Annotated in this window: 103 protein-coding genes, 2 tRNA genes and 1 pseudogene (2 of these 106 cut by a window edge); 64 read left to right on the top strand and 42 right to left on the bottom strand. The window is 61.1% G+C overall.

Annotated elements, in window-relative coordinates:
- The 20 genes from cysE to LUU92_RS23710 form a co-directional block, all read left to right on the top strand.
- Positions 1-91: the final stretch of a serine O-acetyltransferase gene (cysE, locus tag LUU92_RS23805; protein ID WP_058423379.1), read on the top strand. The gene continues 692 nt to the left of window position 1, outside the view; only the last 91 of its 783 coding nucleotides appear in the window; its start codon lies beyond the left edge, outside the window; its stop codon occupies positions 89-91.
- 285 nt (positions 92-376) lie between these two features.
- Positions 377-868: a Fe-S cluster assembly transcriptional regulator IscR gene (gene iscR / locus LUU92_RS23800; RefSeq protein WP_003194020.1), complete on the top strand. Its 492-nt coding sequence runs from the start codon at positions 377-379 to the stop codon at positions 866-868.
- A 50-nt stretch (positions 869-918) separates the two neighbouring features.
- Positions 919-2,133 (top strand): IscS subfamily cysteine desulfurase, encoded by a 1,215-nt coding sequence (locus LUU92_RS23795; protein WP_058423378.1) that lies wholly within the window; start codon positions 919-921, stop codon positions 2,131-2,133.
- A 99-nt stretch (positions 2,134-2,232) separates the two neighbouring features.
- The gene (gene iscU, locus LUU92_RS23790) at positions 2,233-2,619 is read left to right on the top strand and encodes a Fe-S cluster assembly scaffold IscU (RefSeq protein WP_028617851.1); all 387 of its coding nucleotides are present in this window, start codon (positions 2,233-2,235) and stop codon (positions 2,617-2,619) included.
- A 28-nt stretch (positions 2,620-2,647) separates the two neighbouring features.
- Complete coding sequence (gene iscA, locus LUU92_RS23785) at positions 2,648-2,971, top strand: iron-sulfur cluster assembly protein IscA (RefSeq protein WP_003175963.1); 324 nt, start codon at positions 2,648-2,650, stop codon at positions 2,969-2,971.
- A gap of 8 nt (positions 2,972-2,979) precedes the next feature.
- Complete coding sequence (gene hscB / locus LUU92_RS23780; protein ID WP_028617850.1) at positions 2,980-3,501, top strand: co-chaperone HscB; 522 nt, start codon at positions 2,980-2,982, stop codon at positions 3,499-3,501.
- Positions 3,502-3,554: 53 nt separating this feature from the next.
- Positions 3,555-5,417, top strand: a complete 1,863-nt coding sequence (hscA, locus tag LUU92_RS23775; RefSeq protein ID WP_257102726.1) for a Fe-S protein assembly chaperone HscA — start codon at positions 3,555-3,557, stop codon at positions 5,415-5,417.
- Between the two features lie 3 nt (positions 5,418-5,420).
- Positions 5,421-5,762: an ISC system 2Fe-2S type ferredoxin gene (fdx, locus tag LUU92_RS23770; protein ID WP_003175958.1), complete on the top strand. Its 342-nt coding sequence runs from the start codon at positions 5,421-5,423 to the stop codon at positions 5,760-5,762.
- 14 nt (positions 5,763-5,776) lie between these two features.
- On the top strand, positions 5,777-5,977 hold the full coding sequence (gene iscX / locus LUU92_RS23765) for a Fe-S cluster assembly protein IscX (protein WP_016977667.1): 201 nt from the start codon (positions 5,777-5,779) through the stop codon (positions 5,975-5,977).
- A gap of 91 nt (positions 5,978-6,068) precedes the next feature.
- Positions 6,069-6,494 carry a nucleoside-diphosphate kinase gene (gene ndk, locus LUU92_RS23760; protein ID WP_003175956.1) on the top strand — a complete coding sequence of 142 codons (426 nt, stop codon included), beginning with the start codon at positions 6,069-6,071 and terminating at the stop codon, positions 6,492-6,494.
- A gap of 29 nt (positions 6,495-6,523) precedes the next feature.
- Positions 6,524-7,672, top strand: a complete 1,149-nt coding sequence (gene rlmN / locus LUU92_RS23755) for a dual-specificity RNA methyltransferase RlmN (protein WP_071489247.1) — start codon at positions 6,524-6,526, stop codon at positions 7,670-7,672.
- Positions 7,673-7,684: 12 nt separating this feature from the next.
- On the top strand, positions 7,685-8,443 hold the full coding sequence (gene pilW / locus LUU92_RS23750) for a type IV pilus biogenesis/stability protein PilW (protein WP_257102725.1): 759 nt from the start codon (positions 7,685-7,687) through the stop codon (positions 8,441-8,443).
- The gene (locus LUU92_RS23745; protein ID WP_257102724.1) at positions 8,443-9,426 is read left to right on the top strand and encodes a RodZ domain-containing protein; all 984 of its coding nucleotides are present in this window, start codon (positions 8,443-8,445) and stop codon (positions 9,424-9,426) included. The genes pilW and LUU92_RS23745 overlap by 1 nt, the downstream gene beginning before the upstream one ends.
- A gap of 2 nt (positions 9,427-9,428) precedes the next feature.
- On the top strand, positions 9,429-10,538 hold the full coding sequence (ispG, locus tag LUU92_RS23740) for a flavodoxin-dependent (E)-4-hydroxy-3-methylbut-2-enyl-diphosphate synthase (protein ID WP_071489250.1): 1,110 nt from the start codon (positions 9,429-9,431) through the stop codon (positions 10,536-10,538).
- A gap of 21 nt (positions 10,539-10,559) precedes the next feature.
- Positions 10,560-11,849, top strand: coding sequence for a histidine--tRNA ligase (gene hisS / locus LUU92_RS23735; RefSeq protein ID WP_257102723.1), 1,290 nt, complete (start codon positions 10,560-10,562; stop codon positions 11,847-11,849).
- Between the two features lie 41 nt (positions 11,850-11,890).
- On the top strand, positions 11,891-12,532 hold the full coding sequence (locus LUU92_RS23730; RefSeq protein WP_032890712.1) for a YfgM family protein: 642 nt from the start codon (positions 11,891-11,893) through the stop codon (positions 12,530-12,532).
- Positions 12,525-13,676: an outer membrane protein assembly factor BamB gene (gene bamB, locus LUU92_RS23725; RefSeq protein ID WP_071489252.1), complete on the top strand. Its 1,152-nt coding sequence runs from the start codon at positions 12,525-12,527 to the stop codon at positions 13,674-13,676. The genes LUU92_RS23730 and bamB overlap by 8 nt, the downstream gene beginning before the upstream one ends.
- A 134-nt stretch (positions 13,677-13,810) precedes the next feature.
- A complete protein-coding gene (gene der / locus LUU92_RS23720; RefSeq protein ID WP_058423368.1) occupies positions 13,811-15,280 on the top strand; it encodes a ribosome biogenesis GTPase Der in 1,470 nt (489 codons plus the stop codon).
- Positions 15,281-15,408: 128 nt separating this feature from the next.
- The gene (locus tag LUU92_RS23715) at positions 15,409-16,557 is read left to right on the top strand and encodes a pyridoxal phosphate-dependent aminotransferase (protein WP_257102722.1); all 1,149 of its coding nucleotides are present in this window, start codon (positions 15,409-15,411) and stop codon (positions 16,555-16,557) included.
- Positions 16,545-17,336 (top strand): amidohydrolase, encoded by a 792-nt coding sequence (locus LUU92_RS23710; protein ID WP_257102721.1) that lies wholly within the window; start codon positions 16,545-16,547, stop codon positions 17,334-17,336. The genes LUU92_RS23715 and LUU92_RS23710 overlap by 13 nt, the downstream gene beginning before the upstream one ends.
- A 164-nt stretch (positions 17,337-17,500) precedes the next feature.
- Here the strand turns inward: LUU92_RS23710 and leuA are convergent, their stop codons facing one another.
- The 4 genes from leuA to LUU92_RS23690 all read right to left on the bottom strand — a co-directional run bounded on the left by leuA (position 17,501) and on the right by LUU92_RS23690 (position 22,610).
- Complete coding sequence (gene leuA, locus LUU92_RS23705; protein WP_071489254.1) at positions 17,501-19,180, bottom strand: 2-isopropylmalate synthase; 1,680 nt, start codon at positions 19,178-19,180, stop codon at positions 17,501-17,503.
- A 324-nt stretch (positions 19,181-19,504) separates the two neighbouring features.
- Positions 19,505-20,326, bottom strand: a complete 822-nt coding sequence (locus LUU92_RS23700; RefSeq protein WP_071489255.1) for a M23 family metallopeptidase — start codon at positions 20,324-20,326, stop codon at positions 19,505-19,507.
- 3 nt (positions 20,327-20,329) lie between these two features.
- Complete coding sequence (gene xseA / locus LUU92_RS23695; protein WP_102591898.1) at positions 20,330-21,709, bottom strand: exodeoxyribonuclease VII large subunit; 1,380 nt, start codon at positions 21,707-21,709, stop codon at positions 20,330-20,332.
- A 10-nt stretch (positions 21,710-21,719) separates the two neighbouring features.
- Positions 21,720-22,610, bottom strand: a complete 891-nt coding sequence (locus tag LUU92_RS23690; RefSeq protein WP_257102720.1) for a LysR family transcriptional regulator — start codon at positions 22,608-22,610, stop codon at positions 21,720-21,722.
- 99 nt (positions 22,611-22,709) lie between these two features.
- On the opposite strand from LUU92_RS23690, the gene LUU92_RS23685 reads away from it, so the two are divergent.
- The 4 genes from LUU92_RS23685 to guaA all read left to right on the top strand — a co-directional run bounded on the left by LUU92_RS23685 (position 22,710) and on the right by guaA (position 27,383).
- Positions 22,710-23,477, top strand: coding sequence for a sulfite exporter TauE/SafE family protein (locus LUU92_RS23685; protein ID WP_092249192.1), 768 nt, complete (start codon positions 22,710-22,712; stop codon positions 23,475-23,477).
- Positions 23,478-23,602: 125 nt separating this feature from the next.
- Positions 23,603-24,151, top strand: a complete 549-nt coding sequence (locus LUU92_RS23680; RefSeq protein WP_092249189.1) for a sugar ABC transporter ATPase — start codon at positions 23,603-23,605, stop codon at positions 24,149-24,151.
- A 104-nt stretch (positions 24,152-24,255) separates the two neighbouring features.
- Positions 24,256-25,725, top strand: coding sequence for an IMP dehydrogenase (gene guaB / locus LUU92_RS23675; RefSeq protein WP_010207937.1), 1,470 nt, complete (start codon positions 24,256-24,258; stop codon positions 25,723-25,725).
- A gap of 80 nt (positions 25,726-25,805) precedes the next feature.
- Positions 25,806-27,383 (top strand): glutamine-hydrolyzing GMP synthase, encoded by a 1,578-nt coding sequence (gene guaA, locus LUU92_RS23670; RefSeq protein ID WP_071489260.1) that lies wholly within the window; start codon positions 25,806-25,808, stop codon positions 27,381-27,383.
- Between the two features lie 63 nt (positions 27,384-27,446).
- On the opposite strand, the gene LUU92_RS23665 is transcribed toward guaA, so the two are convergent.
- Together LUU92_RS23665 and LUU92_RS23660 are read right to left on the bottom strand one after the other, a co-directional pair.
- Positions 27,447-29,735, bottom strand: coding sequence for an autotransporter family protein (locus LUU92_RS23665; RefSeq protein WP_257102719.1), 2,289 nt, complete (start codon positions 29,733-29,735; stop codon positions 27,447-27,449).
- Between the two features lie 215 nt (positions 29,736-29,950).
- Entirely contained in the window at positions 29,951-30,823 is an 873-nt protein-coding gene (locus LUU92_RS23660) for an alpha/beta hydrolase (protein WP_257102718.1), read from the bottom strand.
- A 216-nt stretch (positions 30,824-31,039) separates the two neighbouring features.
- Between LUU92_RS23660 and LUU92_RS23655 the strand changes: the two genes are divergently transcribed.
- Both LUU92_RS23655 and LUU92_RS23650 read left to right on the top strand, forming a co-directional pair.
- Complete coding sequence (locus LUU92_RS23655; protein ID WP_071489263.1) at positions 31,040-31,294, top strand: type II toxin-antitoxin system RelB family anti-toxin; 255 nt, start codon at positions 31,040-31,042, stop codon at positions 31,292-31,294.
- Positions 31,295-31,319: 25 nt separating this feature from the next.
- Positions 31,320-31,934 (top strand): annotated as a pseudogene (locus tag LUU92_RS23650) (type II toxin-antitoxin system HipA family toxin); the annotation flags it as partial.
- Positions 31,935-31,950: 16 nt separating this feature from the next.
- On the opposite strand, the gene treR reads toward LUU92_RS23650, so the two are convergent.
- Positions 31,951-32,655, bottom strand: a complete 705-nt coding sequence (gene treR / locus LUU92_RS23645) for a trehalose operon repressor (protein ID WP_093513880.1) — start codon at positions 32,653-32,655, stop codon at positions 31,951-31,953.
- Positions 32,656-32,892: 237 nt separating this feature from the next.
- On the opposite strand from treR, the gene treP reads away from it, so the two are divergent.
- The 5 genes from treP to LUU92_RS23620 all read left to right on the top strand — a co-directional run bounded on the left by treP (position 32,893) and on the right by LUU92_RS23620 (position 40,237).
- Positions 32,893-34,335, top strand: coding sequence for a PTS system trehalose-specific EIIBC component (treP, locus tag LUU92_RS23640; protein WP_071489265.1), 1,443 nt, complete (start codon positions 32,893-32,895; stop codon positions 34,333-34,335).
- 118 nt (positions 34,336-34,453) lie between these two features.
- Positions 34,454-36,100 (top strand): alpha,alpha-phosphotrehalase, encoded by a 1,647-nt coding sequence (treC, locus tag LUU92_RS23635; RefSeq protein ID WP_071489266.1) that lies wholly within the window; start codon positions 34,454-34,456, stop codon positions 36,098-36,100.
- Between the two features lie 69 nt (positions 36,101-36,169).
- The gene (locus LUU92_RS23630) at positions 36,170-37,390 is read left to right on the top strand and encodes a maltoporin (RefSeq protein WP_257102717.1); all 1,221 of its coding nucleotides are present in this window, start codon (positions 36,170-36,172) and stop codon (positions 37,388-37,390) included.
- A gap of 49 nt (positions 37,391-37,439) precedes the next feature.
- Positions 37,440-39,956 carry a phosphoenolpyruvate--protein phosphotransferase gene (gene ptsP, locus LUU92_RS23625; RefSeq protein WP_257102716.1) on the top strand — a complete coding sequence of 839 codons (2,517 nt, stop codon included), beginning with the start codon at positions 37,440-37,442 and terminating at the stop codon, positions 39,954-39,956.
- 2 nt (positions 39,957-39,958) lie between these two features.
- Positions 39,959-40,237, top strand: a complete 279-nt coding sequence (locus tag LUU92_RS23620) for a PTS sugar transporter subunit IIB (protein WP_071489269.1) — start codon at positions 39,959-39,961, stop codon at positions 40,235-40,237.
- Between the two features lie 123 nt (positions 40,238-40,360).
- On the opposite strand, the gene mltF is transcribed toward LUU92_RS23620, so the two are convergent.
- Entirely contained in the window at positions 40,361-41,821 is a 1,461-nt protein-coding gene (gene mltF, locus LUU92_RS23615) for a membrane-bound lytic murein transglycosylase MltF (protein WP_071489270.1), read from the bottom strand.
- Positions 41,822-42,108: 287 nt separating this feature from the next.
- Between mltF and purL the strand changes: the two genes are divergently transcribed.
- From purL to LUU92_RS23600, 3 genes are all read left to right on the top strand, one after another.
- Positions 42,109-46,005 carry a phosphoribosylformylglycinamidine synthase gene (purL, locus tag LUU92_RS23610; RefSeq protein WP_257102715.1) on the top strand — a complete coding sequence of 1,299 codons (3,897 nt, stop codon included), beginning with the start codon at positions 42,109-42,111 and terminating at the stop codon, positions 46,003-46,005.
- 4 nt (positions 46,006-46,009) lie between these two features.
- Complete coding sequence (locus tag LUU92_RS23605) at positions 46,010-46,321, top strand: YqfO family protein (protein WP_015885716.1); 312 nt, start codon at positions 46,010-46,012, stop codon at positions 46,319-46,321.
- A gap of 472 nt (positions 46,322-46,793) precedes the next feature.
- On the top strand, positions 46,794-47,072 hold the full coding sequence (locus LUU92_RS23600; RefSeq protein WP_071489272.1) for a DUF6124 family protein: 279 nt from the start codon (positions 46,794-46,796) through the stop codon (positions 47,070-47,072).
- Positions 47,073-47,252: 180 nt separating this feature from the next.
- On the opposite strand, the gene LUU92_RS23595 is transcribed toward LUU92_RS23600, so the two are convergent.
- Positions 47,253-47,384: a hypothetical protein gene (locus tag LUU92_RS23595; protein ID WP_257102714.1), complete on the bottom strand. Its 132-nt coding sequence runs from the start codon at positions 47,382-47,384 to the stop codon at positions 47,253-47,255.
- 180 nt (positions 47,385-47,564) lie between these two features.
- Between LUU92_RS23595 and LUU92_RS23590 the strand changes: the two genes are divergently transcribed.
- Positions 47,565-47,843 carry a hypothetical protein gene (locus tag LUU92_RS23590; protein WP_071489273.1) on the top strand — a complete coding sequence of 93 codons (279 nt, stop codon included), beginning with the start codon at positions 47,565-47,567 and terminating at the stop codon, positions 47,841-47,843.
- Between the two features lie 59 nt (positions 47,844-47,902).
- Here the strand turns inward: LUU92_RS23590 and nagE are convergent, their stop codons facing one another.
- The 7 genes from nagE to LUU92_RS23555 form a co-directional block, all read right to left on the bottom strand.
- A complete protein-coding gene (nagE, locus tag LUU92_RS23585) occupies positions 47,903-49,600 on the bottom strand; it encodes an N-acetylglucosamine-specific PTS transporter subunit IIBC (protein WP_071489274.1) in 1,698 nt (565 codons plus the stop codon).
- Between the two features lie 27 nt (positions 49,601-49,627).
- Entirely contained in the window at positions 49,628-52,138 is a 2,511-nt protein-coding gene (gene ptsP, locus LUU92_RS23580) for a phosphoenolpyruvate--protein phosphotransferase (RefSeq protein WP_071489275.1), read from the bottom strand.
- Between the two features lie 29 nt (positions 52,139-52,167).
- The gene (locus tag LUU92_RS23575) at positions 52,168-53,190 is read right to left on the bottom strand and encodes an SIS domain-containing protein (RefSeq protein ID WP_092246726.1); all 1,023 of its coding nucleotides are present in this window, start codon (positions 53,188-53,190) and stop codon (positions 52,168-52,170) included.
- The gene (gene nagA / locus LUU92_RS23570; RefSeq protein ID WP_222540372.1) at positions 53,171-54,277 is read right to left on the bottom strand and encodes an N-acetylglucosamine-6-phosphate deacetylase; all 1,107 of its coding nucleotides are present in this window, start codon (positions 54,275-54,277) and stop codon (positions 53,171-53,173) included. The genes LUU92_RS23575 and nagA overlap by 20 nt, the downstream gene beginning before the upstream one ends.
- A 10-nt stretch (positions 54,278-54,287) precedes the next feature.
- Positions 54,288-55,046 carry a GntR family transcriptional regulator gene (locus LUU92_RS23565; protein WP_071489278.1) on the bottom strand — a complete coding sequence of 253 codons (759 nt, stop codon included), beginning with the start codon at positions 55,044-55,046 and terminating at the stop codon, positions 54,288-54,290.
- 263 nt (positions 55,047-55,309) lie between these two features.
- Positions 55,310-55,813, bottom strand: a complete 504-nt coding sequence (locus tag LUU92_RS23560; RefSeq protein ID WP_071489279.1) for a L,D-transpeptidase family protein — start codon at positions 55,811-55,813, stop codon at positions 55,310-55,312.
- A gap of 17 nt (positions 55,814-55,830) precedes the next feature.
- A complete protein-coding gene (locus tag LUU92_RS23555; protein WP_071489280.1) occupies positions 55,831-56,379 on the bottom strand; it encodes an NUDIX hydrolase in 549 nt (182 codons plus the stop codon).
- Positions 56,380-56,528: 149 nt separating this feature from the next.
- Between LUU92_RS23555 and LUU92_RS23550 the strand changes: the two genes are divergently transcribed.
- The 5 genes from LUU92_RS23550 to purT all read left to right on the top strand — a co-directional run bounded on the left by LUU92_RS23550 (position 56,529) and on the right by purT (position 59,785).
- The gene (locus tag LUU92_RS23550) at positions 56,529-57,131 is read left to right on the top strand and encodes a CoA pyrophosphatase (protein WP_071489281.1); all 603 of its coding nucleotides are present in this window, start codon (positions 56,529-56,531) and stop codon (positions 57,129-57,131) included.
- 36 nt (positions 57,132-57,167) lie between these two features.
- The gene (locus LUU92_RS23545) at positions 57,168-57,692 is read left to right on the top strand and encodes a gamma carbonic anhydrase family protein (RefSeq protein WP_071489282.1); all 525 of its coding nucleotides are present in this window, start codon (positions 57,168-57,170) and stop codon (positions 57,690-57,692) included.
- Positions 57,689-57,904 carry a DUF1289 domain-containing protein gene (locus tag LUU92_RS23540; protein WP_071489283.1) on the top strand — a complete coding sequence of 72 codons (216 nt, stop codon included), beginning with the start codon at positions 57,689-57,691 and terminating at the stop codon, positions 57,902-57,904. Before LUU92_RS23545 ends, LUU92_RS23540 begins: the two co-directional genes overlap by 4 nt.
- 162 nt (positions 57,905-58,066) lie before the next feature.
- Positions 58,067-58,534 carry a VUT family protein gene (locus LUU92_RS23535; protein ID WP_032890779.1) on the top strand — a complete coding sequence of 156 codons (468 nt, stop codon included), beginning with the start codon at positions 58,067-58,069 and terminating at the stop codon, positions 58,532-58,534.
- A gap of 69 nt (positions 58,535-58,603) precedes the next feature.
- A complete protein-coding gene (gene purT / locus LUU92_RS23530; RefSeq protein ID WP_257102713.1) occupies positions 58,604-59,785 on the top strand; it encodes a formate-dependent phosphoribosylglycinamide formyltransferase in 1,182 nt (393 codons plus the stop codon).
- Positions 59,786-59,888: 103 nt separating this feature from the next.
- On the opposite strand, the gene LUU92_RS23525 is transcribed toward purT, so the two are convergent.
- From LUU92_RS23525 to LUU92_RS23515, 3 genes are all read right to left on the bottom strand, one after another.
- A complete protein-coding gene (locus LUU92_RS23525; RefSeq protein WP_257102712.1) occupies positions 59,889-61,202 on the bottom strand; it encodes an MFS transporter in 1,314 nt (437 codons plus the stop codon).
- Positions 61,203-61,478: 276 nt separating this feature from the next.
- On the bottom strand, positions 61,479-62,717 hold the full coding sequence (locus LUU92_RS23520) for a transporter associated domain-containing protein (RefSeq protein ID WP_071489285.1): 1,239 nt from the start codon (positions 62,715-62,717) through the stop codon (positions 61,479-61,481).
- A gap of 12 nt (positions 62,718-62,729) precedes the next feature.
- Entirely contained in the window at positions 62,730-63,542 is an 813-nt protein-coding gene (locus LUU92_RS23515; RefSeq protein WP_071489286.1) for a cytochrome C assembly family protein, read from the bottom strand.
- A 220-nt stretch (positions 63,543-63,762) separates the two neighbouring features.
- Here LUU92_RS23515 and ffh point away from each other — a divergent pair, with 220 nt between their 5' ends.
- The 9 genes from ffh to thrC all read left to right on the top strand — a co-directional run bounded on the left by ffh (position 63,763) and on the right by thrC (position 72,127).
- Entirely contained in the window at positions 63,763-65,139 is a 1,377-nt protein-coding gene (ffh, locus tag LUU92_RS23510; RefSeq protein WP_003193965.1) for a signal recognition particle protein, read from the top strand.
- Positions 65,140-65,390: 251 nt separating this feature from the next.
- Positions 65,391-65,642 (top strand): 30S ribosomal protein S16, encoded by a 252-nt coding sequence (rpsP, locus tag LUU92_RS23505; protein WP_003175899.1) that lies wholly within the window; start codon positions 65,391-65,393, stop codon positions 65,640-65,642.
- A gap of 5 nt (positions 65,643-65,647) precedes the next feature.
- Positions 65,648-66,184 (top strand): ribosome maturation factor RimM, encoded by a 537-nt coding sequence (gene rimM / locus LUU92_RS23500; protein WP_053135622.1) that lies wholly within the window; start codon positions 65,648-65,650, stop codon positions 66,182-66,184.
- Positions 66,166-66,939 (top strand): tRNA (guanosine(37)-N1)-methyltransferase TrmD, encoded by a 774-nt coding sequence (gene trmD / locus LUU92_RS23495; protein ID WP_016971933.1) that lies wholly within the window; start codon positions 66,166-66,168, stop codon positions 66,937-66,939. The genes rimM and trmD overlap by 19 nt, the downstream gene beginning before the upstream one ends.
- 45 nt (positions 66,940-66,984) lie before the next feature.
- Entirely contained in the window at positions 66,985-67,335 is a 351-nt protein-coding gene (gene rplS / locus LUU92_RS23490; protein ID WP_003175895.1) for a 50S ribosomal protein L19, read from the top strand.
- A gap of 113 nt (positions 67,336-67,448) precedes the next feature.
- Entirely contained in the window at positions 67,449-68,345 is an 897-nt protein-coding gene (gene xerD, locus LUU92_RS23485; RefSeq protein ID WP_058423323.1) for a site-specific tyrosine recombinase XerD, read from the top strand.
- Positions 68,346-68,484: 139 nt separating this feature from the next.
- A complete protein-coding gene (locus LUU92_RS23480; RefSeq protein ID WP_010207987.1) occupies positions 68,485-69,216 on the top strand; it encodes a thioredoxin fold domain-containing protein in 732 nt (243 codons plus the stop codon).
- 129 nt (positions 69,217-69,345) lie between these two features.
- Complete coding sequence (locus tag LUU92_RS23475) at positions 69,346-70,650, top strand: homoserine dehydrogenase (RefSeq protein WP_071489287.1); 1,305 nt, start codon at positions 69,346-69,348, stop codon at positions 70,648-70,650.
- Between the two features lie 67 nt (positions 70,651-70,717).
- Entirely contained in the window at positions 70,718-72,127 is a 1,410-nt protein-coding gene (thrC, locus tag LUU92_RS23470) for a threonine synthase (protein ID WP_071489288.1), read from the top strand.
- Positions 72,128-72,215: 88 nt separating this feature from the next.
- Here the strand turns inward: thrC and LUU92_RS23465 are convergent, their stop codons facing one another.
- Complete coding sequence (locus LUU92_RS23465) at positions 72,216-72,416, bottom strand: hypothetical protein (RefSeq protein WP_043205840.1); 201 nt, start codon at positions 72,414-72,416, stop codon at positions 72,216-72,218.
- Positions 72,417-72,730: 314 nt separating this feature from the next.
- On the opposite strand from LUU92_RS23465, the gene LUU92_RS23460 reads away from it, so the two are divergent.
- Positions 72,731-73,015, top strand: a complete 285-nt coding sequence (locus tag LUU92_RS23460; RefSeq protein WP_071489289.1) for a DUF3509 domain-containing protein — start codon at positions 72,731-72,733, stop codon at positions 73,013-73,015.
- A gap of 226 nt (positions 73,016-73,241) precedes the next feature.
- On the opposite strand, the gene LUU92_RS23455 is transcribed toward LUU92_RS23460, so the two are convergent.
- The gene (locus LUU92_RS23455; RefSeq protein WP_257102711.1) at positions 73,242-74,441 is read right to left on the bottom strand and encodes a CaiB/BaiF CoA transferase family protein; all 1,200 of its coding nucleotides are present in this window, start codon (positions 74,439-74,441) and stop codon (positions 73,242-73,244) included.
- Positions 74,442-74,577: 136 nt separating this feature from the next.
- Between LUU92_RS23455 and LUU92_RS23450 the strand changes: the two genes are divergently transcribed.
- Both LUU92_RS23450 and recJ read left to right on the top strand, forming a co-directional pair.
- Positions 74,578-75,120: a YaeQ family protein gene (locus LUU92_RS23450; protein ID WP_032858231.1), complete on the top strand. Its 543-nt coding sequence runs from the start codon at positions 74,578-74,580 to the stop codon at positions 75,118-75,120.
- Between the two features lie 60 nt (positions 75,121-75,180).
- Complete coding sequence (recJ, locus tag LUU92_RS23445) at positions 75,181-76,890, top strand: single-stranded-DNA-specific exonuclease RecJ (RefSeq protein ID WP_071489291.1); 1,710 nt, start codon at positions 75,181-75,183, stop codon at positions 76,888-76,890.
- 76 nt (positions 76,891-76,966) lie between these two features.
- Here recJ and LUU92_RS23440 read toward each other — a convergent pair whose 3' ends face one another.
- The 4 genes from LUU92_RS23440 to LUU92_RS23425 all read right to left on the bottom strand — a co-directional run bounded on the left by LUU92_RS23440 (position 76,967) and on the right by LUU92_RS23425 (position 81,527).
- Entirely contained in the window at positions 76,967-78,247 is a 1,281-nt protein-coding gene (locus LUU92_RS23440) for a virulence factor family protein (RefSeq protein WP_071489292.1), read from the bottom strand.
- Entirely contained in the window at positions 78,247-80,889 is a 2,643-nt protein-coding gene (gene mprF, locus LUU92_RS23435) for a bifunctional lysylphosphatidylglycerol flippase/synthetase MprF (protein ID WP_071489293.1), read from the bottom strand. The genes LUU92_RS23440 and mprF overlap by 1 nt, the downstream gene beginning before the upstream one ends.
- A gap of 279 nt (positions 80,890-81,168) precedes the next feature.
- Positions 81,169-81,245 (bottom strand) — tRNA-Met (locus tag LUU92_RS23430).
- Positions 81,246-81,450: 205 nt separating this feature from the next.
- A tRNA-Met gene (locus tag LUU92_RS23425) sits at positions 81,451-81,527 on the bottom strand.
- A gap of 279 nt (positions 81,528-81,806) precedes the next feature.
- Between LUU92_RS23425 and dinB the strand changes: the two genes are divergently transcribed.
- Positions 81,807-82,865 (top strand): DNA polymerase IV, encoded by a 1,059-nt coding sequence (dinB, locus tag LUU92_RS23420; protein ID WP_064054577.1) that lies wholly within the window; start codon positions 81,807-81,809, stop codon positions 82,863-82,865.
- A 130-nt stretch (positions 82,866-82,995) separates the two neighbouring features.
- On the opposite strand, the gene LUU92_RS23415 is transcribed toward dinB, so the two are convergent.
- The 4 genes from LUU92_RS23415 to LUU92_RS23400 all read right to left on the bottom strand — a co-directional run bounded on the left by LUU92_RS23415 (position 82,996) and on the right by LUU92_RS23400 (position 87,797).
- Complete coding sequence (locus tag LUU92_RS23415) at positions 82,996-83,949, bottom strand: hypothetical protein (protein WP_222540366.1); 954 nt, start codon at positions 83,947-83,949, stop codon at positions 82,996-82,998.
- A 20-nt stretch (positions 83,950-83,969) separates the two neighbouring features.
- Positions 83,970-85,685 carry a proline--tRNA ligase gene (locus tag LUU92_RS23410; protein WP_257102710.1) on the bottom strand — a complete coding sequence of 572 codons (1,716 nt, stop codon included), beginning with the start codon at positions 85,683-85,685 and terminating at the stop codon, positions 83,970-83,972.
- 182 nt (positions 85,686-85,867) lie between these two features.
- Positions 85,868-87,400, bottom strand: a complete 1,533-nt coding sequence (locus tag LUU92_RS23405) for an AmpG family muropeptide MFS transporter (RefSeq protein ID WP_071489296.1) — start codon at positions 87,398-87,400, stop codon at positions 85,868-85,870.
- A gap of 43 nt (positions 87,401-87,443) precedes the next feature.
- A complete protein-coding gene (locus LUU92_RS23400; protein ID WP_071489297.1) occupies positions 87,444-87,797 on the bottom strand; it encodes an MGMT family protein in 354 nt (117 codons plus the stop codon).
- A gap of 154 nt (positions 87,798-87,951) precedes the next feature.
- On the opposite strand from LUU92_RS23400, the gene LUU92_RS23395 reads away from it, so the two are divergent.
- The 5 genes from LUU92_RS23395 (at position 87,952) to groL (ending at position 92,581) form a co-directional block, all read left to right on the top strand.
- On the top strand, positions 87,952-88,959 hold the full coding sequence (locus LUU92_RS23395) for a DUF481 domain-containing protein (protein WP_071489298.1): 1,008 nt from the start codon (positions 87,952-87,954) through the stop codon (positions 88,957-88,959).
- A gap of 106 nt (positions 88,960-89,065) precedes the next feature.
- On the top strand, positions 89,066-89,797 hold the full coding sequence (locus LUU92_RS23390; RefSeq protein WP_071489299.1) for a HugZ family pyridoxamine 5'-phosphate oxidase: 732 nt from the start codon (positions 89,066-89,068) through the stop codon (positions 89,795-89,797).
- A 66-nt stretch (positions 89,798-89,863) separates the two neighbouring features.
- Entirely contained in the window at positions 89,864-90,340 is a 477-nt protein-coding gene (locus LUU92_RS23385) for an FxsA family protein (RefSeq protein WP_016975517.1), read from the top strand.
- A gap of 247 nt (positions 90,341-90,587) precedes the next feature.
- The gene (locus LUU92_RS23380; RefSeq protein WP_003193940.1) at positions 90,588-90,881 is read left to right on the top strand and encodes a co-chaperone GroES; all 294 of its coding nucleotides are present in this window, start codon (positions 90,588-90,590) and stop codon (positions 90,879-90,881) included.
- A gap of 50 nt (positions 90,882-90,931) precedes the next feature.
- Positions 90,932-92,581, top strand: a complete 1,650-nt coding sequence (groL, locus tag LUU92_RS23375) for a chaperonin GroEL (protein WP_257102709.1) — start codon at positions 90,932-90,934, stop codon at positions 92,579-92,581.
- Between the two features lie 75 nt (positions 92,582-92,656).
- On the opposite strand, the gene LUU92_RS23370 is transcribed toward groL, so the two are convergent.
- The 4 genes from LUU92_RS23370 to LUU92_RS23355 form a co-directional block, all read right to left on the bottom strand.
- Complete coding sequence (locus LUU92_RS23370) at positions 92,657-93,004, bottom strand: hypothetical protein (RefSeq protein ID WP_222540365.1); 348 nt, start codon at positions 93,002-93,004, stop codon at positions 92,657-92,659.
- A gap of 120 nt (positions 93,005-93,124) precedes the next feature.
- Positions 93,125-94,423 (bottom strand): ATP-binding protein, encoded by a 1,299-nt coding sequence (locus LUU92_RS23365; protein ID WP_257102708.1) that lies wholly within the window; start codon positions 94,421-94,423, stop codon positions 93,125-93,127.
- The gene (locus LUU92_RS23360) at positions 94,413-95,111 is read right to left on the bottom strand and encodes a response regulator (RefSeq protein ID WP_071489303.1); all 699 of its coding nucleotides are present in this window, start codon (positions 95,109-95,111) and stop codon (positions 94,413-94,415) included. Before LUU92_RS23360 ends, LUU92_RS23365 begins: the two co-directional genes overlap by 11 nt.
- 77 nt (positions 95,112-95,188) lie before the next feature.
- Positions 95,189-97,138, bottom strand: a complete 1,950-nt coding sequence (locus LUU92_RS23355) for an LTA synthase family protein (RefSeq protein WP_257102707.1) — start codon at positions 97,136-97,138, stop codon at positions 95,189-95,191.
- Positions 97,139-97,338: 200 nt separating this feature from the next.
- Here LUU92_RS23355 and colR point away from each other — a divergent pair, with 200 nt between their 5' ends.
- The 5 genes from colR (at position 97,339) to LUU92_RS23330 (ending at position 101,109) form a co-directional block, all read left to right on the top strand.
- Positions 97,339-98,022, top strand: a complete 684-nt coding sequence (gene colR / locus LUU92_RS23350) for a two-component system response regulator ColR (RefSeq protein WP_003175870.1) — start codon at positions 97,339-97,341, stop codon at positions 98,020-98,022.
- Positions 98,012-99,292, top strand: coding sequence for a sensor histidine kinase (locus tag LUU92_RS23345; protein ID WP_071489305.1), 1,281 nt, complete (start codon positions 98,012-98,014; stop codon positions 99,290-99,292). Before colR ends, LUU92_RS23345 begins: the two co-directional genes overlap by 11 nt.
- A gap of 188 nt (positions 99,293-99,480) precedes the next feature.
- Positions 99,481-100,161 (top strand): class I SAM-dependent methyltransferase, encoded by a 681-nt coding sequence (locus tag LUU92_RS23340; RefSeq protein WP_071489306.1) that lies wholly within the window; start codon positions 99,481-99,483, stop codon positions 100,159-100,161.
- Between the two features lie 4 nt (positions 100,162-100,165).
- Positions 100,166-100,885, top strand: a complete 720-nt coding sequence (locus LUU92_RS23335; protein ID WP_071489307.1) for a lipopolysaccharide kinase InaA family protein — start codon at positions 100,166-100,168, stop codon at positions 100,883-100,885.
- Positions 100,882-101,109 carry a hypothetical protein gene (locus LUU92_RS23330; RefSeq protein WP_028617789.1) on the top strand — a complete coding sequence of 76 codons (228 nt, stop codon included), beginning with the start codon at positions 100,882-100,884 and terminating at the stop codon, positions 101,107-101,109. The genes LUU92_RS23335 and LUU92_RS23330 overlap by 4 nt, the downstream gene beginning before the upstream one ends.
- 82 nt (positions 101,110-101,191) lie before the next feature.
- Here LUU92_RS23330 and LUU92_RS23325 read toward each other — a convergent pair whose 3' ends face one another.
- Genes LUU92_RS23325 through LUU92_RS23315 form a run of 3 tightly spaced genes read right to left on the bottom strand, consistent with a single transcriptional unit; the run spans position 101,192 to position 104,815 of the window.
- Positions 101,192-102,289, bottom strand: a complete 1,098-nt coding sequence (locus tag LUU92_RS23325; RefSeq protein ID WP_257103877.1) for a DUF1513 domain-containing protein — start codon at positions 102,287-102,289, stop codon at positions 101,192-101,194.
- Between the two features lie 2 nt (positions 102,290-102,291).
- Complete coding sequence (locus LUU92_RS23320; RefSeq protein WP_071489310.1) at positions 102,292-103,356, bottom strand: imelysin family protein; 1,065 nt, start codon at positions 103,354-103,356, stop codon at positions 102,292-102,294.
- Between the two features lie 31 nt (positions 103,357-103,387).
- Complete coding sequence (locus LUU92_RS23315; protein WP_257102706.1) at positions 103,388-104,815, bottom strand: di-heme oxidoreductase family protein; 1,428 nt, start codon at positions 104,813-104,815, stop codon at positions 103,388-103,390.
- A gap of 140 nt (positions 104,816-104,955) precedes the next feature.
- Here LUU92_RS23315 and LUU92_RS23310 point away from each other — a divergent pair, with 140 nt between their 5' ends.
- Positions 104,956-105,519 carry an NAD(P)H nitroreductase gene (locus tag LUU92_RS23310; protein WP_257102705.1) on the top strand — a complete coding sequence of 188 codons (564 nt, stop codon included), beginning with the start codon at positions 104,956-104,958 and terminating at the stop codon, positions 105,517-105,519.
- Between the two features lie 61 nt (positions 105,520-105,580).
- Here the strand turns inward: LUU92_RS23310 and LUU92_RS29365 are convergent, their stop codons facing one another.
- The 6 genes from LUU92_RS29365 to LUU92_RS23280 form a co-directional block, all read right to left on the bottom strand.
- Positions 105,581-107,719 carry a methyl-accepting chemotaxis protein gene (locus LUU92_RS29365; RefSeq protein WP_257102704.1) on the bottom strand — a complete coding sequence of 713 codons (2,139 nt, stop codon included), beginning with the start codon at positions 107,717-107,719 and terminating at the stop codon, positions 105,581-105,583.
- A 138-nt stretch (positions 107,720-107,857) separates the two neighbouring features.
- On the bottom strand, positions 107,858-108,259 hold the full coding sequence (locus LUU92_RS23300) for a YbaN family protein (protein ID WP_257102703.1): 402 nt from the start codon (positions 108,257-108,259) through the stop codon (positions 107,858-107,860).
- 145 nt (positions 108,260-108,404) lie between these two features.
- A complete protein-coding gene (locus tag LUU92_RS23295; RefSeq protein WP_071489315.1) occupies positions 108,405-109,013 on the bottom strand; it encodes a biliverdin-producing heme oxygenase in 609 nt (202 codons plus the stop codon).
- 133 nt (positions 109,014-109,146) lie between these two features.
- Complete coding sequence (locus tag LUU92_RS23290; protein WP_222540361.1) at positions 109,147-111,711, bottom strand: TonB-dependent receptor; 2,565 nt, start codon at positions 111,709-111,711, stop codon at positions 109,147-109,149.
- 115 nt (positions 111,712-111,826) lie between these two features.
- Entirely contained in the window at positions 111,827-112,795 is a 969-nt protein-coding gene (locus LUU92_RS23285) for a FecR family protein (protein ID WP_071489317.1), read from the bottom strand.
- Positions 112,796-112,869: 74 nt separating this feature from the next.
- Positions 112,870-113,009: the 3' portion of an RNA polymerase sigma factor gene (locus tag LUU92_RS23280; protein ID WP_016975497.1), read on the bottom strand. 379 nt of this gene lie beyond the right edge of the window; the window shows 140 of its 519 coding nt (coding positions 380-519); its start codon lies off the right edge, out of view; its stop codon occupies positions 112,870-112,872.

Raw genomic sequence — 113,009 nt, 5'->3', positions numbered from 1 at the left:
GGGTAGCCCCTATTGCGCCAAGGATCTGCCTGAGTTGCGCGAAGAAGACTTCGCCGAGATCAAGGACGAGGCTGCGTCCAAGGCCGGCTGAGGCCGTTCTGTGGGAGGGGGGCTTGGCCCCGTAGCAATGTGTCAGTCACCACTTTCGTGGCTGGTACACCGCTATCGGGAGCAAGCTCCCTCCCACATTTTGGTCTCCGTTGATCCAGCGATCTCCATCCGCCCCTGTTCTCGCTGTTCGTCGTCGCCCCATCCTGCTATGATTCGCGCGCCCTTTTTACGGGTAATCCTGACTAAAGTACTAGGTCTTATAGTTGACTTAAATACTCGGGAATCGCATACTTGCTCCCATTCTGAAACACCTTGGTACTTGTCCATGAGACTGACTACAAAAGGCCGATACGCGGTGACCGCCATGCTCGACTTGGCTTTGCACGCGCAAACTGGGCCGGTGTCCCTGGCCGATATCTCTGAGCGCCAAGGCATTTCCCTGTCCTACCTAGAGCAACTGTTCGCCAAATTGCGTCGCAGCAACCTGGTTTCCAGTGTGCGTGGGCCGGGTGGTGGCTATCAGTTGTCCCGCGACATGCAGGGCATTCAGGTGGCCCAGGTGATCGACGCGGTCAACGAATCCGTCGACGCCACCAAATGCCAGGGGCTGGGTGATTGCCATGCCGGCGACACCTGCCTCACGCACCACTTGTGGTGTGACTTGAGCCTGCAGATCCATGAGTTTTTGAGTGGTATCAGCTTGGCTGATCTTGTGACTCGCCGTGAGGTGCAAGAAGTAGCCCAGCGTCAGGACCAGCGCCGTTGCAACACCAAGGCGCCGCGTCTGGACAAGATCGAAGCGTCCGCCGTCGAGTGACAGCCGAAGAGCTAACGGCGCGCCAGCCAGCCTGATTTAGGAGAAAGTCCATGAAATTGCCGATTTACCTTGATTACTCAGCGACCACCCCGGTTGATCCGCGTGTCGCGCAAAAGATGAGCGAATGCCTGCTGGTTGACGGAAACTTCGGCAACCCGGCCTCCCGTTCCCACGTGTTCGGCTGGAAGGCCGAGGAAGCGGTCGAGAACGCTCGTCGCCAGGTGGCTGACCTGGTGGGTGCAGACCCGCGTGAAATCGTCTGGACCTCCGGTGCCACCGAGTCCGACAACCTGGCTATCAAGGGCGCGGCGCATTTCTACGCGACCAAAGGCAAGCACCTGATCACCACCAAGATTGAGCACAAGGCTGTCCTCGACACCATGCGCCAACTGGAGCGTGAAGGTTTCGAGGTCACCTACCTCGAGCCGACTACCGACGGTATCGTCACCCCGGCCATGATCGAAGCCGCGCTGCGTGAAGACACCATCCTGGTTTCCGTGATTCACGTGAACAACGAAATCGGCACCATCAACGACATCGCGGCCATCGGCGAGCTGACCCGTTCCAAGGGCATCCTGCTGCATGTCGACGCTGCCCAGTCCACCGGCAAGGTCGACATCGACCTGTCGAAACTGAAAGTCGACCTGATGTCGTTCTCGGCCCACAAGACCTACGGCCCCAAAGGCATCGGCGCCCTGTACGTGAGCCGCAAGCCACGTGTGCGCATCGAAGCCACCATGCACGGCGGCGGTCACGAGCGCGGCATGCGTTCAGGCACCCTGGCGACCCACCAGATCGTGGGCATGGGCGAAGCCTTCCGCGTGGCCAAGGAAGACATGGCTGCCGAAAACGTGCGCATCAAAGCGCTGAGCGACCGCTTCTACAAGCAGGTCGAAGGACTTGAAGAGCTGTACATCAACGGCAGCATGACCGCCCGCGTACCGCACAACCTGAATTTGAGCTTCAACTACGTCGAAGGCGAGTCGCTGATCATGGCGCTCAAGGACCTGGCGGTTTCGTCCGGTTCGGCCTGCACCTCGGCGTCCCTTGAGCCTTCGTACGTACTGCGCGCCCTGGGCCGCAACGACGAACTGGCACACAGCTCGATCCGCTTTACGTTCGGCCGTTTCACCACCGAAGAGCAAGTCGATTACGCCGCGCAGAAAGTCTGCGAAGCCGTCAACAAGCTGCGCGTCCTGTCGCCGCTGTGGGACATGTACAAAGACGGTGTCGATATTTCCAAGATCGAGTGGGCGGCACACTAACTATAGAAGCCGCCACCCCAGCTCTGTAGGAACGTGGCGGAAAACGCAGGCGTTTCTACAGGGTTCCAGAGCGGCCCTGATGAGTGAGGATTCAGTACCATGGCTTACAGCGAAAAGGTCATCGACCACTACGAAAACCCGCGCAACGTCGGCAAGATGGACGCGGAAGATCCTGATGTCGGCACCGGCATGGTCGGCGCTCCGGCGTGCGGCGATGTGATGCGCCTGCAGATCAAGGTCAACGACGCTGGCGTTATCGAAGACGCCAAGTTCAAGACCTACGGTTGCGGTTCGGCTATCGCCTCCAGCTCCCTGGCGACCGAATGGATGAAAGGCAAGACCCTGGATGAGGCTGTCACTATCAGCAACACCCAGCTGGCCGAAGAACTGGCCCTGCCGCCCGTGAAAATCCACTGCTCGGTACTCGCAGAAGACGCCATCAAGGCGGCCGTTCGCGACTACAAGCAGAAGAAAGGCTTGATCTAAGCATTTGGCGACGAGTAAGGAGTCAACGATGGCTATCAGCATGACAGAAGCGGCTGCGCAGCACATTCGCCGCTCCCTGAATGGGCGCGGTAAAGGTGAGGGGATTCGTCTGGGTGTTCGCACCACGGGCTGTTCCGGCCTTGCCTACGTGCTGGAGTTTGTCGATGAGGTGGTTGCGGAAGACCAGGTGTTCGAAAGTCACGGCGAGAAAGTGATTATCGACCCCAAGAGCCTGACCTACCTGGACGGCACCGAACTCGATTTCGTCAAGGAAGGGTTGAACGAAGGCTTCAAGTTCAACAACCCCAACGTACGCGGTGAATGTGGCTGCGGCGAAAGCTTCAACATCTGAGGCTATTCGTGGGTACTCCTTGTCATTTCGCTTTATTCGAGCTGCAGCCGAGCTTTCGGCTGGACCTTGAGCAGCTTGCCACGCGCTACCGAGAACTGGCGCGTGGCGTGCACCCGGACCGCTTCGCTGACGCTTCCGAGCGTGAGCAACGCCTGGCGCTGGAGCAATCGGCCAGCCTCAACGAAGCCTATCAGACGCTCAAAAGCCCCCCGAAACGCGCGCGCTACCTGCTCGCGATGAACGGTGGCGAGTTGCCGCTGGAAGTGACCGTGCATGATCCGGACTTCCTGATGCAGCAGATGCAGTGGCGCGAAGAACTCGAAGACTTGCAGGACGAGGCCGATCTGGCCGGTGTTGCAGTCTTCAAGCGTCGTCTGAAAACCGCCCAGGATGAGCTCAACGAAAGCTTCGCAGCCTGTTGGGATGATGCAGCGCAACGTGAGCAGGCCGAACGCCTGATGCGGCGCATGCAGTTCCTCGACAAGCTCACCTACGAAGTGCGCCAGCTAGAAGAGCGCCTCGACGATTAACCCCGTGTGCTGCCCGTGATGCACGCCTGATAGACAGATAAGACCTGATTACCATGGCCCTACTGCAAATCGCCGAACCCGGCCAAAGCCCTCAACCGCACCAGCGTCGCCTGGCGGTCGGGATTGACCTGGGCACCACCAATTCCCTGGTTGCTGCCTTGCGCAGTGGCCTGTCCGAGCCGTTGCCCGACGCTGATGGCCAGGTGATCCTGCCCTCTGCCGTGCGCTATCACGTTGATCGTACCGAAGTGGGTGAGTCGGCCAAGCTGGCGGCGTCTTCCGACCCTTTGAATACCGTGCTGTCGGTCAAGCGCTTGATGGGTCGTGGTCTGTCCGACGTCAAGCAATTGGGCGACCAGTTGCCGTACCGCTTTGTCGGTGGCGAATCCCATATGCCGTTCATCGACACCGTCCAAGGCCCGAAAAGCCCTGTGGAAGTGTCGGCCGATATCCTCAAGGTACTGCGTCAGCGCGCGGAAAAGACCCTGGGCGGCGAACTGGTCGGCGCGGTGATCACCGTTCCGGCTTATTTCGATGATGCCCAGCGCCAAGCTACCAAGGATGCGGCCAAACTTGCTGGCCTGAACGTGCTGCGCCTGCTCAATGAGCCGACCGCTGCAGCCGTGGCCTATGGCCTGGACCAGCATGCCGAAGGCCTGGTTGCCATTTACGACCTGGGCGGTGGCACCTTTGATATATCGATTTTGCGCCTGACCGGGGGCGTCTTCGAAGTGCTGGCCACTGGTGGCGACAGCGCCCTGGGCGGCGACGACTTCGACCACGCCATTGCGGGTTGGATCATCGCCAGCGCCGGCTTGTCTGCCGACCTGGACCCGGGCGCGCAGCGCAACCTGCTGCAAACCGCTTGCGCCGCCAAAGAAGCGCTGACGGACTCCGCGTCTGTTGAAGTTTCCTACGGTAACTGGTCGGTCCAACTGACCCGCGAAGCCTTCGATGCGCTGATCGAGCCTATGGTCGCCCGCAGCCTGAAAGCCTGCCGCCGTGCCGTACGTGATTCCGGTATCGAACTGGAGGACGTGGGTGCAGTGGTCATGGTCGGTGGTTCCACCCGCGTACCACGCGTGCGTGAAGCCGTCGCCGAAGCCTTTGGCCGCCAGCCGCTGACTGAAATCGATCCGGACCAGGTGGTCGCCATCGGCGCCGCGATCCAGGCAGACACCCTGGCCGGTAACAAGCGCGATGGTGGCGAACTGCTGCTGCTCGACGTGATCCCGCTGTCCCTGGGGCTGGAAACCATGGGGGGGCTGATGGAGAAGGTGATACCACGCAACACCACCATCCCCGTCGCCCGTGCCCAGGATTTCACCACTTACAAAGATGGCCAGACGGCCATGATGATCCATGTGCTGCAAGGCGAGCGCGAGCTGATCAGTGACTGCCGCTCCCTGGCGCGCTTCGAATTGCGCGGCATTCCGGCGATGGTGGCTGGCGCGGCAAAGATTCGCGTGACCTTCCAGGTCGACGCCGACGGCCTGCTCAACGTCGCTGCGCGTGAGTTGGGTTCGGGGGTTGAAGCCAGTATCCAGGTCAAGCCGTCCTACGGCCTGACCGACGGCGAAATCGCCAAGATGCTCAAGGACTCGTTCCAGTATGCCGGTGACGACAAGGTCGCTCGCGTGCTGCGCGAGCAACAAGTGGATGCCCAGCGCCTGCTCGAAGCGGTGCAGGGTGCCCTTGATGCCGACGGCGAGCGCCTGCTGGATGCCGAAGAGCGCATGGTCATTGACCTGCAGATGCAGGAACTGGCCGAGCTGATGAAAGGCAACGATGGCTACGCCATCGAGCAACAGACCAAGCGCCTGTCGCAAGTGACAGATGCCTTTGCCGCCCGCCGCATGGATCAGACGGTGAAAGCCGCACTGGCCGGGCGCAACCTGAATGAAATCGAGGAATAATCAATGCCGCAGGTCATTTTTCTGCCACACGCCGAGCATTGCCCGGACGGTATGGTCGTGGAGGCTGAGACCGGCAAGTCCATCCTCGAAGTTGCCCATGACAACCACATCGAGATCGAAAGTGCCTGCGGCGGTGTCTGCGCTTGCACCACCTGTCACTGCATCATCCGCGAGGGTTTCAATTCCCTGGAAGAAGCAGACGAGCTGGAAGAAGACTTTCTTGACCGTGCCTGGGGCCTTGAAGCGACTTCTCGCCTAAGCTGTCAGGCAAAGGTCGGCACGGAAGACATCACCGTCGAAATCCCGAAATATTCCCTCAACCATGCAGCCGAAGCGCCGCATTGATTCAAGGAAGTGTCATGAGTCTTAAATGGGTTGATGTGCAAGAGATCGCTATCCTGTTGGCCGATGCCAACCCGGATCTGGATCCTTACTCCCTGAACTTTGTAGCTTTGCGTGACATGGTCATGGCGCTGCCAGGGTTCGAAGATGAGCGTGATCGCGGTGGTGAGAAGGTCCTGGAGGCTATCCAGACTGCCTGGAAAGAAGAACAGGACTAACGCCTCCCTTACGCAGTTAGGCAATACCCAATAACCCGCGTATAATTCGCGGGTTTAATTTTTCGTAAATTACCGTTTCTGGAGTTACACCATGGCTGTTCAACGTACTTTCTCCATCATCAAGCCTGACGCTGTTGCAAAAAACGTCATCGGCGAGATCACCACTCGTTTCGAAAAAGCCGGCCTGAAGGTTGTAGCTTCGAAACTCAAGCAACTGTCCAAGGCTGAAGCTGAAGGCTTCTACGCTGAGCACAGCGCTCGTGGCTTCTTCGGCGACCTGGTTGCCTTCATGATCTCCGGTCCTGTTGTTGTTCAGGTTCTGGAAGGCGAAAACGCTATCGCTCTGAACCGTGAGCTGATGGGTGCTACCAACCCTAAGGAAGCCGCTGCCGGCACCATCCGTGCTGACTTCGCCGAGTCCATCGACGCCAACGCTGTACACGGTTCGGACTCCGAAGCCGCTGCTGCTCGCGAAATCTCGTACTTCTTCGCCGCTACTGAAGTAACCGCTCGCTAAGCATCGGCTTAAAGAGTGAGGGTGAATCCATGACGACATCGACTGTAAAAACCAACCTGCTGGGGCTGACCCAGCCGGAAATGGAGAAATTCTTCGACTCAATCGGGGAGAAGCGTTTCCGTGCCGGTCAGGTAATGAAATGGATTCACCACTTTGGCGTCGATGATTTCGACGCCATGACGAACGTCAGCAAGGCCCTGCGCGACAAGCTCAAGGCCATTGCCGAGGTACGTGGTCCGGAAGTGGTCAGCGAGGACATCTCCAGCGACGGCACCCGTAAATGGGTGGTGCGCGTTGCGTCCGGCAGCTGTGTCGAGACCGTGTACATTCCCCAGGGCAAACGCGGCACCTTGTGCGTTTCGTCCCAGGCAGGCTGTGCCCTGGACTGCAGTTTCTGCTCCACCGGCAAGCAAGGCTTCAATAGCAACCTCACCGCCGCCGAAGTGATCGGCCAGGTGTGGATTGCCAACAAATCCTTTGGCAGCGTCCCGGCGACCGTCGACCGTGCCATCACCAACGTGGTGATGATGGGCATGGGTGAGCCGCTGCTGAACTTCGACAACGTGGTTTCGGCCATGCATCTGATGATGGACGACCTGGGCTACGGCATCTCCAAGCGCCGTGTAACCCTGTCCACCTCCGGCGTGGTGCCGATGATCGATGAGCTGTCCAAGCACATCGACGTCTCCCTGGCGTTGTCGCTGCACGCACCCAATGACGCATTGCGTAACCAATTGGTGCCAATCAACAAGAAGTATCCGCTTAAGATGCTGCTCGAATCTTGCCAGCGTTATATGTCGTCCCTGGGCGAAAAGCGCGTGCTGACCATCGAGTACACCTTGCTCAAGGACATCAATGACAAGGTTGAGCACGCGGTCGAGATGATCGAGTTGCTCAAGGACACCCCGTGCAAGATCAACCTGATTCCGTTCAACCCGTTTCCACATTCCGGCTACGAGCGGCCGAGCAACAACGCCATCCGTCGTTTCCAGGATCAACTGCACCAGGCCGGCTACAACGTCACCGTCCGCACCACCCGTGGTGAAGACATCGACGCCGCCTGTGGCCAATTGGTCGGGCAGGTGATGGACCGCACCCGCCGCAGCGAGCGCTATATCGCCGGACGCGAAGTGAACGCCGCCGACGATTTGCCGCTGATCGCTGTGAATCGAATCTGAGAGAGGATCTCTATGCCCTTGCGCCTTGCGCTGCTTTTGCTTTTTACCGGTCTTGCGGCCGGTTGTGTTTCATCGGGCCATGACAGCCCTTTGCAAACCGGTAAAGGCCGTGATGAGGCGCGAGTTGCCTATGTGCAACTGGGCTTGGGTTACCTGCAACAAGGCATGAGCGAGCAGGCCAAGGTGCCGTTGAAGAAGGCCCTTGAGCTGGACAGCGACGACGCCGATGCCAATGCCGCACTGGCCCTGGTGTTCCAGGCCCAGGCCGAGCCTGAACTGGCTGACCGCTATTTCCACAAGGCCCTGGCCGCACGCCCTGCCGATCCGCGGCTGCTGAACAACTACGGCAGTTTCCTGTTTGCGCAGGAACGTTATGACCAGGCCGCCCTTTATTTCCAGCAAGCCAGCGTCGATACCCTCTATCCTGAGCGTTCGCGGGTGTTCGAGAACCTTGGGGTCACCTCGATCCGCCTCGGCCAGCGCGACAATGCTCGCCGGCAACTGGAAAAAGCCCTGCATTTGAACGGTCGTCAGCCTCGGGCATTGCTCGAAATGGCTGAGATATCCTTTGATGACAGGCATTATGTGCCGGCACGTGACTATTACGAGCGTTTTAGCCTGCTCAGCGGGCAAAATGCACGTAGTCTATTGCTCGGTGTGCGGCTGGCGACGGTTCATGAAGAACGCGACAAGGCCGCACGTTTTGGCCAACAACTTGAACGACTCTATCCCGGTACGCCGGAATATCAGCAATACCTGTCGGAGCAATGATGAAAGCGGCGCACCCGGAAGTTGTAGCAGCTAATCGCGTAAACCCAGGCGACACCTTGCGTCAGGCCCGCGAAAGCAATGGTTGGTCGCTGGCGGAAGTGGCCCTCAAGCTCAATTTGACCACTACATCCCTGGGCAACCTGGAAGCTGGCGCGTTCGATAAGCTGCCTGGGCATACCTTCGCCCGCGGCTATATCCGTGCCTACGCCAAGCTGCTGGGGATCGACCAGGCAGTTTTGGTCCAGGAATTCGACCAGTTCACCGGCACCGACTCCCAGGGCAGCAATGTGCATGGCTTGGGTCGCATCGAAGAACCGGTGCGGGTTTCCCACACTATTTTGCGAATTGTCAGCCTGCTGCTGCTGATCGCTGTCATTGGTGGCGGTTTTGTCTGGTGGCAAGACCAGACCTCCCAGCGCACCAAGGACCTGACCAGCAACGCCATGGAGCACGTCGAAGTCGAAAGCGCCGACGGCACCACCCAGATTCATCCGCTGGACGAGCCGGAAGACCAGGCTGTAGCAGAAGGCCAGGCCGCGCCTGAAGCGCCGCTTGCCACTGAGCAGCCTGCACCGGAAACCCCGCCTGCCGCGACCGCTGCTGCGACCGCTGTCGCACCGGCTCCCGCAACGCCTGCAGCTCCGGCCCACACCCCGGCCGCTCCTGTACAGGCGCCAGCGACTCAGGCCCAGACCGCCCCGGCAGCGATTTCGCCACCTACCACCCCAGCGTTGATCGCCGGTGATGGCCGCGTACAGATTACCTTCGTCGCCGACTGCTGGACGCAAGTCACCGACGGCAATGGCAAAGTGCTGTTTAGCGGTCTGAAGCGTAAGGGAGATACGCTTGACCAGGGCGGCAAGCCTCCTTTGACGCTGCGTCTGGGCTTTGCCCGTGGCGCGCAAGTGGCCTACAACGGCCAGCCTGTGGACGTAGCGCCGTTCACCACCGGCGAGACCGCTCGCCTGAAGTTGGGACAATAGTCATGCACGGCGAATCTCCAATCAAACGTCGCGTATCGCGCAAAATCTGGGTCGGCTCGGTGCCGGTGGGTGGCGACGCCCCCATCGCCGTACAGAGCATGACCAACAGCGACACCAATGACGTGGCCGCCACCGTTGCCCAGATCAACCGCCTGGAAGCCGCTGGCGTGGACATCGTGCGCGTTTCCGTGCCGGACATGGACGCTGCCGAGGCCTTCGGTCGCATCAAGCAACAGGTCAAGGTGCCGTTGGTTGCCGACATTCACTTCGACCACAAGATCGCCTTGCGCGTGGCCGAGCTGGGCGTGGACTGCCTGCGTATCAACCCGGGCAACATCGGCAGCGAAGCCCGTGTGCGTGCGGTGGTGGATGCTGCTCGCGATCGCGGCATTCCGATCCGCATCGGCGTCAACGCCGGCTCCCTGGAAAAAGACCTGCAAAAGAAATACGGCGAGCCGACCCCGGCGGCGCTGGTTGAATCTGCGCTGCGCCACGTTGAACACCTTGAGCGCCTGAATTTCCAGGACTACAAGGTCAGCGTAAAGGCCTCCGACGTGTTCATGGCGGTAGAAGCCTACCGCCTGCTGGCCAAGGAGATCGTGCAGCCGTTGCACCTGGGTATCACTGAAGCCGGCGGTTTACGCTCAGGCACAGTGAAATCTGCGGTGGGTCTCGGTATGCTGCTCGCCGAAGGGATTGGCGATACTATCCGCATCTCCCTGGCGGCAGACCCCGTAGAGGAAGTGAAGGTCGGTTACGACATTCTCAAATCCCTGCGTTTGCGTTCCCGAGGCATCAACTTCATTGCCTGCCCGAGCTGCTCGCGGCAGAACTTCGACGTGGTGAAAACCATGAACGAACTGGAAGGACGCCTCGAAGACCTGCTGGTGCCGCTGGATGTTGCGGTGATCGGATGCGTGGTCAACGGTCCGGGTGAAGCCAAAGAGGCGCACATCGGCCTGACCGGCGGCTCACCGAACCTGATCTACATCGACGGCAAACCGTCGCATAAGTTGACGAATGACAATCTGGTGGATGATCTCGAAAGACTGATCCGCGAGAAAGCGGCCGAAAAGGTCGCGGCTGACGCAGCGCTGATCGCGCGCGGCTAAGAACGAATTTAAGGATTTGATGTGAGCAAGTCTCTGCAAGCCATTCGTGGCATGAACGACATCCTTCCGGAGCAGACGCCGCTGTGGCGCTACTTCGAGGGCACTGTTGCGCGCCTGCTGGATAACTACGGTTACAAGCAGATCCGCATGCCGATCGTCGAGTTCACCGAGCTGTTCAAGCGCTCCATCGGTGAAGTGACCGACATCGTCGAAAAAGAGATGTACACCTTTGAGGACCGTAACGGCGACTCCCTGACCCTGCGTCCGGAAGGCACTGCCGCGTGCGTGCGCGCCGTACTCGAACATGGCCTCACCGGTGGCGGCCAGCCACAGAAGCTGTGGTACATCGGCCCGATGTTCCGCCACGAGCGCCCGCAGAAAGGTCGCTATCGCCAGTTCCACCAGATCGGCCTGGAGGTGTTCAACCTCGACGGTCCGGACATCGACGCCGAGCTGATCGTGCTGACCTGGCGCCTGTGGGGCGTGCTGGGCATCCGCGACGCGGTCAAGCTTGAACTCAACAGCCTGGGCACCAGCGAGTCCCGGGGCCGCTATCGGGTGGCCCTGGTCGAGTACCTGTCCGCCCACCTGGACGAGTTGGACGAAGACAGCCAGCGCCGCCTGAAAACCAACCCGTTGCGCGTCCTCGATACCAAGAACGCCGACACCCAGGCCGTGCTGGTCAACGCGCCGAAAATGGCCGATTACCTGGACGACGAATCCCGCATTCACTTCGAGGGCCTCAAGGCTCGCCTGGAGGCAGCCGGTATTCCTTACGTCATCAATCCAAAGTTGGTGCGTGGCCTCGATTACTACAGCAAGACGGTCTTCGAGTGGGTCACCGACAAGCTTGGCGCCCAGGGCACCGTGTGTGCCGGTGGCCGCTACGACGGCCTGGTCGAGCAGATGGGCGGCAAGCCGACCACCGGCGTGGGTTTTGCCATGGGCATCGAGCGGCTGATCCTGCTGCTGGAAACCCTGGAGCAGGTCCCGGAAGAGATCTCCCGCCAGGTGGATGTGTACCTGTGCGCCTTTGGCGAGGCCGCTGAACTGGCTGCCCTGGCCCTGAGCGAACAAGTACGCGATCAACTGCCGAACCTGCGCCTGCAGGTCAACGCCGGCGCCGGCAGCTTCAAGAGCCAGTTCAAGAAGGCCGACAAGAGCGGTGCGCTGTATGCACTGATCCTCGGCGAAGACGAACTGGCCCAGCAAGTGATAGGTTTCAAACCCCTGCGTGGCCAGGGTGAGCAACAGAACATTGCCTTTGATGCGCTCGCTGCGCACTTGGCCACCTGCGTCGTGCAGGGTTGAAGCTGTCGAACAGCCGAATTTAGCGATTAAGGAGTATTGGGGTGTCGAGTACTGATGATGAGCAACTGGCCGAGTTCAAGGACTGGTGGCAGCGCAACGGCAAGCCCCTGGTTACTGGCGGTCTGCTGGCTTTAGTGGTGGTGTTCGGCTGGCAGGCCTGGACCAAGTATCAGGCCAACCAGTCCCAAGGCGCCTCGATCCTCTATCAGCAATTGCTGGAAACCACCCTGACGCCGGACGGCAAGCCCGATCCTGCGCAGGTTGCAGACCTGGCCGGTAAGCTGAAGAACGAATTCGGCGGTAGCACCTACGCCCAATACGGCAGCCTGTTCGTCGCGAAGGTCGCGGTCGACACCGGCAAGCTGGACGACGCCGCCGCTGAGTTGAAGGCCATCGCCGACAAGCCGACCAACCCGACCCTGGGTGAAATCGCACGTCAGCGCCTGGCCCAGGTACTGGCGGCACAGAACAAGGCTGACGAAGCACTCAAACTGCTCGACGGCGATGCTGACAAGGCATTTGTAGCCACTCGCGAAGAGCTCAAGGGCGACCTGTTGGTCCAATTGGGTCGTACCGACGAAGCCAATGCTGCGTACAAGAAAGCCAAGGCGGCGCTGTCTGATGAAGCGGCGGTCGGTGGCTTACAAATCAAGCTGGACGACTTGGCCAAAGGGGATGCGTGACGTGATCCGTTGGAAACATGCAGCATTGCTGGCTCTGGCCATTCTGGCCGCGGGTTGCAGCAGCAACAGTAAAAAAGAACTGCCGCCTGCGGAGCTGACCAGCTTCAAGGAAGAAGTGGTCCTGCAAAAGCAGTGGAGCCGCTCCATCGGTGACGGCCAGGGTGAAACCTACAACATGCTGGTACCGGCTATCGACGGTGAAAATATCGTCGCCGCCGACGTGACCGGCGTCGTCATTTCCATGGATCGCATGAACGGCGACGTGAAGTGGAAGAAAGACCTCGAAATTCCGGTATCCGGCGCCGTAGGCGTAGGTTACGGCATGGTCTTGCTCGGCACGCTCAAGGGCGAAGTCGTGGCGTTGGATTCCAGCACCGGTGAAGAGAAATGGCGCGCTCGCGTGACCAGTGAAGTGCTCGCACCGCCTGCCACCAACGGCGATATCGTCGTAGTGCAAACCCAGGACGACCGTGTGATCGGCCTCGACGCCAGCACCGGCGAACAGCGTTGGTTGTACGACAGCACCCCGGCGGTGCTGACGTTGCGTGGTACCAGTGGTCCGATTGTGACCAACAATCTGGCCGTTGCAGGCCTGTCGACCGGTAAAGTGGTCGCCCTGGATACCCAGAACGGCGTGCCGGCCTGGGAAACCCGTGTGGCCATCCCGCAAGGTCGTTCCGAACTGGACCGCGTGGTGGACATCGATGGCGGCCTGCTGCTGTCGGGTGAAACCCTCTACGTCGCCACTTACCAGGGCCGTGTTGCGGCACTGGACCTGCAGAGCGGCCGCGTCAACTGGCAGCGTGATGCTTCCAGCTACGCCGGTGTCGCCCAAGGGTTTGGCAGCGTCTACGTCAGCCTGGCGTCCGGCACCGTTGAAAGTGTCGACGAGCGTTCCACCACGGCACTGTGGAGCAACGATTCCCTGGCGCGCCGCCAGTTGTCGGCACCGGAAGTGTTCTCCAGTTATGTCGCGGTCGGCGACTTCGAAGGCTACCTGCACCTGTTGAGCCAGGTGGACGGTCGTTTCGTCGGTCGCGAGCGTATCGACAGCGACGGCCTGCGTGCGCGTCCGCTGGTGGTGGGTAACATGCTTTATGTGTATGGCAACAGCGGCAAGCTGGAAGCCCTGACCATCAAGTAAGAACTATGCTTGGGGTAATACCCAGGCGGCCCCGCTCAGGCGGGGCATGCGGCATTTGATTATGCTGCCCCGAGCACCAGCCGCTGCCCTGCAGCGGCTTTTGTATTTTCTGAAATAACGAAGTGGAGAGCCGCATGGTTCCCGTAATCGCCCTGGTGGGCCGACCTAACGTCGGCAAGTCCACCTTGTTCAACCGCCTGACCAGGACTCGCGACGCCATCGTCGGCGACTTGTCCGGTCTGACCCGTGATCGCCAATACGGTGAGGCAAAGTGGCAAGGGCGCTCCTACATTATCGTCGACACCGGTGGTATCTCCGGTGACGAGCATGGCATGGACGAAAAGATGGCCGAGCAGTCGCTGCTGGCCATTGAAGAAGCCGATGTCGTGTTGTTCCTGGTGGACGCCCGTGCGGGCTACACCGCTGCCGACCAGATGATTGGCGAGCACCTGCGCAAGCGCAACAAGCGTTCCTATCTGGTCGCGAACAAGATCGACAACATCGATCCTGAAGCTGCCCGTGCCGAATTCAGCCCGATGGGCCTGGGCGATGCGATCCCGGTCGCAGGTGCCCACGGTCGTGGTATCACCCAGATGCTGGAAATTGCCCTGCGCGATTTCCCCAAGGATGACGTCGAGGAGGAAGAGGGCGAAGAGGAAATCGTTGCCGAAGGTGAGGAAGCCAAGCGCATTCCTGGCCCGAGCGAAAAAGACGGTATCAAGATCGCTATCATCGGTCGTCCCAACGTCGGCAAGTCGACCCTGGTCAACCGCATGCTCGGTGAAGACCGGGTCATCGTCTATGACCAGCCCGGCACCACCCGCGACAGCATCTACATCCCGTTCGAACGTAACGAGGAAAAGTACACGCTGATCGATACCGCCGGTGTGCGCAAGCGCGGCAAGATCCACGAGGAAGTCGAAAAGTTCTCGGTGGTCAAAACCCTGCAGGCGATCAAAGACGCCAACGTGGTGATCTTCGTGATGGACGCCCGCGAGGGTGTGGTGGACCACGACCTCAACCTCCTGGGCTTTGCCCTGGAGGCCGGTCGTGCCCTGGTGATCGCGATCAACAAGTGGGACGGCATGACGCCGAGCGAGCGCGACTTCGTCAAGGTCGAGCTGCAACGTCGCCTGTTCTTCGTCGAGTTCGCCGACATCCACTTCATCTCGGCACTGCACGGCACCGGCGTGGGCAACCTGTACGCTTCCGTGCAGAACTCGTTCAAGTCTGCAGTGACCCGCTGGCCGACCAACCGCCTCACCCAGATCCTGGAAGATGCGGTTGGCGAGCACGCGCCGCCGATGGTCAACAACCGCCGGATCAAATTGCGTTACGCCCACTTGGGTGGTGCCAACCCGCCGATTATCGTGATTCACGGTAACCAGATCGAGAAGGTGCCGAAGTCCTATGTGCGTTACCTGGAAAACACCTACCGCCGTGTCTTGAAACTGGTCGGTACGCCGATCCGTATCGAGTTCAAGGGTGGCGAGAACCCATACGAAGGCAACAAGAACACACTGACTGACCGTCAGGTGAACAAGAAGCGTCGTTTGATGACTCACCACAAGAAGGCCGACAAGAAGCGCCGCGATAAGAAGTAACGACAGCTTCAAGTTGTTAGCTGCAAGAGAGGGCTCCTTTGGAGCCCTTTTTTGTGCCTGGTGGTTTGCCCCTTGACCTGCTTGCGGCTTGCAGCTTAAAACTTGTAGCTCACCCGAAGGGGGCTCCCATGATCACCAGCAAGCTGCCGAATGTCGGCACGACCATTTTCACCACCATGTCGCAACTCGCTGCCGAAACCGGTGCGCTGAACCTGTCCCAGGGCTTTCCGGACTTCAATGGCCCCCAGGGTCTGCTCGATGCGGTGGGCAAGCATATCGCTCTCGGGCACAACCAATACGCGCCCATGACCGGCCTGCCGGTGCTGCGCCAGCAGGTAGCCGCCAAGATCGCCCGTAGCTATGGCGCCACGGTCAATGCGGACACTGAAGTGACCATTACCCCTGGTGCTACCGAGGCGATCTTCTGTGCGATCCAGGCGGTGATTCGCCAGGGTGATGAAGTCATCGTGTTCGACCCCAGCTACGACAGCTACGAGCCTTCGGTGGAGCTGGCCGGCGGCCGTTGCGTGCACGTGCAACTGAGCCTGGATGGCTTCGCGCTGGACTTCGAGAAGATCAAGGCGGCGCTGTCACCGCGTACGCGGATGATCGTCCTCAATTCCCCACACAACCCGACCGGCGCGCTGATCAGCCGCGCCGAACTGGACCAGTTGGCCGAACTGATCCGCGACCGTGATATCTACCTGGTCAGCGATGAAGTCTACGAGCACCTGGTATTTGATGGTGTGTCCCACGTCAGTGTGCTGGCCCACGAGGAGCTGTATCAGCGTGCGTTCGTGGTCAGTTCCTTCGGCAAGACTTACCACGTCACCGGTTGGAAAACCGGCTACGTCGTCGCGCCGCCGGCCCTCACCGCTGAACTGCGCAAGGTGCATCAATACGTCAATTTCTGTGGTGTAACCCCGCTGCAGTACGCATTGGCCGATTTCATGGCAGAACACCCGGAGCATGTCGACGAGTTGCCGGCGTTCTATCAGGCCAAGCGCGATCTGTTCTGCGACCTGCTGGCGCCATCGCGCTTCAGCTTTACCCCAGTGACCGGCACCTACTTCCAACTGGTGGATTACTCACAGATCCGCCCGGACCTGGATGACGTCGCCATGTCACTGTGGATGACCCGCGAGCATGGCGTGGCGACGATTCCGGTCTCGGTGTTCTACCAGACCCCACCCCAAGGCCAGCGCCTGGTGCGCCTGTGCTTTGCCAAACGCGAGGAAACGCTGCAACAAGCGGCTGAAAAACTATGCGTGATCTGAGTGCACTGCCGAACCTGAACATCGCCCTGGTCCAGACCAGCCTGGCCTGGCACGACCGCCAAGCGAACCTTGAGCACTTCGAGTTATTGTTGGAACAGGCGCAAGGTGCCGACCTGATCGTATTACCGGAGATGTTCACCACCGGTTTCTCCATGGAATCCGCGACCCTCGCCGAAGCCGAGAACGGCCCGACCCACCGTTGGCTACAGGCCCAGGCCGCGAAGTACAACGCCGTCATCACCGGTAGCGTGATCATCCAGGCTGCCGACGGCAGCCACCGCAACCGCCTACTGTGGGCACGGCCGGATGGCGAGGTGTTGCATTACGACAAGCGCCACCTGTTCCGCATGGCCGGCGAGCACAACCACTACACCCCCGGTGAGCGCCAGGTGCAGTTCGAAGTGAAAGGCTGGCGTATTCGCCCGTTGATTTGCTACGACCTGCGCTTCCCGGTGTGGAGCCGTGATGCCCAGGACACCGACCTGCTGCTGTACACCGCCAACTGGCCGGGGGCACGGCGCTCGCACTGGAACCGACTGCTGCCGGCGCGGGCGATTGAAAACCTGTGCTATGTGGCGGCGGTGAATCGGGTGGGCACGGATGGGAAGGGCTTTGCCTACACCGGGGACAGCCAGGTGTTGGACTTCCAGGGCGAGACCCTGCTGAGTGCGGGGGAGGCGGATGGGGTGTTCCAGGTCAATCTGGATGCAGCAGAGCTGGCGGCGTACCGCACGCGGTTTCCGGCGAACCTGGATGCCGATACTTTCCAGTTTGTCTGACAGACCGCTATCGGGGGCAAGCCCCCTCCCACATTTTGAATGTATTCACAAATTAAAGTGTGGGAGGGGGCTTGCCCCCGATGAGGCCCTCACAGACCACAAAAAACCAAAAAAAAGGCCCCAGGACTCATATCCAGGGGCCTTTCACATTTTAAGCAGACGGCTTATGCCGCCTTCGCTGCCAACTGGCTCAACGAACGGTTCAGCGCGCTGAACAGCGCCTTGAAACTGGCCGTGGTGATGTTTTCATCAATGCCCACGCCATGTACCGGACGCTCACCGTTCACACGCAGTTCGATGTAGGCCGCCGCCTTGGCGTTGGTGCCCGCACCGATCGCATGTTCGTTGTAGTCCATGATCTCCACGCCAATCGGCAAGCCGGCCACCAACGCTTCCAGGGCGCCGTTGCCTTTGCCTTTCCAGTGCAGGTTGGTTTCGCCCTGGCCCTTGCCCGAGACTTCCACCTCGACAAAACTGTTGCCGTTTTCTTCCTGCAGGCGATGGCTGACCAGCGCATACGGGGTGTTGGCTTGCAGGTATTCGCGCTGCAGCAAGGCGTAGATCTGCGGTGCAGTCATCTCAAGGCCCACGCGGTCGGTTTCGGCCTGTACCACTTGGCTGAATTCGATCTGCATGCGACGTGGCAAGCTGATGTCGTATTCCTGTTCCAGCAGGTAGGCGATGCCACCTTTGCCCGACTGGCTGTTCACGCGAATCACAGCCTCGTAGCTGCGACCGATGTCGGCCGGGTCGATCGGCAGGTACGGCACTTCCCACAGCGCATCGTCTTTCTGCTGGGCGAAGCCCTTGCGGATCGCGTCCTGGTGAGAGCCGGAGAACGCGGTGTGCACCAGGTCGCCGACGTACGGGTGACGTGGGTGAACCTGAATCTGGTTGCACTCTTCGACGACTTTGCGCACGCCGTCGATGTCGGAGAAGTCCAGCTGCGGGTCGAGGCCCTGGGTGTACATGTTCAGTGCCACGGTGACCAGGTCGACGTTGCCGGTACGCTCGCCGTTGCCGAACAGGCAGCCTTCGACACGGTCGGCGCCGGCCATCAGGCCCAACTCGGTAGCCGCTACGCCGGTGCCACGGTCGTTGTGGGTGTGCAGGCTGATGATCACGCTGTCCCGACGGTTGATATGGCGACCGAACCACTCGATCTGGTCGGCATAGATGTTCGGCGTGGCGCACTCCACGGTGGCCGGCAGGTTGAGGATCATTTTGTGCTCAGGCGTCGGGTTCCACACCTCGATCACCGCGTCACAGACTTCCTTGGCGAATTCCAGCTCGGTGGCACTGAAAGTCTCCGGGGAGTATTCGAAGGTCCACTGGGTTTCCGGCTGCTGGGCGGCGTATTTGACGAACAGCTTGGCCGCGTTGACCGCGATGGCCTTGATGCCTTCCTTGTCCTGGTTGAACACGATGCGGCGGAAGGACGGCGACGTGGCGTTGTACAGGTGCACGATGGCCTTCTTGGCACCGCGCAGGGATTCGAAGGTGCGTGCGATCAAGTCTTCACGGCCCTGGGTCAGCACCTGAATGGTGGTGTCCTCGGGGATGTGGCCGTCTTCGATCAGGGTGCGCACGAAGTCGAAGTCGGTTTGCGAGGCAGCGGGGAACGAGGCTTCGATTTCTTTCACGCCGACGGCGACCAGGGTCTTCCAGAAACGCAGCTTTTTCACTGCGTCCATCGGCTCGATCAGCGACTGATTGCCATCACGCAGGTCGGAGCTGCACCAGATCGGCGCTTCGGTGATGGTCTTCGATGGCCAGGTGCGGTCCGGGATATCGATGGTCGGGAACGCGCGGTACTTCGAAGACGGGTCTTTGAGCATGCTCATCGGGAAATCCTTTGTTGTAGGGGCCGAGAAAAGGCGGCCTGCCGTAGAACTGTTTTTAGGGATAAAACGTAAAGACGAGGCAGATCGATTCAGCCTGGCAGTCGTGCGCTGACGAGGCACAGGCTGCGGTGCTGGCGGAGCTGAATGAGGGTGTGAGAGGTTTTCATAGGCTCAACCCTAACTGCCGGGGTGAAAGATGGCAAGCAGTGGCTAAAAATTGAGAGAACTTCTGTTATTGACCTGTGAAACGAGATTTATTGCCTGAAGATGGTCTGGTCGCTGGATTTAATTGCGCGCCCGTTATCGAGTGCGCAATCGAGCCTTTCAGGGTTGGAACGCGCCGATAAAGATCGCCGGATCAACCCGCGCATCATTCAGGCTGACGTTCCAATGCATGTGCGGCCCGGTCGCCCGACCAGTCGAGCCGACCTTGCCCACCACTGCGCCGCGTGTGAGCTGATCGCCCACTTTCACGTCGATCTTCGACATGTGGCAGAACATGCTGATAAAGCCCTGGCCATGGTCGACGAACACGGTGTTGCCGTTGAAGAAGTAGTTGCCCACCAGAATCACTTTGCCATTGGCCGGCGTTTTGATCGGCGTACCGGCCGGCACGGCAAAGTCCAGGCCAGAATGGGGATTGCGCTCTTCACCGTTGAAGAACCGCCGCACGCCAAACTTGCTCGACAGCGGCCCGTTCACCGGTTTGTCCAGCACCAGGTTGCTCGGCAGGTTAGGGCTGAAACTGCGGTAGGCCTTGAGCTGCACTGCCAATTCGCCTTCGATGCGCTTGAGCTGCGCCGGGTCAGGGTTTACCTGGCTTTTGTTTTTCAGGGTGATGCGCTGTTCCGGGTACTTTTTGTAGCCGACGATAAACGGCAGGTTGCGCCCGCCGCTGCTGATGCGCTCATTGCCAGGCTTGACCGTCAACGGAATACCGACAATCGCCAGCCAGGTGTCCGCTTCTTTCACCACCAGTACCGGCTTGCCCTGGTACGTGGCTTTGGGCGCGGCAGCGGAAGGACCGAGTTCGACCACGGCAACCCCGCCAGGCACGGGCTTGTTGAGGGTGCGGGAAATGTAGCTGTCGGCCTGCGCGTTAAAGGCAAGGCACAGCAGCATCAACACACTGAAGAGACGTGGCATCGATCAATCCAATAACGAAAGGGTGACGGGTGTCAGGTGGTTGTCTTCCACCCGCACCTGCAATTGGCCCTCACCGAGGCGCGCGGTCAGGCGCTGGCCGGTGTGGGTCTGCGCGGCATTGCGAATGGCCTGGCCGCGCTCATCCAGGAGGATGCTGTAGCCACGACCCAGTGTCGCCAACGGGCTGACCACATGCAGCGTCTGCATCTGGCTTTGCAGTTGCAGGCGCCGCGCCTTGAGGCCTTCGCGCATGGCGCGGGGCAGGCGTTCGGCGAGGCTGTCCAGGCGCTGGCGCAGCAGTGCCAGTTGGCGACCCGGGTGTTGGCCGGCAAGGCGCGTTTCCAGGCGGATCAGGCGTTCACGGCGGGTATTGAGGCTGCGCTCGAAGGCGCGGCGCAGGCGCATGTCAAGGTCGTCCAGGCGCTGGGCTTGCTGGCGCAGGCGTTCGCCGGGGTGACGCAGGCGCCGGGCCATGCCTTCCAGGCGCAGGCGGTCGTGGCTCAGGCGATTGCGCATCAGCAGCACCAGGCGGCGGTGCAGGTTTTCGACCTGGCGCACCAGGTGGCTGGCGTCTGGCGCGAGCAGTTCGGCTGCGGCGGAGGGTGTAGGAGCGCGCACGTCTGCCACGAAGTCGCTGATCGACACATCGGTCTCATGCCCGACGGCGCTGACGATCGGTGTGACGCAGGCGTCCACTGCACGGGCCACGGCTTCCTCGTTGAAGCACCAGAGGTCTTCCAGCGAGCCGCCGCCACGGGCCAGGATCAGCGCATCGAAGCCACGGGCATCCGCGAGTTTCAACGCGCGCACAATCTGCGGGATCGCTTCGCGGCCTTGCACGGCGGTGGGGATCAGGGTCAGTTCAATATTGGGCGCACGGCGACGGAACACACTGATGATGTCGCGGATCACCGCGCCGGTCGGCGAGCTGATAATGCCGATGCGTCGAGGGTGCGCCGGCAGCGGCACCTTGCGTTCGGCACTGAAAAGGCCTTCGGCGCTGAGCTTTTCCTTCAGCGCATCGAACGCCAGGCGCAACGCCCCATCACCGGCCGGCTCCACGGTATCGAGGATCAGTTGGTAATCGCCCCGTCCCTCGAACAGCGAGACCTTGCCGCGCACTTTCACCGCCAGGCCATCCTTCAGCGCCTGGCGCACCCGCGCAGCGTTGTTGCGAAACAACGCGCAACGCACCTGGGCACCGCTGTCCTTGAGGGTGAAATACACATGACCGGAAGCCGGACGGGCGAGGTTGGAGATCTCGCCTTCGACCCAGATATTGGTGAACACGTCTTCCAGCAACACCCGCGCACGGCCGTTGAGCTGGCTGACAGTCAGGACTTCGCGGTCCAGGCCCAGACGGGCAAAAGGATCTTTAATCATGGGCGGCAGTTTATAGGCATTCGTGCAAGGTTTGGCAGAATTGCTCCACTAGCGCGCTCGGCGCCTGTGCGCAGGCCAACGCCACGGTGCTGAGGCAGTCCGGGTCGGCCAGGGGCAAAAAGTGCACGTTGGCGGGGGCGATGTCCTGCATGGATTTTGGTAACAATGCAATACCGAAGCCGGCCTGGATCAGTTGCAGCTGGGTGGTCTTGCGCGACATCACTCGCGCGGCCTTGGGGAAAAATCCGGCACGCATGCACAACTCGGCTGACAGATAGCTCAAGCCGCCGCGCTGGGGATGGGGTATTGAAATAAACGCTTCGTCCTTCAATTGCCCTAGCTCGATGGGCGCCTGACTACGCGCTAACGCATGGTTGGGCGGTACGGCCAGCAACAGTTGCTCGCTATACAAAGGTAGTACCCGAACCCCCTCGCGCTGGCGCAGTACCGGCAAGCGCAGCACGCCCACCTCAAGGCGACCGTCGGCGATTTCTTCCAGCTGCGCTTCGGAGGACAGTTTGACGATATCCATCGACACCCCAGGGCAGCGTTCCAGCCAAGCGCTGATGCCCTGCAGCAAAGGGCCGCTCATCGGCACAGTGCTCGAATGGCTCAGTCGCAGCGTGCCCAGTTCGCCATTGCCCACTTGGGTCGCCAGTTCGCTGGCCTTGAGTAGTTCACTCAGCAGGTTGCGGGCACGCGGATAGAAGGCCTCACCCGCGGCCGTAAGCCGCGGTTGACGTGCGGTGCGTTCGAACAACGGGGTTTTCAGCTGGGTCTCCAGTTCCTTGATCTGTCGGCTCAAGGCTGACTGCGCCACAAACAGGCGCTCGGCGGCGGCACTGAAGCTGCCGCTGTCGGCGATTTCGACGAAGTACCGCAGTTGGCGGGTGGATATCACGCGTCATGCCTTTTCGAGATAGGTAGAGGGTTTCGAAGATATTAGTCGCATCCCTCACCGATGGCTAAAGTGATGGCCATCTCTTGCAAGGAATACCCCATGAGCCCGGTTGAGCTGATGAGTCAGTGGTCGTTTGGCGGGATGGATTGGCTGGTGATCGGCGTGGGCATCGTCGTGGCCTATATCGTGTTCGGTATCGCGGGATTTGGCACCGCGTTGGTGGCGGGGCCGCTGCTGATCCTGTTCATGCCGTTATCGAAGATCATCCCGCTGTTGGTGTTGCTGGATTTTGTCGCGGCGTTTGGCAACCTGCTGCAGTCGCGGCGCGATGTGAACAAGCCGGAGCTGCTGCGCTTGCTGCCGTGCATGGCGATTGGCTGCACACTTGGCGTGGTGTTTTTGCTCAACCTGCATTCGGACCTGTTGCTGTTGTTGATGGGCCTGTTTATCAGTGCCTATGCGATCTATAGCCTGGCGGTGAAGGCGCGGCCGACGCAGCTCGCTGCCGGGTGGTCAATACCCATGGGCACGGTGGGCGGATTGTTTGGTGCGTTGTTTGGCAGTGGCGGCTTTCTCTATGCGATCTATCTGAATAGCCGTCTCCCCAAAGACGCGGCGCGCGCCACCCAGAGTGCGTTGATCAGTTGCAGCACGGTGGTGCGCTTGAGCCTGTTCCTGATTGCCGGGGTGTACGCGGACCTGCCGCTGCTGATGTTGGCGCTGTGCCTGTTGCCGGCGATGGCCATGGGGCTGTGGTGTGGGCGCCGGTTGACGATGCGCATGTCGCGTGAGGCGTTTGTGCGGTTGGTGACGTGGTTGGTGCTGGCCAGCGGTATTGCATTGATCGGGCGGTATTTGAGTACTTGACCTGTTTTTTTCAGGGATTAAGCTGCCTGCCTTTACGGCCTCTTCGGGGGCAAGCCCTCACCCGCTCCAAAATGTGAGAGGGGGCTTGCCACCGATGACGCCAGACGCCACACCGCAGGACTCCCATGAATTCCCAAAGCATCCTTGTCCCGAAAATCTCCACCTTGCCCGTCCACGAGCCCCGCGCCCGGGCGATCGTGCGCTGGTTGGTGCGCAAGAACATCATCAAGGAAGAGCTGACCACCTGTGGCCGCACCGGCAACCGCATGGGCTACGCCCTGGCCGATGGCGCCCGCGCCGTGGTGCTTTACCCGCAGGCACTGCCGTTCAACGAGCCGATCAATGGCCTGGAGATCATCTACAAGCGCTGCATCTACACGCCGGCCAAGGGCTTTCTCGAAGAAGCCGGTTGCCCGCAATGCCGCAAGGAAGTCGGCGAAGCGCTGTTCGAAAGCCTGGAAGACTGGATGCCCGGCCACACTGACAACTTCACCTGCCCGCTGTGTGGGCATGAAGACGACATCAACGGGTTCCTGTTCCTGCAGGAGTGCGGGTTTTCCAACCTGGGATTTATCTTCAACAACTGGGCGGAGGCAGGGTTCAAGCAAAGTTTTATCGACGAATTCGCCGATTGGCTGGACCAGAAGATGAGTTGGGTCAAAGTCGAGTTGTAACCCTTCTATCAGTATTCCCAAGTTTGTCAGAGTTTTACATTGAGCCCGACAGGGTGCATGTATATAATGGCGCGCTTCCATTTTCCCGCTCGGGAGCCCCCGCGATGCTGCGTATCAGCCAAGAAGCTCTGACATTCGACGACATTCTCCTAGTGCCCGGTTATTCCGAGGTGCTTCCTAACGAAGTCAGTCTCAAGACCCGCCTAACCCGTGGCATCGAGCTGAATATTCCCCTGGTTTCCGCTGCCATGGACACCGTCACCGAAGCCCGTCTGGCCATCGCCATGGCTCAGGAAGGCGGCATCGGCATCATCCACAAGAACATGACCATCGAGCAGCAGGCTGCCGAAGTGCGCAAGGTCAAGCGTTACGAAGCCGGCGTGGTGAAAGATCCGATCACCATCGAAGCCGACGCCACCGTGCGCGACCTGTTCGACCTGACCCGCCTGCACAACATCTCCGGCGTTCCGGTACTGCACGATGGCGACCTGGTCGGCATCGTCACTTCCCGTGACGTACGTTTCGAGAACCGTCTTGAAGTCACCGTCCGTGAAGTGATGACGCCCAAAGAGCGTCTGGTCACTGTCAAGGAAGGCGCCGACAAGAACGATGTGCGCGAACTGCTGCACAAGCACCGCATCGAGCGCGTGCTGATCGTCGACGACAAATTCGCCCTCAAAGGCATGATGACCGTCAACGACATCGAAAAAGCCAAGGCTTACCCGCTGGCCAGCAAGGACGATCAAGGTCGTCTGCGCGTTGGCGCGGCGGTCGGCACCGGTAAAGACACCGGCGACCGTGTTTCGGCCCTGGTCGCTGCCGGCGTTGACGTGGTGGTGGTCGACACCGCCCACGGCCACTCCAAAGGCGTGATCGACCGCGTGCGTTGGGTCAAGCAGAACTTCCCTGAAGTTCAGGTGATCGGCGGCAACATCGCCACCGGCGCAGCCGCCAAGGCTCTGGCCGAAGCGGGCGCCGATGCGGTCAAGGTCGGTATCGGCCCTGGCTCGATCTGCACCACCCGTATCGTCGCCGGTGTCGGCGTGCCGCAAATCAGCGCCATCGCCAACGTCGCCGCAGCCCTTGAAGGCACCGGCGTTCCGTTGATCGCCGACGGCGGCATCCGTTTCTCCGGTGACCTGTCCAAGGCCATCGTAGCCGGTGCGTCCTGCGTGATGATGGGCTCGATGTTCGCCGGTACCGAAGAAGCGCCAGGCGAGATCGAACTGTTCCAGGGCCGTTCGTACAAGGCTTACCGTGGCATGGGTTCGCTGGGCGCCATGTCCCAGGCGCAAGGTTCTTCCGACCGTTACTTCCAGGACTCCTCGGCAGGCGCCGAGAAGCTCGTTCCGGAAGGCATCGAAGGCCGTGTGCCGTACAAGGGCACCCTGAGCGCGATCATCCATCAACTGATGGGCGGCCTGCGTTCCTCGATGGGCTACACCGGCAGCGCCGACATCGAAGAAATGCGCACCAAGCCAGAGTTCGTACGGATCACCGGCGCCGGCATGGCTGAATCCCATGTCCACGACGTGCAGATCACCAAGGAAGCGCCAAACTACCGCGTAGGTTGAGGCTTCCAGCAAAATGTTAAGTAACCGGGGCTGTTCTTCAGCCCCGAGTTGTTTCTGATTCATTAGACGAGACTGACTTCATGGCCCTCGACATTCACGCCCACCGCATCCTGATCCTCGACTTCGGTTCCCAGTACACCCAGCTGATCGCCCGCCGCGTGCGCGAAATCGGCGTGTACTGCGAACTGCATCCGTTCGACATGGATGACGAAGCGATCCGCGAATTCGCACCGAAAGGCGTCATCCTCGCCGGTGGCCCAGAGTCCGTGCACGAAGCCAACAGCCCGCGTTGCCCGCAAGCGGTATTCGACCTGGGCGTACCGGTCTTCGGTATTTGCTACGGCATGCAGACCATGGCCGAGCAACTGGGCGGCAAGGTTGAAGGTTCCGAGCTGCGTGAATTCGGTTATGCCCGTGTCGACGTGGTCGGCAAGAGCCGCCTGCTGGACGGCATCGAAGACCACGTCGACGCCGACGGCCTGTTCGGCCTCGACGTATGGATGAGCCATGGTGACAAGGTCACCAAAATGCCGCAGGACTTCCACATCCTGGCCAGCACCCCGAGCTGCCCGATCGCCGGCATGTTCAGCGACGAGCGCCGCTACTACGGCGTGCAGTTCCACCCGGAAGTGACCCACACCAAGCAAGGCGGCCGCATCCTGTCGCGCTTCATCCTCGACATCTGCGAGTGTGAGGCCCTGTGGACGCCGTCCAAGATTGCTGAAGATGCCATCGCCCAAGTGCGCGCCCAGGTCGGCACCGATAACGTCTTGCTCGGCCTGTCCGGCGGTGTTGACTCCTCCGTGGTCGCAGCCCTGCTGCACAAAGCCATCGGCGACCAGCTGACTTGCGTATTCGTCGACAACGGCCTGCTGCGCCTGCACGAAGGCGAGCAGGTGATGGCCATGTTCGCCGAGAACATGGGTGTCAAGGTGATCCGCGCCAACGCTGAAGAACAGTTCTTGAATAACCTGGCCGGCGAGTCCGACCCGGAGAAGAAGCGCAAGATCATCGGCCGCACCTTCATCGACGTGTTCGATGCCCAGTCCAGCAAATTGGACAACATCAAGTACCTCGCCCAGGGCACCATCTACCCCGACGTGATCGAGTCGGCCGGCGCCAAGAGCGGCAAAGCCCACGTGATCAAGTCCCACCACAACGTGGGTGGCCTGCCGGAGGAAATGAACCTCAAGCTGGTCGAACCGCTGCGCGAACTGTTCAAGGACGAAGTCCGCCGCTTGGGCCTGGAACTGGGCCTGCCGTACGACATGGTCTACCGCCACCCCTTCCCAGGCCCGGGCCTGGGCGTGCGGATCCTCGGTGAAGTGAAGAAGGAATACGCCGACCTGCTGCGTCGCGCCGACCACATCTTCATCGAAGAACTGCGCAAGGCCGACTGGTACCACAAAGTCAGCCAGGCGTTCGTGGTGTTCCAGCCGGTGAAATCGGTTGGCGTGGTCGGTGACGGCCGTCGTTACGCATGGGTCGTGGCCCTGCGTGCGGTGGAAACCATCGACTTCATGACCGCCCGCTGGGCACACCTGCCGTACGAACTGCTGGAGACTGTCAGCGGCCGTATCATCAATGAGATCGAAGGCATCTCGCGCGTGACGTATGACGTGTCGAGCAAGCCGCCGGCGACGATTGAGTGGGAATGATCCCGCAGCGCTGCATGAAAAAACCGGCTTAGGCCGGTTTTTTCATTTCAGGCGAAGACGTTGTCAGAAGTCGTAACGCACGTTCGCAGTGAAGGTGTCGGCGTCGAAACCGCTGCTGGTCAGGTAGTTGTACGTCCCGCCCACGCTCCATGCGCCCACGCGGTAGTTGGCGCCCAGTCCCAGCTCGTAGCTGTCGCGCGCCGGTGTGGCGCCTGTGGTGGTGAACGGGGTGCCGCCGAGCACAAAGGTGGAGGTGGTGCCGGCCTTGTCGCCGATGAAATCGTGCCAGGCCATCAGCTTGGCTTCCGGTTCAAAGCTGCCCACGCCTACGTCAAAAGCGGCCGCCAGGCGAGCGCCCAGGCCCATTTCGCCGATTTCATAGCGCTGGCTGCCGACGTTCAGGGCGGCTGAGCTGCCTTTTTCACGGTACGAATCAATCGATACGTTGGCATAGCGCGCACCGACTTGTGGTTCCAGTAGCCACTGTTTGTCGAGTTGGAACGTGTAGCCTGCCAGCGCGTTGACGCCGAAGATATCACTGTCGTAGTCGGCCTTGGCGCGGGTGCCAGCGATGTAGCGCTTGGATTCGTTGTCGTTCCAGCCGTACATCAGCGAGGTGTCGACAAAGAAGTTGTCACGGGCCCAGTTGCCGTACAGGGTCAGTGCATGGCCGCTGACGTCGGTTTTGTTGCCCCGGTCGGTTTTCACGTCGCTGGTCAGGTAGCTGTAAGCCAGGCCCACGGTGGTATCGGCATTGAGCTTGCCGTCGGCACCTACGGCGATGCCGTTGGTGTTGGCGTCATAGCCGTCGATACCGTGGCGGCTGTCCTGGTTGGCATCGCTGGACAGCGCTTGCAGCCATACGCCTTGTTCGGCCAGCACGTCACCGGAGGACAGGCCGCTACGCGCTTTGCTGGCGCGGCGGTTGATAGTACTTGCAACCAGGTTCTGGCTGCTGGTGGCTGCGTTGATCGCTCCACGGCTGACGTCGGGGGTCAGGCTTTCGGCCAGTTTGGCCAGTTCTTCGCTGGAGGAGGCGTTGGCGAATTGCTGGAATACCGGGTCGCTTTCGTCCAGTTGGCCCATGAGCGTGTTCTTGAATGGCTTGATGGCGCTCACCGCGTTGCGCGAACCACGGGCGCTCATCAGGTCTTGCGTGATCACCTCATCACTGCGGGTGGCAACCAGTGCTTTCACGTCCTGGCCTTCGATGCCGAAGCTCTTCACTTCAAGCAGCGCCGAGGACGACACCACGGACAGGTTCTGCGGGTCTTCCCAGGTGCCAGAGTTGATCAGGGTGTAGCGCGTGCCCTGGGCCGACGTGCGGAAATCATCGGAGCGCGCCTGCAGTTCGATCTGGCTGCCTGCAGAGAAGAAGGTATTACCGGTGACTTTCAGGATCGGCGTGTTGGGCTGCGTGTTGTTGTCCAGCAGCAGGCGCAGGCGCGCGGTGGCGCTGTCCAGGTCGAGGTCGCCCACAATCGTGGTCTGCGGGCGAAGCAGCGTCAGGCGGCCATCGCCGATATCGACGTAACTGGCGCGGATGGTCGAGCCATCGAACAGCGCGTCCCCTCGCACCAGCACACCACTCAGGCCCAGCAGGTCACCCTTGACCTGACCACCCTCCCAGTAGAAATACGAGCGTGGGGCATTGTCGTCCGCCAGAATGGCTGCGGTGCCGCCTTCGATCAGGCCACCTGTCTGCCTGATGGAGAGGGTGTCTGAACCGCCGGAGGTATCGAGACTGCGAAAGCGGATACCGATCCCGTCAGCGGAGATAGTCCCGCTGTTGTAAATACCACTCGTCATCTGACCCGTGAAGCGTGCGTTCTCGATGTCGATACCCACAGAGTCGATGCCACGTGCGGTGATAGTGCCCGAGTTATTGATGCGCGCCTGGGATGAGGTGATCAGCATGCCTTCGGCATTGGCGCCTGTCACAGTGGTGTTGCCGTTGTTGTTCACACCGCCAGCGATCTTTGCCAGATACAGGTCCAGCCCGACGCCGGCGTTGCCGCTCACCGTGATATCGCCATTATTTACCAAGTCGCCACCGACGTTGGAATTGAGGGTCATGGCGATACCGGACGGGAAGTCAGTGGGGGTCGCAGCCGTCAGGTTGATTTTGCCCTGGTTGACCAGATTGCCCGTCAGGGTCACGTTGGTCAGCTCTACACCTGCGTTTTGCGATGTCCCGGTGAAGGTGGCGTTATTGAATACGTCACCGGAGCTGCTGTATGCCCCTGTGCTCAGATCGTGGTTCAAGTTGGGGGCGGGTACGGCATATGCTGTCGCGGTAGCCGTCGCGACGGACAGCGCCAACAACGAGCGGCGCAGGTGGGAAATATTCAAGGCAGTATCCTTACAGGGCAGAAACTGACAGGGAACAACCCACGCGTCAGCGTCTGTTTTAGGCATCCCTGCCAGCTTGTCAGTGAATTGCTGATTCAAGCGCGTGGGAATTTACACGATGCGTGTAGGACAATTCATTACAAAAAGGATCGGTGAAGAAAAAAAGCATAAAAAATGCGACGTCGCCGTGATTTTTTGTAGTTGTACGGGGAGGTTCAGCGAGCCTGTTTACCCTCAATCTCAGGATATCCATGGGTTAATGGCGTTTTAACCCAGTGGCTCCAGGTCGCTTCCCACCCCTTATCATGGCTTGCTCCCCGTACATGGATGTATTCGCAGAGGGGCGAATCAAGCGCCTGTTGGTACCTATCAGCCAACCCACTTGGAATAATCAGGTCCGCTTCGCCGATGAGATGACGCTGGGGTAACAAGGCGAGTCGGCTACGATAGTCCAGCGGATCCAGTGAACCATCGAGTGGTGACAGGCCTTTCATCGTCGCCCACAGGCGTGGACTGAGATTGCCTGCAAGGGTTTGCACCTGGGTCACATCATTGCGCTGCGCCGCTAACAATAGGGCGAGAGCGGCGCCACCTGAGTACCCGACTAGTTCGAACTCACTATTGCCATAGCGCTGTTTTAATTGATCCAGCGCCTGGCTGAGGCTTGTGACCACTTCCTGAGAGAATCGTCGATGGGTCCAGAGTGCCGATTGACAGGCAGCGACCATGACGAACTGGCAGGGGCGTGCCAGGTACGCATTTGGTGTCGGATCATTGATCGCCAGCCGTGGTACCAACAGATTGTGCGGGCTCGGATCCAGGCTGGGTTGAGTGGCCGTCGCCCATGAATGGCCATCGCCTTCCAGGTACACACGCAGGCGAGTCATCTTTTCTGCAGTTTGCGGAGCAACTATGAAGAGAGGGAAGTGCTGTCCCGGCAGGACCTCCCATTGTCGGTAGTGCTCCTCAGCCAGTTGTTGCAGAGCCTCGCGCGGCGATTGGCAGGCGATGAGAAGAGCGCTGAGCATCACCACCCAGGCTTTGTATAAGCTGGCCAATGCCCGACGACAGGGAAAGTATCTACTCATCATGTTTCATAACGCGTCATTGGCAATGGAGTCGTCGGCATTGGCGGCGTAGTTCCAGGCTGAGTCAAGGCAGCTCTGGCCGCAGGTTTGTATTTCTGGTGCGCGAGCGCCCAACCAGCCGCGCGCGGATAAAGCACCATTCAAAATTCAGCGCATCGTATAGGATGCATTAATGCAGTATTACGCAATTTTGCATTGCATTGGATGCGTGTCGACATGAACGATTTAGGACTATTGATTAGGCAGCTCCGCAAAGCCGCAGGCCTTTCACAAAGCCAGCTCGCACAACGGCATGGCATGAGTCGCGCCACCATCTCGGGGATTGAGAACAATACCATCCCGGAAGTGGGGATTCGCAAGGTCGCAGCCATTCTTGAGGGCTTGGGATATGAGTTGACGGCCATCCCCAAGCGTCGGCGCAAGACCCTTGATGAGCTGAAATCGGAGAATATCCATGACCAGTCAACGTGAGCGGCTATATATCGGCGCAAGCGGCGTGCCTGAGGTCCAGCTCAGCCAACACGGGAAATTCCTGGTGGTGAAACGGTTCGACATCAGTGAAAGCGCCTACCTCGGATTTGAGGATATGTGCGTTCTATCGGGATGGGGAACCGCGAAGAAATATGACGGAAGCTACCAGGGATGCGCGAAGCTGATCAGGTCATTTGTCACGCCCAGCCGTGTCACCAGAACGCTGGAAGACTTCTTCTTGATGGTGGCACTTTCTGCTGGCATCCAGAACGGTGACGCTCACCTGAAAAACTTCGGCTTGCTGTATGAGAATTGCGCACAGGATGCTGACGTTTGGCTGGCACCAGCTTACGACCTGGTGACCACAACCGTGTACAACTGCAACGACATCATGGGTTTGTTGCTCGGTGGTTCGAAGGCCTGGCCCAAGCGCAAGATGCTGGTCCAGTTCGGGCGCAGTTCGTGCGGCTTGTCCGAGGCACGTTGCAACGAACTGCTGGCCAGAGTGCAAGACGGAATGGCTCAGGCGATGGCAGAGCTTTCCGAGTATCAAAGCACTCACCCAGAGTTTGCGGCGGTAGGAGAGAAGATGGCCGCTGCCTGGGCAGCAGGCCTGGCAAAAAGCATCGCAGTGCAATGATCTTCCCGACTCATGCTCAACGCCGCGCAATATCCGAAAAGTAAAACTTATCCAACGTATGCCGCGACTCGGTGTACTCGAACTGCCGCCCGTCCTGCAAAAACGTCTGGTTGCTTACCACGATCACATGGCTCTGACCTTCGAGGTCGAGGTGTGTCTGGTCGTCCTTGCCGCGCGGCAGGGCTTCGATGGTGCGTTGCGCGTAGGCAATTTGCAGTTGCAAGGTCTGCTCGATAAACGCGTAGATCGACTGCTCGGCAATCGAGCGGTCCAGGCCGGGGATCACGTCGGCCACGAAGTGGTTGATGTCGAGGATCACCCGTTTGCCACCGATGCGCCGTACCCGTTTGATGCGGGTGATCAGGGTGCCGGGTTCGGCTTCGATGTGTTGCAGCAGTGAGCCTTCCAGTGGGAACTGAGTGAATTCGACCACTTCGGTGCGTACGTCGTCGCCCAGGTCGGCGTGGGTTTCGTGGAAGCTGACGATGCCGCCCAATTGGAACTCGATCGGGTTGGGCGACAACACGAAGGTGCCCTTGCCGTGGATCTTTTGTGCAAACCCGCGCTCCTGCAACTGCTCGATGGCGCGACGCACGGTGCCTCGGCTGGCCTGGTAGCTGTCCATCAGTTCGGTTTCGGAGGGGAGGCGCGTGCCGCGTTGCAGGCGTTCAGTGGTGATGCTGGCAAGCAGATCCGTATAGATCTGGTTGTATTTGCTCATGGGGATGGCTCTTTGCCGGGGTTGCGGTCAAGGCAGGAACCTTAGTGGCAGAGAGGCGGTTTGTCCATTAGACCCTTGGTTCATGCGGCTTGCAGCGACGCGCTGTCCTACAAAAGATAAACAATATGTAACTCGTACAGACGAGTTGTTGCTTTAACTCGTACAGACGAGTACTTTTGCCCTCGGCGTGCTGCCAATGACTGCCCCCAATAAAAAAAACCAAAGTGGAACCCAAGCATGAGCCACGACTATTCCAATATCGCCCGCGAGATTCTCGAGAACCTCGGGGGCAGCGACAACCTTGAGCAAGCTGCCCACTGTGTGACCCGTCTGCGCCTGGCGCTCAAGGACCCGAGCCTGGTCAACGGCAGCGCGCTGAACCAGGTGGATCTGGTCAAGGGCTCGTTCTTTACCGGCGGTCTGTTCCAGGTGGTGATCGGCCCCGGCGAAGTGGAGAAGGTCTACGCCGCCCTGCGTGAACAGACCGGTCTCGCCGCCGCGACCATCGCCGACGTGAAGAAGAAGGGCGCCGACAAGACCAACGCCATGCAGCGCCTGGTGCGGGTGTTCTCCGATGTGTTCATGCCGATCCTGCCCGCGCTGATCATCGCCGGCCTGTTGATGGGCGTGAACAACCTGATGGGCGCCAAGGGCATGTTCATCGAGGGCAAGACGCTGCTGGAGGCTTATCCGGACCTGGATGGCCTGTGGAGCCTGATCAACCTGATGGCCAACACCTCGTTTGTGTTCCTGCCGGCCCTGGTGGGCTGGTCGGCGGCCAAGCGGTTTGGCGGCAGCGAAATCCTCGGCATCGTGCTCGGCCTGATGCTGGTGCACCCGGACCTGCTCAACGCCTGGAACTACGGCAAGGCGGTGGCTGGTCTCGACGGCCAGAGCCTGCCGTACTTCGATATCTTCGGTTGGTTCAAGATTGAAAAAGTCGGTTACCAGGGGCAGATCCTGCCGATCCTGATGGCGGCCTACGTGATGAGCGTCATCGAGAAATGGCTGCGGGCGCGGGTGCCCAACGCGATTCAACTGCTGGTCGTGCCGATCACCACCATCGTCGTGACCGGCGTGCTGGCCCTGGCCATCATCGGCCCGGTGACCCGTCACCTCGGCATCCTGATCACCGAAGGCGTGGTCACCCTGTTTGACCTGGCGCCTATGGTCGGCGGGGCGATTTTCGGCCTGCTGTATGCGCCGCTGGTGATCACCGGCATGCACCACATGTTCCTCGCCGTGGACCTGCAACTGATCTCCACCCAGGGCGGCACTTTCATCTGGCCGATGATCGTCATGTCCAACCTGGCCCAGGGCAGCGCCGCGCTCGCGGTGTTCTACACCACCCGTAATGCACGGGACAAAAGCATGGCCTCGACCTCGGCAATTTCCGCGTACTTCGGCATCACTGAACCTGCGATGTTCGGCGTGAACCTGCGCTTCAAGTTCCCGTTCTATGCGGCGCTGCTCGGCTCGGCGCTGGGCAGCATTTTCCTGTCGCTGAACAAGGTGCAGGCGTCGGCCATCGGCGTCGGTGGCTTGCCTGGATTCATTTCGATCATTCCGCAGTACATCCCCAGCTTTGTGATCGGGATGGTCATCGCGATCGTGGTGCCGTTTGTCCTGACCTGTGCGTTGAGCATGAAAATTGTTCGGCCTGGATATCGCGTCGCCTGAACCATCGCAATCGGGGGCAAGCCCCCTCCCACATTGAAACGCATTTCAAATGTGGGAGGGGGCTTGCCCCCGATGAGGCCCTAAAGGCCTGCACAACAATCAACTGAAGGAGCCCACCATGCAAGACTGGCAACACTCGGTGATCTACCAGATCTACCCCAAAAGCTTCCACAGCCACGCGGGTAACGCCACCGGTGACCTGCTGGGCATCGTGGACAAGCTCGACTACCTCAAGTGGCTGGGTGTGGACTGCCTGTGGATCACCCCATTCCTGCGCTCGCCGCAACGCGACAACGGTTACGACATCAGCGACTACTACGCCATCGACCCCAGCTACGGGACCATGGCCGACTGCGACTTGCTGATCAGCGAAGCGGCCAAGCGCGGCATCAAGCTGATGCTCGACATCGTGGTCAACCACACCTCCATCGAGCACGAATGGTTCCAGCAGGCACGCAGCAGCCTGGACAATCCGTACCGCGACTTCTACATCTGGCGCGACCAGCCGAACAACTGGGAGTCCAAGTTCGGCGGCTCGGCCTGGGAATACGAGGCGCAAACCGGCCAGTACTTCCTGCACCTGTTCGACCACACCCAGGCCGACCTGAATTGGGACAATCCCAAGGTGCGCGCCGAGGTGTTCAAGCTGATGCGCTTCTGGCGCGACAAAGGCGTGGGCGGTTTCCGCCTGGATGTGATCAACCTGATCTCCAAGCCCGCCGATTTTCCCGAGGACACCAGCGACGGCCGCCGTTTCTACACCGACGGCCCGAACGTGCATGAATACCTGCAGGAAATGCACCGCGAAGTCTTCGAGGGGCATGACCTGATCAATGTCGGCGAGATGTCGTCCACCAGCCTCGAGCACTGCATTCGCTACTCCAATCCCGCGTCGAAAGAGCTGTCGATGACCTTCAACTTTCATCACCTGAAAGTCGATTACCCGAACCTGCAGAAGTGGGTGAAGGCTGACTTCGACTTCCTGCAGCTCAAGCAGATCTTCTCTGACTGGCAGCTGGGCATGCAGGCCGGTGGCGGCTGGAACGCGCTGTTCTGGTGTAACCACGACCAGCCGCGGGTGGTCTCGCGTTTCGGCAATGACGGTGAACATCGCGTGGTCTCGGCCAAGATGCTCGCCACCGCGCTGCACTTTCTCCAGGGCACGCCGTATGTGTACCAGGGCGAAGAACTGGGCATGACCAATCCGGGCTTTGACCGGATCGAGCAGTACCGCGATGTGGAGACCCTGAACATCTTCCGACTCAAGCGTGATGCGGGGGAATCCGAGGCGTCGAGCATGGCGGCGATCATGCAGAAGTCCCGCGATAACGGCCGTACGCCGATGCAGTGGAATGCCGATAGGAATGCCGGTTTCAGCAGCGGTGAACCCTGGATCGGCATTCCGGCCAATGCCTCCATCATCAACGTCGAAAGCCAACGGGATGACCCCGAGTCCGTGCTGCATCACTACCGCGCGTTGATTGCGTTGCGCCGTCATGAACCGCTGATCCAGGAAGGTATTTATCGCGAGCTGCTGCAAGGCCACTCGCAAGTCTGGGCGTACCTGCGCGAAGGCCATGGCGAACGCCTGCTGGTGCTGAACAACTTCTACGGCACGCCCTGCGAAATCCAACTGCCGGACAACGTGATCAACCAGGCGACTGAACAACGCCTGCTGATCAGTAACTACCCCGACTGCCCGGCGCGAACGGGCACGGTTGCATTACGCCCTTACGAATCGTTCGTGCTGCACCTCAAGGACTGAGACCCGCTGTAACCCCGTGTGGGAGCACGGGGCGCTGCAAAAAACATAATAAAAATATCGGAGTGCTTTATGAAAACAACAATAAAGCTGGGCCTCGTTGCGTCTTGTCTAAGCCTGCCTCTTGGCGTTCAAGCCTTGGAATTTGCGGGTTACGTGCGCAGTGGCGCGGGGACGTCGACGGGCAGCGGCCCACAGCAGTGTTTCCAATTACCCGGGGCGCAAACCAAATACCGTCTGGGCAACGAGTGCGAGCAGTACGCCGAACTGGAGTTGCGCCAAGACCTGCTCACCCTCGACGACGGCTCGGTGCTCAGCGTCGATGCCATGGCATCGCTCTACAACAAGTACGACCGCGCGCTGAAGTTCCAGGGCGAAAACAACGGCACCGCGCGCATGCCGCAGATGTATGCGCAGTGGTCCAACCTGCCAGCCCTTAATGGCGGTTCGCTGTGGGCCGGCCGGCGTTACTACAAACGTAACGACATCCATATCTCCGACTTCTACTACTGGAACCAGAGCGCCACGGGCGGTGGTATCGAGGACGTGCTGATCGGCGACCTCAAGTACAGCTATGCCATTTCCCGCAAGGACAACCTGTACCAGAAGGAATACGCCACCCGTCACGACTTCAACGTCGCGGGCTTCAAGACCAACCCCGGCGGCGAGCTGGAACTGGGCCTGAGCTACATCGAAAAAGCCGGCGGGCGCGACACCAACAGCGGTTGGGCGCTCACCGCGCAGCACGTGCAAAAACCTTTCCTGGGCGGCAAGAACAAGTTCGCCTTGCAGTACGGCGAAGGCCCCGGCACCGGCCTGGGTTACACCGGCAATACCTTCCTGGACAACAGCAGCAAAAGTTACCGCGCCGTGGAGTTTTTCGATTGGCAGGTGACCCCGCGTTTCGGTGGGCAGATCGAAGCGGTGTACCAGAAGGATATTCGTCCGGGCAGCCAGGACCAGACCTGGATGTCCCTCGGTGTGCGTCCGGCGTACGCCATCAGCGAACAGTTCAAACTGGTCGCCGAGCTTGGGCATGATCAGGTCGAGGCTACGGGCGGGACGCGCAAACTGAGCAAATTCACCTTCGCTCCGACCTGGTCGCCCAAAGGCCCGGATTTCTGGGCGCGGCCGGAGGTGCGCTTGTACTACACCTATGCCACCTGGAACGAAGCGGCCAAACGTGCGGCGAATGAATTGGCGGCGGGGTCGGCGTTGTCCGATACCGGCTCGTATGGCACGGCGCGGCATGGGTCGAACGTTGGTGTGCAGGTTGAGTATTGGTGGAAGTGACCCTTCCTCCGCTCAATGATATCTACGGAACAAAACAACAGGTGAAGTCATGACCACAACTCAACCCCTGGAATTACTGGCGCCCTTGTCGGGTGTGCTGCTGGCGCTGGACAAGGTGCCCGACCCGGTCTTCTCCAGCCGCCTGATTGGCGATGGCCTGTGCATCGACCCCACGTCGCAGACCCTCTGCGCGCCATTGGCCGGGACGATCAGCAATATCCAGGACAGTGGTCATGCCGTCAGCATCACCGACGACAACGGCGTCCAGGTGCTCATGCACATTGGCCTGGACACCGTGAACCTGGCGGGCAAGGGCTTCACCCGGTTGGTGCAGGAAGGCCAGCGGGTGGAGGCCGGGCAGCCGTTGATCGAATTCGATGCCGACTACGTGGCGCTCCATGCGCGCAGTCTGCTGACCTTGATGCTGGTGGTCAGCGGCGAACCGTTCAGCGTGTTGGCCACCGATGGTGTGGAGGTCGGCCAGCCGTTGCTGCAGTTATCCCCCGGTGAAGCCGTTGGCGCAGTGGACGAGGAGGAGGGCGATGCGCTGTTCTCCAAGCCGTTGACCTTACCCAATGCCAACGGTTTGCACGCCCGGCCGGCGGCGGTGTTCGCCCAGGCGGCGAAGGGGTTCAAGGCGAGCATCTACCTGCACAAGCAAACCCAGAGCGCCAACGCCAAGTCGCTGGTGGCAATCATGGCGTTGCAAACGGTACGGGGCGACAGCTTGCAGGTGAGCGCAGCAGGGCAAGATGCCGAAGAGGCGATCAAGGCGCTGGTGGCCTTGTTGGCTGAAGGTTGTGGCGAGGTAATTGCGAGCGTTGCCGAGCCTGTCGAAATTCAGTCGTCGGCGACCGTGCTGCGGGGCGTGTGTGCATCGCCGGGTTCGGCGTTTGGCCAGGTTGTTCAAGTGACTGAGCCTGAACTGACCATCACTGAGCAAGGCACGGGGGAAGCCACCGAACGTGCTGCCTTGGCGCGTGGCCTGCTGGCTGCCACTGAGGCATTGCAGGCGTTACGGGACAAGGCTGCCGGCAGTGCCCAGGCCGAGATTTTCCGCGCTCACCAGGAATTGCTCGAAGACCCGACCTTGCTGGAACAAGCCCACCGTTTGTTGGCGGAGGGCAAGAGCGCCGCGTTTGCCTGGAACAGTGCCACGCTCGCGACCGCCAAGCTATTCCAGGGGCTGGGCAACGCGCTGATCGCCGAGCGCGCGGCAGACCTGGCCGATGTCGGCAAGCGTGTGCTGAAACTGATCCTGGGTATTCAGGACAACGCCTGGGACTTGCCGGAGTGCGCGATCCTGATCGCCGAGCAATTGACCCCTTCGCAGACGGCCAGCCTGGATACCCGCAAAGTGCTGGGGTTCGTCACCGTTGGCGGCGGCGCGACCAGCCATGTCGCCATCCTTGCCCGCGCCCTCGGCCTACCGGCCATTTGCGGTGTTCCAACCGAGGTGCTGGGGCTGGCCAATGGCAAACAGGTGTTGCTCGACGCCGACAAGGGCGAGCTGCACCTGGAGCCGGACCTGGCCGAAATCGAGCAACTGGACATTGCGCGCAAGCAACAGGCGCTCCGCCATCAGCGCGATGTGGCACAGGCGTCTTTGTCCGCCACCACCCGCGATGGCCATCACGTCGAAGTCACCGCCAACGTGGCCTCGTTGCAGGAGGTGGAGCAATCCCTGACCCTGGGTGGCGAAGGTGTCGGCCTTTTGCGCTCGGAATTCCTCTACCTGGATCGCAACCGCGCGCCAGGCCCCGATGAACAAGCGGCCACCTACACCGCCATCGCCCGTGCCCTGGGCACCGAGCGCAACCTGGTGGTGCGCACCCTGGACGTCGGCGGCGACAAGCCGTTGGCCTATGTGCCGATGGACGCCGAAACCAACCCGTTCCTCGGCCTGCGCGGTATCCGCCTGTGCCTGGAACGTCCTGAGCTGCTGCGCGAACAATTCCGTGCGATCCTCGCCAGCGCAGGCTTTGCGCGGCTGCACATCATGTTGCCGATGGTCAGCCTGCTATCGGAGCTGCACCTGGCCCGCAGGATTCTTGAAGAGGAAGCACTGGCGCTGGGGCTTACCGAGCTGCCGAAGCTGGGCATCATGATAGAAGTGCCGTCTGCCGCGCTGATGGCGGATGTGTTCGCGCCCCACGTGGACTTTTTCTCCATCGGCACCAACGACCTGACTCAATACACCCTGGCCATGGACCGCGACCACCCGCGCCTGGCCAACCAGGCCGATAGTTTCCACCCGGCGGTGCTGCGCCTGATCGCCACCACGGTCAAGGCCGCCCATGCCCATGGCAAGTGGGTGGGGGTGTGCGGTGCGCTGGCTTCCGAAGCGCTGGCCGTGCCGGTGCTGATCGGACTGGGCGTGGACGAGTTGTCGGTCAGCGTGCCGTTGATCCCCACCATCAAGGCCACCGTGCGCGAACTGGACCTGGCCGACTGCCAGATCATCGCCCGCCAGGTACTGGGCCTGGAAGAAGCCGCCCAGGTGCGTGAGGCCTTGCGCCAATATCACGCAGCCACCGTTGAAACCTCACCTGTCATGGAGCTTTGAGCATGTTCGAGAAATTGCAGCGGGCGTTCTGGAAAGCCCTGACGCCGGATTTGATTGCCGAGACCGTAGCAACACCGACGCAGAGTCTATTGCCGGCCGAAGTAATCAGCGCGTTGGGCGGCGCGGACAACCTCAAAACGCAGCAGCGTGTGGCGCTGACGCGGGTGCGGGTGCAGTTGCAGGATGCGGGGCGGTTGGATGAGGTGGCGTTGAAGGCGGCCGGTGTCGCAGGGGTGATGGTGTTAACAGGCGGCGTAGTCCATCTGCTCACCGGTCTCTAATCCAAATAGAGATCAAAATGTGGGAGGGGGCTTGCCCCCGATTGCAATGTATCTGTCAGCTTATTTGTAGCTGACACACCGCTATCGGGGGTAAGCCACCTCCCACCGGGTTTTGCTGTGTTCTTACAACTGCGGGTTATCTTCCGGCGGCTTGGTCTTGTCGATACCCGGCACATGCAAGTTGCCTTCGACCACCTGGTTGCCCTCCAGCTGCGGCTGGGTCACCCAGGTGAGGATGTCGTAGTAACGCCGGATGTTCGCCACAAAGTGCACCGGCTCACCGCCTCGCGCATAGCCGTAGCGGGTCTTGCTGTACCACTGCTTCTGTGACAGGCGCGGCAGCATCTTTTTCACATCCAGCCACTTGTTCGGGTTCAGGCCTTCGCGCTTGGCCAGCGTGCGCGCATCCTCCAGGTGGCCGGTGCCAACGTTGTAGGCGGCGAGGGCGAACCAGGTGCGATCCGGTTCGGCGATGCTGTCGTCCAGTTCATCCTTGATCTTGGCCAGGTATTTGGCGCCGCCCATGATGCTTTGCTTGGGATCCAGGCGGTTGGACACGCCCATGGCCTGGGCGGTGTTCTGGGTCAGCATCATCAGGCCACGCACGCCGGTCTTGGAGGTGACGGCCGGCTGCCACAGCGATTCCTGATAGCCGATGGCGGCCAGCAGGCGCCAATCGACCTTTTCTTCCTTGGCATAGGCGCGGAAGTGTTTCTCGTACTTGGGTAAACGCTGCTGCAGATGCTGGGCGAAGGTGTAGGCACCCACATAGCCGAGCACGTCGACGTGCCCGTAGTAGCGGTCTTTAAGACGCTGCAACGTGCCGTTCTTCTCGACTTTATCCAGGTAACTGTTGATCTCGTTGAGCAGGCTGTTGTCATCACCGGCAGCGACAGCCCAGCTCTGGTTGCTGGCGTCGCCCAGGTCGAACGCCACGCGTACGTTGGGGAAGTACACCTGGTTCATCGCCACTTCGTTGGAGTCCACCAGGGTCAGATCGATTTGCCCCTCGTCCACCATGCGCAGCAGGTCGACTACCTCAACGGCGTCGGATTCTTCGTATTCAATTGCAGGATTCTGCTTCTTCAGCGCCGCCAATTGTTCGGCGTGGGTGCTGCCCTTGAGCACCATGATCTTCTTGCCCACCAGGTCCGCCGCGTTCGTCGGGCGGGACTGGCCATTGCGGTAGATGATCTGCGGAGTGACTTCCAGGTAAGGGTGGGAGAAACGTACCTGCGCCTTGCGCTGTTCGCTGCTGACCAGGCCGGCGGCGGCGAGGACCGGGCCGTTGGGTTTGCCCAGCTGGCCGAACAGGTCGTCGAGGTTGTCGGCGGTCTCGATTTCCAGCTTCACGCCCAGGTCGTCGGCGAAGCGCTTGACCAGTTCGTACTCGAAACCGGTTTCACCGTTGCGGTCCTGGAAATAAGTCGCCGGGCTGTTCCGGGTGATCACCCGCAAGACGCCATCCTCCTTGATTCGCTCGAGCGTGCTGGGTTTATCAACACAGGCGCTGAGCATCAGGAAGAGTCCGGTGGCGATGAGCCATTTGGCGCATCGCGGTCGCAAAGCCGTTGGGGAGAACATCTGCGCAGTATACGCAAACGGCCCACGGCGCCATATCTCGACAGCGTGGACGTTGTCTGCTAGCGCCGGCAAAACTGTGCTGCAACCCGCAGAAACGCGGCTTGGCGAGGGATTGTGACGGTTAAAATAACTGCGCCGAATGCCCCTCATGACCCGGCGAAAGGGGTGTAATCCGGCCAACTGACGTTCGGCGGCAGCCACCGGTAGCGTTTCGGGTGCCGTTGGCGGCGGTTTACGCTAGAATGCACGGCCTCAAAGCACACCCCCTTCCCGAGGCTGTCCCGAAGATGTTGATCCTGCGCGGCGCTCCTGCCCTTTCTGCCTTTCGCCACAGCAAACTCCTTGAGCAACTGAGCCAGAAGGTTCCAGCTGTTACAGGCCTGTACGCTGAATTTGCTCACTTCGCCGACGTTACCGGCGTGTTGAACGCCGACGAACAGCAAGTGCTCGCACGCCTTCTGAAGTACGGCCCAAGCGTTCCGGTCCAAGAGCCTGATGGCCGCTTGTTCCTGGTGCTGCCACGGTTCGGCACCATCTCGCCCTGGTCGAGCAAGGCCAGCGATATCGCCCGTAACTGCGGCCTGGAGAAAATCCAGCGTCTGGAGCGTGGTATCGCTTTCTACGTCGCGGGCCAGTTCAGCGATGCCGACGCCGAGCTGATCGCCAGCAGCCTGCACGACCGCATGACCCAGATCATCGTCAGCCAGCTGGAACAGGCTGCCGGCCTGTTCAGCCATGCCGAGCCCAAGCCGCTGACCGCGATTGACGTGCTCGGCGGTGGCCGCGCCGCCCTCGAGAAGGCCAACACCGAGCTGGGCCTGGCCCTGGCCGAAGACGAGATCGACTACCTGGTCAACGCCTTCAACGGCTTGAAGCGCAACCCGCACGACATCGAACTGATGATGTTCGCCCAGGCCAACTCCGAGCACTGCCGTCACAAGATCTTCAACGCCAGTTGGGACATCGACGGCGAAAGCCAGGAAAAAAGCCTGTTCGGCATGATCAAGAACACCTACGTGATGCACAGCGAAGGAGTTCTTTCTGCTTATAAGGACAACGCCTCGGTGATCGTCGGCTCCGTCGCCGGCCGTTTCTTCCCGGACCCTGAGACCCGCCAGTACGGTGCGGTCCAGGAGCCGGTGCACATCCTGATGAAGGTCGAGACCCACAACCACCCGACCGCGATTGCCCCGTTCCCGGGCGCAGCCACCGGTTCCGGCGGCGAAATTCGCGACGAAGGCGCCACCGGCCGTGGCGCCAAGCCCAAGGCGGGCCTCACCGGTTTCACCGTGTCCAACCTGCAGATCCCGGGTTTCGAACAGCCGTGGGAAGTGCCGTACGGCAAACCCGAGCGCATCGTCACTGCGCTGGACATCATGATCGAAGGCCCGCTGGGCGGCGCTGCGTTCAACAACGAATTCGGGCGTCCGGCGCTGACCGGTTACTTCCGGACCTTCGAACAATCCATCACCACCCCGCGTGGCGATGAAGTGCGCGGCTACCACAAGCCGATCATGTTGGCCGGCGGCATGGGCAACATCCGTGAAGAACACGTCAAGAAAGGCGAGATCCTGGTCGGCTCCAAGCTGATCGTGCTCGGCGGCCCGGCGATGCTGATCGGCCTGGGCGGCGGCGCCGCTTCTTCCATGGCCACCGGCACCAGCTCGGCAGACCTGGACTTCGCTTCCGTACAGCGCGAAAACCCAGAGATGGAGCGTCGCTGCCAGGAAGTCATCGACCGTTGCTGGCAGTTGGGTGACAAGAACCCGATCAGCTTCATCCACGACGTCGGCGCCGGTGGTTTGTCCAACGCCTTCCCGGAACTGGTCAACGATGGCGACCGGGGTGGCCGTTTCGAACTGCGCAACATTCCAAACGACGAGCCGGGCATGGCCCCGCACGAAATCTGGAGCAACGAATCCCAGGAGCGCTACGTATTGGCGGTCGGCGCTGAAGACTTCGCGCGCTTCCAGGCCATCTGCGAACGCGAGCGTTGCCCGTTTGCCGTGGTCGGCGAAGCCACTGCCGAACCGCAGCTGACGGTTACCGACAGCCACTTCGGCAACAGCCCGGTGGACATGCCGCTTGAAGTGCTGCTGGGCAAAGCCCCGCGCATGCACCGTTCGGCGGTACGTGAAGCCGAGCTGGGCGATGACTTCGACCCAAGCCAACTTGAACTGGCCGACAGCATCGAACGCGTGCTGCACCACCCGGCCGTGGCGAGCAAGAGCTTCCTGATCACCATCGGCGACCGCACCATCACCGGCCTTGTGGCCCGTGACCAGATGGTCGGCCCGTGGCAAGTGCCGGTGGCTGACGTTGCCGTCACCGCTACCAGCTTCGACGTCTACACCGGTGAAGCCATGGCCATGGGCGAACGTACGCCGCTGGCCCTGCTGGATGCGCCGGCGTCAGGCCGCATGGCAATCGGTGAAACCCTCACCAACATCGCCGCGTCGCGCATCGGCAAGCTGTCCGATATCAAGCTGTCGGCCAACTGGATGTCCGCTGCCGGCCACCCGGGTGAAGATGCGCGCCTGTACGACACCGTCAAGGCGGTCGGCATGGAACTGTGCCCTGAGCTGGGCATCACCATTCCGGTGGGCAAGGACTCCATGTCCATGGCCACCCGTTGGAACGAAGACGGCGTCGACAAGACAGTCACCTCGCCGCTGTCGCTGATCGTCACCGGTTTTGCACCGGTCACTGACATCCGCCAGACCCTGACCCCGCAACTGCGCATGGACAAGGGCACCACCGACCTGATTCTGATCGACCTGGGCCGTGGCCAGAACCGCATGGGCGCGTCGATCCTGGCGCAGACCCATGGCAAGCTCGGCAAGCAGGCTCCGGACGTCGATGACGCCGAGGACCTCAAAGCCTTCTTTGCCGTGATCCAGGGCCTCAACGCCGACGGTCACCTGCTGGCTTACCACGACCGTTCCGATGGCGGCTTGCTGACCAGCGTTGTCGAGATGGCCTTCGCCGGTCACTGCGGCCTGAATATCGTGCTCGACAGCGTTGCCGAGGATGCGTCCGAGATCAACGGCATCCTGTTCAACGAAGAGCTGGGCGCAGTGATCCAGGTTCGCCAGGACGCGACCCCGGACGTACTCGCCCAATTCAGCGCCGCCGGCCTGGACGACTGCGTGGCCGTGATCGGCCAGCCGATCAACAATGGCGAGATCAACATCTCGTTCAATGGCGACACGGTGATTGCCGGCCAGCGCCGCTTGCTGCAACGCCAGTGGGCCGAGACCAGCTACCAGATCCAACGCCTGCGTGACAACGCCGACTGCGCCGAGCAGGAATTCGACGTGATCCTGGAAGAAGAGAATCCGGGCCTGAGCACCAAGCTCAGCTTCGACGTCAACCAGGACATCGCCGCGCCTTACATCAAGAAAGGCATTCGTCCACAGGTTGCCGTACTGCGTGAGCAGGGCGTCAACGGCCAGGTGGAAATGGCGGCGGCGTTCGATCGCGCCGGCTTCAATGCGATCGACGTGCACATGAGCGATATCCTCGCCGGTCGCGTTGACCTCAACGAGTTCAAAGGCCTGGTGGCCTGCGGCGGTTTCTCCTACGGCGACGTGCTGGGTGCCGGTGAAGGCTGGGCCAAGTCGGCCCTGTTCAACAGCCGTGCGCGCGATGCGTTCCAGGGCTTCTTCGAGCGCAACGACAGCTTTACCCTGGGTGTGTGCAACGGTTGCCAGATGATGTCCAACCTCAGCGAACTGATCCCGGGCAGCGAGTTCTGGCCGCACTTTGTGCGCAACCGTTCCGAGCAGTTCGAAGCCCGTGTTGCCATGGTGCAGGTGCAGGAGTCCAACTCGATCTTCCTGCAAGGCATGGCCGGTTCGCGCATGCCGATCGCCATTGCCCACGGTGAAGGCCATGCCGAGTTCGCCAGTGAAGAAGCCTTGCTTGAAGCTGACCTGTCCGGCACCGTCGCCCTGCGTTTCGTCGACAACCACGGCAAGGTCACCGAGACCTACCCGGCCAACCCGAACGGCTCGCCGCGCGGGATCACCGGCCTTACCAGCCGCGACGGTCGCGTGACCATCATGATGCCGCACCCGGAGCGTGTATTCCGCGCCGTGCAGAACTCGTGGCGTCCGGAAGAGTGGAACGAAGACGGCGCCTGGATGCGCATGTTCCGCAACGCCCGCGTGTGGGTGAACTGAGGCCGTGTACAAGCTCAGCTTCTTCGTGCCCGACAGCCACGTGGAGACGGTGAAAACCGCTGTCTTCGCCGCTGGCGGCGGGCGCATCGGCAACTACGACAGCTGCGCCTGGCAAGTGCTGGGCCAGGGCCAATTCCGCGCGTTGGACGGCAGTCAGCCGTTTATCGGGCAGGTGGGCCAGGTTGAAGTGGTTGAAGAGTGGAAGGTTGAGCTGGTGGTGGCGGATGAGTTGATTGTGGCTGTAGTGGCCGCGTTGAAGCTGAGCCATCCGTACGAGACGCCGGCTTATGAAGTGTGGCAGTTGGCGGATTTCTGATTCGTACGCTGCAAAAACAAGAAACCCGCTGGGCCAGTTTGGTCAGCGGGTTTTTTGTTGGCTGTGAGGGCCCATTCGCGAGCAAGCCCGCTCCCACATTCGGCCGTGGTTATCCTGAAAAAATGCAGTCGAATGTGGGAGCGGGCTTGCTCGCGAAGACGTCGGCACAGGCGCCTCAGATCTTTCCGACAAGCCTTTCAGGTTGTCCCTCGGAACTCGCCTCACTAACCTTCGCCAGTCGCTGCCAATTCAGCGATCGGGACTGCAAGCCCGCCGAAACATCACCAGTTACTCGTAAGCGCCTTTATAATTGCGGCGCTTTTTCATGGACGCCATTTATGGTGGCTGTGTGCGGGAGACCTCCGGGTCTACCGAGGTTTTCTGGTGACTCGGTCTTGCAGGCCCGCACACAGCTGCCACCCATCATCTGCAAGTGATGCTGGTAGTTCTTACTTCACACCAGAGGTTTACCATGATCAAAGACAGCCCAAATCCCCCAGCCAGCTATCAAACCACCGACCAACTCTTCAGCGTACGACTCAGCCTCGACAGCGAAACCCTACTCGCCAATGCCGCCCAGGATATTGCTTCAGTGCAGGCGCTGACGGGCCATTTGGCCTTTGAAGTCGACGGTGCCCAGCGAGACATCGCACTGGCAGTTCACCGGATGCTTGAAGGTATCCAATTGATGGTGGATCGGGTGTTGGACTTGAATGAGATTCCTGGTCTTAACACTCCAGTTGCCAGTTAAGGCCAATCGCAGGCAAGCCAGCTCCCACCGTTTTGAATGTATTCACAGATCAACAATGTGGGAGCGGGCTTGCCCGCGATGGCGTCAGTCCAGGCACCTCAATTATCAGCATTCAGGTCGCGAATGTAGTCAGTCAGAAACTCCTTCCAACTGATGGTGCTGTTACCGCCTGGGTTGACCTCACTCAACAACTTCTTGAGATCCTCCGGCGTGAAGTAAGGCTCCATCGCCGTTGGCGTCGTAGCGCTTGAAGTCCGCGCGCACGCGCTCCAATTGCTGCGGTGTCAGTTTTCTCTCAAGGGCTTTGCTCATGATTGCCTCGGTTTCTTCAAGTCGATGAAAAAACATCAGGGCGACCGCAACGTCCGTGTTCTGCCGTGTCGACTGACACTAGGGTGGAAATTTTTAGCCGTCTACTGTCAACTCTGACAGTTACGCAAAACGCCAGCGCCGTTTCTACTAAGTGCTCATTCATCGCAACGGAGAGCAATCATGGCACTTACTATCGATAAGGTGGTTGGAGGGGGGGTCGACATCCCCAATGGTGGTGATACACCGGCCGCACGGGTATTTGTCTACGGGAAAGCGCTGTTTCCTGACCAACCTTTGATTTTTCACAATGATCGTGAGCCAGAGGTGCGTATAACTGCAGATAATCAGGGCGACTGGAATCATGCTGTAGCTACACCGCAACAGCAGTCCTATACGTTCTATGTGACTACGCGAGATGGGCAGAACGCGTCCAACAGGTGGCAAGTCAATAAAGTTTGACGGCCATTAATGATCGTTCCTACTCTGTGGCGAGGGAGCAAGCTCCCTCGCCACAGGGGTCAGGCGTTGATCGGGCGAGCGACTAACTGCTCCAATGCTTCACCTAACCCCGAAGCCTTGTCACCAATCAGCAAGTGCCAAACACCGCTGTCCAGTTGGCTCACTCCTTGGCAACCGAGTGCCGTCAGATCCGCTTCGGACAATACCGAATCATCCCCCAATTCCACCCGCAACCGCGTCATCGCCACGGCTTCCAGCTGCCGCACATTGCCTCGGCCACCCAAGGCGTTCAGCCATTTTTCGGCCTCCTGCACATTCACCGCCACCGGCTTATCCACAGGCGCAACCATCACCGGCGCACTGGCAACAAATGAAGGCATCGCCAATCGAATCTCATCGGCAATGCTATCGGCCATCGGCCCAACCACCACCTGCAAGCTTCCGCCATTGCCCGGCCGCACCACGGCCATGGCGCCCAGCGCTTTCAAGTCCGCATCCACCGCCTTGTTGCGGTCGAGCATGTCCAGACGCAGACGCGTGGTGCAGGCACCGACACTCAGTAAATTCTCGGCACCGCCCAATGCCTGGATATACGCCAGGGCGCGCTGGTTATCCGTCATCACCTCCGCCTGCACGACCTGGATGTCTTCACGCCCCGGCGTTTTCAGGTTGAAGCGGCGAATGCAGTAGTTGAACACGCTGTAATAGACCAGTGCATAGGCCAGGCCAACCGGAAACACCAGCCAGCCATTGGTGGACTTGCCCCAACCCAGCACCATGTCGATAAACCCACCGGAGAAGGTGAACCCGAGGTGGATATTCAGCAGGTTGGTGACCGCCATCGACAGGCCGGTCAGCAGCGCATGCAACAAATAAAGGAACGGCGCGAGGAACATGAAGGCGAATTCAATCGGCTCGGTCACCCCGGTCAGAAACGACGTCAGCGCCATCGACAGGAAAATCCCTCCCATCACTTTGCGCCGTTCCGGCAGCGCATTGCGGTACATCGCCAGGCACGCAGCCGGCAGGCCGAACAACATCACCGGGAACATGCCGGTCATGAACTGGCCGCCTTTGGGGTCGCCAGCAAAATAACGGGTCAGGTCGCCGGTCACCACGGCACCGGTCACCGGGTCGGTGAAGGTGCCAAACACGAACCACGCCATATTGTTGAGGATGTGGTGCAGACCGGTGACGATCAGCAGGCGGTTGAACACGCCAAACACGAAGGCGCCCAGGCTGCCGCTCTCCATCAGCAATACGCCGAAGCTGTTGATGCCATGCTGGATCGGCGGCCAGATCAGGCCGAAGATCACACCCAGCGCGACCGCCGAGAACCCCGTGACAATCGGTACGAACCTTCGCCCACCAAAAAACGCGAGGTACTCCGGCAGCTTGATGTCCTTGAAGCGGTTATACAGCGCGCCTGCCATCAAACCACTGGCGATACCGGCGAGCATGCCCATGTTGATGGTCGAGTCCATCACCTTGAGCGTGGAAACCATCACCAGGTAACCAATCGCCCCGGCGAGACCCGCCGTGCCGTTGTTGTCGCGGGCAAAGCCCACGGCGATGCCGATGGCAAAGATCAGCGCCAGGTTGGCGAAGATCGCCTGCCCGGCGTCGTGCATCACCGCGATGTTCAAAAGATCGGTGTCGCCCAGGCGCAGCAACAGGCCGGCGATCGGCAGGATCGCGATCGGTAGCATCAGTGCACGGCCCAGGCGTTGCAGGCCTTCGATGAAATGTTGGTACATGGCGAGTCTCCTTTTTTCTTGTTGTTGTCAGCTCAGCGGCCAGTGGTATTGACAGGCTTGGCGAACGGCCTGGGCGCTGCTCAGGTCGAGCAGGCCCTGGCTCAGTTGCCGGCATTGCGCCGCGTCCAGGTGGCGGACGCGGTCCTTGATTTCTCCGATCTGCGGCGGGCTCACCGACAGCTCGCTGACCCCCAGGCCGACCAGTACCGGCGTGGCCAGCGGGTCGGAGGCGAGGGCGCCGCACACCCCGACCCAGCGCCCGTGTTGCGCCGCGCCTGCGCAGGTCTGGGCGATCAGCCGCAGCAGCGCCGGGTGCAGCGCATCAACGCGCGCGGCGAGGCCGGCGTGGTCGCGGTCCATGGCCAGGGTGTACTGGGACAGGTCATTGGTGCCGATGGACAGGAAGTCGGCATGTTTGGCCAACTGCTCGGCCATCAGCGCGGCGGCGGGCACTTCGATCATCACGCCCAGTTCGGGGCGCTGGGTCAGTTCCAACTCGGCGCACAACTCGTCCAGGCGCTGGCGAATCTGCAACAACTCATCCACCTCGCTGACCATCGGCAGCAGGATGCGGCAGCGCTCCAGCGGGCTGACTTGCAGCAGCGCCCGCAGTTGCTGGTCGAGCAGTTCCGGGCGTACCTGGGCCATGCGGATACCGCGCAGGCCCAGCACAGGGTTGGCCTCGACCGGCAGTGGCAGGTAGTCGAGTTGCTTGTCGCCGCCCACGTCGATGGTGCGGATGATCACCGACTTGTCGCCCATGGCATCGAGCACGGCCTGGTAGGCCTGGCGTTGTTCCTGTTCGTCCGGCGCGGTGCGGCGGTCGACGAAGAGAAACTCGGTGCGCAGCAGGCCGACGCCATCGGCGCCATTTTCAAACGCCACCAAGGCTTCGGCGCTGGAGGCGACATTCGCCGCGACTTCGATGCCCACGCCATCGCTGGTGCGCGCCGGCTGTTGAGCCTGGGCCTGTTGCTGCTGGCGACGCAGTTTCTGTGCGTCGCGAATCTGGTGCACTTCGGCGTGTCGCGCGTCGCTGGGGGCCAGTTCCAGGCGGCCGTTGGCGGCGTCGAGGACCACCCGTTGGCCCTGGGGCACATCGAGGACTTCGGCACCCAGCGCGACCACACAGGGCAAGCCTTTACCGCGGGCCAAAATAGCCACATGGGAGGTGGCACCGCCTTCGGCCATGCAGATGCCTGCGGCATTTTGCGCGCTCAGTTGCAGCAGGTCGGATGGGGTCAGTTCGTGGGCGCTGACAATCGCCCCGGCGGGCAATTCGAAATGCCAGGCTTCACCCAGCAGCGCGCGCAGTACCCGTTGTTGCAAATCCCGCAGATCATTGGCGCGTTCGGCAAACAGCGGTTTGCCCAGGGCCAGTAACACGGCGCATTGCGCCTGGATCGCGTCGCGCCAGGCATGAGTGGCGGCACTGCCGTGCTCGATGGCGCCGGTGGCGGCGCCCAGCAGGGTCGGGTCTTCCAGCAGGGCGAGGTGGGCGGCGAATATGTCTTCTTCCTCGACGTTCTTGCGTTGGCGCGCATGATCCAGGGTGCTGCGTATTTCGCTGCGCACCTGCTCCAGGGCGGCATCCAGGCGTTGCAGTTGCTCGTCGGCAGCATGCTTGCCGGTGTCTGCCGGCAGTTCGATACCGGTCAGGCGGAACAATGGCCCGCAGACCAGGCCCGGCGCGGCACACACGCCTTGCAACACACCCACTTCGGTATTGACCCGACGGGGCGCGGCGGCCACCGGGGTGTGGTGTTCTTCCTTGACGACGGCTGACAAGGCCGCGATCACTGCCTGCACCGCCGCTTCGGCATCCTTGCCGCGACAGCTCACACGCACCTCATCCCCTTCACCGATACCCAGGCCCAGCAAACCGATCAGGCTGTCACACGAGGCGGTTTTATCGCCAAGGTGCAGCGAGGCCTGGCTGCTGAAACCCTGCGCAGCCTTGCGCACCAACGCCGCCGGGCGGGCATGTAAACCACCGCGATGGGTGATGCGTACGCGGGCGCTGGCTTCATCCGCCGAGTTATCCACAGGCGTCGACACCGACGCTGCTGAACGCGCCACGATCTGCAACAACGGCTCGCCGACCTTGACCGTTCTAGCCGCCACCGAGCGCAACTCGAAGCGCTCGCCATTGGTCAGGATGATCAGGCTGACCAGGCTCTTGCACTGGCGTGCAATGCGGTCCAGATCAAACTGCACCAGCGCCTGGCCCTTGCTTACCCGCGCGCCATCCTTCACCAGCAAGGCGAAGCCTTCGCCGTTCAGTTCCACCGTATCGATGCCCACATGCATCAAAATTTCGGCACCGTTGTCAGCGCGGATTGTCAGCGCATGCCCGGTGCGGGCGACGTGGATGATCACGCCGTCACAGGGTGCATGCAGGCAGTCATTCAACGGGTCGATGGCAATGCCGTCGCCCATTGCGCCGCTGGCGAACACTTCGTCGGGAACGTTGCCCAGGGCCAGCACCGGTCCGCTGAGGGGGGCGCTGAGGGTCAGGTCATTATTGTTGTTGGACATGGGCACGGTACTCATCAGGAAAACGCCACTCAGTGAGTGCGGGTAACTTTGCTCAGGTGACGCGGCTGGTCCGGGTCCATGCCCCGGGCTTCGGCCAAACCTGCCGCCATCACGTAGAAACTCTGGATCGCCAGGATCGGGTCCAGGGTCGGATGTTCGGCGCGGCTCAGGGTCAGGTCACGCTCGGCGATATCGTCCGGCGCAGCCAGCAACACGCGGGCACCGCGTTGACGCATGTCGGCGGCCAGGCTCAACAGGCCGGCTTGCTCGGCGCCGCGCGGGGCGAACACCAGCAGGGGGTAGTTGTCGCCAATCAGTGCCATCGGCCCGTGACGTACCTCGGCGCTGCTGAAGGCTTCGGCCTGGATCGCCGAGGTTTCCTTGAGCTTGAGCGCCGCTTCCTGAGCGATGGCAAAACCGGCGCCTCGACCGATCACCATCAGTTGCTGGCAGTCGCGCAGGGCGTCGATGGCGACCGTCCAGTCCTGCCTGGCGGCGGCACGCAGTTCGTCCGGCAAGGCGCGGCAGGCTTGCAGCAAGTCGGCTTCCTGGTTCCAGTGGCCGATCAGCAGCGCGCTGGCACTCAGTGTGGCGATAAAACTTTTGGTGGCGGCGACGCTTTGCTCCGGCCCGGCGCAGAGCGGCACGTGGAATTCGCAGGCGGCTTCCAGCGGTGAGTCTTCAGCGTTGACCAGCGAAATGCTCAGGGCGCCGCGTTTGCGCAGCAGGCGCAAGCTGTTGACCAGGTCCGGGCTTTGCCCCGACTGCGAGAAACCGAACGCCACTTGGCCGCTGACTTTCAACGGGGCTTGCAGCAGGGTCACCACCGACATTGGCAACGACGCCACCGGGATGCCCACATGCTGCATGGCCAGGTAGGCGAAGTAGCTGGCGGCGTGATCCGAGCTGCCACGGGCGATGGTCATCGCCACTTGCGGCGGCTGGCGGCGCAGGCGGCCGGCGACTTCCTCCAGCAGCGGGTCCAGGCGTTGCAATTGCGCCGACACGGCGTCGCAGGAGGCCAGGGCCTCTTCAAGCATTTTTGAAGTCAATGGTTTCTCCTTCGACCATTACGTCGGTGAGTGTCAGGGAGCGGTCCAGGCGCACGCAGTCGGCAAAACTGCCGGGTTGCAGGCGGCCGCGCTCTTCCAGGCCCAGGTAGTCCGCAGGAAATTGCGACAGGCGTTGTGAGGCTTCGCTGACGGGCAGGCCGATCTTCACCAGGTTGCGCAGCGCCTGGTCCATGGTCAGCGTGCTGCCGGCCAGGGTGCCGTCGGCCAGGCGTACGCCGCCCAGGCATTTGGTCACGGTGTGGCTGCCCAGCTTGTATTCGCCATCGGGCATGCCGGCGGCGGCAGTGGAGTCGGTGACGCAGTAAAGGCATGGGATCGAACGCAGCGCCACGCGCATGGCGCCGGGGTGCACATGCAGCAAATCCGGGATCAATTCGGCGTACTTGGCGTGGGCCAACGCGGCGCCGACGATGCCGGGCTCGCGGTGATGCAACGGACTCATCGCGTTGTACAAATGGGTAAAGCTGGTGGCTCCGGCGGCGAGGGCGGCGACGCCTTCTTCGTAGCTGCCCAGGGTGTGGCCGATCTGCATGCGCACGCCGCGTTCGCTGAGGGCGCGGATCAGGCCATCATGCCCGGCGATCTCCGGGGCGATGGTGATCACGCGGATCGGCGCCAGACGCAGGTAGGCTTCCACTTCGGCCATCAAGGCGGTGTGGGCAAAGTTGGGTTGGGCGCCGAGTTTTCCCGGATTGATGTAAGGCCCTTCCAGGTGCACACCCAGTACGCGGGCGCTGCCCGTCGGACGCCGTTCGCAGAAGGTGCCGAGCTGGCCGAGTACGCTTGAGATTTCATCCACCGGCGCAGTCATGGTCGTAGCCAGCAGAGAAGTCGTACCGAAACGTACGTGGGTGCGGGTGATGGTCTCGAAGGCATCGCTGCCTTCCATGATGTCCTTGCCACCGCCGCCGTGGACGTGCAGGTCGATAAAACCCGGCAGCAGGTAGGGCAGGTCGTTGTCAGCCGGGTCGCAAGGGATGCCTTCGATGGCGATCACCTTGCCGTGCTCGTGCACCAGGCGGCCGCGAATCCAGCCGTTGGGCGTGAGGATGTTGTCTTCGGACATGGGCAGTTCTCTAGAGTCGCAGTTCAGCGGAGTAGTCATGGCGGCGCAGCTCTGCGACGAAGTCGTAGTAGTCGTTGCGGCAGTAGGTGTCGGTGATTTCAATGGGTGTGTTGTCGGCGGTGTAGCCGACCCGGGTCATCAGCAGCATCGCGGTGCCGGGGGCGATGCCCACCAGCGCGGCGAACTCGTCGGAAGCGTTGATCGCCTGCACATGCTGCAGGGCGCGCACGATGGGTTTGCCAATGCTTTCGAGGTATTCGTACAGCGAATTGCCAATGCCTTGCGGGTGCGGCAGTACCGAGGCGGGCAGGGTGCTCATTTCAATCGCCATCACCGTGTCATCCGCCTTACGCAAGCGTTTGAGGCGTGCCACTTTATCGGCGGGCGAAAGGCCCAGGCGGATCATCTCTTCGTGGGTCGGCTGGGTCAGTTCTCGTTCCAGCCATTGGGAGCTGGGCACGAAACCCTTGAGCCGCAGCATCTCGCTGAACCCGGAAAGGCGCGACAGCGGCTGTTCCAAGCGTGGCGATATATAGGTGCCGGAGCCTTGATTGCGGCGGATCAGCCCTTGGGCAAACAACACTTCCAGCGCCTTGCGAGCGGTGACTCGCGAGATGCTCAATTGCTCGCTGAGGACGCGCTCCGAGGGCAGGGCCTGTTCGGAGGTCCACTGGCCGGCATGGATCGCTGCTTCCAGTTTGCGCGCCAATTGCAGGTACAGCGGCGTGGATTGTTTATCGTCGGGGCGCAGGGCCAGGATGGGGTTCATCTGTCAGGTTTCCGATGCGGTTATTGGAGTGTTGTCGCCCGGTATTGGCCGGAAATTAATACCACTTAAATACCATGTCAATGCAGCTAAAACGGTGCGAGCAGCGGTTTAAAGGCTCCACAATGAGGCTTGGTATGAAGTGGTATTAGAGAGGTCTTTCTCGCGCACAGAACGGCGCAGCCCGCGGGGGTGAACTGGTATTCACCGGCGGGCGTAGAGGGGGGCGGGATTTTTTTTCGAATTATTTTACGAACGGTACGAGATTACGGACGAATCTCGATCAGGGTGCCGTCCTTGACCAGGTTCCAGACTTCGCGCATGTCCACGTTGCGCATGCCGATGCAGCCGTCGGTCCAGTCCAGGGTATGGAACCACTGCTCCGGGTACTCTTCGCTGTCGGGCGTGCCGTGGATCATGATCATGCTGCCGGGCTTCACGCCTTCGCGGCGGGCGCGGGCGGCGTCGCTGATATTGGGGTAGGAGATGTGCATGGCCAGATTGAAGCGGTCGCTGGTCTTGCGCCAGTCGATCCAGTACAGGCCCTCTGGCGTGCGGCGGTCACCCTCGATCAGCTTGTGGCCCTTGGGGTTCTTGCCCAGGGAAATGCGGTAGGTCTTGAGCGGCTTGCCGTCGTTGATCAACTGCAACTGATGGGCGGACTTGAGCACCAGGACCTTTTCGACGGTCTTGCCGCCCAGGGTTTCCACGGTCGAGGCTGATGACAGGGTCGCGAACGACAGGCAGATAAGGGCAAGCAACCAACGCATTGAAACGGTATCCCTAGTCATGGAGCGGGCAACACCCGCGGCTCTACAGCCTCGCTGCGCACCGGGAAGGCCTGCTGCCGACGGTCAGCAAAAAAGTATTCGAGGGTACGCCCGACCGTGCGGAACGCCAGCTCGGACCAAGGGACGTCGGCTTCGTCGAACAACTGCACTTCCAGGCTTTCGGGGCCGGCGGCGAAGTCCAGGTCAAGCAGGTCGGCGCGGTAGAAAATATGCACCTGATTGATATGCGGCACGTCGATCAGGGTGTAGATGCTCAGGTTGTGCACGCGGGCGCAGGCTTCTTCCAGGGTTTCGCGCATGGCGGCCTGTTCCACGGTCTCGCCGTTTTCCATGAAGCCGGCGGGCAGCGTCCAGTAGCCCAGGCGCGGCTCGATGGCGCGGCGGCACAGCAGCACTTTATCGCCCCATACCGGCACGGTGCCGGCGACGATATTGGGGTTCTGGTAGTGGATGGTCGAGCAGTGATCACACACAAAGCGCAGGCGGCCGTCGCCTTCGGGGATGCGTTGGGTAACCGGTTTACCGCACTGGCTGCAGAAATTCATGCTGGGGTTCCTGGAAAGTTCGTCTATCTTGGCGTGACGGGCAGGGCGCTGCAACAAGTTGTCGTTTAGCGACACCGGGCGGGTTTTGGGGTTGGGCACCCGCGAGCTTTGGTGCATGATGCAAGGTAGCCAACAGACCGAGATGACTCATGCTGGACGAGCTACTTCGCCGGGTAAGCAACCACACCCCCCACACGCTTGAAACCGACGGGCGTTTCCCCGAGGCTGCGGTGCTGGTGCCGATTACCCGCAGTGACGAACCTGAGCTGATCCTGACCCTGCGCGCCAGTGGCCTGTCGACCCATGGTGGCGAAGTGGCCTTTCCGGGCGGGCGCCGCGACCCCGAAGACCCGGACCTGATCTTCACCGCGCTGCGCGAGGCCGAAGAAGAAATCGGCCTGCCGCCCGGGCTGGTCGAAGTGATCGGCCCGCTGAGCCCCTTGATCTCCCTGCATGGCATTCGGGTCACGCCGTATGTCGGCGTGATCCCCGATTACGTCGAGTACTTGGCCAACGATGCCGAGATTGCCGCGGTTTTCAGCGTGCCCTTGGACTTCTTCCGACAAGACCCACGCGAACATACCCACCGGATCGATTACCAGGGCCGCAGTTGGTACGTGCCCAGCTATCGGTTTGGCGAATACAAGATCTGGGGGCTGACGGCCATCATGATCGTCGAGCTGATCAATCTGCTCTATGACGATGCCAAGATCAGCCTGCACCAGCCACCCAAGAGCTTCATCAATACTTGAGCCATCGCTTGAATGGCAACGCCGTGAGGAAAAACCATGAAATACCGCCTGGGCGACGCCCGCGTCGAGACTCATCCACAGAGCTGGGTGGCACCCAATGCCACGCTGGTGGGCAAGGTCAAGCTGGAGGAGGGCGCCAACGTGTGGTTCAACGCGGTGTTGCGCGGTGACAACGAACTGATCCTGATCGGCAAGAACAGCAACGTGCAGGACGGCAGCGTGATGCACACCGACATGGGCTACCCGTTGACCCTGGGCACCGGCGTGACCATTGGGCATAACGCCATGTTGCACGGCTGCACGGTGGACGATTACAGCCTGATCGGCATCAATGCGGTGATCCTCAACGGCGCCAAGATCGGCAAGCACTGCATCATCGGCGCCAATTCGCTGATCGGCGAAGGCAAGGAAATCCCCGATGGTTCGCTGGTGATGGGCTCGCCGGGCAAGGTGGTGCGTGAACTGACCGACGCGCAGAAACGCATGCTCGAAGCCAGCGCCGCGCACTATGTGCACAACGCACAGCGTTATGCGCGGGATTTGGTCGAGCAGGAAGAATGAATCCGATTGAACGCCCCGTTGCGTCGCCGTGCGTGAGCATTTGCGCGCTGGACGATGACGATATTTGCACCGGCTGCCAGCGTACGGTGGATGAGATTACGCGTTGGAGCCGCATGGATAACGCCGAGCGCCGGGTGGTGCTGGGGTTGTGTCATGAGCGGGCGGTGGCGAGTGGATTGGTGTTTATGGCCTCTAATAAATCCGGCGCCTGAACCAACGCTATCGGGGGCAAGCCCCCTCCCACAGTTGGCCGCGTTCAGTCTGTAGGAATGCAGTCAAAATGTGGGAGGGGGCTTGCCCCCGATAGGGCCATCCCAGACGACATATTTCAAAATGTGAAGTACCCTGTGCCCCTTGTTCACAGGTCCACTCCCATGCTCTTCCTGATCGCCTACATCAGCAGCGTCGTGCTGATCAACTTCGCCTTCTCCACCGCCCCGCACCTGGACGTCATCTGGTCCGCCTGGGGTGGCCTGGTCTTTATCCTGCGCGATATGGTGCAAACCCGCTTCGGCCATGGCGCAATCATCGCCATGCTGGCCGCGCTGGTGCTGTCGTATGTCACGTCCGACCCGGCCATCGCCCTGGCCAGCGCCACCGCGTTCGCGGTGTCCGAGTGCATCGACTGGCTGGTGTTCAGCATCACCAAGCGTCCGCTGCACGACCGCCTGTGGATCAGTTCGGCGCTGAGCATTCCCCTCGACACCTTTATCTTCTTCGGCCTGATCGGCGCGCTCACGCCGGCGGTAGTGGGTACTGCACTGGCGTCGAAGTTCGCCGGGGTCACGGTGGTGTGGCTGATCATGGCCTGGCGCATCCGCAAGCGGGCTGTCGCCAACTGAGGCCAATTCCTGCAGTTCATGTAAAATGCCGGCCTTTCTCCCAATGATCCGCTCCCCTGAGGACCTGAGATGACCCGAATCGGAACTCCATTGTCGCCAACCGCGACCCGCGTTTTGCTGTGTGGCTGCGGTGAGCTGGGCAAGGAAGTGGTAATCGAGCTGCAACGCCTGGGCGTTGAAGTGATTGCCGTGGATCGCTACGCCAACGCGCCGGCCATGCAGGTTGCGCACCGTAGCCACGTGATCAACATGCTCGACGGCGCCGCCTTGCGTGCGGTGATCGAGGCGGAAAAACCGCACTTCATCGTGCCGGAAATCGAAGCCATCGCGACCGCCACCCTGGTGGAGCTGGAAGCCGAAGGCTTCACCGTGATCCCGACCGCGCGCGCCACCTCGCTGACCATGAACCGCGAAGGCATCCGCCGCCTGGCCGCCGAAGAGTTGGACCTGCCAACCTCGCCGTACCACTTCGCCGATACCTTCGAAGACTACAGCAAGGCCGTGCAGGACCTGGGCTTCCCGTGCGTGGTCAAGCCGGTGATGAGTTCGTCGGGCAAGGGCCAGAGCCTGCTGCGCAGCGTCGATGACGTGCAGAAAGCCTGGGACTACGCCCAGGAAGGCGGTCGTGCAGGTAAAGGCCGTGTGATCATCGAAGGCTTTATCGACTTCGACTACGAAATCACCCTGCTGACCGTGCGTCACATCGGCGGCACCACCTTCTGCGCGCCTGTGGGCCATCGTCAGGAGAAGGGCGACTACCAGGAATCCTGGCAGCCACAGGCCATGAGCCCGATTGCCCTGGCGGAATCCGAGCGCGTTGCCAAGGCGGTGACCGAGGCCCTGGGTGGCCGTGGTCTGTTTGGCGTGGAGTTGTTCATCAAGGGGGATCAGGTGTGGTTCAGCGAAGTGTCGCCGCGCCCGCATGACACCGGTTTGGTGACCCTGATTTCCCAGGACCTGTCGCAGTTTGCGCTGCACGCGCGCGCCATCCTGGGCCTGCCGATCCCGTTGATCCGTCAGTTCGGGCCTTCGGCCTCGGCGGTGATCCTGGTGGAAGGGCAGTCGACCCAGACGGCGTTCGCCAACCTGGGCGCCGCGTTGAGCGAACCTGATACCGCGCTGCGCCTGTTCGGCAAGCCCGAAGTGAATGGCCAGCGCCGCATGGGCGTGGCGTTGGCGCGGGATGAGTCGATTGAAGCGGCCCGGGCCAAGGCGAACCGGGCTTCCCAGGCAGTGGTGGTAGAGCTCTAAAAGCATCGGGGGCAAGCCCCCTCCCACACTTGATCCTGTTCACAGAGTTAGATTTGTGAATACATTCAAATGTGGGAGGGGGCTTGCCCCCGATAGCGGTCTATCAGCCCACGCGATTCAAATCATTGTTCCGCGTCTCTTTCAGGCACAGCACCGCAATCAAGCTCAGCAACGCTCCCGCCGACACATACCCACCCACATAACTCAGCCCACCCATCGCCACCAGCTTGGTCGCGAAGAACGGCGCGGCAGATGCGCCCACAATCCCACCCAGGTTATACGCCGCCGAAGCGCCGGTATAACGCACGCGGGTCGGGAACAGTTCCGGCAGCAGCGCGCCCATCGGTGCGAACGTCACGCCCATCAGGAACAGCTCCAGCGCCAGGAACAGCGCCACCGCCCAGGTCGAACCGTGAGTCAGCAATGGCTCCATGGTAAAGCCCGACAGAATCGCCAGGATCGCGCCGACGATCAGCACCGGCTTGCGTCCGTAGCGGTCACTCGCCAGGGCCGCCAGCGGAGTCGCCAGCCCCATGAACAGCACCGCGAAGCACAGCAAGCCAAGGAAGGTCTCGCGGCTGTAGCCCAGGGTTGAAACGCCATAGCTCAGGGAAAACGCAGTGGTGATGTAAAACAGCGCATAGCACACCACCATCGACGCAGCGCCCAGCAACACCGGCAGCCAGTGCTGGCTGAACAGCTCCACCAACGGCACTTTGACCGGCGCTTGCTTGGCGACGGCGTTGGCGAACACCGGCGTTTCGTGCAGCTTCAGCCGCGCGTACAGGCCCACCATCACCAGCGCCGCGCTGAGGATGAACGGGATGCGCCAGCCCCAGCTGCGGAATTGCTCATCGCTGAGGCTCATGGCCAGGATCAGGAACAAGCCGTTGGCTGCCAGGAACCCGATCGAAGGGCCGAGCTGCGGGAACATGCCGAACCAGGCGCGTTTGCCCTTGGGCGCATTCTCGGTCGCCAACAGCGCCGCGCCGCCCCATTCGCCACCCAGGCCCAGGCCCTGGCCGAAACGCAGTACGCACAACAGGATCGGCGCCCAGGCGCCGATGCTGTCATAACCCGGCAGCAAGCCGATCAGCGTGGTGCACACGCCCATCAGCAGCAGCGAGGCCACCAGGGTCGATTTGCGCCCGATACGGTCGCCAAAGTGGCCGAACAGCGCCGAGCCCAGTGGGCGGGCGATGAAGGCGATACCGAAGGTCAGGAATGACGCCAGCATCTGCGCGGTGCCGGAGGTCTGCGGGAAGAACACCGGGCCGATCACCAGCGCAGCAGCCGTGGCGTAGATATAGAAGTCGTAGAACTCGATGGCGGTGCCGACGATGCTCGCCGTGGCGACCCGTGCGGTCGAGTTGGTCGGGGCGGCAGCAGGTGCGGCCTCGTTGTAGGTGGTGCTCATGGCGATATCCCTGACGGTCAGTGCGCGTTTGGACGCGGATTATTATTGGTCGAACACCCATGGATCAGGGTTGTGCGCGGGGCGGCTCGGGATGGGAGCGAACACCGGTCAGACACTGTAAAGCGGTGCCTGGACGCGTTCAGTGCGGGTAGCACGCGGTCGGGCGGGGCTCTGGTAAGCCGCCCCGATTATAGGAAGGGGTTTGAACACACAACAAGTCAAAATGTGGGAGGGGCAAGCCCCTCCCACATTATTGGGTTGTGTTTTGTCTGGGAACTAAGCGGCGACCGGCATCCGGCTGGTATGCCAGATCAGCACCTTGCTCACCCGGTTGTCCTCGGTCTCGAGGATTTCCAGGCGGTAGCGGCCTATTTTCAGGCACACCGCGCAGTCAGGGATGGTCTCCAGCGCCTCGGTGACCAGGCCGTTGAGCGTCTTGGGGCCGTCGCTGGGCAGGTGCCAGTTCAGGCTCTTGTTCAATTCGCGGATCGAGGCGGCGCCGTCGATGATGTAGCGGCCATCCGGTTGCGCTTCGATATGCGGGTTGTCCGCACTCTGTTCGCTTTCGAATTCACCGACGATTTCTTCGAGGATATCTTCCAGGGTCACTATGCCGAGTACTTCGCCGTATTCATCCACCACCATGCCCAGGCGGCGCTGCTGTTTGTGGAAATTCAGCAGTTGCAGTTGCAGCGGAGTGCTTTCCGGGACGAAGTAAGGCTCGTGGCAGGCTGCGAGCAACGCCTCTTTGGTCAGGCTCGCGTCGGGCAACAGGTGCTGGATCTGCCGCGTGTTGAGCACGGCTTCGACCTGGTTGATATCACTGTGGAACACCGGCAGGCGCGTGCGCTGGGAGGTGCGTAGCTGCTCGATGATCTCCTCGATCGAGTCATCCAGGTTGATGCCGTCCACTTCGCTGCGGGGCACCAGGATGTCGTTGACGGTGATGTTGTCCAGAGCGTGGATGCCCGGCATGCCGGGGGTGCGGCCTTCGGCGATCTCGGGCTCGGGTTCGTCATCATGGTCAGGCAGCGGTTCGTCGCTCTTCTTCACCACGCCGGTCTTGCGCGCGAACGGGCGCAGCAGCAACAGACTGATACCATTGAGCAGCCAGGCCAGGGGGTAGACAATTTTCAGTGGCACGCCCAGCAGCGTATTGCCGAAGCCCAGTACCGCTTGCGGATAGCGGGTGGCCAGGGCGCGGGGCAGGTAGTCGGCCAGGATCAACAGGATCGCGCAGGAGATCAGCCAGCCGAGCCACGGCCCGTTCTGCGCCCAGGCGTATATGGCCAGCAGCGTGCACAGGATGACCACGGCGGCGCGACACAGGCTGTTGCACAGGATCAGGCTGTTACGCGGAAAGCTCAGGCGGGTGGCCGCCTTGTCGCCCTGGCGTGTACCGGGGCGCAGGGCCAGCAAGTGTTGCTGGGCGGCTTCGATGGCAGTAAACAGCGCGGCCCATAACACCAGCAGGGCGATTACCGCGAGCATCGGCTCCAGGGGCAAGTTGTCCATGATCGCCGCCCGTCAGATATGCAGGATGTATTCGCGAACCAGCTTGCTGCCGAAATAGGCCAGCATCAGCAGGCAGAAACCGGCCAGGGTCCAGCGGATCGCCTTGTGCCCGCGCCAGCCGAGGCGGTTGCGGCCCCACAGCAGGACGCTGAACACGATCCAGGCCAGGCAGGCCAGCAGGGTCTTGTGCACCAGGTGCTGGGCGAACAGGTTTTCGAAGAACAGCCAGCCGGAGATCAGCGACAGCGAGAGCAAGGTCCAGCCGGCCCACAGGAAGCCGAACAGCAGGCTTTCCATGGTTTGCAGCGGCGGGAAGTTCTTGATCAGCCCGGACGGGTGCTTGTGCTTGAGCTGGTGGTCCTGCAGCAGCAGGAGCAAGGCCTGGAACACTGCGATGGTGAACATGCCATAGGCCAGGATCGACAGCAGGATGTGGGCAAGGATGCCCGGTTCTTCATCGATCACCGGCACCGTACCGGTAGGCGCGAATTGCGCCAGCAGCACCGTCAGCATGCCCAGCGGGAAGAGCAGTACCAGCAGGTTCTCGACCGGGATCCGGTAGCAGGCCATCAGTGTCAGCGCGATAACGGCTGCGGCGATCAGGCTGGCGGCGCTGAAAAAGTCCAGGGCCAGGCCGACCGGCGTCATCAAGTGCGTGAACAGGCTCGCGGCATGGGCGAGCAAGGCGAGGACACCAAGGCCTACCAACAGGCGTTTGTCCGCCTTGGTGCCCTGGGCCAGACGAGTGCCCTGATAGACGGTCGCAGCGGCGTACAAGATGGCGGCGGCGAGGCTGGGTAGCAAACTGGGTGACAAAGGGAGCATAAATCCTGTTAGGCAAGCCCGAAAGGCGCTGAGTTTGGCATACCCCCGCGCAACACGAAAGACTCCCGGGCCAGACAGCGGGTGTGCATGGACGCAGTCTTCGCTATAATCCGCGACCTGCCCACGCCGCAGGCTCGCCGAGCGCTGTTTTTAATAGCGATTTACCACAGCCTGGGCCGCCATTACCTCGGTCTATGAATAGGGCCTGAAAGGATCGCGCATGTTTGAAAATCTGACTGACCGTCTCTCGCAGACGCTGCGCCACGTTACCGGCAAGGCCAAGCTGACCGAGGACAATATTAAAGACACCCTGCGTGAAGTGCGCATGGCGTTGCTGGAAGCCGACGTGGCCTTGCCGGTGGTGAAAGACTTCGTCAACTCGGTCAAAGAGCGCGCGGTGGGCACCGAAGTGTCCCGCAGCCTGACCCCGGGCCAGGCGTTTGTGAAGATCGTCCAGGCCGAACTCGAAAGCCTGATGGGCGCGGCCAACGAAGACCTGAACCTCAGCGCCGTGCCGCCGGCCGTCGTCCTGATGGCGGGTCTGCAAGGTGCGGGCAAGACCACCACCGCCGGCAAGCTGGCGCGCTTCCTTAAAGAGCGCAAGAAGAAGTCTGTGATGGTGGTGTCGGCCGACGTGTACCGTCCGGCGGCCATCAAGCAGCTGGAAATGCTCGCAGGCGAAGTGGGCGTGACCTTCTTCCCGTCCGACCTGAGCCAGAAGCCGGTCGACATCGCCAACGCCGCCATTAAAGAAGCCAAGCTCAAGTTCATCGACGTGGTCATCGTCGATACCGCCGGTCGCCTGCACATCGATGAAGAGATGATGGGCGAGATCAAGGCGCTGCATGCCGCGATCAACCCGGTAGAGACCCTGTTCGTGGTCGACGCCATGACCGGCCAGGACGCGGCGAACACCGCCAAGGCCTTCGGCGACGCACTGCCGCTGACCGGCGTGATCCTCACCAAGGTCGACGGCGACGCCCGTGGCGGTGCCGCGCTGTCGGTACGTGCCATCACCGGTAAGCCGATCAAGTTCATCGGGATGGGCGAGAAGAGCGAAGCGCTCGAGCCGTTCCACCCGGAGCGTATCGCCTCGCGCATCCTCGGCATGGGCGACGTGCTCAGCCTGATCGAACAGGCCGAAGCCACCCTCGACAAGGACAAGGCCGACAAGCTGGCCAAGAAGCTGAAGAAGGGCAAGGGCTTCGACCTCGAAGACTTCCGCGATCAACTGCAACAGATGAAGAACATGGGCGGCCTCGGCGGCCTGATGGACAAGCTGCCGAACATCGGCGGTGTGAACCTGGCGCAGATGGGCAATGCCCAGGGCGCGGCAGAGAAGCAGTTCAAGCAGATGGAAGCCATCATCAACTCCATGACCCCGGCCGAGCGCCGCGACCCTGAGCTGATCAGCGGTTCGCGCAAGCGTCGGATCGCCATGGGTTCCGGCACCCAGGTGCAGGACATCGGTCGCTTGATCAAGCAGCACAAGCAGATGCAGAAGATGATGAAGAAATTCTCCGCCAAGGGCGGTATGGCCAAGATGATGCGCGGCATGGGCGGCATGTTGCCCGGCGGTGGCATGCCCAAGATGTAAAGAATTCGAGCGGGGGCCCAGCTCCTGCTCCGACCCACAGGGATGTGGGATCTCCAGCAAACCCGCCGTTGGCGGGCGCTGACTCGCCGTTTTAACCGACGGCTCTATAGCAAATCTGGATGGCACGCTGATAGGCGCCGGAAAAAGACATTTGCAAAAGTCCGGATATTCCTTAGAATATGCGGCCTTTCGGGCACCTATGCCCGCTGTGCATTTAGATTTGCAGCACCGACTACAGGAACGATGTTCACATGCTAACAATCCGTCTTGCCCTTGGCGGCTCCAAAAAGCGCCCGTTTTACCACTTGACCGTAACCGACAGCCGCAACCCGCGCGACGGTTCGCACAAGGAACAGGTTGGTTTCTTCAACCCTGTTGCTCGTGGTCAAGAAGTTCGTCTGTCCGTGAACCAAGAGCGCGTAGCCTACTGGCTGAGCGTGGGTGCACAGCCATCCGAGCGCGTTGCAAAACTGTTGAAGGACTCGGCTAAGGCCGCAGCCTGAGCAATATGAACGCGACGCCAGCTGTTGCTGATGATTTGATCGTTATCGGCAAGATTTACTCGGTTCATGGCGTTCGCGGCGAAGTGAAGGTGTATTCCTTTACTGATCCGACTGAAAACCTGTTGCAGTACAAAACCTGGACGCTCAAGCGCGAGGGTAGTGTGAAACAGGTCGAGCTGGTCAGTGGACGCGGGAGCGACAAGTTCCTGGTCGCAAAGCTCAAGGGTCTTGATGATCGTGAAGAAGCTCGTCTTCTGGCCGGTTATGAGATCTGCGTGCCGCGCAACCTGTTCCCTGAATTGACCGACGGCGAGTACTACTGGTACCAGCTGGAAGGTCTGAAGGTTATTGATCAACTCGGGCAACTGTTCGGGAAAATCGATCATCTTCTGGAAACCGGCGCCAATGATGTAATGGTGGTCAAGCCTTGCGCTGGCAGCCTGGATGATCGCGAACGCCTGTTGCCGTATACCGAGCAATGTGTGTTGGCCGTCGACCTGGCAGCGGGCGAGATGAAGGTGGAATGGGACGCGGACTTCTAAGCGTGGCTAATTTGCGCATTGAAGTGATCAGTTTGTTTCCCGAGATGTTTTCCGCCATCAGCGAGTACGGCATCACCAGTCGGGCGGTGAAACAGGGGCTGTTGCAGCTTACCTGTTGGAACCCGCGAGACTACACGACGGATCGACATCACACTGTGGACGATCGCCCATTTGGCGGTGGCCCGGGCATGGTGATGAAGATCAAGCCCCTGGAAGACGCGTTGGTTCAGGCCAAGGCCGCCGCCGGGGAGAAGGCGAAGGTGATTTACCTGTCCCCTCAAGGCCGTCAGCTGAAACAGGCTGGGGTCCGCGAACTGGCGAATGAGGAAGCACTGATCCTGATTGCCGGTCGCTATGAAGGCATTGACGAGCGTTTTATTGAAGCTCATGTCGATGAAGAGTGGTCGATTGGGGACTATGTCCTGTCTGGTGGCGAGCTGCCGGCGATGGTCCTGATAGATGCGGTTACACGACTGCTGCCTGGAGCTTTAGGGCATGTGGACTCCGCGGAGGAAGATTCCTTCACGGATGGTTTGCTGGATTGCCCGCACTACACCCGACCGGAGGTGTATGCGGATCAGCGTGTTCCCGACGTATTGCTAAGTGGCAATCACGCACACATCCGGCGTTGGCGTTTACAGCAGTCCCTTGGTCGGACCTATGAACGACGCGCCGATCTTCTGGAAAGCCGCTCGCTTTCTGGAGAAGAGAAGAAGCTGCTCGAGGAATACATCCTCGCGCGGGACGATAGTTAACAACGTATCGATGGTAGGTCCATTGACTTACCTTAGGAGCACAGCATGACTAACAAAATCATCCTTGCACTCGAAGCAGAGCAGATGACCAAAGAGATCCCTACCTTTGCCCCGGGCGACACCATTGTCGTTCAGGTGAAAGTGAAGGAAGGCGACCGTTCGCGTCTGCAAGCGTTCGAAGGCGTGGTAATCGCCAAGCGTAACCGTGGTGTGAACAGTGCTTTCACTGTTCGTAAAATCTCCAACGGTGTTGGCGTAGAGCGTACTTTCCAGACCTACAGCCCGCAAATCGACAGCATGGCCGTCAAGCGTCGCGGTGACGTACGTAAAGCCAAGCTGTACTACCTGCGTGACCTGTCCGGTAAAGCAGCTCGCATCAAGGAAAAACTGGCTTAAGTCCAGCTTTCCGATGCAGAAAAAAGCAGCCTACGGGCTGCTTTTTTGTGCCTGCGATTTGAGGTCCGAGATAGGATGCCAGCAGCCTCTCCCACTTTTCTGTTCGAGCCCCTATGCCTGCCATTGACCACCCCCTGATCGACCGTTTCCTCGACGCCCTGTGGCTGGAAAAAGGCCTGTCGGACAATACCCGCCAGGCCTACCGCAGCGACCTGGCGCTGTTCAATGGCTGGTTGCAGGAGAAAAATCTCGAACTGATCAACGCCGGCCGCGAGCTGATTCTCGACCACTTGGCCTGGCGCCTGGAGCAGAACTACAAGCCACGCTCCACTGCGCGATTCCTCTCCGGCGTACGTGGTTTTTATCGCTATCTGCTGCGAGAAAAGCTGATCGCCCTCGACCCCACCCTGCAAGTCGATATGCCACAACTTGGCAGGCCATTACCCAAGTCCCTGTCGGAAGCCGACGTGGAGGCGTTGCTCGCCGCCCCCGACCTCAGCGAAGCCATCGGTCAGCGTGACCGCGCCATGCTCGAAGTGCTCTACGCCTGCGGCCTGCGGGTGACCGAGCTGATCAGCCTGACCCTGGAGCAGGTCAACCTGCGCCAGGGCGTGTTGCGGGTGATGGGCAAGGGCAGCAAGGAACGGCTGGTGCCGATGGGCGAGGAGGCGATTGTGTGGGTCGAGCGCTACATGCGCGATGCCCGCAGTGAACTGCTCGGTGGACGCCCCAGCGATGTGCTGTTCCCCAGCCTGCGTGGCGAACAGATGACTCGCCAGACCTTCTGGCACCGCATCAAGCACCAGGCCAAGGTCGCCGGGATCGGCAAGGCGCTGTCGCCGCACACACTGCGCCATGCATTCGCCACGCATTTGCTCAACCACGGTGCGGATTTACGTGTGGTGCAGATGCTGCTCGGCCACAGCGACTTATCCACCACCCAGATCTACACCCACGTGGCGCGCGCGCGTTTGCAGGATATGCACGCCAAGCACCACCCGCGAGGCTGAAAACGTCCAATTTATCCGGCCGCGGGCTGCCCTGCGGCCCAACTGTGGTAGGCTTTGCCGGTTAGCAAAGGGGACGACCCAGGCCTGTGTTTCCAAGCAGTGTTACTGCGCGTCCCTGCATCTGCCTTCAGGAGTTCCCATGCGCTTGACCCAGATTATTGCCGCCGCAGCCATTGCGTTGGTTTCCACCTTTGCCTTCGCCGATGACGCCGCCGAGCAGACCATCCGCAAGAGCCTGGCCAACCTGCAACTCGACACCCCGATCGAGAGCATCAGCGCCAGCCCGATGGCCGGCCTGTACGAAGTCAAGCTCAAGGGCAGCCGCGTGCTGTATGCCAGTGCCGATGGTCAGTACATCGTCCAGGGCTACCTGTTCCAGTTGAAGGACGGCAAGCCGGTCAACCTGACTGAAAAAGCCGAACGCCTGGGTGTTTCCAAGCTGATCAATGGCATTCCAGTGGCCGAGACCGTGGTGTACCCGGCTATCGGTGAGACCAAGACCCACATCACCGTGTTCACCGACACCACCTGCCCGTATTGCCACAAGCTGCACGCCGAAGTGCCCGCGCTGAACAAGCTGGGCGTGGAAGTACGCTACGTAGCGTTCCCGCGCCAGGGCCTGGGTTCGCCGGGTGACGAGCAGTTGCAAGCCGTATGGTGCTCGGCCGACAAAAAAGCGGCCATGGACAAAATGGTCGACGGCAAGGAAATCAAGGCTGCCAAATGCGCCAACCCGGTCTCCAAGCAGTTTGCCCTGGGCCAGTCCATCGGCGTCAACGGTACACCGGCCATCGTTTTGGCTGACGGCCAAGTGATTCCGGGCTATCAGCCGGCACCACAAGTTGCGAAACTGGCGCTGAGTGCCAAATAAACCAGCATCGTCGAACCTTTGGCGATCATGGCCTGTGGATAAGCCGACAGGCCACTAATTGAAAGCCGCAGTCGTGCGGCTGTTTTCCACGGCCGACCTCGCGTCGGCCGTTTCATGGGGAGTTCTTCAGTGAAACCGGTCAAAGTAGGCATCTGTGGATTAGGGACCGTCGGTGGCGGCACCTTCAACGTACTTCAGCGTAACGCTGAAGAAATTTCCCGCCGTGCAGGGCGTGGAATTGAAGTGGCACAAATTGCCACGCGTTCGCCAAAGCCTCAGTTCGAAACGACCGGTATTGCGATGACCAACGATGTCTTCGCCGTGGCTACCAACCCTGAAATCGATATCGTGATCGAACTGGTGGGCGGCTACACCGTGGCCCGCGAGTTGGTGCTCAAGGCCATCGAAAACGGCAAGCATGTGGTCACTGCCAACAAGGCACTGATCGCGGTGCACGGCAACGAAATCTTCGCCAAGGCCCGTGAGAAGGGCGTGATCGTGGCGTTCGAGGCTGCGGTGGCTGGTGGCATTCCGGTGATCAAGGCGATTCGTGAAGGCCTGTCCGCCAACCGCATCAACTGGGTGGCCGGCATCATCAACGGTACCGGCAACTTCATCCTCACCGAAATGCGCGAGAAGGGCCGCACCTTCGAAGACGTCCTCGCCGAAGCCCAGGCCCTGGGTTACGCCGAAGCCGACCCGACCTTCGACGTGGAAGGTATCGACGCCGCGCACAAGCTGACCATCCTGGCGTCCATCGCCTTTGGTATTCCGCTGCAGTTCGACAAGGCCTACACCGAAGGCATCACCAAGCTGACCACCGCCGACGTGAACTACGCCGAAGCCCTGGGTTACCGCATCAAGCACCTGGGCGTGGCGCGCAGCACGCCGGCCGGTATCGAACTGCGGGTACACCCGACGCTGATCCCGGCCGACCGCCTGATCGCCAACGTCAATGGCGTGATGAACGCGGTGATGGTCAACGGTGATGCGGCCGGTTCGACCCTGTTCTACGGCGCCGGTGCCGGTATGGAGCCCACCGCTTCGTCGGTGATCGCCGACCTGGTGGACGTGGTCCGCGCCATGACCAGCGACCCGGAAAACCGTGTACCGCACCTGGCGTTCCAGCCGGATTCGCTGTCGGCCCACCCGATCCTGCCGATCGAAGCCTGCGAAAGCGCCTACTACCTGCGCATCCAGGCCCAGGACCACCCGGGCGTATTGGCCCAGGTGGCGAGCATCCTGTCTGAGCGCGGTATCAACATCGAGTCGATCATGCAGAAGGAAGTCGAGGAGCAAAACGGCCAGGTGCCGATGATCTTGCTCACCCATCGCGTGCTCGAACAGCATATCAACGATGCCATCGCCGCCCTGGAAGCCTTGCAAGGCGTGGTCGGGCCGGTGGTGCGGATCCGCGTCGAACACCTGAACTAATGGTTTTGCGGCAAGGGCCCCGCAGGTTCGGCGGCCCTTGTTCAAGAATGCTCTAGAGGAGCCAGTCATGCGTTATATCAGCACCCGCGGCCAGGCACCGGCCCTGAATTTCGAAGACGTCCTGCTGGCAGGCCTTGCCACGGACGGCGGCCTGTACGTGCCGGAAAACCTGCCACGTTTCACCCAAGAGGAAATCGCATCCTGGGCTGGCCTGCCATACCACGAACTGGCGTTCCGCGTGATGCGCCCGTTCGTCACCGGCAGCATTCCGGACGCCGATTTCAAGAAGATCCTCGAAGAAACCTACGGCGTGTTTTCCCACAACGCCATTGCACCGCTACGCCAACTGAACGGCAACGAATGGGTCCTGGAGTTGTTCCACGGCCCGACCCTGGCGTTCAAGGACTTCGCCCTGCAACTGCTGGGTCGTCTGCTGGATTATGTGCTGGAGAAGCGCGGCGAGCGCGTGGTGATCATCGGCGCCACCTCCGGTGATACCGGTTCGGCGGCCATCGAAGGCTGCAAGCACTGCGAAAATGTCGACATCTTCATCCTGCACCCGCACAAGCGCGTGTCGGAAGTGCAGCGGCGCCAGATGACCACCATCTTTGGCGAGAACATCCATAACATCGCCATCGAAGGCAACTTCGATGACTGCCAGGAAATGGTCAAGAACAGCTTCGCCGACCAGAGCTTCCTGAAAGGCACGCGCCTGGTGGCGGTGAACTCGATCAACTGGGCGCGGATCATGGCCCAGATCGTCTACTACTTCCACGCCTCGCTGCAGTTGGGCGGCCCTGCACGTTCAGTGTCTTTCTCGGTGCCGACCGGCAACTTCGGCGACATTTTCGCCGGCTACCTGGCGCGCAACATGGGCCTGCCGATCAACCAGTTGATCGTCGCTACCAACCGCAACGACATCCTGCACCGCTTCATGAGCGGCAACCAGTACGTCAAGGAAACCCTGCACGCGACCCTGTCGCCGTCCATGGACATCATGGTCTCGTCCAACTTCGAACGCCTGCTGTTCGATATGCACGGTCGCAACGGTGCGGCGATTGCTGGCTTGATGGACACCTTCAAGCGCGGCGGCGGTTTCAGTGTGGATGAAGAGCGCTGGACCGAAACCCGCAAGCTGTTCGACTCCCTGGCCGTGGACGACGCGCAGACCTGCGAAACCATTGCAGACGTCTATGCCCAGTCCGGCGAGCTGCTCGACCCGCACACCGCCATCGGCGTGAAGGCCGCCCGTGAATGCCGTCGCAGCCTGGATATCCCGATGGTCATCCTGGGCACTGCCCACCCGGTCAAATTCCCGGAAGCGGTGGAGAAGGCCGGTGTTGGCAAGGCGCTGGAGTTGCCGGCGCACCTGGCTGACCTGTTCGAGCGTGAAGAGCGTTGCACCGTGTTGGCCAATGACCTGAAGGCCGTGCAGGCGTTTGTGAGCCAGCATGGCAACCGGGGTAAGCCGTTGTAAGGCACACAGCGCAGACAAAAACGCCGCTTTCCCTTCCTTGGGTCAGCGGCGTTTTTCGTTTCTGGCAGGCCCCGTTTGGTACACGCAGCTACGTGAGTAGTTTCTGCACGATGGCCAAGACAGTGCTGAACGCCGTAAACATGGCCATGACGACACCCAATGGATACCAGAAATTCTCACGGGTTATCTTGTGGGTCTCGGCAGTGAGTTTGCGTTGCTCCGCATAAATGCGTGATATGTCGGCGTGAATCTTCTCTAGCGCCGCTTGCTCTTTGTCGTGTTCCAGCATCGTCTTTATCCTTCGCAGTAAGGGCCTTCTGACATGCGCTTTTATCTGCTTGGCAGCGTCACCAGCGCTCACCGAGTATAGGAACCACCTCTGATCTGACCCTTGGGCAAACCCCAAAACGACTTGCCATTGCGTAAGCAGTTATGTGCCGTCGTTTTTAGGTTGTCATGTTGCAAGCGCATGCTGGAATCCGTCACCCCCTGACGGCCCCATAAAGACGATAAAGCGAACTTTCCTACGTCACAAACAGTCACTTAGGATAGATGCAGCTCCCGTTGAAACGATTGTTCCCGAACTATTGAGTGGTGATCGAGATGGAAAGTATCAGCCTATTGCTCGAAGAAGCACTGAGCCCTTATCAGGTTACGCTGACCACCTCTGGTGTGCAGGACGAGTGCCTGGTAACCGTGAAGAATCCTGCTGGCGCCATCGTGGTCGAGCGTGACGTCGACCGCGCCCAATTGATGGACAAGCGCGTGCTGGTGGATGTGGTGGATTGCCTGCTGCGTGACATCAAAATTGCCGAAGGACGTCTGGAGCCTTCGGTCATCGCGGCCTTGCGCAACGCAGCCCTGACTCGCAACGCCACCGCCGCATGAAGAATTGTTTAACTATGGAAACTTCCTACAGCGCGACCGGTCAGACTTTGTAACAGCAAGAGCAAACATTGTGCTCCGGTGTTTGTGCCTTGCTGTACTGGTCTTTGTAGGCCACGTTTAACCCCAAAGTGTCTCCCCACGCTTTGGGGTTTCTTTTTGCCTGCGATTTGTCAGGCAAGTCATCTGGCACAGGGCATCTGGTGCCAAAGCCTGGCGGAATGGGACATCAGATCGCGCCTTCCTCGCGCAAGCGCACAATGGCGGCCGCGTCGTAGCCCAGGCCAGCGAGTACTACGCTGTTATGTTCACCCAGTTGCGGCCCCACCCATTCGCAACTGCCCGGCGTGTCCGACAGCTTGGGCACGATGCCCGGCATCTTGAATTCCTTGCCGCCGGGAAGCCGGGCCTTGAGGAACATCTCCCTGGCGAGGAATTGCGGGTCGCCCAACATGTCCTCGGCGCTGTAGATCCGGCTGGCAGGCACCTCGGCTTTGTTCAACAGGTCGACCACTTGGTCCAGCGGCAGCGAATTCACCCAACGATCTATCACCCCATACAGCTCGTCACGGCGGCCATCACGCCCGTCGTTGCTGGCCAGCACCGGATCGTTGGCCAAGTCCTCACGGCCAATGGCCGACATGAAGCGCTTGAAGATCGCATCACCGTTGGCGCCGATCTGTACATGCTTGCCGTCGGCGCTGGTGTGGATGGAGGAGGGCGTAATGCCGGGCATGATGTTGCCGGTGCGTTCGCGAATAAAGCCAAACACGTCGAACTCGGGGATCATGCTTTCCATCATGGCGAAGATGGCTTCGTACAGTGCCACATCCACCACCTGGCCCAAGCCACCGTTGACCTCGCGATGACGCAGCGCCATCAGCGCGCCGATGACTGCCCACAATGCGGCAATCGAATCGCCAATGGAAATGCCGGTGCGCACCGGCGGGCGGTCTTCGAAACCGGTGATGTAGCGCAGGCCGCCCATGGACTCGCCGACTGCACCAAACCCGGGTTGGTCTTTCATCGGTCCGGTCTGGCCGAAGCCGGAGAGACGCACCATCACCAGCTTGGGATTCAGCGCATGCAGGGTCTCCCAACTCAGGCCGAGTTTTTCCAGCACGCCGGGGCGGAAGTTTTCGATCAGGATGTCGGCGCCCGCCAACAGTTGCTTGAGAATGGCCAGGCCGTCCGGGTGCTTGAGGTTCAGCGTCAACGACTGCTTGTTGCGCGCCTGCACGAACCACCACAGCGACGTGCCCTCGTACAGCTTGCGCCATTTGCGCAGCGGGTCGCCGCCGTCCGGCGATTCGACCTTGATCACCTCGGCGCCGAACTCCGCGCAGATTCGTGAGGCGAACGGGCCGGCGATCAGGGTGCCGAGTTCGATGACTTTCAGGCCGGCAAGTGGTTTGGCATTGAACGACATGAGGATCCTTGTCTGCGCAGGGCGGTGGTGTGATGCCTTTTAACATAGGCGAGCAGCCCAGGGCAGCGCAGGATTCGTTGATTGGCCTCCTCATCGGTTAGACTGGCCGCCTTTCCCTGTCTCTAGAAGCCCGTTCATGGCCCAGCCGTCCACGACCTACAAATTCGAACTCAACCTCACTGACCTTGACCGCTCGGTGTATGAGAGCGTCAAACAGACCATCGCCCGCCACCCGTCGGAAACCGAAGAGCGCATGACCGTGCGTCTGCTGGCCTACGCACTCTGGTACAACGAGCAGTTGTCGTTCGGGCGTGGCCTGTCAGACGTAGACGAACCAGCTCTGTGGGAAAAAAGCCTGGATGACCGGGTGTTGCACTGGATCGAAGTCGGCCAGCCCGATGCCGACCGCCTCACCTGGTGCTCGCGCCGCACCGAACGCACCAGCCTGCTGGCCTATGGCAGTCTGCGTGTGTGGGAAGGCAAGGTGGTGCCGGTGGCAAACAACCTGAAAAACGTACACATCGCCGCTGTGCCGCAGGAAGTCCTGGAGACTCTGGCCAAGGACATGCCCCGCGTGATCAAGTGGGATGTAATGATCAGCGAAGGCACGATCTTCGTCACCGACGACCGCGGCCAGCACGAAGTGCAGTTGCAGTGGTTGGTCGGCGAACGCGGTTGATTGAGTCGCCGCCGGTCACCTGTTTTATTTCCGTATCAGAAGAGAAGTTTTCGTCACCCCATGCGTATCGATCCCCGCCCGTTGCCTGCCGTCCTGCCGTTTCTCGGTGAATTGCCACCGCTGTTGACCCGCCTCTATGCTGCGCGCGGCGTGCAATCCGAGGCCGAGCTGGATAAAAGCCTGGCGCGGTTGATTCCCTATCAGCAGCTCAAGGGTATCGACGCGGCGGTGGACCTGTTGGTGACGGCGTTGGAGCAACGCCAGCGCATCCTCATTGTCGGTGACTTCGACGCCGACGGCGCCACCGCCAGCACCGTGGGCACCTTGGGCCTGCGCTTGCTCGGTGCGGCCCATGTCGATTACCTGGTGCCCAACCGTTTCGAATACGGCTATGGCCTGACCCCGGAAATCGTCGCGGTGGCCCTGCAGCGCGAGCCGCAGTTGCTGATCACCGTGGACAACGGCATCTCCAGCGTTGAAGGTGTGGCAGCGGCGAAGGCGGCGGGGTTGCAGGTGCTGGTGACCGACCACCACTTGCCCGGCGACGAGTTGCCGGCGGCAGATGCCATCGTCAACCCGAACCAGCCCGGCTGTGAATTCCCGAGCAAGGCGCTGGCCGGCGTGGGGGTGATCTTCTACGTGTTGATGGCCTTGCGTGCGCGCCTGCGCAGCTTGGGTTGGTACGAGAACAAGCCACAGCCAAACATCGGCGAGTTGCTCGACCTGGTCGCCTTGGGCAGCGTCGCTGACGTGGTGCCCCTGGACGCCAACAACCGCATCCTGGTGCATCAGGGGCTGGAACGTATCCGCGCCGGTCGTGCACGGCCGGGGATCAAGGCGATCCTGGAAGTGGCCAAGCGCGACGCCGCGCGTATCACCTCCACCGACCTGGGGTTCATCCTCGGGCCGCGTTTGAACGCAGCCGGACGCTTGGATGACATGAGCCTGGGCATCGAGTGCCTGCTCACCACCGACGTGGCCGCGGCCCGTGAAATGGCCGCGCAACTGGACGGCATGAACCAGGACCGCAAATCCATCGAGCAAGGCATGCAGCGCGAGGCCCTGGCCCAGCTCAAGGACTTGCCGGTGGAGTCGATGCCCTACGGTTTGTGCCTGTTCGACCCGGAATGGCACCAAGGTGTGATCGGGATTCTGGCGTCGCGCATGAAAGAGCGCTATTTCCGCCCAACCATTGCCTTCGCCGACGCTGGCGACGGTTTGCTCAAGGGCTCTGGGCGCTCTGTGCAGGGTTTTCATATCCGTGACGCCCTGGCGGTGGTCGCCAGCCAGCATCCGAACCTGATCAGCAAATACGGCGGTCACGCCATGGCGGCAGGGCTGACATTGCCCGAGGAAAACTTCCCGTTGTTCGCCGAAGCCTTCGATGCCGAAGTGCGTCGGCAACTGCGCGAAGAAGACCTGACCGGGCGCCTGCTGTCTGATGGCACCCTTGCAGTGGAAGAGTTTCATCTGGAACTGGCCCGTGCGCTACGGCATGCCGGGCCGTGGGGGCAGCACTTCCCTGAGCCGTTGTTCCATGGCGTGTTTCAGTTGGTGGAGCAGCGCGTAGTGGGGGAGCGGCACCTGAAGGTCGTGCTCAAGAGCGAGTGCGGGTCGGTGAAGCTGGATGGCATTGCATTTGGCGTGGACCGTGAGGTCTGGCCGAACCCGACGGTGCGTTGGGTGGAATTGGCTTACAAGCTGGATGTGAACGAGTTTCGCGGGAATGAAACCGTGCAGTTGATGATCGCGCACATCGAGCCGCGTTAGATCTCACCAACACCACAAAACCAATGTGGGAGGGGGCAAACCCCCTCCCACATTTTGATTTGTGTAAGGCTCGGGCTTATTCGGTTTTGGTTTGGTGCTTGACGATGATATCCACCAACCGCTTGGCCAGCGCCGGGTAGTTCTCATCGAAGTGATGCCCGCCTGGCAACTTGATGGCTTCACCTACAGCCGTCTTGTCTGTGCAGCCACTCTCGTCGACTTCTTCGGCGCCGTAGATGCACACCACTTTGTCAGCCGGCAGTTTGGCCATTTCCGGGCCTGTGGCCGCTTCTTTGCCCGCGTTGCCCAGCCAGCCTTCGACTTCAATCTCGAAGCTGCCAGTCCGTGCGAATGCCAGCAGGATGATTGCGTCCACACGCTGCTGCTCGTTCTCCGGCAGGCGGTTGTAGATGGCCGGCAGTACATCGGCACCGAACGAATAGCCGGTCAGTACGAAGCGCTTGGTGCCCCACTTCTGACGGTAGTGCTGCATCAGCTCGGTGAGGTCCTTGGCGCTTTGTTCCGGGGTCTTGTGCTGCCAGTAATAGCGCAGGGTGTCGATGCCCACCACCGGATAACCGATCTTGGCCATTTCACCGGCCACGTCACGGTCGAGGTCGCGCCAGCCGCCGTCGCCGGACAGGAACAGGGTGACAGTGTCCTTGGCCTGGCCGGCCGGTACTTCAACCACCGGTATTGCCAGGCCGCCATTGTCCGAGCCCACCAGTTGCTTGCGCAGCTCGTTGTTCAGCACTTGCGGGTAATGAATGTCGTAGTCGCTGATGCTGGTGGTGGCGCGCGGTGTGTCGCGTACGAAACTGGCGCTTTCATCGTCAGGGTTGTCGTTCCACGCCACCAGCCAGTTGCCGTGGGCGGCTGTCTTCGGCAGTGGGTCCTTGCAGCCTTCCTGCACCAGGGCGAAGCCGACGGAGATGGCGTTGGCCTTGTCGTCGTTCTGGGTGGCCAGCCAGCGCCAGGCGAGGGCAGCGCCAGGGCCGATGCCGCTGACCAGTGTCGCCGGGCCCTTGAGCTGGGCCAGGGCGCCTTGCAGCGCTTGTTCCTGCAGCTTGCAGTCATCCTTGGGCAGGACCACCTGGACAATCTGCGCCTTGCCGCCTTGGCTCAGGGCAATCAACTGGCTGTCGGTCAGGGTTTCATCGGCCATTACGGCCACGGCCACGCGGGCTTTCGGCGTGCCGTTGGGGGTCACCCGGGTCATGACCGAACCGTCGGCCTGGGGCAGTTGCTCCAGCACCGGCTGAGGGGCAGGGCGGTTCCAGTACCAATAGCCGCCACCCAGGACCAGGGCGAGCAGCACTACAAAGGCCAATACATACCGCCAGGAGCGTCGAATCATCAGCGTTTCACCAATCCAGTCAAGCCGCCCGCGATCAGGGCGGCGGTATCGGCCAGTGCCACCAGCGGATCAAGTCCTGCGGGCACGGCCATGTAACGGGGTTCCCAGTCAGGCTGGAACTTGTCTTTGAAGCGGCGCAAACCTTGGAAGTTATACAGTTGCTCGCCACGGCGGAACACCATCGAGCCCAGGCGTTGGGTCAACGGGGCGCCGCGTCGTGGTTGCAGGCCCGACAACGGCACCATGCCGAGGCTGAAGCGGGCATAGCCGTGACTCTTATAATGTTGAATCAGGCCGACCATCATGAATTCCATGGTCAGCTTGGGCGCGTCCGGATGGGCGCGCATCAGGTCGAGACTGGCCAGGTCATGGTTGTAGGTCTCAAGCAGGTTGGCGAAGGCCACCGGGCGCCCTTCGAAGCGAATGATCGCGATGCGAAAGTGCTTGAGGTAGTCGTCGCTGAAGCGTCCCAGGGAAAAGCCTTTTTCCCGTACGTTCTTGCCGGTCAGCCAGGCATCGGAGATCACCTTGAGTTCGTCCATCGGCGCCGTGCCCGGTTCGCAGATCTCCAGGGACAGGCCATCCCGCGAGCCGCGGTTCCAGGTGTAGCGCAGGTCCTTCATCTCTTTGCCCTTGGCTTCCAGGTCAAAGCGTTTGAGGTCGACACGGGCTTCTTCGCCCAGTTTGATCGCGGTGAGGCCGATGTCCATGTAGTACGGCAGGTTCTCCGCACGCACCTGGTAGAACACCGGGCGGGCGTGGTGGATGTCGCACAGGTCACGGAACTGCCAGATCATCTCGGCCCGTGGCTGGGTGGGGCCAATCGGGTCGTACAAGGCTACCAGGCTGCGGCCGCGACGGGCGTACATGAGGAAAGCTTCATCATTGGGGTGGAACAGCAGCGCCTTGTCGCCGGTGAGCGCCAGGCCGCCGTCAGGCTGGGAAGAGGCCATCAGGATCTTGCTGGCGCGCTCCAGTTCATCGGGTGTCGGCAGATGGATCACCGGGCGCGCAGTACGCAGCAGCCAGGTCAGGGACACGATCACCAGCAACACGGCGGCGCCCAGCAGCGAGCGCAGGCCACGTGGGGCGTTGGCGTCCAGGGTGAACTGCCACCACAGCTGATGGCTGTACGGGACATCCTGGTAAGCAAACAGCAGCAGCCAGATCGACGCCCCGAGTACGCAGACACTGGCCACCAGGTACAGCGGCGAGAAGGGCAGCTCGGTGAGGCGGCTGGCGCGATAGAACGAGCGTCGGAAGATCGCCAGCAGGATCGCGGTCATGGTCATCAGGCTGGCTTCTTCCCAGTCGAAGCCTTTGAGCAGCGAGAGCAGGGCGCCCACCAGCAGCAGCACCATGGTCAGCATCCAGGCGGCCGACAGGCGTCGACGCAGGCCCTGGGCCAACAACAGGCACAACACGCCGATCAGGCTGGCGCCAAAGTGCGAGGCGTCAATCAGGCGGTGAGGAATCAGGAAGCCGATGTTTTCCAGGCGTGAGTCGATTTCGGGCGTGGCGCCAGAGAACAGCAGGACCACGCCGGACAAAAAAACCAGGACGGCCAGTACCGGCGCTGCCAGCCCCGAGGCGACCCGCAGGCTTTGCTGGGTCTGGAACAGGCGCTGGGCTTCGTTGACCAGCAGGAACACGCAGGCGATCAGCAGAGGCAGCACCACGTAGATCATGCGGTACAGCAGCAGGGCGGCGGCCAGTGGCGCGGCGCCCAGTTTGTCGGCGAACGCCGCCAGCAGGATCGCTTCGAATACACCCACACCACCCGGTACATGGCTGAGTACACCGGCGGCCAGCGCCAGCAGGTACACGAGCAGGAAGGGGCCGAAGGGTGGCGCCTCCGGCAGCAGCATATAAAGGACGGTAGCGGCAGCGGCAACGTCCAGTGCGGTAATGATCAGTTGCAGGAAGGTCAGGCGACGGCCCGGCAGGCGCAAGGTGCGGCGGCCGGCTTTTACCAGCAGGTTGTCCGGGTAGGGCTGTTCCGGCAGGCGGCGGCGATAAATGCCGATGCACAAGACCGCCGACAACAGCAGCACCGCGCCAGCAATACCGCCCAGCACCGCTTGTGGCAAATGCAGGTAGGTTGATGCGGCGGGCAGGTTACTCAGTGTTGCCAATGCAGCCAGTGGCGGCAGGGCAGTGCCCAGCGCCAGGCTGGCGAACACGGTCATATGGGCGACTTCGGATGCACCGATGCCATGGCGTGCATATAAACGGTAGCGCACCGATCCGCCGGAAAGCATCGACAGACCAATGGCATTGCCGATCGCGAAGGCGGTGAAACCACCGAGGGCCAGGGTCTTGGCGGGCAGGTTCACGCCGGCATAGCGGGCGCCGGAGAACTCATAGCCTAATAGAATGACAAAACCGGCGACGGCTGCGGCAAACGCACCGAGCAGGGCTGGCTTGGGCACTTCCAGGATCGAGTCGTGGAGCGCGTAGAGGTCCAGCTCCAGCAGCAGGTGGCGGCAGGCGATCAGGGCGATGGCAAACAGCAATAAGGTGACGGCCAGCCCGATAGGCTGCCGATACTTGCTCACCAGATCCAGCCAACGCAAGCGGGTGGGTGTGATCGGTTGTTCTGCTGTGACAGTGTCTTGTGTTTCAGACGAGTTGGCGCGCATCAATCACCTCGTGGATTGTGCGCGACAGGATGGAGGTATCCAGCCAAGTTACCAATCCCTATGGACAAAATAATTACAAATATTAACGCGTATCGCCGGGGGCGGCGACTGCGGCCATTGGTCGTAGAGGGCAGCGCTTGAGCATTGAGCATAGCTTGCAATGAGATGGACTCTACAAACCGCGCGCGGTTTCATGAAAGATGCCATGCCATTGTTTCAGAAGAACTTTTTCACCGGATACAAAAAAGGCCACTCTTTCGAGTAGCCTTTCTTGATGTTTGGTTGCGGGAGCCGGATTTGAACCGACGACCTTCGGGTTATGAGCCCGACGAGCTACCAGACTGCTCCATCCCGCGTCTGTGGGCGGCATTCTACAGTCCAACGCCGAGGTGTCAACCGTTATCGGGCCGATGGGTCAAATAAGTGTGAATTGGCCTCTGAATGTTGGTCATGCACCGTAAGTGCGCGATGGCAAAGATTTTTTTGTCTTACAATTTTCGTACATGACAAAACAGGCACGCACAAAAAAGGCCACTCTTTCGAGTAGCCTTTCTTGATGTTTGGTTGCGGGAGCCGGATTTGAACCGACGACCTTCGGGTTATGAGCCCGACGAGCTACCAGACTGCTCCATCCCGCGTCTGTGTGTCGGCATTCTACAGAGGAACGCCGGTGTGTCAACCTGTGAATTAAAGAAAAGCGCTTGTGGTTCAATCGCTTAGCTCTCTATAAAGGCCCCTTGATACCCCTCGGGCCCAGTCTGGCCGAGGCTTTCAGCTCTATCGTAAGGGCAAATCCGATTGAGAAAATAAATTCATCCTGGAATTTTCCTACCGCTCAAGCGGAAGATTCAAACTACTGGTGCTATATACAGGTGTGAGTGCGATACTGGCCACCCGTAGGTAAACACCCCGTTTATATGACGCAGCGCAAAATCATCCACGTCGACTGTGATTGCTTCTACGCCGCCATCGAGATGCGCGATGACCCGAGCCTGGCGCAAAAACCGCTGGCGGTGGGCGGCTCGGCGGACCGGCGCGGGGTGATCGCCACCTGCAACTACGAGGCACGCGCCTATGGCGTGCGCTCGGCCATGTCGTCGCGACATGCCTTGAAGCTGTGCCCGGACCTGACCATCGTCAAGCCGCGCATGGATGCCTATAAGGAAGCCTCCAAGGAAATCCAGACGATCTTTCGCGACTACACCGACCTGATCGAGCCGCTGTCGCTGGATGAGGCTTACCTGGATGTGTCCGACAGCCCGCACTTTGGCGGAAGCGCCACGCGCATCGCCCAGGACATTCGTCGCCGTGTCTCCAACCAACTGCATATCACCGTGTCCGCAGGCGTGGCGCCGAACAAGTTCCTGGCCAAGATCGCCAGCGACTGGAAGAAGCCCAACGGCCTGTTTGTGATTACCCCGGACCAGGTCGAAGATTTTGTCTCGCAGTTGCGGGTCAGCAAGTTGCACGGTGTGGGCAAGGTCACGGCCGATAAACTGGCACGCCTGGGCATTGAAGACTGCCTGCAACTGCGCGAGTGGAACAAGCTGGCGCTGGTGCGCGAATTCGGCAGTTTTGGCGAGCGGCTGTGGAGCCTGGCGCGTGGGATCGATGACCGTGTGGTGCAGAACGATAGTCGTCGGCAATCGATCAGTGTGGAAAATACCTACGATGTCGACCTGCCGGATCTCTCAAGCTGCCTGGCCAAACTCCCGGAGCTGATGGAAACCCTGGCCGGGCGCATGGCGCGCATCGACAGCAGTTACCGGGCCGGCAAGCCGTTCGTGAAGGTGAAGTTTCATGACTTTACCCAGACCACATTGGAGCAGGCGGGGGCAGGGCGGGACCTGGAGAGTTATCAACAGTTGCTGACGCAGGCGTTCAACCGGGGGGGGAAGCCGGTGCGCTTGTTGGGGATTGGGGTGCGCTTGCTGGATCTGAGTAACGGCAACGAGCAGCTCGAATTCTCCTGGTAAAAATGGGGAGCAAATTGTGGGAGGGGGGCTTGCCCCCGATAGCAGTGGATCAGCCAGCCTATCTATAGCTGACCCGCTGCAATCGGGGGCAAGCCCCCTCCCACATTTGACCGCCAACAATTTGAGGGGCTCAGCGTGCTCCAGGATCTGCGACTAGCCGCCCCGCATCCTTGGTCAGCGCCTGCAGAAACTCTTGCTGCAACTCGGGATCATTGCGGGTCAGTTCGATCAGGCTCTGTTCCAGTTCGCTGGCTTCTTCTTCCAGGCCCAGTTCCGACAAGCGCTTGACCCGGTGCACCCACTGGCTGACTTCGTCGTCTTCCAAGTCGTCGTAGATCAGGCCGTGGGCTTCCAGCAACTTGCCGCGCAGGGTGCTGCTGATCGCCAGGGTCGAGTCCGAATGCACATCGTCCTGGCCATCTTCCACACTGATCTTCAAGGTCGTGACGCGGTTCAGGTCCTGCTCGGCAAATGGGCTGTCCAACAGGTTCAGGCGCAGGACGCCGTTGCGGTCGGTGGTCAACTCATGGGTCTGCTTGCCGGCGGTGACCTGCACCGGGCGTTCGCTCCAGGGCAGGCTCGAATACTCCACGCGCTTGTCGCGCTGGACTTCATCGATACCCGCCAGGTTCTGTTGCGCACGGCCGTGGGATTGCACGTTCATGAACGGGTTGAGGCCGTCCACGCCATAGATCAGCCAGTCATGGGTCATGCTGGTCGGCAGGTGGCCGAGGGCGAAGATATTCGCCACGTTGGCGCCCGCGCCCGCCACCAGGGCGACTGCACCCAAGGGCATCTCGTAGAGCTTGCGCCAGGGCTGGTAAGGGGTATAGCGGTCGTAACGACGGGTGACTTCGAACTCGGTGACCTCGAAGGTCTTCTGCTCGTGAATGCGAACCCGGCGTTGCGGCAGCTCCAGCACTTTGGGCTCGCCGACATCGATCTGCAGGCTGTGGTCGAGCAACTTACGCTCGACCCGCTCCTCGTGCTCACTGCGCTGCGACATCTGGTTGGCGCAGCCGCTGACCAGCAGGGCGCCGCACAAGGCGGCGCCCCCCAGGGCTCTGGTGTTTCGCTTGAACATGACTTCTCTTGATCTGGTTTTCAGCGACGAATACGCGCCTGGAGGAAAGACAGCACGTCAGCCACCGGCAACGGTTGGGCTTCGGCTTCGGTCCGGCTCTTGTATTCCAGATTGCCATCGGCCAGGCCGCGGTCACTGACCACGATCCGGTGCGGGATGCCAATCAGTTCCATGTCGGCGAACTTGATGCCCGGGCTGGTTTTCTTGTCCCGGTCATCCAGCAGCACTTCAAAACCAACAGCCGTCAATTCGGCATAGAGCTTGTCGGTGGCTTCGCGCACTTGCTCGGTTTCATAACGCAGCGGCACCAGGGCGACCTGGAACGGCGCCAGGGCGTCACTCCAGATGATGCCTTTGTCATCGTTGTTCTGCTCGATGGCAGCGGCAACCACGCGGGATACGCCAATGCCGTAGCAGCCCATCTCCAGGGTGATCGGCTTGCCGTTCTCGCCCAGCACTTCGCACTTCATTGCCTTGCTGTACTTGTTGCCCAGCTGGAAGATGTGCCCGACTTCGATGCCGCGCTTGATTTCCAGGGTGCCCTTGCCGTCCGGGCTAGGGTCGCCGGCCACGACGTTACGCAGGTCGGCCACGGTCGGCACCGGCAGGTCACGTTCCCAGTTCACGCCGAAGTAGTGCTTGTCGTCGATGTTTGCGCCGATCCCGAAGTCGCTCATCAGCTCGACCGAACGGTCGATGATGATCGGCAGCGGCAGGTTCAGTGGGCCGAGCGAACCGGCACCGGCGCCAATGGCGTCGCGCAGTTCGGCGTCGGTGGCCATGACCAGCGGGCTGGCCACGCCAGGTTGGTTGGCGGCCTTGATTTCGTTGAGCTCGTGGTCGCCACGGATTACTAGGGCGATCAGCTTGCCTTCCTCCTCGGCGCGCACGATCAGGGTCTTGATGGTCTTTTCAATCGGCAGATTGAATTTCTCCACCAGGGCCGCGATGGTCTTGGTATCCGGCGTGTCCACCAGGCGCAGTTCTTCGGCCGGCGCCGGGCGGGATGTTTCCCGTGGCACGGCTTCGGCTTTCTCGATGTTCGCCGCGTAGTCGGAGCCGTTGCTGAACACGATGTCGTCTTCGCCGGACTCGGCCAGCACGTGGAATTCGTGGGAGCCGGCGCCGCCGATGGAGCCATTGTCGGCTTCAACTGGGCGGAACTTCAGGCCCAGGCGCGTGAACACGTTGCAGTAGGCCTGGTGCATGCGGTCGTAGGTGACCTGCAAGGACGCCTGGTCAGCGTGGAACGAATAGGCGTCCTTCATGATGAATTCGCGACCGCGCATCAAGCCGAAGCGTGGGCGGATTTCGTCACGGAACTTGGTCTGGATCTGATACAGGTTCAGCGGCAGCTGCTTGTAGCTGCTCAGCTCGTTGCGCATCAGGTCGGTGATCACTTCTTCGTGGGTCGGGCCGGCGCAGAAATCCCGGCCATGGCGATCCTTGAAGCGCAGCAACTCCGGGCCGTACTCTTCCCAGCGCCCGGATTCCTGCCACAGTTCAGCCGGTTGGGTGCTCGGCATCAACACTTCCAGAGAGCCGGCGGCGTTCATTTCTTCACGAACGATGGCTTCGACCTTGCGCATCACCTTCAAGCCCATGGGCAGCCAGGTGTACAGGCCGGAGGCCAGTTTGCGGATCATGCCGGCGCGCAGCATCAGCTGATGACTGATCACGACCGCGTCTGAAGGCGTTTCTTTCTGTGTGGCGAGCAAATATTGACTGGTACGCATGGTAGGCCGTTGTCGGTTGCTTGGACTTGAAATGACTTGGGATTGTACGGGCGCCGGCTGCTGGAGTACAGGCATCAGAACGCAGAGGGGTATGTGGGAGGGGGCTTGCCCCCGATAGCGGTGGATCAGTAACACATAAGCGCCTGACAACCTGCTATCGGGGGCAAGCCCCTCCCACATTGTCAGTCTTCGGTCGGCGGACTCAACCGCGCCCGCCGATTTTCCTGGAACCAGTGCAACGCGATCAGGAACAGCGTCGGCACGCCCAGCAGGCAGGTGATCAGGAAGAAATTGTGATACCCGAACTTCTCCACCATCACCCCCGAATACCCGCCGATCAGGCGTGGCAGCAACAGCATGATCGAGCTGAGCAGGGCATATTGGGTGGCGGAGAACTTGAGGTTGGTCAGGCTCGACAGGTACGCCACAAACGCCGAGGTCGCCAGCCCTGAGCTGAAGTTATCCAGGGAAATGGTGAAGATCAGCATCTGCAGGTCCGGGCCCATGTCGGCGAGCATCACGAACAGCAGGTTGGTGCCGGCCGACGCCACACCGCCGATGAACAGGATCGGCAGGATACCGAAGCGCACAATCAGCAGGCCGCCCATGCCTGCACCCAGCAGGGTCATGATCAGGCCGAAGATCTTGCTGACGCCGGCGATCTGGTCCTTGGTGAAGCCCTGGTCAATGTAGAACACGTTGGCCATCACGCCCATCACGGTGTCGGACATGCGATAGGTGGCGATCAGTCCCAACAACAGCAACGCTTGCCAGCGGTAACGCAGGATGAAGTCATTGACCGGTGTCAGCACCGGCGCCAGACCCCGGCGACCCATGGCCGACAGGCACAGCGACGTGAGGGTTATATAGAGGATGGCGCGCAGGAAGGCGCGGTCTTCCATCAGCAGATCCCACAGGCTCACGCCGTGGAATATCACGCTGCCGAAGTCCGTGTTGAACAACTGGGTAAACATTGCCGGTACCGATACCAGCAGCACGATCAGCACGAACACCGATGCCAGTTGGTGTACGAAGCTGTAGCGCCCGGCCTGCAACTGGGTGCGCAGTGGCACATCAGGTTCGCGCATGAACAGCGTGGTCAGCAGTGCCGGAATCATCAGCACGCCGAACAGTACGTAGGTGCCGGTCCAGGCCGAGTGCTTGTAGTTGAAACCGGTGGAGCCGAACCCTTCGGCAAAAAACAGTGCGCCTGCCGTGGCCAGCAGCGCGGCGATGCGATAACCGGACATGTAGCTGGCGGCCAGCGCAGCCTGGCGGCTGTCGTCGGCGATTTCCAGACGGTAGGCGTCGACCGCGATGTCCTGGGTGGCGGAGGCGAAAGCCACTATGACGGCGATAGCGATCAGCCAGGACAAGTGTTTCTGCGGGTCGCAGAAGCCCATGCCGATCAATCCGAGGATCACCAGCGACTGGGCCAGCACCAGCCAGGAACGGCGGCGTCCGAGTTTACCGAGCAGCGGCAGGCGCCATTGGTCGAGCAGCGGCGACCAGACCCATTTAAAGGCATACGCCAAACCGATCAGGCTCGCATAGCCGATGGTCTCGCGTGCCACACCGGCCTCGCGCAACCACACTGAAAGCGTCGAGAACACCAACATGTAAGGCAGGCCGGCGGCAAAGCCGAGCAACAACAGGACTAACGTCGAAGGGCTGGCATAGGCAGCGAGCGCGGCGCGCCAGGTTTTACGGGGCATGGGCTGGAGTCTGCCTCAGATTTGCGGAAACAAAGCGCGCACTCTAACCGCTGTGCTCTACCGGGCGCCAGCCATGGCGCTGAATATCCACGCGATTGTTGCGGACCATGACGCCTTCATCGCGCAAACGCGCCCGTTGTTCGTCACCCGAGGCACTGCCCACCGGCAGGCTTATCCGACCACCGGCACCCAGTACGCGGTGCCAGGGCAGCCGGGTGTCCTCGGGCAGTTGGCTCAACGTACGGCCCACCCAGCGTGCGGCACGGCCAAGGCCCGCCAGGTGAGCCAGCTCGCCGTAACTCACCACGCAGCCTTCGGGCACTTGCGCCAGGGTCAGGTACAGCGCGGTACGGCGCATCTCGGCGGGGCTTTGCGGCGACTCGGCAGGTTGATTCATTGAGCGGCTATCCGTTTAAATCGTCGGCATATTTGTAAGAAACGTCTGTAAACATCGCGATGAGCATTGAACTCGACCTCGATACTTGAGTCAGTCCTAGCTATCTAACACGATAATGCCTCCTTTTCGCCAACCTTGAGCCCCATACCCGCTTATGTTGTCCAGAACCCTGCTGTGCCTCGCTGTTTTCAGTGCTTCCACGCCCTTGTTGGCCGACACCGTCTGGTTGAAGAACGGTGACCGCCTGACTGGCAAGATCAAAGTCTTCGATGGCGGCAAATTGCTGATCCAGACTGACTACGCCGGTGCCATCCCCGTGGACTGGAAGCAGGTGAAAACCCTGGAGAGCGACCAGGAGTTGCTGGTCAAGCAGGACGCCTACACCGGCGAGAAAGCCAAATCCCTGAAAGCAGCGGAGGATGGCAAGGTGGTGCTGGCCAACGGTGAAGCGCCCAAGACGGTGGACTTGGCAAGCATCCAGCAGATCATCAAGCCCAAGCCTGTGATCGAAGACCTGGTGTGGAAGGGCAATGTGGACATGGCGCTGGACTATAAACGCGCCGACAAAGACACCAACGACTACGACATCGATTTCAAGACCACCGCACGCCATGGTCAATGGCGCCATACCGGACAGGGCGAGTACAACCGCGAATTCCAGGACGATGTCACCACCACCGACAACTGGGCACTGGAATACGATCTCGACCGCTTCCTGACCGAACACTGGTTCTGGCAGGGGCGCTTGACCTACAAGCGTGACAAGGTTGAAGACCTCTCGCGCCAGCGCACCGTCGGTACCGGCCCTGGCTACCAGTTCTGGGACGATGAGCTGGGGGCGTTCTCCCTGGGCTCGCTGGTCAACCGCACCGACTATGAATACGCCGACGGCGGCAAGGACAACTTCTATTCCCTGGCCATGAAGTGGAACTACAACCGCTACCTGGTGGGCAAGACCGTCGAATTCTTCACCAATGGTGAGGTGGGCAAGCCTATCGACGGTCCTGCTGAGTACTCGCTGGATGCGGAAATGGGCCTGCGCTACAAAGTCACCGAGTGGGCCTCCCTCAACCTCAAGGCCGAGCGCGACGTGATCAGCGGCGACTCCGACAGCAGCCTGAGCAAGACCCGCTACACCGCGGGCTTCGGCGTGGCCTGGTAACACGGTCGAACAAAACCTGCTTGGCAACCTTTGCCGATAATGATTACCTTGCGTTGAGATCCATTCCCATATGCCATGGGCGGCTGAATACCCGAGGAGTCATACGTTGAGCGCACAGGTTGCCAAGAACGCCCGAGAGCTGTTGCTCAAGGAATACCGTGGGGCTCTCTCCACTTTGTCCAAAGCCATGCCCGGCTTCCCGTTCGGCTCGGTCGTACCGTATTGCCTCGACGATCAGGGTCGCCCGTTGATCCTGATCAGTCGTATCGCCCAGCACACCCACAACCTGCAGAAAGATCCCAAATGCTCTTTGCTGGTGGGGGAGCGCGAGGCCGATGATGTGCAGGCCGTCGGGCGCCTGACCTACCTGGCCGAAGCGGAAAAACTGGAGGAGGGCGACGCCATCGAGGCGGCGGCCGAGCGTTATTACCGCTACTTCCCGGATTCTGCCAACTACCACAAGGCCCACGACTTTGATTTCTGGGTTCTCAAGCCCGTACGCCACCGGTACATCGGTGGCTTTGGCGCGATTCACTGGGTCGACCAGTTGACCCTGGCCAACCCGTTCGCCGGCAAGGCCGAGCGCAGCATGATCGAGCACATGAACAGCGATCACGCCAAGGCCATTGCCCATTACGTCGATCTCAGCGGTTTGCCCACCTCCGAGCCCGCCCAATTGGCCGGCATCGACAGCGAAGGCATGCACCTGCGTGTCGGCCAATCCTTATATTGGTTGCCGTTTGCGGAGCCTTGCAACACGCCGACACAAGTACGCGAAGCCCTGGTTTCATTGGCCCACGCCGAGGCCTGGCCGAAAAAAGCCAGCGCCGACGCTTGAATTCACGAAACGGCGACGTCATCTAAGGTGAACTGGCAAGGCATTCTTGCGTTGAGGAACCATTTGATGCGCCCTTTTTTATTGCTCTTTCTGCTGTTCCCGGTGTTGGAGCTGTTCGTATTCGTTCAAGTCAGCAGCGCGATCGGGTTTTTCCCGGCCCTGTTGCTGATCATTCTCGGCTCGATGCTCGGCGTCCTGGTGCTGCGCGTCGCCGGCCTGGCCACGGCGCTGCGTGCCCGTGAAAGCCTGAACCGTGGCGAGCTGCCCGCCCAGACCATGCTTGAAGGCCTGATGATGGCCCTGGCGGGTGGCCTGTTGATCCTGCCGGGCTTCATCAGCGATGTGGTCGGCCTGGTGATGCTGCTGCCGTTCACCCGCAAGTTGCTGGCCGGCAAGATGCGCCAGCGTGCCGAAGAGGCGGCGATTCGCCAGCGAGCTTTCGCCGACGACCTGCAACCCCGTGGCGGCCCCGCTCCGCGCCAGCCGCTGGGGCGTGAAGGGGATGTGATCGAAGGCGAGTTCGAACACCGCGACAGCAAATAACCGCTTCATTGGCACGGCACCTTCGGGTGCCGTGCTGCGTTTACCCGCAGGCAGACACAAAAAATTTCATCCCCGGCCCCTTGTAATAAGCATATGCGCCCTTATGTAACGGTCACCGCAAGGTTTCTGGTGGTGACACTGGACAGACTTCCGCGTTTCGCCCCGCGAACCGCGACCGGCACCGCCGGAATTTAACCCGCCGGAATTGATACCGGCCGATGAAAAACACAATTAGGAGAGATCGACAATGAAGCTTCGTCCTCTGCACGACCGCGTCGTAATCCGTCGCAGCGAAGAAGAAAAGAAAACCGCTGGCGGTATCGTTCTGCCAGGTTCGGCTGCTGAAAAAGCCAACCACGGTGTGATCGTCGCTGCGGGCCCAGGCAAGACCCTGGAGAACGGTGATGTACGCGCGCTGGCCGTGAAAGTGGGTGACAAGGTTGTTTTCGGCCCTTACTCCGGCAGCAACACAGTGAAAGTCGACGGCGAAGACCTGCTGGTTATGGCTGAGAACGAGATTCTCGCTGTTCTGGAAGACTGATTTCCCCGCTCATTTTCCCGTTACTCCAAAGTATTTAAGGAATATCGATCATGGCTGCTAAAGAAGTTAAATTCGGCGATTCCGCCCGCAAGAAAATGCTCACCGGTGTCAACGTCCTGGCTGACGCAGTAAAAGCGACCCTGGGCCCGAAAGGCCGTAACGTGATCATCGAGAAGAGCTTCGGCGCTCCGACCATCACCAAGGACGGCGTTTCCGTCGCCAAAGAAATCGAACTGGAAGACCGTTTCGAAAACATGGGCGCGCAGCTGGTCAAAGACGTTGCCTCCCGTGCCAACGATGACGCAGGCGACGGTACCACCACCGCGACCGTCCTGGCCCAGGCGATCGTCAACGAAGGCTACAAGGCCGTCGCTGCCGGCATGAACCCGATGGACCTCAAGCGCGGCATCGACAAGGCGACCATCGCCATCGTTGCCGAGCTGAAAAACCTGTCCAAGCCATGTGCGGACACCAAGGCTATCGCTCAAGTAGGCACTATCTCCGCCAACTCCGACAGCTCCATCGGTGACATCATTGCCCAAGCCATGGAAAAAGTCGGCAAGGAAGGCGTGATCACCGTGGAAGAAGGTTCGGGCCTGGAAAACGAACTGTCGGTTGTCGAAGGCATGCAGTTCGACCGTGGCTACCTGTCCCCGTACTTCGTCAACAAGCCGGAAACCATGGTTGCCGAGCTGGACAGCCCGCTGATCCTGCTGGTCGACAAGAAGATCTCCAACATCCGCGAACTGCTGCCAGTGCTGGAAGCCGTTGCCAAAGCCGGCCGCCCACTGCTGATCGTTTCCGAAGACGTTGAAGGCGAAGCCCTGGCGACGCTGGTTGTGAACAACATGCGTGGCATCGTTAAAGTCGCAGCCGTCAAGGCGCCAGGCTTTGGCGACCGTCGCAAGGCCATGCTGCAGGACATCGCCGTATTGACCGGCGGTACCGTTATCTCCGAAGAGATCGGTCTGAGCCTGGAAAGCGCCACCCTGGAACACCTCGGCAGTGCCAAGCGCGTGACCATTTCCAAAGAAAACACCACCATCGTTGACGGTGCTGGCGTTGAAGGCGACATCGAGTCCCGTATCGCTCAGATCCGTGCCCAGGTTGCCGAAACTTCCTCGGACTACGACCGTGAAAAACTGCAAGAGCGTCTGGCCAAGCTGTCCGGCGGCGTTGCAGTGATCAAGGTTGGCGCCGGTTCCGAAGTTGAAATGAAAGAGAAGAAGGCCCGCGTTGAAGACGCCCTGCACGCAACCCGCGCAGCCGTTGAAGAAGGCGTGGTACCTGGCGGTGGCGTTGCGCTGATCCGTGCTCTGGAAGCCCTGACCAACCTGACCGGCGACAACGCTGACCAGAACGTGGGTATCGCTGTGCTGCGTCGCGCTGTTGAAGCGCCGCTGCGTCAGATCGCTGCCAACTCCGGCGACGAGCCAAGCGTTGTAGTCAACGAAGTCAAGAACGGCAAAGGTAACTACGGTTACAACGCCGCGACTGGCGTCTATGGCGACATGATCGAAATGGGTATCCTGGATCCTACCAAGGTGACTCGTTCCGCACTGCAAGCAGCATCCTCCATCGGCGGCCTGATCCTGACCACCGAAGCGGCTGTCGCTGACGCTCCGAAGAAAGCCGAAGTAGGCGGTGGCGGCGGTATGCCAGACATGGGCGGCATGGGTGGCATGGGCGGCATGATGTAAGCCAGCCTTACCCGGCTCATAAAAAACCCCGCCTGCAGTGATGCAGGCGGGGTTTTTTTATGTCCGGTTGACCGCTCAACCCATGCCGCCGCGTCGCAACAGCTTCTTGAATGTCATCCCCCTGGCAAGCGCCGAGGGCACACGTGCAGCGGACCACGGTGCAGACGTGTGGCCGAGCGGGCCTTGGGCAGACAGAGTCGCGGCTTTAGTGCGTGGCCTGGGTATGGGCCGCCGCCAGCGGCTGGACATGGTCACCTCGCCCAGCAGTTTAAGGGTGTGGGCGTCGTAGCCGGGTGACTTGATCGAACCAGTGAAGTCAGGCGCTGCGCGGCTCACGGCAGCCGCCTGGCTGGCCAGTAGTGCGCTGGCGACGATACACAGCGATAGCATCAACGTGGATAAATGCTGTTTTGGGGGACGCATGAACGGGCTCTCCAACCGGGTCCAGAGGACGGGGACCCAGGGCGCAGGGGCAACCCTGGATCAGGTGGCGAGATTACGGAGAATGCCAACGGTTCACTGTCACAGGCTGTAACACGCAGGCTATTGCGGACGCAGCGGCAGGATCAGGGTCAGGCGTGCCCCGCCCAACGGGCTGCGCGCCACGGACAACTCACCGCGATGCCATTGGCTGGCGCGCCTGGCCAGTGCCAGCCCGAGGCCGAAGCCGCCGGGGTCATCGCCGCCCATGGCCAGTCGCACAAACGGCTCAAATATCTTTTCGCGGTTTTCGGCGAGTATGCCGGGGCCGTCGTCGTCCACATGCAGCACCAGGTGCTGGTCATCCTGGTGGGCAGCGCTGACGCTCACTTGGTCACGGGCGTAGGTGATGGCGTTGCTCAACAAGTTGCGCACGATCAAATGCAACAAGGCGCGGTCGCCGATCAATTGCAGGTCCGCCGGCTCGGTGTCCAGGCTCAGGCGCCGCTGGTGCCCGTCGAGCAAGGCAAACTCCTGATGCAGCCAGTCACGGATAGGGATGGGCTCATGCTGCAGGTCGGCGGGTGCGCCCGCCATCCGGGCAAAGGCCAGGCTGGCGCGCACCAGGGCTTCAAGCTCTTCCACATCGGTTTGCAGGCGTTCCTGCAAGCGTATGCGCGTGGACGGGTCGTCGCTTTTGCCCAGCAGGGTCAAGGCAAAACGCATGCGTGCCAGCGGCGTGCGCAACTCATGGGAGACGGCCTGGGAAACCTCTCGGTGACGTTCGCTCATGGCGTTGATGTCGTGTGCATGTTGCTGCAAGGTCTGCAGCACGGGCGCCCATTCCTTGCCCATGGCTGGCAGCATCGCATTGGGCGTACGGGCCAGGGTGCCCAGGCAAACATCGAGTGCTTGCAGGTCGGCGCTACGCTGGCGGCGTGCGCGCAGACCGAACCACATCCACAGCACCAGCGGCAGACCGGCCACGCACGCGGTGATCCCATACACCGGGAATTGCAGCAGGTCCTTGACCTCGGCGGTTCCCCAGATCGGGCCGAATTGGATCAGCGTTTTGTCGTCGAGCGGGAAATAGGTGATGTCTTCATCGCTGCTCTGCGCCGGTTGCTGGTGCTGAAGCATGATCAGCGCTTCGGGCGGCAGTTCGACCTCATCCAGGGTGACGAGCCGGATCGGGTACTGGAAGCGCGCGCGCAGTACCTCCATACGCGCTTCACGCTGGTCAGCCGGCAAGGCCTTGAGCTGCTCCGCCACCAGATAGCCCGGCCCGGCCATCAAGCGCAAAAAGCTGTATTCGCCGACAAACACCGAGGCATTGGCGCACAACCACAGCAAATACAGGGTCAACGCGCCCCAGCCGGTGCCCGCGAGAATCGCCATCCAGGGTCGCACTCTAGAGAACATGCCGGGCCTCTTGCGGTGTCTCGACAAACAGGTAGCCCTGGGCGGTGATAGTCTGGATCGTCACCGGGCAGCCCAGGCTCATCAGCTTTTTGCGCAGGCGCGACACGCGCATATCCACCGAGCGATTGAGCCCGTCGTACTCCAGGCCGCGCAGGCTTTGCAGGAGTTTTTCCCGGGTCAGCAACACCCCGCAGTGGCGGGCGAAGATCGCAAGCAATTCGAACTCGGCCACCGAGAACTGCAAGGGCACCTCATCGAGCCAGGCGAAATGGCAGTCGAGGTCCAATCGAAACGTGCCCCACTGGTAATACGCACGGGGTGCCTGGGGATGGCGACGTAGCAATGAGCGGATACGGGCCAGCAACAACAGCGGGTCGACCGGTTTGACCACGTAATCGTCCGCACCGACGTTGAACCCCGTCAGTTGCTCGGCGTTTTCGTCGAGTGCCGTCATCATCAGGATCAGGCCGGGGTACTGCTCGCGGATCTGTCGGCACAGGGTAAAACCGTCGATGCCGGGTAGCATCACATCCAGAATCAACAACGCCGGTTTTTCGTCGAGAATACGCTGGGCGGCACGGTCGCCACGGTGCTCCACCGCCACGCTGAAACCTTCGGCGCGCAGGAACTCCGCCGTCAGGGCGGCCAGTGGGCGGTCATCTTCGATCAGCAGCAGGGTGTCGGACATGAAAAGGCGTCGTCGCCGGAGAATGGGCGCAAGTCTTACGCCCTTGCCCCGCAGGAGGCAAGGGCCACGCGTGGCGATCAGCGGGCGCTGATGGCGGGTTCTGCGACCTTCGGCGCTTTCCAGCCCAGCAACTGCTGTTTGAAGCCATAGCTGGCGGCCTGGTAGTAGGTGATGGCGCGCAGGATCAGCGGGTCATCACTGCCCACCCGCAGCTCCTGGCTTTCACCCAGGGCCTGATCGTGGCGACGCAGGCCCTGGCGCGGGCTGAGGATCGCCAGGTCTTTACCGTCAAACAGCCCCAGGTGCTGGTAGTTGCCGACCACCACACGGGGTGGCAGTGGGTTGTCTTGCAGCAGGTTGCGACCGAAGAAGGTCGATTCGTAGCTCAGGTTGAGCAGGCCGAGCAAGGTGGGCGCCAGGTCGATCTGGCTGGCCAGTTGCGCGGTTTCCCGGGCGTCGACCAGCTTGGGGGCGTAGATGAATAGCGGTATCTGGTAGTTGCTGATGGGCAAGTCTTCTTTGCCCGCGCTGCCGGCAGTGTGGTCGGCGACAAACACGAAGATCGTGTTATCGAACCACGGCTTCTGGCGTGCCGCCTCCAGGAACTCACCGATGGCGTGGTCGGTGTACTTCACCGCACCGTCGCGGCCGTTACCGGATTTGATATCGATGCGCCCATCCGGGTACGTGTAGGGGCGATGGTTGGAGGTGGTCATCAGTTGCAGCAGGAACGGCTGCTGCTTGGCGTAGTCGGCATCGGCCAGTTTCAGGGTTTGTTTGTAGAGGTCTTCGTCGGCCATGCCCCAGGCGTTTTTAAATGAGATCTCCGATTCTGGCACGCTGCTCTGGTCGACGACCCGATAGCCGTTGCCGCTGAAGAACGCATTCATATTGTCGAAGTAGCCACGTCCGCCGTAGACGAACACGCTGTCGTAGCCGATGGCGGTGAGTTGCTGGCCCAGGCTGGCAAAGCCGCTTTCGCGGCCGATGCGCTTGACAATGGAGCGGCCCGGCGTGGGTGGGATCGCCAGGGTGATGGCCTCCAGGCCTCGGTCAGTGCGGGTGCCGGTGGCATAGAAATTATTGAAATACAGGCTTTGTTTGCGCAGCGCATCCAGGTTGGGCGTCAGGTTGCGCTCGTCGCCGTTGCTGCCCATGTATTTGGCGCTGAAGCTTTCGATGGTCACCAGCACGATATTGGGTGTGCGCAGCGTGCCGGGGTTATCGATGGCGCGGCGGATATCCAAGGGGTCCTTGTCGATGAAGCGAGCATTGGGCTCACTCAGTTCGGCGCGCAACTGTTTGGCGACAACGTCCGCGGGCAGGCTTTTATAGAACTGGGTGTAGTCCAGTTCGTTGTTACGGAACGCGGCGAAAAACTGATACGGGCCATTGCTCGCCAGTTCGTTCTCGTAGGCGTTGCCACCTTGGGCGCGTGGGCTGTCCTGGCTGATCAGTTGCAGGCTGAGGCCAGCAACCACCAACAGGCCCAGGGCATTGACCAGGCGACCCCGCATTGCCGGCAGCGGTGCATTCATCGCGGCGATGAACGGTCTGCGCAGAACCAGGCTCAACACAACGGCGAGCATCGCCAGCAGGCTGAGCAGCTTGCCGATCGGGTAGGACTCCAGCAGGTTGTTCAACACCTCATCGGAGTACACCAGGTAATCGACGGCGATAAAGTTGAAGCGCACGCCGAATTCATCCCAGAACAACCATTCGGCGACCGAGGTGAACAGCATGGCGAACAGGCTGACGGTCAGTACCGCCTGCAGGAACCAGCGGTGACCGCGACGGCGCCAGAGGGCAGGTGGGCACAGCAGCAGATACAACCCCAGTGGCAGGGCGGCATAGGCCAGAAAGCCCAGGTCGTACAGCAGGCCCACGCCAAACACCGGCAGCAGGTTGCCACCGACTTCGTCCAGGTGAGTGATGAGCAGCACGCTGCGCGTGAGCAGGAAAACCAACAGCCAGGCACCGGTGACCAGCAGCAAATAGCGCATAGGCGCTGTTTTGAGAAACCCCATGTCCAACTTCCTTATATCGATGGGCGCGATCTTCGCCCTGACACTGTAGTCAGTTTGTGAAGCTATAGTGAAAAACTCGTTCGACTAATTAATCGGTTGAAAACCTTTATCGACGGCGCTTGCGGGTCTATCCCTGAGCCACACTTGGCCTTAAGCTGCGCGAGCCAACACGGCCGTTACCGCGTACGGAGACACTGCCCATGCGAATTCTACTGGTTGAAGACAACCGCGATATTCTGGCCAACCTGGCCGACTACCTGGGGCTGAAGGGCTACACCGTGGACTGTGCGCAGGACGGTTTGTCGGGCCTGCACCTGGCCGCCACCGAGCATTACGACCTGATCGTGCTCGACATCATGCTGCCCGGCATTGATGGCTACACCCTGTGCAAACGCCTGCGTGAGGACGCCCGCCGCGATACGCCGGTGATCATGCTCACCGCCCGCGACCAACTCGATGACCGGCTGCAGGGCTTCAAGTCCGGCGCTGATGACTACCTGCTCAAGCCCTTTGCCCTGTCGGAACTGGCCGCACGTATCGAAGCCGTGCTGCGCCGTGCCCAGGGCGGCGGTCGCCGCGCCCTGCAGGTCGGTGACCTGAGCTACGACCTCGATACCCTGGAAGTCACCCGCGAAGGGCGCCTGCTCAAGCTCAACCCAGTCGGCCTGAAACTGCTGGCGGTGCTGATGCAGAAGAGCCCGCACGTGCTGCGCCGCGAAATTCTCGAAGAAGCCCTGTGGGGCGATGACTGCCCGGACAGTGACAGCCTGCGCAGCCACGTTCACCAATTGCGCCAAGTGATCGATAAACCTTTTGCCAAGCCGTTGCTGCAGACGGTGCACGGTGTGGGTTATCGCCTGGCCGAGGGTCGTGATGGAGTTTAAGCAAAGCCTTGCGCAACGGATCATCATCGCCTTTGCCTTGATGAGTGCGTTGGTGGCGGGGGCCTTCGCCATGGGTATCGTGGCGACGGTGCACCTGGTGGAAGAGAAGTTGATCTCGGCGGGCCTGGGCGGCGACTTGCAACGCCTGCTGCTGATGGACACCGTCGAGGACTGGCGGCACCGACCCGAGCCCGACCAGCTGTTTTATTTCAGTGGTGGCCCCGGCGACTTCGAGTTGCCCAAGGACCTGCGCCACCTTGAGCCCGGTTTCCATGAGGTATTCCGCGAGGCGCTGTCGTACCACGCCATGGTCGAAGTGGTCGACGGGCGGCGCTACGTACTGTTGCAGGACCAAAGCGATTTCGAAGAGCGCGAGCGCGTGTTGTTCGCCGTGGTGCTGGTGGGCTTTGTGCTCAGCCTGGCGCTGGCGGTGTTCCTCGGCTGGGTGTTGGCGCGCAAGGTAATGGCGCCGGTGGTGCGTCTGGCCCGTCAGGTGCGCCACCGTGACCAATTGCTCGGCCTGGCCCCGCCCTTGGCGCCGGATTACGCAGCGGATGAAGTGGGCGAGCTGGCGGTGGCGTTCGACGCCACATTGGGACGGCTGCGCCAGGCCCTGTCCCGTGAACAGCTGTTTACCAGCGACGTGAGCCATGAGCTGCGCACACCTTTGATGGTGTTGGCCAGCTCCTGCGAACTGCTGCTGGAAAACCCCGCCATCGATCAGCGCGGGCGCAACCAGGTGCTGCGCATTGCCCGGGCCTGCGAAGAAATGCGCGAACTGGTGCAGACCTTCCTGATGCTGGCCCGTGCCCAGCATGACGAAGCGGCAATGTCGCCCCAGGTCAGCCTGACGCAGGTGGCCGAAGATCTGCTCGGCATCTGGCGCGAGCCCATCGAGCACAAAGGCCTGGAACTGATCTACCAACCCGGCAACCCCTTGGATACACGCTATAACACCACCTTCCTGCATGCGGTGATGGGCAATCTGCTGCGCAATGCCCTGCACTACACCGAGCAGGGGTTTATCCGGCTGACCCTGGAACCGAGCGGATTTATCGTGGAAGACAGTGGTGTCGGTATCCCCGAGGACAAGCGCGAGGCAATGTTCGAGCCGTTCGTGCGCGGCAGCGAGAAGCGCGGTGAGGGCCTGGGGTTGGGGTTGTCGCTGGTGCAGCGCATCTGCGAGAACCAGGGCTGGAGCGTCAGCCTCAGTACCATGGAGCCCAACGGCTGCCGCTTTCATGTGCAATTGAGTCAGGTCAACGCCTGACGTTAGCCCCTGCCGCTATCCTGCCAGACATCCCCGCAATTCGGCGAAGATGGCCCCATGCTATTGCGTGAGTCTGTAAAGTCTTGAAATGTATGGGGCTGGACAGGACAAGTTTTTCACAACGGGTTGACCAGTTACTCACAGTGCGCTGCTTAAGGTTGTAGGCATCAGCTACTGGAGATCCGTTGATGCCTACCCCGATCAAGCTCGAATTTTCCGAAAAGTACGACGACGAACACGCTCAGGAATATTTGCTCAAGCATCAAGACAATCTGGCGCGCCGGTTGTCCCACAAACGCGACGAGCAATTGGCCCGTGGCGCGCTGGCGATGGCGGGTGAGCCTGGCCTGGTGCTGGACTTGCCCTGCGGCGCCGGTCGTTTCTGGCCCCTGCTGGCGGAAAAGCCCAACCGCGTGATCATCGGCGCCGACAACTCGGCGTCCATGTTGAAGGTGGCAACGGTCGCCCAGCCCGCCGATGTGGTGAAACGGGTACGACCCTTGCAGACATCGGCCTTTGATATTGCTTTGCCAGATAACGCGGTCGACAGCATTTTCTGCATGCGACTGTTGCACCACATTGGTGATCCGGCGCATCGCATGGCGATATTGCGCGAGTTTCAACGCGTTACCCGTGACAGCGTGATTGTTTCGTTGTGGGTCGATGGCAATTTCAAGGCCTGGAAACGCAAGCGGCTCGAGCAGCAGCGTCGCAAGAAAGGTGAGCAGGAAGGTTACCAAAACAGATTTGTGTTACCGGCTGCTACTGTTGAAGCAGAGTTTGAGGAAGCCGGCTTCCGTGTCCAGGAGTCCCTGGACTTCATACCGCTCTATGCCATGTGGCGAGTGTACGTATTACGCAAGAGGTAACAGGATGGCAGTTGAGTGCGTAGCAGGCAGTCACGTAGCTCCCGAGGAACGATTCGAATATTTCTGGCGCCAGCAAGGCGAGTGGGTCGAAGAGCCCAACCGTCGCCGTGGTGGTGAAAGCGGTGTGCAGCGTGTGATCAGCCCCAACGGACGCTTGCTCTACAGCAAGCGCCAGACCGGGCACATCTACCGCAGTTGGCTGCATCCGTTTGGTCGCCCGACGGTGCTGCGTGAGCGCGATGCCCTCAAGGGCCTGCGTTTGTTGGACGTGCGTGTGCCGGAAATGGTGTTTTGCGAAGCGCGCCGCGACCCCGAGCACCAGTGGAAAGCGCTGCTGGTCACTGCGGCCCTCGACGGTTTCGACGAAATAGAGAACTGGTACGCCGCCGGTGGCCGCGAGCATTACGGCGAGCGGGTGCACGAGCGTGTGCTCCAGGAACTGGCCGGCACCCTGGCGCGCATGCACAAGGGTCGTTGGCAGCATGGCTGCCTCTACATCAAGCATATCTTTGTGCGAGTGACGGGCGAGGGTGATTCGGCAAACGTCGAAGTGGCGCTGCTGGACTTCGAGAAATGCCGCCAGCGCCTGACCGCTTATCGGGCCGCCTCCCATGACATGCTGCAATTGCGCCGCCATTCGTCGTGGAACGATGCCGACTGGAAGAAACTCAGCTACTTTTACGAGACGGCGTTTGGCAGCGCTATCAAGGGTTTAACCAGATGAAGCTAGAAATAGCACGAGGTCTGTTCCTGGTCGGGGCGCTGGGCGTTGCAGCCCTGGCGCTGGCGGCGTGGGAACAGCCTCGCACCCAGGTGCTCAGTGCAACGCAGGGTGGCGCGCAATGCCTGTTGCCGCGCGTTGCCAAGGCGAGCACGGCGGCCAAGCCCGATCATGAGTTGTTGCTCTTCATGTTTGGCATGTCTCAAGGCATGAGGCCGCAGAGTTGAAACGATTCAAACCCCTGGGAAAGGGCCTTGCGAAGCGAGGCCCTTTTTTTGTGGTCGTGGAAATGTTCTGGCAAAGGGGGCGTCAGATCATGTGCAGATGGTTATCCCAAAGCCCTGCCGGCAATTCCAGCGGCGTTGCCACCAACTGTTTCTGGCGACAATCGTAGAACCGGCAACGGCCCTGGCCCGAGGTCACGACAAACCCATCCTCCACGGCACCGACACCGGCGCAGTCGGGCAGCGGTCCGTCCAGGCGCAGCTCGCCGCTGTCCATGTTCCAGATAAAGAAGCGGTTGCCCCGTGGGGCAGTCAACGCCACCAGGCGCAATTCGCTGTGCACTGCGACGCTGGCGGTGTAGTGCCCCATCGCCTGCAACTGCTCGTCCGCCACCGGAAACGCCACGAATGGCTGCCCCGGACGCTTGATCGCCAGCAACTCGGAACGCTCCTGTGACGCCCCCATGAACTGCTGCCCGGTGAGGATGGTGCCATCGCTGGCGATCCCCATGTGCCGCACGCTGTTCATCTGCTGGCCGAGGGTTTCCTTGCTGATCAAGGTACCGTCGCGCTGCATCAGCACCAGGCTCGGTTGCATGGCGTCGAGGTTCATCTCCACGCGGCTTTCGGCTTCGGTGCGAATGCCGCCGTTGGCCACCACCAGGGTCTCGCCGTCGGGCATCCACGACACCTGGTGCGGGCCGATGCCGTGGGTGGAGATCTCGCCGGTATGCACCAGCCGCTCGCCTTCGAAACGGTACACACCGAGCAGGCCACGGCCGGGGTCGGCTGTGTCGTTCTCGGTGGCGTACAGCCAGTCGCCGCTCTTGTGAATGACCGCGTGGCCATAGAAGTGGCGGTTGACCTGGGAGGTGATGGTTTGCAGCAGCGCGCCATCGCGCAGGTCGATCAGGTAACTCTCGGTGCCCGGGCGACGGGCGACAAACAGCGCAATCGGCAGCGTCGGGTGGTTGATGATGTCGTGGCAGCGCTGGCCGACCTGGGTGGCAAATACCTGCCTGCCGTCCAGGCGGTAACCCACGGCGTAGTGCTTGCCGTCCGCATCATCCCGCGCCGAGAGCAGCAGCGGGCCCTTGTCTTTGCTTTTGAACAGCGTCCAGCCACCCAGTGTGAGAGCACTGAGCAGCACGCTGCCGATGGCCAAAGCCTGTCGCCTGAGCATCATCAGTCACCGTCGTTGGCGTTAAAGCCCAGTTGGATGCCCAGCGCCTTGGCCAGCTCGCCTTCGTGCAGGCGGTGGACGACGTTGAGGCTGTCATAGATATCGTTGAGCTGCTGGCGCCCGGCGTCGTCGTTCAACAGTTCGTTGAGGGTGCGCTGGTTGCTGGCGAACAGTTTCAGCGACGCGGCATAGGCGGCGTCGATCTTGTCGGCCAACGGCTTCTGCTCGGACGGCAGCAGGCCACGCAGGCCTTTGTTGTCGACGCCGACCCATACGGTCTGGGCTGCCGCGAGGCTGGCTTCGAGGCTTTGCAGGGACGACTGGCTGCGCCATGCATCGGCCTGGAACGGCTGCGGGATACCCTTGGTCTGGCGACCCATCGGCGTGCCGAGTTTTTTCTTCAGGGTGTCCAGTGCGGTGACCTGCACGCGCAGCAAATCGGCAATGGCTTCGTGGGAATCGGCGTAGCGCTGGTTCGGAAACTTGGTCATCTGCGCCAGCATGCCGTCGGTGCTGTTCCAGCTGGCCAGGATCTCCTCGGCCAGGGCCTTCTGACGGTCACCGATGGCGACCAGCAGCGGGCAGTAACGGGCCTTTTGTGCGTCGTCGGCGATGTCGGTCTTGGCGTCGTAGAGGATGTATTCGTAGGCGGACAGGCCTTGCACCACCACGCTGGACTTGGCCAGGGCGGCGCCGTCGATCTGCGGCTGGCTGGCGACCAGTTGCTCGACCTGGCGGCCGACCAGGTTCTTCTTGTCCGGCCAGAACTGCACCTGCCACGAACGGTTGCCCTCGGCCAGCGGCCCGATCAGCAGCGGTTGCAGCTCGGCCCAAGCCTTTTGTGCATGCAGGAAATCGGCACGCGCGGTGTCCAGGCTCTCCTTGCCCTGGCAGTAGGCCAGCGCGCTGACGGCCAGTTGGCGGTCGGCTTCGACCCAGCGGCTGTAGGTCGGCAGGATCACTTGCTTGGCGATGGCCGCAGAGGTCACTGCTTGCGGGTCTTGCGGCGAGCAGGCGCCAAGGGCGAGGGCGGCCAGGCTGGTGAACAACAACTTGGGACGGAACATGTCGAGCTCCCTTCTATAAGTGGGGCGAAGCTTATAAAGAATTCAGGAACGCCAGCAACGCTGCGCGCTGCTCGGCATTGAAGGACAACACATGCTGCTGCGCCGCTTGGGCTTCACCGCCATGCCACAGCACGGCTTCGAGCAGGTTGCGGGCGCGGCCGTCATGCAAGAACTGGGTATGGCCACTCACGGTTTGCGTCAGGCCAATGCCCCACAACGGCGGCGTGCGCCAGTCGCGGCCACCGGCCTTGAATTCTGTGCGGTTGTCGGCGAGGCCCGGTCCCATGTCGTGCAACAGCAGGTCGCTGTAGGGGCGGATCACCTGGTTGGCCAGTTCAGGTTCGGCAGCATTGGCGGCCGTGGTGAATGCAGGCGTGTGACAACCCTGGCAGCCGGCTTGATAGAACAGGTTTTTACCGGCCAGCACCTGCGGCGTGTTGACGCCACGGCGCGCCGGCACCGCCAGGTTGCGCGTGTAGAACAGCACCAGGCGCAGGATGTTGTCGCTGACTTCCGGCTCGCCATCGGGGCCATTGCCGTTGGGGGCCTGTTTGCAGGCGACTTGGGCATCGGTGCAGTCATCAAAGGGTCTCAGGGATGTGGTGAGGCCCATATCACCAGAGAACGCGTGAACATTTTGTTGATTGAGGTTGGGTTGCCCGGCTTTCCAGCCAAAACGCCCGAGCACGGTTTTTTGCTGGGCGTCGTCCCAGACCCAGTTGGCACGGCCGACGATGGCTTGCTTGTCGGCGGTCTTCGGGTCGGTGTTGCGCAGGATGTCGGCGTCGCTGATGGCTTCGAGCAGGCCCAGGCCGATCATCGGCGGCGCGATGCGTGCGGAAAAGCGCGTGTCGGGGTGCATCGGGCCGTAGCCAAGCTGGGTGATCTGCAGGTCGGGTTTACGCAACTCGACCACCGTGCCGTCCTTGAACGTCACGTTGACCGGCGTGTAATCGACCCGCACCTTGCCTTCCGGCGGCACGCCGGGCACGGCCATGTCCTGCAATTGCCCACCGTAGACCGGCTCGGGCACCACGCCCATCTGTTCGATGGCCTTGGCATAGACGGGCGCATCCGGAATCGACAGGCGTACCAGCATCGACACCGCGTTGGGTGCATCGGGCAGCGGTGGGTGACCACGACCGTCTTTTATATGGCAGTTCTGGCAGGCGTTGGTGTTGAACAGCGGGCCGAGGCCATCCCGCGCCGTGGTGGTGGACGGTGCGATCACCCAGGGGCTGCGAAAGAAGCTGTTGCCGACGCTGAAATCCAGGCGGCGGGTGGGCGACAGGTTGGCCGAGGGCAGGGAAAACGCGTTCTGGTCGCGCTTGTTCACCGTCGCAGCACCGCCCGCCCGTGATTCACCCGGCTCGGCCTTGGTAAACCTGGGCGCGTCATCGCAGCCAGCCAGGCTCAAGGCCAGCAAGGCTGCGGACAGGCGAAAAAGCGAAGGGGACATCGAACTTCCTGAACCACGGCGGAAAATAAGGTCGCAAAGTCTAACAGGGCAGGGCGCAATGAATAAGAGCAATTATCGTTTGGTGGCATCCCGATTCATTCCCGCTAGAATGACCGCACATTTTTTTCTGGAGGTGGCCCATGCAGGCTCTCGACGCTTTGCTCAACCGTGTTTCCGTGCCGCGCCTGCTGGAACCGGCACCGACCCAGGAGCAGCGCGATGTGCTGTTTGCCGCCGCCATGCGTGCGCCCGACCACGGCCAACTGCGCCCTTGGCGTTTCCTCACGGTTGAAGGCGCTGCTCGCGAACAGATGGGCACCTTGTTGGCCGAAGCGGCCCGGCTGCAAGACGCCGATGCGCCACAGGCGGTGATCGACAAGGCCCAGAACGGCCCGTTGCGCGCGCCGTTGGTGGTGGTGGTGATTGCCCGTTTGCAGGAGCACTTCAAGGTGCCCAAGTCCGAGCAACTGCTGGCTGCTGCCTGTGCGGCTCATGGCATCCTGTTGGCGGCGTATGCCCAGGGGATTGGTGCGGTATGGCGCACCGGGGAATTGTCCTACTCGGCCCACGTGGCCAACGGCCTGGGGCTGACGGCGGATGAGGAAGTGATTGGCTTCCTGTACCTGGGCACACCGCAGAACCCGCCGCGTACCGCTGCTAAAGAAGACCTGACGCAGTTTGTCAGTGCCTGGACCGGTCTCTAAATCCCAAGTGATCAAACTGTGGGAGGGGCAAGCCCCCGCCCACATTGGTTTTTGGTGTTTCTTAAACCCTGAACTGATCCATCAACTTCATCTGCTGGCTGGCCAGTGCATTGAGTTGGCTGCTGATGGCCGCCGACTCGGTGGCCTGGCCGGTGAGGGTTTCGGTCACGGTACGGATCGCCGAGACGTTGCGGTTGACCTCTTCGGCCACGGCGCTCTGTTGTTCGGCGGCGCTGGCGATCTGCAGGTTCATGTCGCTGATCACGGTCACCGCATCGCTGATCTTGCCCAAGGCCTGCACCGCCTGATGGATCTGCCCGGCATTGCTCTGGGCCTGGCTCTGGCTGGAATGCATGGTCGCCACCACGCCACGGGTGCCGCTCTGGATGCGCTCGATCACCAGGCGGATTTCCTCCACCGAATCCTGGGTACGCTTGGCCAGGTTACGCACTTCGTCGGCTACCACCGCAAACCCTCGACCGCTTTCCCCGGCGCGTGCCGCTTCGATGGCGGCATTGAGGGCCAGCAGGTTGGTCTGCTCGGCAATGCTGCGGATCACTTCCAGCACTGAACCAATCTGTTCGCTGTTGACCGCCAGGGCTTCGACTTCGCCCACGGCCTTGCTGACTTCTTCGGCCAGGGTGGTGATGTCGCGGGTGCTCTGCTCGATGATCGACATGCCTTCACGCGCCGACTGGTCGGCACCGCGTGCCGCGCTGGCGGCATTGGACGCGCTGTTGGCGACGTCGTGGGCGGTGGCGCTCATTTCGTTGGACGCGGTGGCCACCTGGTCGATTTCGCGGAACTGCACCTGCATGCCTTCGCTGGTCTGGCGTGCGATGGCCGAAGACTGGTCTGCGGTGCCGCGTGCTTCGGTGATGCTTTGCTTGATCTGGGCGATGGTCGGTTGCAGCTTGTCGAGGAAGCGGTTGAACCAGTTCACCAGTTCGCCCAGTTCATCCTTCTTGGCGTAGGCCAGGCGTTGGGTAAGGTCGCCGTCGCCGCTGGCGATGTCCTTGAGCATGGCGGCCACGCTGTTGATCGGCCGGGTCACGCCGGTAGCGGTCAGCCAGATCAATAGCAAACCGAGCAGGCCGGCGGCGGCGGCCACCAGCAGTGCCTTCAGGGTGCCGGCGGATTGGGCGTCGTCAAGCACTCGCTGCAACTTGACGTTGTCGGCGAGCATCACGGCTTTTGGCAGCTTGATCACCACGCCCCAGGATTTGGCGTCGGCAATCGGCTTGACCGGGTACACGGCGCGGATGGTGTCGTCCTGTTCGCGGATCATGCGGTTGTCACTGGCCAGCAACTGTACGATTTCCTTGCCCTCGGCGCCGAGGGTGTCGATCAGGTTCTTGCCGACCTTGGCCGGCTCGCCGCTGTAGGCGGCAATCAGGCCGGTACTGGAGAGAATCTCCAGGTGCGCTGCGCCGTTGAACAGGTCCTTCTGTGCAGCGTCGGCGGTTGCTTGCAGGGCGGTGAGGGCGATGTCGACACCGACGACGCCGATGAGTTTACCCCCCACGATCAGTGGCGAGGCGATGGTGGTCATCAGTACCTTTTTGCCGGCCACCGTATCTTCATAGGGTTCAAGCAGGCAGGTATTGCGGGTGTCCCGTGGGCAGGTGTACCAGATGTTGTAGGGCGTACCATTGAGGGTGAGGGTGGTCTTGTTCAGGTCTTCTTCGACCATGATGGTGTTCAAGCCTTCACCGCCGGCACGGCTCCAATAGCTGGAGAAGCGCCCTATTTCGTTGGAGACGCGTGCCTTGTCATCGACGAACTCGCTGTCCTTGCCGTCGAGGCCGTTGGGTTCGAATGACAGCCAGAACCCCAGCACTTTGCTGTTGCGATCGAAGGTGGTTTTCAGGCTCTGGTTGATTTCTTCGCGCAGCGCGCCGGCTTCCAGGCCACGCTTGCTGGCCATGGTGCGCAAATCCTTGATCTGGTCGGCCAGCGCGGTCAGCGCCATCAGGCTGTCGCCGAAGGTTTTCTGCAACTGCACCGCTTGCTCGGCGGCCCTGGCTTGCAGCAGTTGTTCCACGCTGGCGGTGAGCATGCGCGAGCTGGAATCGCTGACCAACAGATCATTCTGGTTGGTGTTGTAGATATTGATGCCGACGACCAGTGCTATCACCCCCAACAGGCAAAGGCCGGACAGCAGCACGATTTTCAGGCGGATGGAGAGGGTGTTGAACATAGGCTCACTCGCGAATGGACTGGTGGGGATGCATGCAGCAGAGCCAAGTCCATTCAGCGCTATGTCTGAAACATCGGCGTCACAAATCAATTCATGAGAAAGAGGCGATGAGCGGTAGGAAAACACCTACACGCGACGTCAGACAGGCGCTGCAAGCCTTTCCGGGCGTGACCAGATCCACAGGTTGCCCAGGCTCATTCCGGCAATGGCCAGGTAGATCGGCCAGCCGTGGTCGAGCATCACCAGCATCAGCATGGCGCACAGCAGCATGCTTACAGTGGCGCTGACTTTGGCTCGGCGAGCGATGATCTTGCCGTTGCGCCAGTTGAACAGGATCGGCCCGAACAGCCGGTGGTTCTCCAGCCAGGCGCTGAGGCGTGGCGAGCTTTTAGTGGCGGCCCAGGCGGCCAGCAGGATGAATTCGGTGGTGGGCAAACCCGGCACGACAATCGCGATCAACCCAATGCCCAGGCTGACATAGGCCAGCAGGCCGAAGAGGATCCGGGCGATTTTCGAGGTGGGTTGGGTTTTGCGGGTCATGGTTTATTTGTAACGTCGCGAAGTGAGCGCCAACGTGGGAGGGGCTTGCCCCCGATGGGGATGTGTCAGCTAGAGAAGCGTTGACTGGCGCTCTGCTATCGGGGGCAAGCCCCCTCCCACAGTTGATGGCATTTCAATCTGGATGTCAGGCCAATTCAGGGGCGCTAGCGTACGCCTGTTCGAGCAAGACGGTGAAGCGTACAAACGCGTCGATCGCACCTTTTTCCACTGCGGCTTCCTCTTCGGCACTGAACTCCAGGGCGTCGAGGGTACGGGTGAAGCTTTTCCAGCCTTCGGCGCGACCACCGGCCGGCTCACCCAGGTGACGGGCACCGAAGGTTTCGCTCAGGCCCAGGCCCACGGCACGCTTGATCAGGAACGCAGCGCCCAGTTTGGAGCCTTCGGACACAAACAGCCAGCCCAGGGCTTCGGCCTTGCTCGGGTTTTTCACGGCGCCGGCGACCGGTGCAGGCACCTCGGTGTCCAGGTCGCCCAGGTCCAGTTTGGCGGCTTCGGCACGGCAACGCTCGGCCAGGTCCGGCACGATCTTGATCAGTTCGGCATCGTTGTACAGGGCCACCAGTTCCGATTGGAACAGGTACTGCGCCACCACGAAACGGGCGAAGTTGGCCCGGGTTTCAAACGGGGCGTGGGCCTTGACCAGTGCGTCGAGCTTGGTGTGCGGCTCGTTGGTGATCTGGTTCAGGCGTTGGGAGCGCAGGCTTGCGCGTTCTGCGGTAGGGGAAGCGGTCATGAAAAGTCCTTGAGAAGGGATGCGCCTGGGTGCCCGAAAGAGAGCTGTTATCAACTAGACGAACAAGAAGACGCGGCACAGTAAAAAATCCTCACCCCGTCGAAGAAATTTCAACGGGGTGAGTAGGGCGGTGCTAGATGTCCCAGATCACGTTGATCGCAAAGTTGCGGCCCGGCTGGGTCAGGCGGTCGAGGTTGGCCGGGCCGGTCACGGCGGCTTCGCCGACACTGTCGTAGCTGCGCACGTCATCCCAGTTCCAGTACTTCTTGTCGGTGAGGTTGTAGAGGCCGCCGTTGATGGTCACGTCGTGGGTGACTTTGTAGAAGGCGGTCAGGTCGACCACACCGAAGCCAGGGGTCTTGAAGGGGCCGCTGGTGTCGCCGTCCGGCGCGTGGAAGGTGGTGCTGTCGACGCGATCCTGCTTTTTCACCAGGGTCCAGCTCAACAGGCCACCGTAGTTGTCCTGGTCGTAGCCCAGGCCGAAGACCCCCTTGAGCGGGTTGACGCTGTTCAGCGGCTCGCCATTATCGTCGTTGCGGCCATAGGCATAGGACACCGAGCCCTGGGTGTAGAGACCTTGCGGCGCACCGAAGGCATCCAGGTTCAGGCGGCCCTTGGCTTCGGCGCCCTTGATGGTGGCGCGCTTGATGTTGATGGCCTGGAACTGTTCAAGACTGCCCCCGGCAACGGCGTTGTCTTCGTCGATAAAGTCGCGGTATTTGTTGTAAAACACGGCGATCTCGAAGGATCCTTCGTCGAACTTGCCGCGAATCCCGGTTTCGACGCCTTTGCTGGTTTCTGGCTTGAGGTCGGGGTTCGGCTCGACGGTGTAGCCCAGGTTCAGGTTTTCAAAGCGACCGTACAAGGCCTTGGCGGACGGCGTACGGAAACCTTCGGCGTACTGGCCGAACCAGGTGTATTGATCCGTCAGGGCGTACGTCAGGCCAAACTTGGGCGTCACACGGTGCCAGGTTTTTTCCTTGTCGCTTACCGGGTCCGCCCCTGTCGGGTTGACGGTGTTGAGAAATTCCTGGGTCAGCTTGGGTTTGAGCTGGGTGTAGTCGTAGCGCACGGCGGGCAGGAAGGTCCACTTGTCCCAGGTGATCTGGTCCTGTGCGAACAGCGAATACGTGTTGATGGTCGGGTCGGGGAAGTCGCTGGACTTCTTCACACTGTCGCTGGCCATCGGGCTGGGGGCACCGATGGCGGTGCACCCACTGCCGACGGCCACGCAGGTCGCGTTGCCCTCGCGCGAACCGGTGACTTTCTGCTGCTTGAGGGTGGTGCCGTAGGTCACCTGGTGGTCGGTTTCACCGAGGCTGAACGCCTTGTCGAGCTGGGCATCGAAAATCCACTGTTTTTCCTGGTAGAGCGTGTCGCGGGTGCGCAGGACACGACGGCCTGACTGATAGATCTCGGCGGTGGTCTGGTCGGTCTTGGCGATCTGGTAATTGAGGCTGGTCTTGATGCGGTCGGCAATCGGCGACTCGAGGGCGAAGCTGTTTTCCAGGCCGAAACGTTCACGGGTAATGGTGTCGTTGCCACGACGATCACGGTAGAGGTTGAAGCCTCGGCCGCCGATGAACGGGCCGCCTACCGCGTTCTTCAGGTTGACGTCGCGATCGTCTTTGTACTTCTCGTAGGTCAGGCCCAAGCGGTTGTCATCGCCATAGTTCCAGCCGAGCTTGGCCAGGATGTTGGTGGTGCGCGCGTCCTCCGGGTTGGCGCCGGTGCGGGCCAGGCCGGTGGCGTTGTTGCCGTCGTAGGATTCGGTCTCGTGGCCATTGCGCTGGCTCAGGTGCAGCAAGCCATCGAAGTCCTGCACGCGGCCGGCGACGGTGCCGGAGGTCAGCCAGCTTTCGTCGGCGGAGCTGTAGCCGGTCTTGAGGCGGGCGCCGAAATCCTGGCCTGGCTTGATGATGTCGTCCGGGTCGAGGGTGAAGTAGCTCACGGCGCCACCGATGGCGCTGCTGCCGTACAGGGCGGAGGCCGGGCCGCGCAGGATCTCCACACGCTTGACGATCTCCGGGTCGACGTAGTTGCGACGGGTCTTGGCGTAGGGGCCGTTGAAAAAGTTGTCCGGCACTTCCACGCCGTCCACCTGGGTGAGGATGCGGTCGCCGTCGATACCGCGGATGTTGAAGCCGGCGTTACCGGAGCGGGTGCCCGCGCCGCCGACCGAGACGCCGGGCTCGTAGCGCACCAGTTCGCGGATGTTGTTGACGTTCTGGCGGTCCAGTTCTTCGCGATCCTGCACGCTGACGGTGCTCGGTACGCTGGTCACATCCTGCTCGTTACGGGTGGCGCTGATGGTCACCTGTTGCAGGTTGAGGGTGCCGCCCGCTGCGCGTTTTTCCAGGACGATGTTGTTGCTGCCCAGCTTGCGGTAGCTCAGGTTGGTCCCCACCAACAGCCGGTCCAGGGCTTTTTCCGGCGACAACGGACCGCGTACGCCAGGGGATGACACACCCTGGGCCAGTTCCGCCGGCAGGCCGACCTGCCAGCCGGTCACGGCGGTAAAGGCGTTGAGTGCAGAGACCAGCGATTGCTGCTCGATGCTGAAGTTGTAGTTGCCGTGGCTGCGCGGAGCAGGCTCGGCGGCGGTGGCGTTCATCACTGGCGCACCGGCCAGCAGGATGGCCGCCGTCAGCAAGGACAGGACGGGCGAAGAGGACCGGCGGTTGAAGCAAGAGGACATCGAGAGCGCTCCGGGGTACGAATCTTATAGTTGCGAACCGAACCAAATAGGAATCAGTTGCATTGGCTAAGACGAGACGTACCAGTGCCAGCTATCGAGTAAAAATAATTCTCATTTAGTTGAGGATCACCAGCGCCGGGTATTCCGACAACTTGGCCGAGGTGATGTGGGCCAGCGAGCGCACCACATCCAGGGGCTGGTCGAGGCGGTAATTGCCGGTGACGGCGACGCTGGCGAGTTGGTCGTTGGTGTTGACGATCCAGCCAGGGTAATAGCGGCGCAGCTCGGCGAGCACTTCGCTCATGGGGCAGTTTTCGAAGATCAGCCGGCCTTGCACCCACGCCAGGTCCTTGTTGGCGTCCAGTCTGGCGGGCGAGCCGAAACCCTTGGGGCCGATGCGGATGCTTTCCCCGGCGCTCAGACGCACGCGGGCATCATTGAAGGTATTGCTCAGGTCGACATCGCCACGTTGCACTTGCACCTGTGCTTCGCCATTGAGGTAGCGCACGGCGAAGGCGGTATCGCGCACGCTGGCGCGCACGGGGCCGGCGTCGATTTCCAGGGGCAGGCCATGGTTGGGTTTGATTTCGAAAAACGCCTCGCCCTGGTACAGGCGAGCGATGCGCTGATGGTCCTTGATGCTGCTGGAAAACGCCGAATTGGTGTTGAGCAACACCTTTGAACCGTCGTCCAGTTGCAGGCGCTGGCGTTCGCCCACCACGGTGAGGTGATCGGCCTGCAGGCGCACCGGCAGGTTGCTGAAGCTGAATAGCCCGATCAGCAACACGGCGGCGGTGGCCAAAGGTTTCCAATGGGGTTTGATCCGCCGCCAGGCGCTGGGCTTGCGCGGTGCTGCCAGGGCGACGGCGGCGCTGTGCACTGGCGCGCCACCCCAGGCAGCCTGGGCCTTGGCGAAGGCGTGGACGTGGGCGGGATCGCTGGCCAGCCAGGCTTCGAATTCGGCCTGCTGCCCGGGCTGTGGGCACTGCAAGGCGATCAGCCAGTCGAGGGCTTGGTCCATGGCCGTGTCTTGCAACACCTCATGAGCCAGCTCGTGGGGGTGCAGTTTGTTCGGGTCCGTCACGGTGTTCCTCGGGTCTTCGCCACGTTCTATTCAACTTTCCTACAGCTTGAGTCGACGTTTCTGTCGGGTGAAGCTTAAGGCCGATCCAGCCGTTCGGCCACACCTACACAGATGGCCATGATCAACTTCAGTTCCTTTTGTACGGTGCTCAAGGACACTTCCAACTGATCGGCGATCTCCTGGTAACTGCAACCGTGCAGGCGGCTGAGGATGA

This window comes from Pseudomonas extremorientalis, from assembly GCF_024584605.1.
Classification (GTDB): domain Bacteria; phylum Pseudomonadota; class Gammaproteobacteria; order Pseudomonadales; family Pseudomonadaceae; genus Aquipseudomonas; species Aquipseudomonas extremorientalis.
Note: the sequence above shows the minus strand (reverse complement) of the source record. Positions and strands in the feature narration are given on the sequence as shown.

What these genes read in the sequence shown, in the direction of transcription:
- LUU92_RS23745 (WP_257102724.1), top strand. Translation starts at nt 8,443, where the DNA reads ATGAAAGCGGCGCACCCGGAAGTTGTAGCAGCTAATCGCGTAAACCCA.
- LUU92_RS23325 (WP_257103877.1), bottom strand. Translation starts at nt 102,289, where the DNA reads ATGCTCAGGCGACAGGCTTTGGCCATCGGCAGCGTGCTGCTCAGTGCT.
- LUU92_RS23715 (WP_257102722.1), top strand. Translation starts at nt 15,409, where the DNA reads ATGATCACCAGCAAGCTGCCGAATGTCGGCACGACCATTTTCACCACC.
- LUU92_RS23630 (WP_257102717.1), top strand. Translation starts at nt 36,170, where the DNA reads ATGAAAACAACAATAAAGCTGGGCCTCGTTGCGTCTTGTCTAAGCCTG.
- thrC (WP_071489288.1), top strand. Translation starts at nt 70,718, where the DNA reads ATGCGTTATATCAGCACCCGCGGCCAGGCACCGGCCCTGAATTTCGAA.
- treP (WP_071489265.1), top strand. Translation starts at nt 32,893, where the DNA reads ATGAGCCACGACTATTCCAATATCGCCCGCGAGATTCTCGAGAACCTC.
- LUU92_RS23370 (WP_222540365.1), bottom strand. Translation starts at nt 93,004, where the DNA reads ATGCGTCCCCCAAAACAGCATTTATCCACGTTGATGCTATCGCTGTGT.
- LUU92_RS23560 (WP_071489279.1), bottom strand. Translation starts at nt 55,813, where the DNA reads ATGCGTTGGTTGCTTGCCCTTATCTGCCTGTCGTTCGCGACCCTGTCA.
- LUU92_RS23455 (WP_257102711.1), bottom strand. Translation starts at nt 74,441, where the DNA reads ATGTCGTTCAATGCCAAACCACTTGCCGGCCTGAAAGTCATCGAACTC.
- recJ (WP_071489291.1), top strand. Translation starts at nt 75,181, where the DNA reads ATGCGTATCGATCCCCGCCCGTTGCCTGCCGTCCTGCCGTTTCTCGGT.
- LUU92_RS23415 (WP_222540366.1), bottom strand. Translation starts at nt 83,949, where the DNA reads ATGTTCAAGCGAAACACCAGAGCCCTGGGGGGCGCCGCCTTGTGCGGC.
- LUU92_RS23700 (WP_071489255.1), bottom strand. Translation starts at nt 20,326, where the DNA reads ATGCCACGTCTCTTCAGTGTGTTGATGCTGCTGTGCCTTGCCTTTAAC.
- treC (WP_071489266.1), top strand. Translation starts at nt 34,454, where the DNA reads ATGCAAGACTGGCAACACTCGGTGATCTACCAGATCTACCCCAAAAGC.
- LUU92_RS23345 (WP_071489305.1), top strand. Translation starts at nt 98,012, where the DNA reads ATGGAGTTTAAGCAAAGCCTTGCGCAACGGATCATCATCGCCTTTGCC.
- LUU92_RS23330 (WP_028617789.1), top strand. Translation starts at nt 100,882, where the DNA reads ATGAAGCTAGAAATAGCACGAGGTCTGTTCCTGGTCGGGGCGCTGGGC.
- LUU92_RS23480 (WP_010207987.1), top strand. Translation starts at nt 68,485, where the DNA reads ATGCGCTTGACCCAGATTATTGCCGCCGCAGCCATTGCGTTGGTTTCC.
- LUU92_RS23550 (WP_071489281.1), top strand. Translation starts at nt 56,529, where the DNA reads ATGCTGGACGAGCTACTTCGCCGGGTAAGCAACCACACCCCCCACACG.
- LUU92_RS23310 (WP_257102705.1), top strand. Translation starts at nt 104,956, where the DNA reads ATGCAGGCTCTCGACGCTTTGCTCAACCGTGTTTCCGTGCCGCGCCTG.
- LUU92_RS23340 (WP_071489306.1), top strand. Translation starts at nt 99,481, where the DNA reads ATGCCTACCCCGATCAAGCTCGAATTTTCCGAAAAGTACGACGACGAA.
- LUU92_RS23410 (WP_257102710.1), bottom strand. Translation starts at nt 85,685, where the DNA reads ATGCGTACCAGTCAATATTTGCTCGCCACACAGAAAGAAACGCCTTCA.
- LUU92_RS23320 (WP_071489310.1), bottom strand. Translation starts at nt 103,356, where the DNA reads ATGTTCCGTCCCAAGTTGTTGTTCACCAGCCTGGCCGCCCTCGCCCTT.
- LUU92_RS23315 (WP_257102706.1), bottom strand. Translation starts at nt 104,815, where the DNA reads ATGTCCCCTTCGCTTTTTCGCCTGTCCGCAGCCTTGCTGGCCTTGAGC.
- ptsP (WP_071489275.1), bottom strand. Translation starts at nt 52,138, where the DNA reads ATGTCCAACAACAATAATGACCTGACCCTCAGCGCCCCCCTCAGCGGA.
- dinB (WP_064054577.1), top strand. Translation starts at nt 81,807, where the DNA reads ATGACGCAGCGCAAAATCATCCACGTCGACTGTGATTGCTTCTACGCC.
- LUU92_RS23515 (WP_071489286.1), bottom strand. Translation starts at nt 63,542, where the DNA reads ATGCTCCCTTTGTCACCCAGTTTGCTACCCAGCCTCGCCGCCGCCATC.
- LUU92_RS23660 (WP_257102718.1), bottom strand. Translation starts at nt 30,823, where the DNA reads ATGAGTAGATACTTTCCCTGTCGTCGGGCATTGGCCAGCTTATACAAA.
- iscU (WP_028617851.1), top strand. Translation starts at nt 2,233, where the DNA reads ATGGCTTACAGCGAAAAGGTCATCGACCACTACGAAAACCCGCGCAAC.
- LUU92_RS23300 (WP_257102703.1), bottom strand. Translation starts at nt 108,259, where the DNA reads ATGACCCGCAAAACCCAACCCACCTCGAAAATCGCCCGGATCCTCTTC.
- LUU92_RS23465 (WP_043205840.1), bottom strand. Translation starts at nt 72,416, where the DNA reads ATGCTGGAACACGACAAAGAGCAAGCGGCGCTAGAGAAGATTCACGCC.
- LUU92_RS23395 (WP_071489298.1), top strand. Translation starts at nt 87,952, where the DNA reads ATGTTGTCCAGAACCCTGCTGTGCCTCGCTGTTTTCAGTGCTTCCACG.
- LUU92_RS23520 (WP_071489285.1), bottom strand. Translation starts at nt 62,717, where the DNA reads ATGGACAACTTGCCCCTGGAGCCGATGCTCGCGGTAATCGCCCTGCTG.
- mprF (WP_071489293.1), bottom strand. Translation starts at nt 80,889, where the DNA reads ATGCGCGCCAACTCGTCTGAAACACAAGACACTGTCACAGCAGAACAA.
- LUU92_RS23535 (WP_032890779.1), top strand. Translation starts at nt 58,067, where the DNA reads ATGCTCTTCCTGATCGCCTACATCAGCAGCGTCGTGCTGATCAACTTC.
- purL (WP_257102715.1), top strand. Translation starts at nt 42,109, where the DNA reads ATGTTGATCCTGCGCGGCGCTCCTGCCCTTTCTGCCTTTCGCCACAGC.
- LUU92_RS23555 (WP_071489280.1), bottom strand. Translation starts at nt 56,379, where the DNA reads ATGAATTTCTGCAGCCAGTGCGGTAAACCGGTTACCCAACGCATCCCC.
- LUU92_RS23525 (WP_257102712.1), bottom strand. Translation starts at nt 61,202, where the DNA reads ATGAGCACCACCTACAACGAGGCCGCACCTGCTGCCGCCCCGACCAAC.
- nagA (WP_222540372.1), bottom strand. Translation starts at nt 54,277, where the DNA reads ATGTCCGAAGACAACATCCTCACGCCCAACGGCTGGATTCGCGGCCGC.
- fdx (WP_003175958.1), top strand. Translation starts at nt 5,421, where the DNA reads ATGCCGCAGGTCATTTTTCTGCCACACGCCGAGCATTGCCCGGACGGT.
- LUU92_RS23405 (WP_071489296.1), bottom strand. Translation starts at nt 87,400, where the DNA reads ATGCCCCGTAAAACCTGGCGCGCCGCGCTCGCTGCCTATGCCAGCCCT.
- der (WP_058423368.1), top strand. Translation starts at nt 13,811, where the DNA reads ATGGTTCCCGTAATCGCCCTGGTGGGCCGACCTAACGTCGGCAAGTCC.
- groL (WP_257102709.1), top strand. Translation starts at nt 90,932, where the DNA reads ATGGCTGCTAAAGAAGTTAAATTCGGCGATTCCGCCCGCAAGAAAATG.
- iscR (WP_003194020.1), top strand. Translation starts at nt 377, where the DNA reads ATGAGACTGACTACAAAAGGCCGATACGCGGTGACCGCCATGCTCGAC.
- LUU92_RS23545 (WP_071489282.1), top strand. Translation starts at nt 57,168, where the DNA reads ATGAAATACCGCCTGGGCGACGCCCGCGTCGAGACTCATCCACAGAGC.
- pilW (WP_257102725.1), top strand. Translation starts at nt 7,685, where the DNA reads ATGCCCTTGCGCCTTGCGCTGCTTTTGCTTTTTACCGGTCTTGCGGCC.
- LUU92_RS29365 (WP_257102704.1), bottom strand. Translation starts at nt 107,719, where the DNA reads ATGTTCAACACCCTCTCCATCCGCCTGAAAATCGTGCTGCTGTCCGGC.
- LUU92_RS23600 (WP_071489272.1), top strand. Translation starts at nt 46,794, where the DNA reads ATGATCAAAGACAGCCCAAATCCCCCAGCCAGCTATCAAACCACCGAC.
- LUU92_RS23355 (WP_257102707.1), bottom strand. Translation starts at nt 97,138, where the DNA reads ATGGGGTTTCTCAAAACAGCGCCTATGCGCTATTTGCTGCTGGTCACC.
- LUU92_RS23365 (WP_257102708.1), bottom strand. Translation starts at nt 94,423, where the DNA reads ATGTTCTCTAGAGTGCGACCCTGGATGGCGATTCTCGCGGGCACCGGC.
- trmD (WP_016971933.1), top strand. Translation starts at nt 66,166, where the DNA reads ATGGGACGCGGACTTCTAAGCGTGGCTAATTTGCGCATTGAAGTGATC.
- LUU92_RS23595 (WP_257102714.1), bottom strand. Translation starts at nt 47,384, where the DNA reads ATGAGCAAAGCCCTTGAGAGAAAACTGACACCGCAGCAATTGGAGCGC.
- LUU92_RS23795 (WP_058423378.1), top strand. Translation starts at nt 919, where the DNA reads ATGAAATTGCCGATTTACCTTGATTACTCAGCGACCACCCCGGTTGAT.
- rimM (WP_053135622.1), top strand. Translation starts at nt 65,648, where the DNA reads ATGAACGCGACGCCAGCTGTTGCTGATGATTTGATCGTTATCGGCAAG.
- LUU92_RS23620 (WP_071489269.1), top strand. Translation starts at nt 39,959, where the DNA reads ATGTTCGAGAAATTGCAGCGGGCGTTCTGGAAAGCCCTGACGCCGGAT.
- iscA (WP_003175963.1), top strand. Translation starts at nt 2,648, where the DNA reads ATGGCTATCAGCATGACAGAAGCGGCTGCGCAGCACATTCGCCGCTCC.
- colR (WP_003175870.1), top strand. Translation starts at nt 97,339, where the DNA reads ATGCGAATTCTACTGGTTGAAGACAACCGCGATATTCTGGCCAACCTG.
- ptsP (WP_257102716.1), top strand. Translation starts at nt 37,440, where the DNA reads ATGACCACAACTCAACCCCTGGAATTACTGGCGCCCTTGTCGGGTGTG.
- LUU92_RS23680 (WP_092249189.1), top strand. Translation starts at nt 23,603, where the DNA reads ATGAATTCCCAAAGCATCCTTGTCCCGAAAATCTCCACCTTGCCCGTC.
- LUU92_RS23440 (WP_071489292.1), bottom strand. Translation starts at nt 78,247, where the DNA reads ATGATTCGACGCTCCTGGCGGTATGTATTGGCCTTTGTAGTGCTGCTC.
- ffh (WP_003193965.1), top strand. Translation starts at nt 63,763, where the DNA reads ATGTTTGAAAATCTGACTGACCGTCTCTCGCAGACGCTGCGCCACGTT.
- LUU92_RS23655 (WP_071489263.1), top strand. Translation starts at nt 31,040, where the DNA reads ATGAACGATTTAGGACTATTGATTAGGCAGCTCCGCAAAGCCGCAGGC.
- LUU92_RS23540 (WP_071489283.1), top strand. Translation starts at nt 57,689, where the DNA reads ATGAATCCGATTGAACGCCCCGTTGCGTCGCCGTGCGTGAGCATTTGC.
- hscA (WP_257102726.1), top strand. Translation starts at nt 3,555, where the DNA reads ATGGCCCTACTGCAAATCGCCGAACCCGGCCAAAGCCCTCAACCGCAC.
- leuA (WP_071489254.1), bottom strand. Translation starts at nt 19,180, where the DNA reads ATGAGCATGCTCAAAGACCCGTCTTCGAAGTACCGCGCGTTCCCGACC.
- ispG (WP_071489250.1), top strand. Translation starts at nt 9,429, where the DNA reads ATGCACGGCGAATCTCCAATCAAACGTCGCGTATCGCGCAAAATCTGG.
- mltF (WP_071489270.1), bottom strand. Translation starts at nt 41,821, where the DNA reads ATGTTCTCCCCAACGGCTTTGCGACCGCGATGCGCCAAATGGCTCATC.
- LUU92_RS23400 (WP_071489297.1), bottom strand. Translation starts at nt 87,797, where the DNA reads ATGAATCAACCTGCCGAGTCGCCGCAAAGCCCCGCCGAGATGCGCCGT.
- rlmN (WP_071489247.1), top strand. Translation starts at nt 6,524, where the DNA reads ATGACGACATCGACTGTAAAAACCAACCTGCTGGGGCTGACCCAGCCG.
- rpsP (WP_003175899.1), top strand. Translation starts at nt 65,391, where the DNA reads ATGCTAACAATCCGTCTTGCCCTTGGCGGCTCCAAAAAGCGCCCGTTT.
- rplS (WP_003175895.1), top strand. Translation starts at nt 66,985, where the DNA reads ATGACTAACAAAATCATCCTTGCACTCGAAGCAGAGCAGATGACCAAA.
- LUU92_RS23460 (WP_071489289.1), top strand. Translation starts at nt 72,731, where the DNA reads ATGGAAAGTATCAGCCTATTGCTCGAAGAAGCACTGAGCCCTTATCAG.
- xseA (WP_102591898.1), bottom strand. Translation starts at nt 21,709, where the DNA reads ATGATTAAAGATCCTTTTGCCCGTCTGGGCCTGGACCGCGAAGTCCTG.
- LUU92_RS23590 (WP_071489273.1), top strand. Translation starts at nt 47,565, where the DNA reads ATGGCACTTACTATCGATAAGGTGGTTGGAGGGGGGGTCGACATCCCC.
- guaB (WP_010207937.1), top strand. Translation starts at nt 24,256, where the DNA reads ATGCTGCGTATCAGCCAAGAAGCTCTGACATTCGACGACATTCTCCTA.
- LUU92_RS23380 (WP_003193940.1), top strand. Translation starts at nt 90,588, where the DNA reads ATGAAGCTTCGTCCTCTGCACGACCGCGTCGTAATCCGTCGCAGCGAA.
- guaA (WP_071489260.1), top strand. Translation starts at nt 25,806, where the DNA reads ATGGCCCTCGACATTCACGCCCACCGCATCCTGATCCTCGACTTCGGT.
- iscX (WP_016977667.1), top strand. Translation starts at nt 5,777, where the DNA reads ATGAGTCTTAAATGGGTTGATGTGCAAGAGATCGCTATCCTGTTGGCC.
- nagE (WP_071489274.1), bottom strand. Translation starts at nt 49,600, where the DNA reads ATGTACCAACATTTCATCGAAGGCCTGCAACGCCTGGGCCGTGCACTG.
- bamB (WP_071489252.1), top strand. Translation starts at nt 12,525, where the DNA reads ATGCGTGACGTGATCCGTTGGAAACATGCAGCATTGCTGGCTCTGGCC.
- LUU92_RS23710 (WP_257102721.1), top strand. Translation starts at nt 16,545, where the DNA reads ATGCGTGATCTGAGTGCACTGCCGAACCTGAACATCGCCCTGGTCCAG.
- LUU92_RS23450 (WP_032858231.1), top strand. Translation starts at nt 74,578, where the DNA reads ATGGCCCAGCCGTCCACGACCTACAAATTCGAACTCAACCTCACTGAC.
- LUU92_RS23335 (WP_071489307.1), top strand. Translation starts at nt 100,166, where the DNA reads ATGGCAGTTGAGTGCGTAGCAGGCAGTCACGTAGCTCCCGAGGAACGA.
- LUU92_RS23295 (WP_071489315.1), bottom strand. Translation starts at nt 109,013, where the DNA reads ATGACCGCTTCCCCTACCGCAGAACGCGCAAGCCTGCGCTCCCAACGC.
- LUU92_RS23685 (WP_092249192.1), top strand. Translation starts at nt 22,710, where the DNA reads ATGAGCCCGGTTGAGCTGATGAGTCAGTGGTCGTTTGGCGGGATGGAT.
- LUU92_RS23565 (WP_071489278.1), bottom strand. Translation starts at nt 55,046, where the DNA reads ATGAACCCCATCCTGGCCCTGCGCCCCGACGATAAACAATCCACGCCG.
- purT (WP_257102713.1), top strand. Translation starts at nt 58,604, where the DNA reads ATGACCCGAATCGGAACTCCATTGTCGCCAACCGCGACCCGCGTTTTG.
- xerD (WP_058423323.1), top strand. Translation starts at nt 67,449, where the DNA reads ATGCCTGCCATTGACCACCCCCTGATCGACCGTTTCCTCGACGCCCTG.
- LUU92_RS23385 (WP_016975517.1), top strand. Translation starts at nt 89,864, where the DNA reads ATGCGCCCTTTTTTATTGCTCTTTCTGCTGTTCCCGGTGTTGGAGCTG.
- LUU92_RS23290 (WP_222540361.1), bottom strand. Translation starts at nt 111,711, where the DNA reads ATGTCCTCTTGCTTCAACCGCCGGTCCTCTTCGCCCGTCCTGTCCTTG.
- treR (WP_093513880.1), bottom strand. Translation starts at nt 32,655, where the DNA reads ATGAGCAAATACAACCAGATCTATACGGATCTGCTTGCCAGCATCACC.
- LUU92_RS23360 (WP_071489303.1), bottom strand. Translation starts at nt 95,111, where the DNA reads ATGTCCGACACCCTGCTGCTGATCGAAGATGACCGCCCACTGGCCGCC.
- ndk (WP_003175956.1), top strand. Translation starts at nt 6,069, where the DNA reads ATGGCTGTTCAACGTACTTTCTCCATCATCAAGCCTGACGCTGTTGCA.